Annotated in this window: 104 protein-coding genes and 3 tRNA genes (2 of these 107 cut by a window edge); 63 read left to right on the top strand and 44 right to left on the bottom strand. The window is 37.1% G+C overall.

What is annotated here, in order from left to right; all coding sequences use genetic code 11:
- The 11 genes from dprA to holA form a co-directional block, all read right to left on the bottom strand.
- Positions 1-959, bottom strand: the 5' portion of a protein-coding gene (dprA, locus tag BM018_RS02010; protein WP_092317913.1) for a DNA-processing protein DprA. It extends 178 nt beyond the left edge of the window; 959 of the gene's 1137 nt are visible here — the first part of the coding sequence; its start codon is at positions 957-959; the stop codon falls past the left edge of the window.
- A complete protein-coding gene (locus BM018_RS02005; protein ID WP_143280374.1) occupies positions 952-1833 on the bottom strand; it encodes a tetratricopeptide repeat protein in 882 nt (293 codons plus the stop codon). The genes dprA and BM018_RS02005 overlap by 8 nt, the downstream gene beginning before the upstream one ends.
- A 71-nt stretch (positions 1834-1904) precedes the next feature.
- Positions 1905-2261, bottom strand: coding sequence for a 50S ribosomal protein L20 (rplT, locus tag BM018_RS02000; protein WP_092317907.1), 357 nt, complete (start codon positions 2259-2261; stop codon positions 1905-1907).
- 60 nt (positions 2262-2321) lie between these two features.
- Positions 2322-2510, bottom strand: coding sequence for a 50S ribosomal protein L35 (gene rpmI / locus BM018_RS08265; RefSeq protein ID WP_407640960.1), 189 nt, complete (start codon positions 2508-2510; stop codon positions 2322-2324).
- Positions 2511-2536: 26 nt separating this feature from the next.
- The gene (gene infC, locus BM018_RS01990) at positions 2537-3097 is read right to left on the bottom strand and encodes a translation initiation factor IF-3 (RefSeq protein WP_092317901.1); all 561 of its coding nucleotides are present in this window, start codon (positions 3095-3097) and stop codon (positions 2537-2539) included.
- Between the two features lie 87 nt (positions 3098-3184).
- The gene (thrS, locus tag BM018_RS01985; RefSeq protein ID WP_200778551.1) at positions 3185-5137 is read right to left on the bottom strand and encodes a threonine--tRNA ligase; all 1953 of its coding nucleotides are present in this window, start codon (positions 5135-5137) and stop codon (positions 3185-3187) included.
- Between the two features lie 8 nt (positions 5138-5145).
- Positions 5146-6603 carry an aryl-sulfate sulfotransferase gene (locus BM018_RS01980; RefSeq protein WP_092317898.1) on the bottom strand — a complete coding sequence of 486 codons (1458 nt, stop codon included), beginning with the start codon at positions 6601-6603 and terminating at the stop codon, positions 5146-5148.
- A 33-nt stretch (positions 6604-6636) separates the two neighbouring features.
- Complete coding sequence (locus BM018_RS01975; RefSeq protein WP_327020465.1) at positions 6637-6852, bottom strand: hypothetical protein; 216 nt, start codon at positions 6850-6852, stop codon at positions 6637-6639.
- A gap of 322 nt (positions 6853-7174) precedes the next feature.
- Positions 7175-7711 carry an RsmG family class I SAM-dependent methyltransferase gene (locus BM018_RS01970; RefSeq protein ID WP_159428132.1) on the bottom strand — a complete coding sequence of 179 codons (537 nt, stop codon included), beginning with the start codon at positions 7709-7711 and terminating at the stop codon, positions 7175-7177.
- On the bottom strand, positions 7708-8520 hold the full coding sequence (locus BM018_RS01965; protein WP_092317889.1) for a TrmH family RNA methyltransferase: 813 nt from the start codon (positions 8518-8520) through the stop codon (positions 7708-7710). The genes BM018_RS01970 and BM018_RS01965 overlap by 4 nt, the downstream gene beginning before the upstream one ends.
- On the bottom strand, positions 8517-9443 hold the full coding sequence (gene holA / locus BM018_RS01960) for a DNA polymerase III subunit delta (RefSeq protein WP_092317886.1): 927 nt from the start codon (positions 9441-9443) through the stop codon (positions 8517-8519). Before holA ends, BM018_RS01965 begins: the two co-directional genes overlap by 4 nt.
- Positions 9444-9582: 139 nt before the next feature.
- Between holA and BM018_RS01955 the strand changes: the two genes are divergently transcribed.
- From BM018_RS01955 to BM018_RS01915, 9 genes are all read left to right on the top strand, one after another.
- Positions 9583-10278 (top strand): hypothetical protein, encoded by a 696-nt coding sequence (locus BM018_RS01955; RefSeq protein ID WP_092317883.1) that lies wholly within the window; start codon positions 9583-9585, stop codon positions 10276-10278.
- Positions 10279-10286: 8 nt separating this feature from the next.
- On the top strand, positions 10287-10730 hold the full coding sequence (locus BM018_RS01950) for a hypothetical protein (RefSeq protein ID WP_092317880.1): 444 nt from the start codon (positions 10287-10289) through the stop codon (positions 10728-10730).
- The gene (gene coaD, locus BM018_RS01945) at positions 10727-11224 is read left to right on the top strand and encodes a pantetheine-phosphate adenylyltransferase (protein ID WP_092317876.1); all 498 of its coding nucleotides are present in this window, start codon (positions 10727-10729) and stop codon (positions 11222-11224) included. Before BM018_RS01950 ends, coaD begins: the two co-directional genes overlap by 4 nt.
- A gap of 48 nt (positions 11225-11272) precedes the next feature.
- A complete protein-coding gene (locus tag BM018_RS01940; protein ID WP_092317873.1) occupies positions 11273-11965 on the top strand; it encodes a zinc metallopeptidase in 693 nt (230 codons plus the stop codon).
- A gap of 36 nt (positions 11966-12001) precedes the next feature.
- Entirely contained in the window at positions 12002-12997 is a 996-nt protein-coding gene (gene pta / locus BM018_RS01935; protein ID WP_092317870.1) for a phosphate acetyltransferase, read from the top strand.
- 5 nt (positions 12998-13002) lie between these two features.
- Positions 13003-14541, top strand: coding sequence for a murein biosynthesis integral membrane protein MurJ (gene murJ, locus BM018_RS01930; protein WP_092317868.1), 1539 nt, complete (start codon positions 13003-13005; stop codon positions 14539-14541).
- Positions 14538-15470, top strand: coding sequence for a riboflavin kinase (locus BM018_RS01925; RefSeq protein ID WP_092317865.1), 933 nt, complete (start codon positions 14538-14540; stop codon positions 15468-15470). The genes murJ and BM018_RS01925 overlap by 4 nt, the downstream gene beginning before the upstream one ends.
- A 26-nt stretch (positions 15471-15496) precedes the next feature.
- Positions 15497-15769, top strand: coding sequence for a 30S ribosomal protein S15 (gene rpsO, locus BM018_RS01920; protein ID WP_092317862.1), 273 nt, complete (start codon positions 15497-15499; stop codon positions 15767-15769).
- Between the two features lie 76 nt (positions 15770-15845).
- Positions 15846-18023 carry a polyribonucleotide nucleotidyltransferase gene (locus BM018_RS01915; RefSeq protein WP_092317859.1) on the top strand — a complete coding sequence of 726 codons (2178 nt, stop codon included), beginning with the start codon at positions 15846-15848 and terminating at the stop codon, positions 18021-18023.
- Positions 18024-18043: 20 nt separating this feature from the next.
- Here BM018_RS01915 and lepA read toward each other — a convergent pair whose 3' ends face one another.
- Positions 18044-19849 (bottom strand): translation elongation factor 4, encoded by a 1806-nt coding sequence (gene lepA, locus BM018_RS01910; protein ID WP_092317856.1) that lies wholly within the window; start codon positions 19847-19849, stop codon positions 18044-18046.
- Between the two features lie 262 nt (positions 19850-20111).
- Here lepA and BM018_RS01905 point away from each other — a divergent pair, with 262 nt between their 5' ends.
- Genes BM018_RS01905 through BM018_RS01895 form a run of 3 tightly spaced genes read left to right on the top strand, consistent with a single transcriptional unit; the run spans position 20112 to position 23205 of the window.
- Entirely contained in the window at positions 20112-21728 is a 1617-nt protein-coding gene (locus tag BM018_RS01905; RefSeq protein ID WP_092317853.1) for a CTP synthase, read from the top strand.
- Positions 21716-22768 (top strand): mannose-1-phosphate guanylyltransferase, encoded by a 1053-nt coding sequence (locus BM018_RS01900; RefSeq protein ID WP_092317851.1) that lies wholly within the window; start codon positions 21716-21718, stop codon positions 22766-22768. Before BM018_RS01905 ends, BM018_RS01900 begins: the two co-directional genes overlap by 13 nt.
- Positions 22765-23205, top strand: a complete 441-nt coding sequence (locus BM018_RS01895; protein WP_092317848.1) for a hypothetical protein — start codon at positions 22765-22767, stop codon at positions 23203-23205. The genes BM018_RS01900 and BM018_RS01895 overlap by 4 nt, the downstream gene beginning before the upstream one ends.
- A gap of 380 nt (positions 23206-23585) precedes the next feature.
- Here BM018_RS01895 and BM018_RS01890 read toward each other — a convergent pair whose 3' ends face one another.
- Together BM018_RS01890 and lysS are read right to left on the bottom strand one after the other, a co-directional pair.
- On the bottom strand, positions 23586-23963 hold the full coding sequence (locus BM018_RS01890; RefSeq protein WP_092317846.1) for a hypothetical protein: 378 nt from the start codon (positions 23961-23963) through the stop codon (positions 23586-23588).
- A gap of 108 nt (positions 23964-24071) precedes the next feature.
- A complete protein-coding gene (gene lysS, locus BM018_RS01885; RefSeq protein ID WP_200778550.1) occupies positions 24072-25547 on the bottom strand; it encodes a lysine--tRNA ligase in 1476 nt (491 codons plus the stop codon).
- Between the two features lie 295 nt (positions 25548-25842).
- On the opposite strand from lysS, the gene BM018_RS01880 reads away from it, so the two are divergent.
- On the top strand, positions 25843-26520 hold the full coding sequence (locus BM018_RS01880; protein WP_092317842.1) for a hypothetical protein: 678 nt from the start codon (positions 25843-25845) through the stop codon (positions 26518-26520).
- On the opposite strand, the gene BM018_RS01875 is transcribed toward BM018_RS01880, so the two are convergent.
- The gene (locus tag BM018_RS01875) at positions 26513-27292 is read right to left on the bottom strand and encodes an ankyrin repeat domain-containing protein (protein ID WP_092317840.1); all 780 of its coding nucleotides are present in this window, start codon (positions 27290-27292) and stop codon (positions 26513-26515) included. The genes BM018_RS01880 and BM018_RS01875 overlap by 8 nt on opposite strands.
- 47 nt (positions 27293-27339) lie before the next feature.
- Positions 27340-27774, bottom strand: a complete 435-nt coding sequence (locus tag BM018_RS01870; RefSeq protein WP_092317837.1) for a hypothetical protein — start codon at positions 27772-27774, stop codon at positions 27340-27342.
- A 75-nt stretch (positions 27775-27849) separates the two neighbouring features.
- On the opposite strand from BM018_RS01870, the gene BM018_RS01865 reads away from it, so the two are divergent.
- The 13 genes from BM018_RS01865 to BM018_RS01805 all read left to right on the top strand — a co-directional run bounded on the left by BM018_RS01865 (position 27850) and on the right by BM018_RS01805 (position 40303).
- Positions 27850-28704 (top strand): energy transducer TonB family protein, encoded by an 855-nt coding sequence (locus BM018_RS01865; RefSeq protein WP_092317835.1) that lies wholly within the window; start codon positions 27850-27852, stop codon positions 28702-28704.
- Positions 28705-28766: 62 nt separating this feature from the next.
- Positions 28767-28958, top strand: coding sequence for a 50S ribosomal protein L32 (rpmF, locus tag BM018_RS01860; RefSeq protein WP_092317832.1), 192 nt, complete (start codon positions 28767-28769; stop codon positions 28956-28958).
- Positions 28959-29081: 123 nt separating this feature from the next.
- Positions 29082-30122, top strand: a complete 1041-nt coding sequence (gene plsX, locus BM018_RS01855) for a phosphate acyltransferase PlsX (protein ID WP_092317829.1) — start codon at positions 29082-29084, stop codon at positions 30120-30122.
- Positions 30123-30130: 8 nt separating this feature from the next.
- The gene (locus BM018_RS01850; RefSeq protein WP_092317826.1) at positions 30131-31060 is read left to right on the top strand and encodes a beta-ketoacyl-ACP synthase III; all 930 of its coding nucleotides are present in this window, start codon (positions 30131-30133) and stop codon (positions 31058-31060) included.
- 10 nt (positions 31061-31070) lie between these two features.
- Complete coding sequence (locus BM018_RS01845) at positions 31071-32189, top strand: hypothetical protein (RefSeq protein WP_092317823.1); 1119 nt, start codon at positions 31071-31073, stop codon at positions 32187-32189.
- Between the two features lie 3 nt (positions 32190-32192).
- Positions 32193-33092 carry a hypothetical protein gene (locus BM018_RS01840; RefSeq protein WP_092317820.1) on the top strand — a complete coding sequence of 300 codons (900 nt, stop codon included), beginning with the start codon at positions 32193-32195 and terminating at the stop codon, positions 33090-33092.
- A gap of 10 nt (positions 33093-33102) precedes the next feature.
- Positions 33103-33849, top strand: coding sequence for a 3-oxoacyl-[acyl-carrier-protein] reductase (gene fabG, locus BM018_RS01835; RefSeq protein ID WP_092317817.1), 747 nt, complete (start codon positions 33103-33105; stop codon positions 33847-33849).
- Between the two features lie 22 nt (positions 33850-33871).
- Positions 33872-35116, top strand: coding sequence for a beta-ketoacyl-ACP synthase II (gene fabF, locus BM018_RS01830; protein ID WP_092317814.1), 1245 nt, complete (start codon positions 33872-33874; stop codon positions 35114-35116).
- Positions 35088-35876, top strand: a complete 789-nt coding sequence (gene rnc / locus BM018_RS01825) for a ribonuclease III (RefSeq protein WP_092317811.1) — start codon at positions 35088-35090, stop codon at positions 35874-35876. Before fabF ends, rnc begins: the two co-directional genes overlap by 29 nt.
- Positions 35877-35886: 10 nt before the next feature.
- Entirely contained in the window at positions 35887-36762 is an 876-nt protein-coding gene (locus BM018_RS01820) for a YicC/YloC family endoribonuclease (RefSeq protein WP_092317809.1), read from the top strand.
- Positions 36763-36771: 9 nt separating this feature from the next.
- Positions 36772-37347, top strand: coding sequence for a guanylate kinase (gene gmk / locus BM018_RS01815; RefSeq protein WP_092317806.1), 576 nt, complete (start codon positions 36772-36774; stop codon positions 37345-37347).
- Positions 37348-37396: 49 nt separating this feature from the next.
- A complete protein-coding gene (gene nadE / locus BM018_RS01810; RefSeq protein WP_092317803.1) occupies positions 37397-38851 on the top strand; it encodes an NAD(+) synthase in 1455 nt (484 codons plus the stop codon).
- 9 nt (positions 38852-38860) lie between these two features.
- On the top strand, positions 38861-40303 hold the full coding sequence (locus tag BM018_RS01805; protein ID WP_092317800.1) for an exopolysaccharide biosynthesis polyprenyl glycosylphosphotransferase: 1443 nt from the start codon (positions 38861-38863) through the stop codon (positions 40301-40303).
- A gap of 22 nt (positions 40304-40325) precedes the next feature.
- Here BM018_RS01805 and nagE read toward each other — a convergent pair whose 3' ends face one another.
- Positions 40326-41756: an N-acetylglucosamine-specific PTS transporter subunit IIBC gene (nagE, locus tag BM018_RS01800; protein ID WP_092317797.1), complete on the bottom strand. Its 1431-nt coding sequence runs from the start codon at positions 41754-41756 to the stop codon at positions 40326-40328.
- Positions 41757-41935: 179 nt separating this feature from the next.
- Between nagE and BM018_RS01795 the strand changes: the two genes are divergently transcribed.
- From BM018_RS01795 to mglC, 12 genes are all read left to right on the top strand, one after another.
- A complete protein-coding gene (locus tag BM018_RS01795; RefSeq protein WP_159428131.1) occupies positions 41936-42427 on the top strand; it encodes a hypothetical protein in 492 nt (163 codons plus the stop codon).
- 136 nt (positions 42428-42563) lie between these two features.
- Positions 42564-42842, top strand: coding sequence for a hypothetical protein (locus tag BM018_RS01790; protein ID WP_092317791.1), 279 nt, complete (start codon positions 42564-42566; stop codon positions 42840-42842).
- A 64-nt stretch (positions 42843-42906) separates the two neighbouring features.
- Positions 42907-43074, top strand: a complete 168-nt coding sequence (locus tag BM018_RS07765; RefSeq protein WP_159428130.1) for a hypothetical protein — start codon at positions 42907-42909, stop codon at positions 43072-43074.
- Between the two features lie 989 nt (positions 43075-44063).
- The gene (locus BM018_RS01780; protein WP_092317785.1) at positions 44064-44597 is read left to right on the top strand and encodes a hypothetical protein; all 534 of its coding nucleotides are present in this window, start codon (positions 44064-44066) and stop codon (positions 44595-44597) included.
- A gap of 113 nt (positions 44598-44710) precedes the next feature.
- The gene (locus tag BM018_RS01775; RefSeq protein ID WP_092317782.1) at positions 44711-47233 is read left to right on the top strand and encodes a DNA gyrase/topoisomerase IV subunit A; all 2523 of its coding nucleotides are present in this window, start codon (positions 44711-44713) and stop codon (positions 47231-47233) included.
- A 58-nt stretch (positions 47234-47291) separates the two neighbouring features.
- A complete protein-coding gene (msrB, locus tag BM018_RS01770) occupies positions 47292-48386 on the top strand; it encodes a peptide-methionine (R)-S-oxide reductase MsrB (protein ID WP_092317779.1) in 1095 nt (364 codons plus the stop codon).
- 13 nt (positions 48387-48399) lie between these two features.
- Entirely contained in the window at positions 48400-49077 is a 678-nt protein-coding gene (locus BM018_RS01765) for an HAD family hydrolase (RefSeq protein ID WP_159428129.1), read from the top strand.
- Between the two features lie 51 nt (positions 49078-49128).
- Entirely contained in the window at positions 49129-50238 is a 1110-nt protein-coding gene (gene pheS, locus BM018_RS01760; RefSeq protein ID WP_200778549.1) for a phenylalanine--tRNA ligase subunit alpha, read from the top strand.
- 11 nt (positions 50239-50249) lie between these two features.
- Positions 50250-52511, top strand: a complete 2262-nt coding sequence (gene pheT, locus BM018_RS01755; RefSeq protein WP_092317773.1) for a phenylalanine--tRNA ligase subunit beta — start codon at positions 50250-50252, stop codon at positions 52509-52511.
- Positions 52512-52622: 111 nt separating this feature from the next.
- Positions 52623-53624 carry a galactose ABC transporter substrate-binding protein gene (locus BM018_RS01750; RefSeq protein WP_092317770.1) on the top strand — a complete coding sequence of 334 codons (1002 nt, stop codon included), beginning with the start codon at positions 52623-52625 and terminating at the stop codon, positions 53622-53624.
- A gap of 19 nt (positions 53625-53643) precedes the next feature.
- Positions 53644-55149 carry a sugar ABC transporter ATP-binding protein gene (locus tag BM018_RS01745; RefSeq protein WP_092317767.1) on the top strand — a complete coding sequence of 502 codons (1506 nt, stop codon included), beginning with the start codon at positions 53644-53646 and terminating at the stop codon, positions 55147-55149.
- 13 nt (positions 55150-55162) lie between these two features.
- Entirely contained in the window at positions 55163-56158 is a 996-nt protein-coding gene (mglC, locus tag BM018_RS01740) for a galactose/methyl galactoside ABC transporter permease MglC (protein ID WP_092317764.1), read from the top strand.
- A 3-nt stretch (positions 56159-56161) separates the two neighbouring features.
- On the opposite strand, the gene BM018_RS01735 is transcribed toward mglC, so the two are convergent.
- From BM018_RS01735 to BM018_RS01715, 5 genes are read right to left on the bottom strand one after another with little or no spacing between them, the layout of a single operon-like run.
- A complete protein-coding gene (locus BM018_RS01735; protein WP_092317761.1) occupies positions 56162-57637 on the bottom strand; it encodes a UDP-glucose--hexose-1-phosphate uridylyltransferase in 1476 nt (491 codons plus the stop codon).
- Positions 57638-57653: 16 nt separating this feature from the next.
- On the bottom strand, positions 57654-58775 hold the full coding sequence (locus BM018_RS01730) for a galactokinase (protein ID WP_092317758.1): 1122 nt from the start codon (positions 58773-58775) through the stop codon (positions 57654-57656).
- A gap of 9 nt (positions 58776-58784) precedes the next feature.
- The gene (gene putP, locus BM018_RS01725) at positions 58785-60194 is read right to left on the bottom strand and encodes a sodium/proline symporter PutP (RefSeq protein WP_092317755.1); all 1410 of its coding nucleotides are present in this window, start codon (positions 60192-60194) and stop codon (positions 58785-58787) included.
- A 44-nt stretch (positions 60195-60238) separates the two neighbouring features.
- On the bottom strand, positions 60239-61411 hold the full coding sequence (locus tag BM018_RS01720; protein WP_092317752.1) for a tetratricopeptide repeat protein: 1173 nt from the start codon (positions 61409-61411) through the stop codon (positions 60239-60241).
- Between the two features lie 11 nt (positions 61412-61422).
- Entirely contained in the window at positions 61423-63609 is a 2187-nt protein-coding gene (locus tag BM018_RS01715; RefSeq protein ID WP_092317749.1) for a tetratricopeptide repeat protein, read from the bottom strand.
- 695 nt (positions 63610-64304) lie between these two features.
- On the opposite strand from BM018_RS01715, the gene BM018_RS01710 reads away from it, so the two are divergent.
- From BM018_RS01710 to BM018_RS01685, 6 genes are all read left to right on the top strand, one after another.
- On the top strand, positions 64305-66173 hold the full coding sequence (locus BM018_RS01710; protein ID WP_159428128.1) for a SpoIIE family protein phosphatase: 1869 nt from the start codon (positions 64305-64307) through the stop codon (positions 66171-66173).
- 84 nt (positions 66174-66257) lie between these two features.
- Complete coding sequence (locus BM018_RS01705) at positions 66258-67169, top strand: ABC transporter ATP-binding protein (protein WP_159428127.1); 912 nt, start codon at positions 66258-66260, stop codon at positions 67167-67169.
- Between the two features lie 2 nt (positions 67170-67171).
- Positions 67172-67870, top strand: coding sequence for an ABC transporter permease (locus tag BM018_RS01700; protein WP_092317740.1), 699 nt, complete (start codon positions 67172-67174; stop codon positions 67868-67870).
- Positions 67871-67878: 8 nt separating this feature from the next.
- Positions 67879-69480, top strand: a complete 1602-nt coding sequence (locus tag BM018_RS01695; protein WP_159428126.1) for a GldG family protein — start codon at positions 67879-67881, stop codon at positions 69478-69480.
- 75 nt (positions 69481-69555) lie between these two features.
- The gene (locus tag BM018_RS01690) at positions 69556-70323 is read left to right on the top strand and encodes a ParA family protein (RefSeq protein WP_092317734.1); all 768 of its coding nucleotides are present in this window, start codon (positions 69556-69558) and stop codon (positions 70321-70323) included.
- An 11-nt stretch (positions 70324-70334) separates the two neighbouring features.
- Positions 70335-71198 (top strand): ParB/RepB/Spo0J family partition protein, encoded by an 864-nt coding sequence (locus BM018_RS01685; RefSeq protein WP_092317731.1) that lies wholly within the window; start codon positions 70335-70337, stop codon positions 71196-71198.
- Positions 71199-71230: 32 nt separating this feature from the next.
- Here the strand turns inward: BM018_RS01685 and BM018_RS01680 are convergent, their stop codons facing one another.
- Entirely contained in the window at positions 71231-72205 is a 975-nt protein-coding gene (locus BM018_RS01680) for an SPFH domain-containing protein (protein WP_092317728.1), read from the bottom strand.
- Positions 72206-72323: 118 nt separating this feature from the next.
- Between BM018_RS01680 and BM018_RS01675 the strand changes: the two genes are divergently transcribed.
- The 3 genes from BM018_RS01675 (at position 72324) to BM018_RS01665 (ending at position 73273) form a co-directional block, all read left to right on the top strand.
- Positions 72324-72394: transfer RNA gene (locus tag BM018_RS01675), tRNA-Cys, on the top strand.
- Between the two features lie 8 nt (positions 72395-72402).
- Positions 72403-72487 (top strand) — tRNA-Leu (locus BM018_RS01670).
- 555 nt (positions 72488-73042) lie between these two features.
- Positions 73043-73273, top strand: a complete 231-nt coding sequence (locus BM018_RS01665; protein WP_092317725.1) for a hypothetical protein — start codon at positions 73043-73045, stop codon at positions 73271-73273.
- A 276-nt stretch (positions 73274-73549) separates the two neighbouring features.
- Here BM018_RS01665 and rpoD read toward each other — a convergent pair whose 3' ends face one another.
- From rpoD to BM018_RS01650, 3 genes are all read right to left on the bottom strand, one after another.
- Positions 73550-75235: an RNA polymerase sigma factor RpoD gene (gene rpoD / locus BM018_RS01660; protein WP_092317722.1), complete on the bottom strand. Its 1686-nt coding sequence runs from the start codon at positions 75233-75235 to the stop codon at positions 73550-73552.
- Positions 75236-75265: 30 nt separating this feature from the next.
- Positions 75266-77002 carry a DNA primase gene (gene dnaG, locus BM018_RS01655; RefSeq protein ID WP_092317719.1) on the bottom strand — a complete coding sequence of 579 codons (1737 nt, stop codon included), beginning with the start codon at positions 77000-77002 and terminating at the stop codon, positions 75266-75268.
- Positions 77003-77197: 195 nt separating this feature from the next.
- Complete coding sequence (locus BM018_RS01650; protein WP_092317716.1) at positions 77198-77863, bottom strand: nicotinate-nicotinamide nucleotide adenylyltransferase; 666 nt, start codon at positions 77861-77863, stop codon at positions 77198-77200.
- Positions 77864-77983: 120 nt separating this feature from the next.
- On the opposite strand from BM018_RS01650, the gene BM018_RS01645 reads away from it, so the two are divergent.
- From BM018_RS01645 to aspS, 5 genes are read left to right on the top strand one after another with little or no spacing between them, the layout of a single operon-like run.
- Positions 77984-78643: a hypothetical protein gene (locus tag BM018_RS01645; protein ID WP_092317713.1), complete on the top strand. Its 660-nt coding sequence runs from the start codon at positions 77984-77986 to the stop codon at positions 78641-78643.
- 20 nt (positions 78644-78663) lie between these two features.
- Positions 78664-79236 carry a hypothetical protein gene (locus tag BM018_RS01640; protein ID WP_092317710.1) on the top strand — a complete coding sequence of 191 codons (573 nt, stop codon included), beginning with the start codon at positions 78664-78666 and terminating at the stop codon, positions 79234-79236.
- Between the two features lie 16 nt (positions 79237-79252).
- Positions 79253-79786, top strand: coding sequence for a hypothetical protein (locus BM018_RS01635; RefSeq protein ID WP_143280370.1), 534 nt, complete (start codon positions 79253-79255; stop codon positions 79784-79786).
- Complete coding sequence (gene mfd / locus BM018_RS01630; RefSeq protein WP_092317704.1) at positions 79786-83064, top strand: transcription-repair coupling factor; 3279 nt, start codon at positions 79786-79788, stop codon at positions 83062-83064. The genes BM018_RS01635 and mfd overlap by 1 nt, the downstream gene beginning before the upstream one ends.
- A 60-nt stretch (positions 83065-83124) precedes the next feature.
- Positions 83125-84906, top strand: a complete 1782-nt coding sequence (aspS, locus tag BM018_RS01625) for an aspartate--tRNA ligase (RefSeq protein WP_092317701.1) — start codon at positions 83125-83127, stop codon at positions 84904-84906.
- On the opposite strand, the gene BM018_RS01620 is transcribed toward aspS, so the two are convergent.
- From BM018_RS01620 to BM018_RS01600, 5 genes are read right to left on the bottom strand one after another with little or no spacing between them, the layout of a single operon-like run.
- Complete coding sequence (locus BM018_RS01620; RefSeq protein ID WP_092317698.1) at positions 84903-85892, bottom strand: hypothetical protein; 990 nt, start codon at positions 85890-85892, stop codon at positions 84903-84905. The two genes, aspS and BM018_RS01620, sit on opposite strands and share 4 nt — an antisense overlap.
- Positions 85892-86773: a hypothetical protein gene (locus BM018_RS01615; protein WP_092317695.1), complete on the bottom strand. Its 882-nt coding sequence runs from the start codon at positions 86771-86773 to the stop codon at positions 85892-85894. The genes BM018_RS01620 and BM018_RS01615 overlap by 1 nt, the downstream gene beginning before the upstream one ends.
- Positions 86770-87252, bottom strand: a complete 483-nt coding sequence (locus tag BM018_RS01610; protein WP_092317692.1) for a hypothetical protein — start codon at positions 87250-87252, stop codon at positions 86770-86772. Before BM018_RS01610 ends, BM018_RS01615 begins: the two co-directional genes overlap by 4 nt.
- 12 nt (positions 87253-87264) lie before the next feature.
- Complete coding sequence (locus BM018_RS01605; protein ID WP_092317689.1) at positions 87265-89793, bottom strand: UPF0182 family protein; 2529 nt, start codon at positions 89791-89793, stop codon at positions 87265-87267.
- Between the two features lie 9 nt (positions 89794-89802).
- Entirely contained in the window at positions 89803-90669 is an 867-nt protein-coding gene (locus tag BM018_RS01600) for a methyl-accepting chemotaxis protein (RefSeq protein WP_092317686.1), read from the bottom strand.
- A gap of 86 nt (positions 90670-90755) precedes the next feature.
- Between BM018_RS01600 and BM018_RS01595 the strand changes: the two genes are divergently transcribed.
- Both BM018_RS01595 and BM018_RS01590 read left to right on the top strand, forming a co-directional pair.
- Complete coding sequence (locus BM018_RS01595; protein WP_092317683.1) at positions 90756-91631, top strand: peptidylprolyl isomerase; 876 nt, start codon at positions 90756-90758, stop codon at positions 91629-91631.
- Between the two features lie 78 nt (positions 91632-91709).
- Complete coding sequence (locus tag BM018_RS01590) at positions 91710-92138, top strand: hypothetical protein (protein WP_092317680.1); 429 nt, start codon at positions 91710-91712, stop codon at positions 92136-92138.
- A gap of 22 nt (positions 92139-92160) precedes the next feature.
- Here BM018_RS01590 and BM018_RS01585 read toward each other — a convergent pair whose 3' ends face one another.
- Positions 92161-93759, bottom strand: coding sequence for a LamG-like jellyroll fold domain-containing protein (locus BM018_RS01585; protein WP_092317677.1), 1599 nt, complete (start codon positions 93757-93759; stop codon positions 92161-92163).
- Between the two features lie 150 nt (positions 93760-93909).
- On the opposite strand from BM018_RS01585, the gene BM018_RS01580 reads away from it, so the two are divergent.
- Positions 93910-95115, top strand: coding sequence for an acetyl-CoA C-acetyltransferase (locus BM018_RS01580; RefSeq protein WP_092317674.1), 1206 nt, complete (start codon positions 93910-93912; stop codon positions 95113-95115).
- A 35-nt stretch (positions 95116-95150) separates the two neighbouring features.
- Here BM018_RS01580 and tpiA read toward each other — a convergent pair whose 3' ends face one another.
- The 5 genes from tpiA to BM018_RS01555 form a co-directional block, all read right to left on the bottom strand.
- Positions 95151-95948 (bottom strand): triose-phosphate isomerase, encoded by a 798-nt coding sequence (gene tpiA / locus BM018_RS01575; RefSeq protein WP_092317671.1) that lies wholly within the window; start codon positions 95946-95948, stop codon positions 95151-95153.
- 9 nt (positions 95949-95957) lie between these two features.
- The gene (locus BM018_RS01570) at positions 95958-97238 is read right to left on the bottom strand and encodes a phosphoglycerate kinase (RefSeq protein WP_268750989.1); all 1281 of its coding nucleotides are present in this window, start codon (positions 97236-97238) and stop codon (positions 95958-95960) included.
- A gap of 276 nt (positions 97239-97514) precedes the next feature.
- Complete coding sequence (locus BM018_RS01565) at positions 97515-97817, bottom strand: GIY-YIG nuclease family protein (RefSeq protein ID WP_268750988.1); 303 nt, start codon at positions 97815-97817, stop codon at positions 97515-97517.
- Positions 97818-97954: 137 nt separating this feature from the next.
- The gene (gene gap, locus BM018_RS01560; RefSeq protein ID WP_092317666.1) at positions 97955-98980 is read right to left on the bottom strand and encodes a type I glyceraldehyde-3-phosphate dehydrogenase; all 1026 of its coding nucleotides are present in this window, start codon (positions 98978-98980) and stop codon (positions 97955-97957) included.
- A 74-nt stretch (positions 98981-99054) separates the two neighbouring features.
- Entirely contained in the window at positions 99055-99537 is a 483-nt protein-coding gene (locus BM018_RS01555) for a hypothetical protein (protein ID WP_092317663.1), read from the bottom strand.
- 116 nt (positions 99538-99653) lie between these two features.
- Here BM018_RS01555 and prfA point away from each other — a divergent pair, with 116 nt between their 5' ends.
- The gene (gene prfA, locus BM018_RS01550; protein WP_092317661.1) at positions 99654-100721 is read left to right on the top strand and encodes a peptide chain release factor 1; all 1068 of its coding nucleotides are present in this window, start codon (positions 99654-99656) and stop codon (positions 100719-100721) included.
- Positions 100721-101566, top strand: a complete 846-nt coding sequence (gene prmC, locus BM018_RS01545) for a peptide chain release factor N(5)-glutamine methyltransferase (RefSeq protein ID WP_092317658.1) — start codon at positions 100721-100723, stop codon at positions 101564-101566. The genes prfA and prmC overlap by 1 nt, the downstream gene beginning before the upstream one ends.
- On the opposite strand, the gene BM018_RS01540 is transcribed toward prmC, so the two are convergent.
- Positions 101550-101975, bottom strand: coding sequence for a hypothetical protein (locus BM018_RS01540; RefSeq protein ID WP_092317655.1), 426 nt, complete (start codon positions 101973-101975; stop codon positions 101550-101552). The two genes, prmC and BM018_RS01540, sit on opposite strands and share 17 nt — an antisense overlap.
- A 113-nt stretch (positions 101976-102088) precedes the next feature.
- Here BM018_RS01540 and BM018_RS01535 point away from each other — a divergent pair, with 113 nt between their 5' ends.
- On the top strand, positions 102089-104302 hold the full coding sequence (locus tag BM018_RS01535; protein WP_159428125.1) for a lytic transglycosylase domain-containing protein: 2214 nt from the start codon (positions 102089-102091) through the stop codon (positions 104300-104302).
- A gap of 3 nt (positions 104303-104305) precedes the next feature.
- Here the strand turns inward: BM018_RS01535 and BM018_RS01530 are convergent, their stop codons facing one another.
- The 5 genes from BM018_RS01530 to BM018_RS08230 form a co-directional block, all read right to left on the bottom strand.
- Entirely contained in the window at positions 104306-105268 is a 963-nt protein-coding gene (locus BM018_RS01530; protein ID WP_092317649.1) for a sugar phosphate nucleotidyltransferase, read from the bottom strand.
- A complete protein-coding gene (gene bcp / locus BM018_RS01525) occupies positions 105265-105741 on the bottom strand; it encodes a thioredoxin-dependent thiol peroxidase (protein WP_092317646.1) in 477 nt (158 codons plus the stop codon). Before bcp ends, BM018_RS01530 begins: the two co-directional genes overlap by 4 nt.
- A gap of 9 nt (positions 105742-105750) precedes the next feature.
- A complete protein-coding gene (gene der, locus BM018_RS01520; RefSeq protein WP_092317643.1) occupies positions 105751-107115 on the bottom strand; it encodes a ribosome biogenesis GTPase Der in 1365 nt (454 codons plus the stop codon).
- Positions 107116-107151: 36 nt separating this feature from the next.
- Positions 107152-108636, bottom strand: a complete 1485-nt coding sequence (locus BM018_RS01515; RefSeq protein ID WP_092317640.1) for a glycosyltransferase — start codon at positions 108634-108636, stop codon at positions 107152-107154.
- A gap of 80 nt (positions 108637-108716) precedes the next feature.
- Entirely contained in the window at positions 108717-110093 is a 1377-nt protein-coding gene (locus BM018_RS08230) for a septal ring lytic transglycosylase RlpA family protein (protein WP_092317637.1), read from the bottom strand.
- Positions 110094-110253: 160 nt separating this feature from the next.
- Between BM018_RS08230 and BM018_RS01505 the strand changes: the two genes are divergently transcribed.
- The 3 genes from BM018_RS01505 (at position 110254) to mgtE (ending at position 112924) form a co-directional block, all read left to right on the top strand.
- Positions 110254-110329, top strand: a tRNA-Pro gene (locus BM018_RS01505).
- Between the two features lie 103 nt (positions 110330-110432).
- A complete protein-coding gene (locus tag BM018_RS01500) occupies positions 110433-111509 on the top strand; it encodes a hypothetical protein (RefSeq protein ID WP_092317634.1) in 1077 nt (358 codons plus the stop codon).
- An 8-nt stretch (positions 111510-111517) separates the two neighbouring features.
- Positions 111518-112924 (top strand): magnesium transporter, encoded by a 1407-nt coding sequence (gene mgtE / locus BM018_RS01495; RefSeq protein ID WP_092317631.1) that lies wholly within the window; start codon positions 111518-111520, stop codon positions 112922-112924.
- 46 nt (positions 112925-112970) lie between these two features.
- Here mgtE and BM018_RS01490 read toward each other — a convergent pair whose 3' ends face one another.
- A complete protein-coding gene (locus BM018_RS01490) occupies positions 112971-114371 on the bottom strand; it encodes an SPASM domain-containing protein (RefSeq protein ID WP_092317628.1) in 1401 nt (466 codons plus the stop codon).
- Positions 114372-114471: 100 nt separating this feature from the next.
- On the opposite strand from BM018_RS01490, the gene BM018_RS01485 reads away from it, so the two are divergent.
- Entirely contained in the window at positions 114472-115194 is a 723-nt protein-coding gene (locus BM018_RS01485) for an early set domain-containing protein (RefSeq protein ID WP_092317626.1), read from the top strand.
- A gap of 9 nt (positions 115195-115203) precedes the next feature.
- Positions 115204-115343: the 5' end (the start) of a pyridoxal-phosphate-dependent aminotransferase family protein gene (locus BM018_RS01480; protein ID WP_092317623.1), read on the top strand. The gene runs 940 nt beyond the window's last position; the window shows 140 of its 1080 coding nt (coding positions 1-140); it begins with the start codon at positions 115204-115206; its stop codon lies beyond the right edge, outside the window.

Below are 115343 nucleotides of genomic sequence, written 5' to 3'. Positions count from 1 at the left end.
GCTGGATCAGGCTTATACTGCTTTGGGGACGAATTATCATTCTCGGAAATTCTAGGGAACGATTTCAAAAACCGACGAACCTCCGCATCAGGGATTGATTGCATTAAATCATTAATAATTACCTCAGGATTTAATGCCATTTTTGCTCCGAGCTCCAAAAGATTATTAGAACCATGATACTGCATTTTCATTGGATTCCCTGGCACTGCATAGACATCACGCCCTTGTTCTTCAGCAATTTTTGTAGTAATCAAGGTACCTGAACTTTTTGGAGCTTGAACCACGCATAATGCATATGCTAATCCACTGACAATACGATTCCAACGTGGAAAACGCCATTTTGCACCAACCATACCAGGAGGATATTCTGAAATAAGAGCTCCATACTCAGCCACTTCCTCATACAAACGGTATAGGCTAGAAGGATAGACTAAATCTATAGCTGTTCCTAGAACGCCAACAGTATAACCTTCGCTCTGTATCATGGTCCGAGCAGCGATAGAATCGTGTCCGTAAGCCAAACCACTAACTACTCCAAAACCGTATTCCGCAAACGTCTGGCAAAACCATCTATTAATTTCTTCGGCTTCATGAGTGGATTTTCTTGTACCAATAACAGCTATCAAAGGAATCTGAGGATTAAAATCTCCCTTCACATAAAGTAAATAAGGAGGTTCCGGTACTGATCGTAAAATCTGAGGATAATAAGGATCATCATAAGGTAATAATTTGATATTTTTTTTCTTACAGCTCTGCAGAACAGCATCAGCCTTTGATTTCATTGATAAGAGTTCTTTTTGCGCTTTTTCTGACTTAACTTCAAGAATATTCATTTGATCATTTACAGAAAAATTCAGAAAATCCTCAAGACTTATTCCTGAATTTTTAATCTTTCTCAGCCTACTGATACTAATAACATCTGTCGTTGAAAAAGCTGCCAACGCAAACAAACTATCCACGAATCTGCCCCAAATTTTGATAAATAATTTCTAAATTTTTTCTGATAGTATCAAGTTTTAACTGCACATTTCCCTGTGTAACAGACTTACGAAGTAGTCCAGTCTGACGTTGCTGATTCAGAATAATTGATTCGCTTTGTTCATAAATCCTGCGGGCCTTGTCAAGATCCCCGTTATCATAATAAATACGTGCCGCTCCTAACAAAGCATCGATATTTGAAGGATTGAGTTCCAAAAGCCTAGAAAAATAAGGTAACGCCTTATCATAAAGGCCCTGGTCTGTATAAATCAATGCCAAACCATATAATGCATCTTGATTTTCTGGATTAATTTTAATTCCTATCTGCAAAAATTTCAAAGCTTCATCACCCATAATATTTTTTTCAGAACCAGAGGGTAAAATTTGATATAAACCCAAATATGACAAACCCAAATATTGAACCGTAGCTGCATCATAAGGATTGATTTCAAATGCACGCTTTAGATTAGTAATCGCTTCGTAAACCATGCCATGCTGTAGCTGGATCGATCCCAGCGACGTCAAATACTGCTGCAAACTATTATCTATAAACGTTTTTTTTGTCGCTAAATCAATAAAAGCATTAACATCATCCAACACACCTATTGCTTTTTCTTTATTAAAAATATTTTCGGAAATAGCTTTAACATATTTCTTCATTTTTTTAGGATCTTCTTTTAGTTGCTGTTCAAAAGCTTTTTCGCCAACACGTAGCGTAGAAAATCTAGCTAATGTATTTTTATTGATATTTTGAGCTTTACGTACAGCACGATCCAAAGGATCCATCGTCATTCCAAACATATAACCGAAAAAGAATCCTAATCCCAACCATAAAATCAGTGTATACTTTTTCATTTGATTTTCCTTGATTCCAGGAAAAGATAACAGCAAAACCTCCTCATTTTAGAGGAGGTTTCTTTAGCAAACTATATTCCTAATGCTTTTTTAGACAACTCAACATAAGCTTTCATTGCAGATGTATCATTCATCGCAAGCCATGCTAGAATTTTACGATCAACTGCTATATTAGCTTTTTTAAGACCTTCAATGAAACGTGAATACGTAAGGCCTTCTGCTCTTGTAAATGCATTGATACGCGTAATCCATAGACGTTTTAAATCACGTTTTTTGGTGCGTCGATGGATATATTCAAAACGCATAGCATGTAATACAGCCTCATTAGCCGCATTGAATCGAACCCGTCGGGCTCCAGTGAAACCTTTTGCGAGTTTTAAGATTTTTTTATGACGTGCACGGGTCGTTACGGACGATGTAACTCTCATAGAGAACACTCCTTAGATATTTTTTCTGAACGGACACCCTTCCCGTTCCGAACTTTTCTACTAAACGTATGGCATCATTAACCTAACTTTTCTTGCCAAAGCAGGAAAAACTTCAACTAACCCTTTACTAGTTCTTTTGATTTTAGGTGTTTTATGCTCAAGTTGGTGGCGTCTTCCGCATTTACAACGCCGCACTTTTCCAGAAGATGAAATAAAATAACGTTTTGCTACAGATCGTCTTGTTTTCATTTTGGGCATGAGATGTGCTCCTTTAGTTACTGAGATTCTTTTGCTAATTTTTTTTGGGGGGTTTGTGATTTAGGAGGAGTCAATACCATTAAAATTTGACGGCCTTCCAGCTTTGCTGGTTTTTCTACAACGGCATCACCCATTTGAGCTAAAATCCTATCGATAATATCAAACCCCACACTAGTATGAGACATTTCACGACCTCGAAATCGTATGCTTACTTTAACTTTATCGCCTTTTTTGATAAACTCAAGTATTCTTTTCATACGATAATCAAAATCATGACTGTCAATATATGGTCCAAACTTTATCTCTTTCATCTCGACTGTTTTCTGATTTTTTTGAGCTTCTTTAAGTTTTTTTTCCTTTTGATATAAAAATTTTCCGTAATTCACAATGCGAGCAACAGGTGGATTAGCTGTAGGAGAAATCTCAACTAAATCTAATTCAAAATCGTCAGCTTTTGCCAAAGCTTGTTCCAACGACATAATGCCTAAAGGTTCACCTTCAGGCCCCAAAACACGTAATTCTGGAGCTTTAATCTGATCATTAATATTCGTTTGATCTCGATTTTCTGATCTTTTCATCAAATATCTATCCTTATTCCATAGTATCCATTATAGCAGGGAAATTATAACATAATATTTTTTTTTAATCAAGTAATTTACCATAATCTATAAGTTATTATCACGCTCATCCAAAGCTCTTTTGAGCCGCTCGGCAAAATCCGCTAACAAAACTGCTGGTTCTTCGCCGTGATCTCGATGACGCGGGGAAATTGTTTTTGTTTGAAGCTCTTGTTCGCCTAGCACCGCCATGTACGGAACTTTTTCGAGAGTTGCTTGCCGAATCTTGTAGCCTAGTTTTTCGTCGGAACTATCTACCTCTGCCCTAATCCCAAACCCTTTCAGAAAAAGCTTTACTTCTTGTGCATAATCATTGAATTTTTCGGACACAGGTAAAATTTTCACCTGAACAGGAGCCAGCCACAATGGAAATTTACCTCCAAAATGCTCCAACAAAACACCAGCAAAACGTTCCAAACTACCGTATATCGTACGGTGAATCATCACAACATAGTGTTCCGCACCGTCCGAACCCTTGTATTTCAAGCCAAAACGCTCAGGTAGATTCATATCCAACTGGATGGTCGCACATTGATGAGTCCGACCCAGGGCATCCTTGAGATGATAATCAATTTTTGGCCCGTAAAACGCACCATCACCTTCGTTGAGCGTATATTTTTTACCAAAACGATCCAACGCAGCTTTCAACGCACCCTGTGACAAATCCCACATTTCATCCGAACCAATCGACTTCTCTGGCCGCGTTGAAAACTCAATCTCATATTCAAATCCAAAAGTACGGTAAACATCATCAATGAGCCTCATTACTTGGACAATTTCGCTTTCAATCTGGTCGGGCATCATGAAAATATGGGCATCATCTTGCGTAAATCCCCGAACTCTCAACAATCCATTAAGTTGCCCGGATTTTTCATAGCGGTGCACTAAACCAAATTCCGCTAACCGGATCGGTAGTTCGCGGTAGGAATGAGGTTCATGGAGGTACCACAAAATCCCACCCGGACAATTCATTGGCTTGACCGCAAAATGTTCATCTTCTTTTGTCGATGAAAAAAACATATTTTCTTTATAATTTTGCATATGCCCCGATGTCTCCCACAAACTTGTCTTAAGCATCATAGGAGTCTCGATCTCCAAATAATCATGCTTGTTTAGCTCTTCACGCATATATTTCAGCATTTCACGCTTGAGCACAGAACCTTTTGGATACCAAAACGGCAAGCCTGGAGATTCCTCATGGAAACCAAATAACTTCAATTCCCTTCCAAGCTTCCGGTGGTCGCGTTTTTTTGCTTCTTCAATGTTGTTAAGATAAGTTTTTAACAGCTCTTTCGAAGGCCATGCTGTCCCGTAAATCCGTGTAAGCATTTTACGTTTTTCATCACCTCGCCAATATGCACCCGCTAACGATAACACTTGAAACACCTTTAATGCCTTCGTATTCGGCACATGGACACCTCGACACAAATCCAAAAACTCGCCCTGCCTATACATTGTGACAGGCCCGTCCCCTTGAATAATATCAGTAAGAATTTCCACTTTATAAAAATCGCCCTGCTCGGTAAAATAATCGATGGCATCTTGTTTTTTCCAAACCTCGCGGATCACTGGCAATGCTTCTTTTGCGATTTTTTCCATTTCTTTTTGAAGCAAGGGCAGATCATTTTCACCAAACTCACCTTCAATATCAAAATCATAATAAAACCCATCACGAATCACCGGCCCGATTGTTGGTTTTGTACCTGGCCGCAACCTTAATAAAGCTTGTGCCATCAAGTGTGCCGTCGAATGTCGGATAATTTGTAAACCTCGTTCGTCTTCGGGTGTCAGGAACTCAAAAGCTTTAACCTCACTAATTTCCGCACTCAAATCCAAAGGTTTACCATCCGCAACCACTACAGCAACTGCTTGATCCAATTTGTCATTAATACCCAGCGTTTTAGCCAAATCCCTATCTTCACGCAGCTTTTTCAACACGTCTGCAAATGTCTTTTCGCCTGAAAGCATATAATTTTTTCCGAATTCAATATGATTTTCCATTAATCCTCCTAAAGTTCCCATGCATCCAATGCATATTTTTTCTTGGGGTCAGCATAAGGATACAAAGGCATTTTGTCAGCTCTATAAATCAGTAACCGAGTTTGAATCTTCATGTCAAATACCAACGAATCGTCCGGCGCCACCTCAGAAATATGATTGGGATAGCTCGATCCCCATAAAATTAATAAATTTTCATGATTCTGCCCAGTAAGATCAACATCAGACACAATTTTAGAGAAATATTTTTCCGGATGTGTATAGCTGCGCACAAGCCGAGCATTTTTGCCTTCAAATGCAAATTCCAATACTCTCGAACCTTCAGGATTTTTGGTGTCGCCGTTATTGTCAAACAGGATGACATTTCCGTTTTTCCTCAAAAATAAACCATGCTGATTCCTTGGCGCCTCACCGGGTTGAGTTATTTTACGGTACTTCTGAAGTGAAGGAATATCTAAAATACTTTTGACATTCTTCGGAACTTTGCCATACCCAAACCCTGCATCAATGTCGCGGTCATCGTCGGCCATCCACCACAACAGCTTCCATGACTTGTACTTGACTGCAAACACCCCTTGATGCCGCAGCGACATATATAAAATATCTTTCTTTTGATCGTAAACAATAGAATTAACATGAGCCCAATCCATACGCACATTGGTGCCAGCGCGCTGATAAATATTTTTGTCATCAAACACCGTACGATTCAACAGCTCTGTATCTTTTGGATCGATTGCTTTTCTCAGCACATCTCCAATTAACAATTCTCTCAGCACGTTGCCTTGTCTGTCGATTTCGACAATCGCATCTTCCCAGCCCCACTGCGAACACGCAGCTACAATAAAGTTTTTCTTAAATGGCACCTTATCATGATGTGCCTGCAACGGAAACGCAACAATATCCCTACCTAACAGTGTGCGCCGCGAAAATCCACCCTTTTGAGCAATATTTTCGATCACAATTTCACCGTTATCGACATCCATACGCATAGCATAATAATAGTCGTTGGTGCCAATATAGCGAATATCGCCTTTCCTGTCCACCCCGATAATCGTCTTCAAGCCCACAACAGACATAAAAAATAAATCCCTATTAAAAGGATCTTCTCTTGGAAGACGGTCAACATTGATGCGAGTACGGATTTTGAAGCCTTCCGGAAACGGCGGGATCGGTATCTTGAATATCCGTCTTTTTCCTTCCTGTTCAATGATTACTGTATTCGTCCACCCAGGATACAACCCATGAATAGCCAGTTTTGTACCATATCCTGCAGGATAAGTATGAGCAATCATCGCATCTTTTGTCTTACCCAAAACCCTTACTGTAACAGGCTTGTCATTGGTCTCAGGAAGCCTATACTCCAGTGATAACGGAGCCGATTTGTATGGATCTTCAACCATCCTGCCCTTCAACCCGTCTTGGGCTTGTATTGTAGAAACAATCATCAAAATCAACAACAACTGTACCATCCCTTCTCCTCGACGACATTATAATTGATTTTCTCAAAAAGCGCGAATAAAAGAAAAGATCTTATGCATAAGCACACCAATTACTATATCAGCACGGCCAGATAACAGTGTAGCATTAACATCTAAGTGCTGCATTCCGTAAACACCTACAAATTCTAATACAGGATTTTGTTTAACGTAATTATTTATTTGAGTTTTGTACATTTTCAAAATCAAATTAGCATGTTCTGCACCCAAAAAACTCTGCATACCAATCCGCAATGCATAACCCGTCCAGACTGTTTGAATTTTTCTGCTCAGAAAAGTCAGCATCTCGCGGATATGCTACAGATCGGATGGTTTCCCTAAAATATTATTTTCATATTCCACAACCGTACCAAACCCACAAACACAAGCATCCGGACAAGACAAAAAAGCAGCATCCGACTTGCTCTTGGCAAGCAACAATGCCAATGCTCTAGCAGAAATTTCAGAAGAGCCGTCTCATCAATATGAGAAACAAAAACAGCAAAATTACAGTCCAGATAGCATTCAAATAAAACCCTGCGTACTTTCGAACCGGAGGCTAAAATTATTTTAGACATATTTTTACAATAAATCCTCGCTGATTGGGTATAAATTGAGCATTCTCCATTCCTAACTGGGCTGTTTCTTCCACTGCTTTCTGGCCCTTCAGCAAAAACATTTCAGAACATAGAGGTATATGCTTGTTTTTCCAGGCAACAAGCTTTTCAACGGATGCAAATGCCCGGCTGATCAGCATACATTCTTCCTCTATTAAAAAATTTTTATCAACCTTTATAATATCGACATTCAAATAAAATCGTTTAACGCTCCACTTCAAAAAAGCTATTTTTTTATCGACCACATCTGTAGCAACAAAACGAATTGGTAAATTATAATATTTCGAGTAGATAGCCAACGGAATCACCGGAAATCCACCACCACTACCCGCATCAACCACAAGGTTTTGTTTCAGAAACGGAGCCAAAGACAACGAATCAGCAACATGTTCGTTCAGAAACGGAATCTGATACGGTGAAACAAGATTATGCACCGAATTCCAACGCTTGAGTTCGCCAAGCCAGAGTTCAATTTGATTATTCACGGACCGCCCCAAAAAAAACGCCAGGCTTCGTATGCCACCACAGCAAATACATTACCTACATTTAATGAATTTTTGCGCCCAGAAAGCGGCAAACGTACCGCATCATCACAAAGGCTTAAAGTTTCTTCAGTGATACCGAATTCTTCGTTGCCGAACACAAACGCATGATTTTCAAAACTTTGAATTTCATGAAGATGCCGTGCCGGCTCAACTACTTCTAACGCCACCACTCGGTAGCCGGCTGCCTTGGCTTCAGCGATGGATGCACTCGTTTCGGCAAAATAACGATATGGCACAAACTCCTCAGCCCCAAGCGCAGTACGCGATATTTTGGGATTTGGTGGCGAAGGTGTAATTCCAGTCAAAAAAAGCTCACCCGTCCCAAAACCATCAGCAGATCGGAAAATAGAACCCGTATTCATCGGCGACCTCAGATTATCCAGAATGCCAATCCAAGGATAACGTTTAGGAACACGTTCCAGATTGTCGAAACGTTCAAATGAGAAATTTTTATCTTCATCCTCTCGGCGGTCCAGCAACGCTAACAAATTGTGGTATGCAAAATTAAGGCGTTTCATTTTTTCTTTCGGAGCCAAGCGATCTAAATTGCGGACTGAATCCGCTATCTCGAGGGCTTGAGCAATTTTTTTGCCTGGAAGTTCCCGAACTGCATCACAATAGCAGAGCGTTTCCCTAAGGTCGGGTGAACCTCCATTTTTCAATGATATTTCAGATACACGGATCGTTGATGCAATTTTATAAATTTGTTGTTTGGCCCCCAAAAGCACAAATTTTCTAGGATTGATCATACCTGATCCATCTCAAAGAGAAATTTTTCTAATGCATGCCGACTGAAAATTTCCGGTCGTGTTTTTGTTTCAAACTCAAGACATGACACACATTCCAGCATCCGTGAAACAAATTTCAAAGGCACATTCCGAGCAACGTTCTGATATTTTTTCCACTCAAATGACGACACATCTAATCCTTGAGGTACTGCTGACCCCGGAGAGGTTTTAGCTGCCCACATAATACGCGCTGCTCTCAACAACATAACATTTAACGCTACCAAAGATTCTCCGGAGTAAACAAGATCAGAAAACGCTTCAAGAGCTGTAGGAATATTGCGTGCAAAAATAGCATCAATAAAATCAAAAATAGAAGAATTACGGGCTCTTTCAAGAGCAAAATAAACATCTTCACTAGAAATCCGCTTGCTGCCAGCATAATCCAGCAATTTATTTAACATGCCTGCTAATTCTTCAGCATCTTCGCCGGAAATATCTACTAAAATTTCCGGAACTTTGGGATCATAAGTAACTTGAGACTCCTCAAGCTTGGAAATGGCATATTTTCTAAGATCCTGTGCATAAGCTCTTTTGAAATTCAGAACCCGCCCGGTTTCCGCCCCTAAATCCAAAACAGCACGTTCAATTTTAGCCGGAATTTTTGCATACCAGAGCATTAAAACTGTGCTTTCAACAGGATTTTTAATGTAATCTAACAGAGCTTTCTCAAAACCTGCAGGACTAGCATCAGCATTACGAACGGCAATCAAGAGCTCCGTACTGAACAGCGACCCCATGCGCAGGTTAGAAAAAAAATCTTCAATATTAATTTCGTCACCGTAGCGCACAAGCAATCCTTCTTTGGGCGCGGCAGCTAAAAATTTTTCGAACTCCTCGCGCGCAAATACCGTATTTTCGCCGCCCAAAACAATGATTTTTTCCATAAAACCTTCTTAATTTCCACACAATTTACTATATTATAATGTACAAATAAAGATTTTTCTACGAATTTTTTCAAAAATTGTGCAAAAAAATAAAAATATGTTATAATCACTGCAGCTATTTTTATAGAAAGGGGAAACTATGCGGCTGGTGCCACTTATTTTGATAATTTTTCTGGATGTTTTTTACCAAGTGCAAGCCGCAGAAACACCTTCATCAAAAGCTTCGGTTATTTTGATGGACGGTAGCGGCAGTATTATCCCCTTACCCGAATCCAAAGGTATACGTGGTTTTCCGGCGAAAATAGACTTCGTACAGCTGCCTGATTTAGGCTACCCCAAAGAGGAAATCCGCACTATTACTGTGTTAAAACGCAGCAAAATCTTGTATCAAGGAAATACATTGATTTTCGAGCCTGACTGCTGGAAATTCGAAGCAGCATCTTGGCAGGTTGTTTACAAAGGTGCGATTCCCTACCTTACTGAGTTGAAATTTCTAGGAGCCTGTGCCACAAAAACCAGTACATCAGCAAAAGTTCAATACCAACGCAATAATTTAGGGTATTTTTTTGATATTGACAGTTATTTACCGGGAATTTATAGTTCGATGCACTTTCCATTGCCGAACGTTGTGGAAAAAATTATTATTATTTCGGCAGAAGAAAATAATAATATGCAAATTATGCGGCATAAATTGGACATACATGAAACCTCGTCGGAAATGGAAGAAAATATTCAAGAACCAGTAGAAGTTCCCGATAATGATAACAAAACAAACAGTTCCGGAAGCCAACATCCACTATATGAAATTACGCCACCGGTACGGAGCACAAAATAGGAGACATTATGAAAGAACGTCTTGCTCCTGAAATCCGTCTTGATAGGCAACTGAAATACATCGAACCTAAAAAAAAATGTTTATCGTGCGGGCCTTCAATACCTCGGCAGCCACATTACTTTGGGATGTTTTACGGGATGCTGTTGCTTATGTTTTTTGGTTATGCCTATATGCAGCGTGAACAGGGCCTGGCTCCTGTAAAAGTGCAAGCTATCGCACGTGGACGAACTATTCAATACACACCAGTTGAAGAAAACAACCGTAAAGGTTTTTCGTTGCTGTTCCAAAACGGGCTTGATACACCTTGGAATATTAAGGCAATTATGTTTGGTGGACAACGGCATGAAATTTCTATTTCGGTCGAGCCGGAAGGGATTTACGGTATTTTTATACCCGCAGAAACTGCCGAAAAAACAAGGCCTATCAAGTTTTCTGTTGAGGAGACACAATGAAACGGGCAATATATCCGGGCACTTTCGATCCACCGACAAAGGGTCACGAAGATATAGCACGTCGAGCTTTGGAAGTCTTTGACGAAGTGATAATTGGAGTTGCCGACAATACATTAAAGCATGTTTTGTTTTCTAAAGAAGAACGGATTGGACTTTGGCAGGAAATTTTTCCAAACGAGCCAAGACTTCAAATATTGGCTTTTGGTGGCTTAGCTGTGAATTTTGCTCGTGAAAACAACGCTCGATTCATTGTACGAGGTCTGCGAGCAATTTCTGATTTCGAGTACGAACTGCAGATCGCTTCTACCAACCGTGGGCTTGATCCCTCGATTGATACGATTTTTTTTACAGCTCAAGAAAAGCAGTTATTTGTGAGCTCTACCACAGTGAAAGAACTTGCCCGTTTTGGTGCATGTACGCTCGATAAAGTACCAGAAGTTGTTTGCCGTGCTTTAAAGCAAAAATTTTTTCCTGAAAAAGACTCTTCTGCTTAAAAAAGACCTTAATATAATAAAGACAAAATCTTAAACCAGGAGAAATTTATGTATCCTTTTCCGTTTTTTTTCGACCCGACCATGATTATCATACTGCCGGGTATCATTTTGGCAATGATCGCTCAAGCAAAAGTACAAAACACCTTCAACAAGTGGTCCGAAGTACCAACCAACCTTTCCGCTAAAGATGTTGCGGAAACTATTCTACAGGAAAACGGCGTCCATGACGTGCGGGTAGAATTTACTCCCGGCCAGCTCAGCGACCATTATGACCCGCGCTCCCGAACACTCAGACTTTCGGAGTCGACATTTCATGCCAATTCTGTTGCTGCAATTGCTGTCGCAGCCCACGAAGCCGGTCATGCTATCCAACACCACCGTCATTACTTTCCATTGATGCTCCGAAATGCAATTTTCCCAATTGTCAGCATCGCATCAAATGCATGGATTTTTATTGTAATTGCAGGGATTTTCCTACGTATGCCGGAACTGCTTAGAATTGGTGTCTATACGTTTGGGGCAACATTTGCGTTCAGTGTAGTGACGCTTCCTGTGGAGTTCGACGCAAGCAACCGTGCTATCCAGATCCTCAACCAAGGCTTCCTCGACAAGAAAGAGCTCAGCGGTGCTAAAAAAGTCCTTAACGCTGCTGCACTGACTTATGTTGCAGGGGCCGTGATTTCATTACTCCAGCTGTTGCGCATTATCATGCTGACCGGCGGAATGCGCCGTGATGATTAAGAGTTAAAAAAATAATTTAGAATTAAGGAAAAAATTATGTCATTTGCACAAGAAGTTATCGAAAAAGCTAAAGCTAATCCACGTCGGTTGCTGCTGCCGGAAGGTATTGATCCACGTGTTCTCAAAGCAGCACATACAATCGAGAAACAAAAATTGGCATCAGAAATCACAATTTTAGGGAATCCTTTGATGATTAAAGAAACTGCTGATGAACATGGTGTTGATTTGCGGAACATCAATGTCATTGATTATGCAAACGATCCGCGTTTAAAAGACTTTGCGCACAGCTACTACGAACATCGCAAGCACAAAGGTCTGACCGAAGAAAAAGCCCTCGAAGAAATGACAGATGATGTATTTTTCGGTGGCAAGCTATTGGAAGAAGGTTTTGCAGATGCAATGGTTTCAGGAAGTTTCTCACCGACATCCAAAACATTACGTGCAGCTATTTTCTTTGCAAAGCCATTACCAGGAATCAAAACCATTTCAGGCGTGTTTGTCATGGAAGTACCATTGTCGATTTACGGAATGAACGGAAAGCTGATCTTCGGTGACTGTGCCGTTGTGCCTAACCCAACTCCTGAACAACTTGCGGATATAGCCATAGGGTGTGCTCAAGCGGCTCGCTCTTTGTTGGCAATCGAGCCGAAAGTAGCTCTTTTGAGCTTTTCAACTAAAGGCAGCGCTCACTCTCCAGAAACCCAAAAAGTTATTGATGCTGTAAATATTTTGAAAGAACGCCAAGTAGATTTCGAATTCGACGGTGAACTACAACTTGACGCGGCAATCGACCCGGAAACTGCAGCATTAAAAGCTCCGAACAGCAACGTTGCAGGAACGGCTAATGTATTAGTATTTCCAGACCTTGGTGTAGGAAACATCGGCTACAAGTTGGTACATCGTTTTGCCAAGGCAGAAGCTTATGGACCTGTTCTTCAGGGGCTTTCCAAACCGATTAACGATCTTTCCCGTGGTTGCTCGGTAGAAGACATCGTAACAGTTTCAGCAATGACACTGGTGCAGGCAATATAAAAACAATGAAATACATACCTATAAAAAACACAATTATCAATGCTTTCGGTACTTTTCTGTCTAGGATGTCGGGGATTGTAAAATTTAACGTTGTGAATTATCTTTTTGGGGCAGGTGCAGACACTTTTTACAGTGCCAATGCCAATATTTTGTCGCTGCGAAAAGTGCTGGGTGAAGGTCCGCTAGTCAATGCATTTCTTCCGATTTTTAGTCGCGAAAAGAATACCGACGCTATCAAAGCAGATGAATTTGCATCCAACATTATTAATCAAATCATTCTGGTATCCATTGTTGTTACTTCAATTGGCATTGCTGTTACGCCGTGGTGGACTAAAACATTTTTACCAGGTTTTGTCGACGATCCTGAAGCTTTTTCATCCATTATAAAACTAACTTCAGTGATGCTGCTGTCAACCATTTTCTTTGCTACTTTCTCAATAGGAATGGGAATCCTCAACGCTCATGAGCGTTTTATTACCTCCGCCAACGCTCCTATTTTATCGAATACCGTGTTTGTCATTTTTCCTATTTTTGCCTACAAATCGATGGGCATTATGTCACTGGCGTGGGCAATTGTGATTGGAACAGCTTTGCAGACGCTCGCAGAATTCATCGAACTCTATAGTATCGGATTCCGTTATCGTTTTTTTATCACCTTTAAGGACCCAAACGTCAAAAAATTCTGGCAGGTTTTTCTTCCGACAGCATTCACATACTTAGTACAATCAGGGATTTCGATGGGCTTAGGATATTTTGCATCGTTTTTACCGCGCGGTTCCATCACTTATCTTCGTAACGCCAACACCATACTCTATGCACCTGTGGGATTTATTGGAGCCGCAATTGCCGGAGCGGTATTTCCTATCTTCGCTAAAGTCAAAAATGATAACTCTCTGCTAGCTCAAGCTTGGCAACAAAGCTTTATTTTCTTGTTGTTCACGGCACTACCAATTTCTGGATTTTTCTTATTTTATCCCGATGTCCTAGTCAATCTGGTTTTCAGAGATATTAGTTTGGCATTTTCAGGATCTACCGGAAAATATACCCCTGAACTGTTTGCTCTCACTATCGAAGCCGTCGGTTTAATGGGAACAATCTTAATCCCATGGTCACTTAGCCTTATTATTAACAAAATTTTTTACTCATTACAACGACCATATTTTCCTTTAATGTTCTATATTATTAATTTCATTCTTAACATTGGTGGCTATATCGCAGCAAAATATTTCATGCTTGGGGCCAAAGGATTAATCTATGCTGACCTTATTGCAGCATGGACTACTCTAGCAATTGAAACGGTATTGATTCTTATTTTTGTTCCTGCACACTATGGTAGTCAATTTTTCACTCAGGCAAGCGGATTTATATTGCTCAGCGGTACCTCTTGGCTAATCCTTAAGCCTCTACATTCTATCTATCTCACACTGTCCAATCCCATATTGGCATTGCTGCTGGGGGTAACTATTTTTTTCCTAGGATTGGGATTGTTCGTAGCTTCCACTAAAATTTTAGGGATATACCCCTTAAAACAGGCTGATGCATGAAATTAAATATTCCGTATACATCTACGCTGCATGTGACCATTGGTGCTTTTGACGGCGTGCACAAAGCTCACAAAAAACTAATCGCCCGGGTTGTTGACGAAGCTTCGAAAAATAATGATACATCGCTCGTTTTGACTTTCGAACCTCTTCCTAAAGAAGTCTTACCTCATGAAAAATTCGAAGGCCGGCTGCTACCTGCTTCTGTAAAACAATATATGTTAAGCCAACAAAATCCTAATTTTCTTATCGTGGAAAATTTTAAAGATATCCGATATCTATCGGAGGATCAATTTATTCGATCGCTTTTAAAATATGCCGAAAAAGTTATATTCTATGCAGGTCCTGATTTTCATATTGGATGTAAGGAAGGAATACGTTATATAGGTCAAAACGTCGATATTATTCACGAACCAGATATTATAATCAATGGTTTCATATGCCGTTCGTCAGTGATTCGGGATCTTATTAAGAACGGATCCGTAGACGTTGCAGCAAAACTTTTAGGTTATGAATACACATATTACGGACGTACAATTTCAGGTTCGCAGGTTGGGCGGACGATTGACTTCCCGACTATTAATCTCCAATCTTCAAATCAGATAACTCCAGGTTTTGGAGTTTATTTCGGAGAAATTTTACTTTTTGGAGAAACGCGACCATGTGCAGCTTATGTGGGTACGCGTCCGTCGCTTCGAGGGTTAGACTTGCGGATGGAAGCTCATATTATTGACGGGAAGCCGGTGCCCTCTATTCCTGAAAGCACACAAACAGCTTTACGGCTAATTGAGAAAATTTCAGAAGAAAAAACTCTTGAATCGCTTGAAAATTTACGCAAAATGTTATATAATTATAAGGAAATATCCTTAGGTCTCGCAACTGAGAGATATAAAATACAAAAAGCACCGCCATTCCCAGAGTGCGAAAGGTAGGCTGCTTTGGATAATGCGGAGGGCTTATGTTAGGAGCCGAACAAAAAAAAGCTGTTATGGAAAAATATCGGCGCCATGATAAAGATACAGCATCACCGGAAGTACAGATTGCTTTAATTACTGCTCGTATTGAAAATATTTCGCAACATTTGCAAACTTTTCGGAAAGATCACAAATCAAAACGCAGTCTTTTACAGCTAGTTGGTCAACGAAAACGTTTGCTTAGATATCTTCACAATACGGATATTGAAAGCTTTCATAAGCTTTTAGAAAGCTTAGGAATACGAGCCTCTTTCTAATAAAGAAATTACAAAATCCAAAGTGTTTCTTTAAGCATTTTGGATTTTTATTTAATATATCATAAAGGAACTTGATATGTTCGATGTCAAAACAGTAAGCCGAAAAATCGGCGACCAAGAAATTACTCTTGAAACAGGAAAACTAGCACGTCAAGCAGGAGGAAGTGTTTTGGTGCGTTATGCAGGAAATGCAATGCTTGTAACAGCATGTGCTTCTCCTGAACCTATTGAAGGCGATTTCTTTCCTCTGACTGTGCATTTTCAAGAAAAGTTTTATGCAGTTGGCCGAATTCCTGGAGGATTTTTCCGGCGTGAAGCAAAACCTTCTGATAACGCTACTCTTATGGCACGTCAAATTGATCGACCGATCCGTCCTCTTTTCCCAAAAGGATTCCGTAATGAAGTACAGATTATTGTGACTTTACTTTCTTCTGATATGACCTACACCACAGAGGCTATGGGAATTATCGGAGCTGTTGCAGCATTAGCAATTTCTCCTATTCCCTTAGATGAGCTTGCTGGAGGAGTCAAAATTATTTGGAGTCCTGATTTTGGTTACAAAATAAACCCTTCTCTTGCAGATATTGAATCTTCACATTTGGATCTGCTTGTTGGCGGTACGAAAGAAGGTATTTGTATGGTGGAAGGCGGAGGCAGTGAAGTATCCGAAGATATTATTCTCGAAGCCTTGAGGCTAGCTCATGAAGCTATTCTTGAAGAAATCAGTATGATCGAAGAATTAACAGCATTAATCAATCCTCAAAAAATGGAGATTATGGAAACTGCATCTTTTTTTTCAGAAACCAGATTGTCAGAAATTCGGACTTTTGCGTATGATAAAATCAAAGCGGTTTCCAATGATAACGATAAAAATCGGCGTTCCTCCAATATTAAAGCAGTATTTCAGCAAGTTTCAGAACATTTTGGTATTGACAAAGATCATGAGGCTTATAAAGAACTGAAAAATATATTTGAAGATGTCGAAGTGGAAATTATCAGGCATCAAATTGTGGTGGAAAAAATCCGTACCGACGGCCGGAAATTAACCGAAATCAGACCTATCGAAATAGAATTAGATATTTTTCCTGGATTGCACGGTTCAGCTTTATTTACACGCGGCCAAACTCAAAGTTTGGGAATAGTGACACTCGGCATGCCTAAAGACGAAATGTTGATCGATTCGGTCGAAAGTAGTCAAGTTTTCACAAAACGATTTATGCTGCATTATAATTTTCCACCATTCAGCGTCGGCGAAGTCAAACGTTTAGGAGGACTTTCACGTAGGGAAATTGGACATGGTCATCTTGCGGAACGCGCCTTAATCCCCGTACTACCTGCATACGAAAAATTTCCTTATACTATCCGATTTGTTTCAGAAATTACTGAATCCAATGGTTCATCATCGATGGCCAGTGTATGTTCGGGTTCGTTAGCAATGATGGCATCAGGAGTTCCGTTGAAGTCAGCAGTTGCAGGAATTGCTATGGGCTTGGTCTGGGACAAAAAAACCAACAATTATACTATACTTTCCGATATCCAAGGTTTGGAAGATCATCATGGCGATATGGATTTCAAAGTTGCTGGCACAAGAGATGGCATTACCGCTATTCAAATGGATCTTAAAACAGCTGGCTTGCCTGCCGATATCATGAAAATAGCGCTCTCTCAAGCAAAAGAAGGACGTATGCACATTTTGGATATCATGGAAAAAAGTATTGCAAAACCACGTTTTGAAGTTTCTGAATCGGCTCCAAAATTATTCAAAGTATCAATAAACCCGGAACAAATTGGGAATGTTATTGGATCAGGAGGTCGAGTCATAAAAAAAATTATGTCTGATTTTGGAACTGAAATTAATATTGAAGACAATGGAGACGTAGTCATCTCGGCTCAAAATTTAGGTAATATTCAAGCAACTGCAGATATGATACGCAAACTGACAGAAGGATTCAAAGAAGATGAAGAAATTACTGGTATTGTCACTCGAAAAGAAGCATTTGGAGTATTTGTTGAAGTATTACCAGGGATACAGGCATTGCTTCATACATCAAAAATGAAAGATAATAAAGATCATATCCAAATTGGAGAAAAAATTACTGTCTTCTTTAAAAATATAGACGATAAAAAACGTATTAATATTTATCAAATAAACAAAGATATCGAACCTGTACGAAAAGAATTTCATGATAAAAAACGTCCGCCAAGAAAAGATTTTAAAAAACAAAATTCAGAAAATGACAATCAAAAAAAATAAAAGCATCTCAATCGATGCTTTTATTTTTCATCACGCTTCAAGACCTCTATAAAAGCCTCTTGCGGGATATTAACACTACCAATCATTTTCATTTTTTTCTTACCTTCTTTCTGCTTGTCTAACAACTTACGTTTGCGCGAGATATCGCCACCATAACATTTTGCGGTTACGTCTTTGCGCATTGCAGAAATTGTTTCACGCGCGACGATTGTTGAGCCAATTGCTGCTTGAAGCGCAATTTGAAACATATGTTTTGGAATGAGTTCGCGAAGCTTTTTGACAATGGCCGAACCACGCCGGCGCACATCATCTGCATAGACCATCTGTGCCAAAGCATCCACAGGTTTACCACCCACAAGAATATCCATTCGTACTACTTTGCTTTGACGAAACTCCAGAAACTCATAGTCAAATGATGCATATCCACGCGAATAACTTTTAAGTTTATCAAAGAAATCGTAAATAATCTCAGCCAATGGAAGTTCACAATCGATTTGAACACGTTTGGTATCAATATAAACAAGGTTTGTTTGGATACCACGCCGTTCTTGGATCAGATTAAGCAGCGTGCCCATATATTCATTGGGAGTAATAATAGTAGCTTTGACAACAGGTTCTTCTACAAATCGAATCTGCGAAGGGTCAGGAAATTCCACTGCATTCTCTATCATGATTTCCTCACCCCTATTGAGGGTTACCTTATACTCGACCGAAGGTACCGTCGAGATAACGGACAAATTATGTTCTTTTTCAAGGCGCTCACGAATGATTTCAAGATGCAAAAGTCCTAAAAAACCACACTTAAACCCCATACCTAACGCACCAGAATTCCACTTTTCAAAGCGAAGCGAAGCATCAGTCAGTTTGAGTTTTTGGAGTGCTTTGTCAAGATCAGAAAAATCTTCCCCATCACCAGGAAACAAACCCGCAAATACAAAAGCTTGAGGCTCTTTATAACCAGCAAGCACTTCTCGACAAGGATTCGATACCAACGTAATCGTATCACCAATTTTAATGTCTGCTAAGCTCTTAATTTGTGCCATAATATAACCCACATCCCCAGCTTTCAGAGTATCCTTGGCATTAAACGCTATTTGCATCAAACCAACTTCATCAGCAGTATATTTCGTATGCGAATGCATAAATAAAACTTCTTCTCCTCTTTTGAGCGTACCTTCCATCACACGGACCTTCACCACAATTCCGCGATACATATCGTAATAAGCATCATAGACCAAAGCCTGCAAAGGGTGGGAAGCATCGCCTTTAGGATGAGGGATACAGGCAACAATTTCCTCGAACAGTTCTTCCATGCCTTGACCTGTTTTTGCACTGACACATAAGGCTTTTGAAGGATCCAACCCTAAATCATTTTCAATCTGTGCTAAAACTTCTTCAACCCGTGAATTTGGTAAATCAATTTTATTTAAAACTGGGATAATTTCTAAGTCATGTTCTAAAGCCTGATAAAACGTTGATAGAGTTTGAGCTTGAATACCCTGGGTGGCATCTACTAACAATAATGCCCCTTCGCATGCCGCCAAACTACGCGAGACCTCATAAGAAAAATCAACATGTCCTGGTGTATCAATTAGATTAAGAAGATAATTTTTACCATCACGGGCTTTGTATGGAGCTGAAACTGTCTGAGCTTTCACCGTAATTCCATGTTCTTTTTCGACCTCCATCGAATCTAATACTTGTGCTCCTGCTTTATTTGGATCTATCAATCCGGTCAATTCTAAAATTCGATCAGCTAAGGTTGATTTTCCATGATCAATATGCGCAATAATACAAAAATTTCTCAAATGCGACTTGTAAGACATAACAGCTCTCGTTTTTTTCATATTATAGAGTACATGACCACAAAAAGCAAATATATAAAATTAAAAAAGTACAGGCAAAAGTTGATTTTCCAGTGAGGATCAATATATAAAGCTTCCATTCTACCAACACATCAAATTCCTGCTAATCTTATTACTAACATCTTTTTCCAGAAAATAGCAAGATTTTCTATGTCTTTTTCTATAATACGGATCTTGTTAAAAGAAAAAAAATATGCTAAAATAATTTCAAAGGAGTAGGAGAATGGCAAAATATATTTTTGTAACCGGAGGAGTGGTATCGTCATTAGGAAAGGGTATTACAGCATCAGCTATCGGTGCGCTGATTCAAGCAGCTGACTACCGTGTAAATATGATGAAAATTGACCCTTATCTCAATGTTGACGCTGGCACAATGCGACCTTACGAACACGGCGAAGTTTTTGTTACGGCAGATGGCACAGAAACGGACTTAGATTTGGGCAATTATGAACGTTTTTTGCAGATCGAAACGTCAAAAGATTCAGCCATCACAACAGGCAAAGTATATCAAAAAGTCATCGAAGCTGAAAGACGCGGCGAATATTTGGGGCAAACGGTTCAAGTTATTCCACACATTACAGACGAAATCAAAAGACGAATACGCATGTTCGATAAAAACCGTTCGGATGTTTGTATTATTGAGTTGGGAGGTACGGTTGGTGACATCGAAAGCGTGCCGTTTATCGAAGCAATCCGTCAGTTTATTTTGGAAGAAGGTTTCGAAAACACCATGTGTATTCACTTAACTCTTGTACCAACAGTTACAGGTGGAGAACTTAAAACTAAACCGTCGCAGCATTCGGTAAAAACACTAATGTCAGATGGAATCCATGCTGATATGCTGATATGCCGATCAAAAGAACCGATCACACAAGAGATTCGTGAAAAATTATCGCTTTTCTGCAGTGTACCAACAGGCTTGGTAATTTCTTTGCCAGACGCAGAAAATATTTACGAAATACCACTAATTCTGCATCAAGAAGGCGTGCTTGAATGTATTGAAAAAAGATTCAATCTTCCCTCGAAACAAGCCGATCTCGCTTCATGGAAAAAAATCTCTAGAAATACCAAAAAAGCGAAAAAATCGGTTGATATTGCATTTGTTGGAAAATATATTCAAATGAAAGATGCTTATAAGTCAGTTTTCGAAGCGTTTCAGCATGCGGCTACCGAACAAAAAATTTCTATTCGTTTTCACACTCTAAATCCGGAAGACCTCGAAGATCAAAAAAAAGAAGCATTAGATACTCTTGAATGTGTAGACGGGGTTTTCGTGCCGGGCGGGTTCGGCAACCGCGGCATTTCAGGCAAAATCAACACACTTCAATATGGGCGGACACATAATAAGCCTACATTTGGTATTTGCTTGGGCATGCAGTGTGCAGTGATTGAATTTGCACGGAATGTTTTAGGCTTAGATGCAGATTCTACCGAATTTGATACTGAAACACCCCACCCCGTTATCGAAATGTTATCCAACCTAAAAAATATTAAAGATTTAGGCGGTACAATGAGACTGGGAGCTTACAAAGCCACTGTGAAATCAGACACTCTTCTCGAAAAAATTTACAAAACTCAAACAATTCAAGAACGGCATAGACATCGGTTTGAAGTAAATCCTGTCTATGTAGAACATCTTGAAGAAAAAGGCTTGAAAATTTCAGCTCAAGGGCCTTCAGGTTTGGTAGAAGCTATTGAAATTGCTGGTCATCCCTGGTATATTGCTGTACAATATCATCCAGAATTTCTTTCATCGCCTCTCAAAGCTCATCCACTTTTTCTGTCATTTCTGGAAGCCTCTGAAAAATTCCGTAGTGGAAGACAATCATGTATGGATTGATTTTAGCAGGAGGCCAGGGAACGAGATTATGGCCGTTATCGCGGAAAAATATGCCTAAACAAATGCTAGCTCCACTAGGCGAGGATAAAAGCCTTCTTGCCATGACCATCGAACGCATTCAAACAGCAGGATTTCCTTCTAAAAATATCTACTTAATCACTGCTGAATCACAAAAAGAAGATCTGAAAACCATCTGGAATCAATATTCAATAGGTGCGATTATTGCTGAACCCGAAGCAAAAAACACCGGACCTGCTGTGCTTCTGGGTGTAAAATATCTACTTGAACAGGGCGCTTCAAACAACGAGCAGATTTATATTTTTCCTAGTGATCATTATATCAGCAGCTTTCGTCCAAATTTAACTTTAGATTTAAGTGATAAAATCATTTGCTTTTATGTTACACCAACACGCCCCGAAACAGGGTATGGATATATAGAAATAGAAGCTAAAAACGGCCTTCAAAGAGTAAAAAATTTCAAAGAAAAACCCGATGCCTTAACCGCAAAGAAATGGTTTGATTTATCAAAAGACAGCACATTAAAAACACAAAGCAAACTTTTCTGGAATTCAGGAATTTACGGATTTTCTGCAGCATCAATCGAAAAAGCCATTAAAAAATCAAATCCTGAACTTTTTGATCTTTGGATAAATAGTTCCTATGCTGATTTCCTGAAACAATACTCTACAATCCCCAAAATCCCTTTTGACAAGCTGGTCGCAGAGAAAGCAGATAATCTATACACCCTCAAGCTCCCTGCTACTCACTGGCGTGACATCGGGACATGGGGATCAGTCCATGAAGCATTAAGCATAAACGGTTCAAGTAACGTTGCTGCAGGGAAAAGTATCATTACTGCCGCTGACTCATCAGGATGCCTTGGCTATTCAACACAACGTAAACTTATTGCATTTGCAGGGGTTGAAAATATTGCTGTCATTGAGACTCCAGATTGTATTCTAATAGTTGATAAAAACAATCCTCAAGCCATGCAAGATATTCTCGAAACAATAAAATCCAAGCATAGTGATTTGCTATGATGTGGATTTATATATTGATTATTTTTATTGGAGTGGGTATATATTGGTGGCGCTCTCTAAGTTTTCTTGCTGAAGAGCATACATTTCTTACTAAAAAACTCGACCTGCTCGAACCATTTCTCAATGCTTCTCATCTCGGCCTCGAAGAACAAACGGCGTTCATCGAAACAGCACGCCAATTTTCTATGATTCTAGTTGAAGCGTCCCGTAAAAACATCAAATACAAAAAACAACTCCAAATGATCAATCATAGGCTCTTAGGATTTATTCTCAGTATCCCTAGGTTGGACGAAGATCCTGCAGAAGATATGCTGTTGAAAGCAGTCAAGCAAATCGAAACAATCGACGCCGCTTCAAAAGATATCTGCCGCTATCTTAACAAAAAAAAATTATTGCTTAGAAAGTATATTGCAGCAAACAAACCTAAAAACATATGAAGATTTATAGTATTGAGAAATCATGAAATCTTTATCAACTTCTATCAGTAGCACAAATCCTTAAAAAGGAAAATTATAAAGCTATTAACTAAATGTTTGTTATGCTTTTAGATTCTTCATGAATATAAATTTCATCCATCTTGAAAATATATTATTTTTATTAATATAAATGTTTCAATCTTATTTTTAAATAGGATATTATTTTAATTCGTAGAAAGCTTAATTAAAATCTTTATAATTTAGTAAAATATAAACTATTGCTTTCCCACAACATATGATATATTATCAAAGTTTCTAGTGAATTACTTTAATATTCTTGCAATTTTTTAATAGCAATAACCATTTATAACAAAACCCCTCCTAAAATAGGAAGGGTTTTGTTATTGCCTTTTGAAAAGAGCTGGTAAATCTAACTTAACACTATTTGTCTGTTCAACCATAAACTGACCAACAGTCCACTTTCCGTGATAAACTTTCGGAGTCGAACCCGATAAATGCAGCAAAATATCAGAACCTCTCTGATTTACAGTATAAGTACCTTGATCAGATAATTTCATCGCTTGACCTTCTTCAATCGACTCCTCAAAAGAATTATTTTTCAGTACCAGTGTGTGAGTTTTAAGAACAGGCACCTCTGCACCAGTATCAACATTTGACCACTTCCAAAGCCCTTGCATATCAATTGCTTCAGGAGCTACCTGTGAACATGCTGCACCCGTCGCCGCAAGACTTAAAGGAAGAAGCAATTTATATTTCATAAAAGCCTCCTTAACAAAGAGGTGAGATTCCGTTCTTTGTTATTTTATTCTAACTTCGGAGCACAATCGGCATAAACTTGAATTCTATGAGTTTTTTTTTAATTTTTTTTACTTAGGCTTCATTACCGGGAACAGAATCACATCACGAATAGAAGATTTATCAGCAAAAAGCATCACAAGACGATCAATACCAATACCAATTCCTCCCGTAGGTGGCAAACCTTGCTCGAGGGCTTCGATAAAATCTTCATCCACATTCATCGCTTCGAGATCACCCTCAAATTTGCGGTGTGCCTGAGCTTCAAAAACTCTATACTGTTCTAGTGGGTTGTTAAGCTCAGAAAATCCATTACTCAGCTCCATCCCAAACACATAAGCTTCAAAACGTTCCGCCAGTTCAGGATGAGAGGCTTTACGTTTTGAAAGTGGCGAAATTGCTGCAGGATAATCGTAAACAATCGTCGGATCAATAAGATCCGGCTCTACAAGCTCGTCAAAAAGACACGCAGCAATATCCCAATATTCCGTTACACCGTCAAGTTCCACTCCATATTGCACAGCAGCACCTCTCAAAGCTCCAACGTCAGCTAAAGTAATAAGATCAACACCCTTTTCCCGAAGCGCTTCCATATAGGAAATTTCATGCCATTTCCCGATATCTACCTGACGGCCTTGGTACTCTATTAGAGTAGCATTTTTCAACTCCTGTCCCAAATGACACATAATTTTTACAAACAAATCCGCCATACCACGCCAATTCGTATATGCTTCGTAAATTTCCACCATCGTAAACTCAGGATTATGCTTCGTATCAATACCTTCGTTTCGGAAATTCCGGTTGACTTCAAATATTTTATGCATTCCACCTACTACCAGCCGTTTGAGATACAGCTCAGGCGCAATACGCAGATACAATTCCATGTCCAAAGCATTATGATGCGTAACAAATGGACGAGCCATAGCACCACCAGCGACAGGATGCATCATAGGTGTTTCAACTTCAAGAAAGCCCTCTTTATGTAAAAAATCACGCAATTCAAACACAAGATTCGAACGGAGGATAAAATCATCTTTCACGCTAGGGTTTGCAATCAAATCGAGATAACGTTTCCGATAACGGGTCTCGACGTCTTCGAGGCCGTGGAATTTTTCTGGCAAAGGCCTTAAAGCCTTTGCCAGCAGGTTGAATGCTTGTACTTTCAGTGTAGGTTCCCCGTGTTTTGTGAAAAACATTTCTCCGCTTGCCGACACAATATCACCTAAATCAAGCAGCTTATAACACTCAAAGAGGTTGTCACCTAGAACATCTTGGCGGAAATACAATTGAATTGTGCCTTGTTCATCCTTAAGTGTAATAAATCCGGCTTTTCCGAAATCCCTCTTGAGAATAATACGCCCTGCAATTACACCCTCAACCGATTCTTCGGAATTTTCTTGAAACAACGCGATCAACTCTGCCGAGTAAAAATTCCTAGCAATTTCCGGCTGCGAGGGAAATGGATCAACTCCTTTTTTCTTCCAAGTATCAAGCTTTTGCAGGCGAATATTGCGCTCATCCGAACTGTTTTCCGTATGGTTCATCATAAAATTCCTTTTATTTTTGCTTATTATACTAAAATTTAACATTTTTCTCAAGAGTTTTTATATTTTCTTGACTTTTTGAAAATTCCCAGTTACAATAAGTCAGACTATCTCTTTATATTTATATCTTACAATTGATCAACTCAAGTTATTTTGAACCACTAAAGATAATCTGTAAATATCCTCAAGGAGTTTTGGATTCATTCTTTAGTGGTTTTGCCTGGCAAGATAATAATCGGTAGAAAAAGAGATAGTCAAGAACTCCAGCTCCGTGAGGCCAATTTTTTAATAAAAAACTATGAAATACCTAAGTTTACCACTATTGTTATTCATCAGTTGCAATAGAACGTCACCTGAAAATACCTTAATCATTCCCAGCTTTTCTCAAGAAAAACAGCTCAAAAGTTACACTTATTCTTTATCAAAAACCAATCCCTATCATGCAGCACTGGTTTTATGTCATCACAGTAACATCTTAGAAAATTCGACAAGCCTTCAATTCGATTTAGTTTCGTATCTTAGAGAAAGCGGCTGCTTTAAGAAAGCAATTCATATCGGCACAAACATTATGGACAAAAAATCTAGTCTTAAACAAAAAGCAAAATTAAATTTTAATATTGGAGAATCTTTTGCCGGTCTTAATGATTACGATTCAGCAAAAATTTTCTTTGAAAAGTCACTTAAATCAAAAAATTACTACTATTATTACGGTTACGCACAGACAGCTCGTCAGGCTGAAGATTTCCGCACCGCACACGAAATGTATAGAAAAGCATTCCATTCAACGAAAGGTAAAAAACACTTTATCAACCAGTCATTCGCGCATTTTTTGGTAGAAGAAGCTATCAAAATTCATAAGAAAGACCCGCAAAAAGCTAAACAAAATCCAGAAACCGTATTAAATACGCCCAAGCTTTCTATAAATCCAGTGAAGGTAAGAGCTGAAATTCTCTATAAACAATGGAGATTTAATTAAATCGAGCACCCGCTTCGATTAAGGCCTCGACCGCATCTTCATGACCCTGCTCAAACGCATAATTGAGAGCATGTTTTCCATTTTTATCACGAATCTGCAAATTAATAGCTTTCGACTCCAAAAGAGCTGTTACACTTTCGATGCTCCCTTTTTGGGATGCAATCATTAATGCTGTCAAACCCTGATCAGTCTGGGCATTGACATCTACACCCAAACTTAAAAGATATTTGATAACCTCCGGCCTATCGCCTGATGCAGCAGACATCAACGCCGTATTCCCAGCAAGACGCCCACCTGTGGTTGCATTTATATCGGCACCATAACTGACCAACATTTCAGCATTTTGGACCGGCCCGTTATGTGCAGCCACCATCAGCGCCGTAATTCCTGTAATTCCATCACGTTCCGCTGTCAGGTTAACACCAGCGCCCATATCTAACAAAAACTTCATCACCAAAAAATGGCGAGTCCCTGCCGCACACATCAAAGCTGTAGCTCCATTTGTTACGTTAGGAAAGGCACGCGCATTAACGTCAGCATTTCTGGTAATTTGTTTTTTGACGGTATCCAGATCGCCAGTACGAGCAGCAACCATTAATAATGCCGTTGCTTCGGGATTGAAATCGCTAGAAGATTCTACAGAAATCGGAATTAAATTGGTTTGTTCAATGGTTACAGTTCCTTCAGTAGTTATTACTTCTTGAGCTGGAGGATCTTCAGTATAAGCCTTTAATGAAGAAAGCATCAAAACACCTAATATAATCCAATTCATAATATACCTCCGATTTTTTTTAATTATAAAAAATTTTCTGCTTGAAGTCAACCGTTTTTTGTCCGGAATGGCACACGTTTAATTTTGCCTCGGAACGGACCAATATACGAAATAGCAACACTATACAAAATATAATCGGTACAAGGCAGGAGACCATCTGCCAAGTTGGTATAACTATTGTTCGAACCCTGGCTGAATGATCCTCCGTAAGCTGTCAAACCCTCGAAGCTTTCGAGATTGATATTGGTGAAATCTGAAAGCTTCGGTTCAGGAGCGTCCACCTGATAAACCCGCCAGTAAATCGCCGCTGCTGAATCTACTTCAAACACAGCCCGAACTACTGTTCTGCCAACATGATAAAGCTTGGGTGTACCATTAATCCATGAAGCTTGTTTGTAGTTAAGCTCCTGACGCATTACGGTAATAGACATACCAACCACGATAACTAACAGGATATAGATAAAAATGGTCCATTTCTTCATTTTTCTGCCCCTTTTGTTGACAAAAATTATGCAGATATTATATTATATATAAAGAAAGAAAAATTAGGAAACATTTTGAACGGGGAAAAAACAAAAATCTTTCACCTTTCCGAACAGTCAAAAAAAAGCGCTTTATATTTACTGCTTTTTTTATGGCTATCTTTGACCGTGCATATGTATATTTTTTGGCTGATGAGCTTATCACCTCATCTTCGGAGCTTAATTGATTTTGAAAAAATCCCGCGCCAGGCCGTACAGAACGTTATTCTTGAAACACGCACAGAAACTCCTACAATAGATGAAAATGCATCGATTTCTGACAAAAACAATGTCAATAGTAGTCTTAATTTCGACTCTACAAAAGAAAAAACTTATAATTATGCACCTCAAAATCAAGCTGCCGACTTGGGACAAGACGGTAATGATTCGGGAATTCCTCAAGAAAAGGCCTCATTAAAAGGAAAAAATCAGCTCGAAGCAGGTGAATCAGCCAGTAAAAAACCAACTGCTCAGTCGCAAAAACAAGCCGGAGGAGGCACCACTGCACCGTTACTGTTTGATGTCAGCAAACCTCCTCTGGTTAACCTATACAACAATGGTCGTATCAGTGTTGCTACTGAAGCAAAAGAATATGCATCCTATTTCATTGATATGCAGAAAAAAATTGAAAAATATCACCGAGAATTTTTTCCTATTTACCAGTATTATCAAGGTCTGCTAAAAGACGGCGTTGTCATTGTCGAATACACGATAGGCCGGGATGGATCGGTGCAGGATGCGCGAATTGTATCATCATTTGGATCAGATACAGTAGACAATGCAAGTTTGAATTCTATTATATTTGCTCGAAATTTCGGTCCTCTACCCGAAGAGCTTGCTAAGGAAGAAGAAGTTAAAATTCGTTTTCATTTTATTTATCTTGCCCGTTGAAAAGTTGACAAACATCAGAAAACATGTTATAATATTTCGTATTTTTATTGAAGGAGCAGATCATGGGCGTACCCAAAAAGAAAATGTCTAAATGCCATGCTCGCATCCGAAGAGCTAACAGCTATTACAAAATGGAAGCCCCTAATCTCACCAAATGCGATCATTGCGGAGCATCTAAATTACCGCATCGTGTCTGTAGTTCGTGTGGAACTTATAAGGGCCGAAAAGTATTCGCAGGTATAGAAGAGGTTTAAGGTTTCAAATCATTTTCTTATTTTACGGGCGCGGAACGCCCGTTTTTTGTGTTTAAAGTTTTTTCTTGCGATATTTCACGTCTTGCTTTATAATATGTTAATTTAAGCAAACGGAGCATTATCATGAGAATAGGTGTAGACATTGCTAGCGGCGAACGGGATCCTTGGTACTTAGTAAAAGGCGCCGTCGAAGGAGCTTTAATGCACCCTCAGGCTGAAATCATAATGATCGGCGACAAAAAACAACTAGCCATTCTTTTGGATGATGTCTGTCAAAAAATAGAACGACCTTCAAATATTTCTATTATGCATGCAGATAACATTATCACCATGAATGACGAGCCTTTATCAGCTGTGCGCACAAAACCTAATTCTAGTGTAGTTGTAGGTCTTACGGCATACAAAAATGGCGAACTGGATGCATTTTTTTCTCCTGGCAATACAGGAGCAATTGTGACAGGAGCAGCCCTGATTTTGAAAAGAGCGCCCGGTATTAAAAAACCAGCACTTGCGACATTTCTAACAAAAGGAATTGGAGGTCATACGTCGATGTTGTTAGACGTTGGGGCCAGCTCAGAAACCACTCCGGAAGATCTTGTAAAATTTGCACTTATGGGCCAGATTTATTATGAACTCATGATGAACGTTCCCGCACCGATTGTTGGGCTACTGAACACAGGTGAAGAAGAATACAAAGGTTCAAAACTTGCACGTGATACTTACAAAAAAATGAAACAGACAAGATTTTTGAATTTCAAAGGTAATATAGAAGGCAAAGAATTATTTAAAGGAAAAGCTCATGTTATTGTTTGCGACGGTTTTGTTGGAAATATTACACTAAAAGTTATCGAAGGCACAGCTTCTGGCTTTTCAACGATGCTTAAAAACGCATTTCGAAACAGTTTTATAACATTGTTTGGTGCCCTGCTAGCAAAACCTGCATTCCAGCGTGTGAAAGACGCACTCGATCCGGAAATTTTTGGAGGGGCACCGCTGCTTGGGGTTAAAGGAATTGTGCTAATCGGACATGGATCATCAGGCAGTCTAGCATTCAAAAATGCAATCGATGCCTGCGTTCGAACCATAGAAAATAATGTCATTCAAGAAATCAATAATAAACTCGAAAAAAATCAGACTTGGCTTGAATCAATAAGTAGAAATTAGGAAAGAATATGGGAATAGGAATTAATAAAATTGGAATCTATGTACCCAAAAATGTTAAAACAAATGAAGATTTATCAAAAATTGTAGATACAACGCATGAATGGATCGTTTCACGCACAGGCATAAAAACACGCTATATTGCGGATCCTGACGAAACAACCTTAGATATGGCTTTAGCAGCCTCACGGAAAGCTCTTGAAAATAGCGATCCTAATAGTATTGATCTCATTGTCTGTTCGACAGTCACTCCAGATTTCCGTTTTCCTTCTATTGCGGCATTGGTTCAGAAGGAATTAAATATCCCAGGAATTCCAGCATTCGACATAGGACCTGCATGCGCTGGATTTATCTATGTTCTTACAGCTGCTGAAGCCTATATCAAAAGCGGATTCGCTCGAAAAGTTTTGTGTATTACAGCAGAAAGGCTCAGTAGCATCATTGATTGGACAGACAGAAATACTTGTGTGCTCTTCGGCGATGCAGCTACAGCATTTGTGGTGGAAGACAGAGGACAACACAAAATTATCAAGACCGTTTTCGGTGGCGATGGGACTTTTGGCGATTTGCTTTATGCAAAAGAAACAAACGGAGAATGCTTTATTCGTATGGATGGCACAGCTGTTTTCAAACAAGCAGTGCGCATTATGGACGAACAAATTCGAAATGTCTGCTCCCAAGCAGGCATCAATCTCAAAGATATTGATCTTCTTGTACCGCATCAGGCCAATCTTAGAATTATACAAGCAGTCGGAGAAAGACTCGGGCTTGAGAAAAAAGCATTTGTTGATGTTGATAAGTATGCCAATACCAGCAGCTGCACCATTCCATTGGCATTAGCTGATGCTGAGACTCAAGGCATCCTCAAAAAAGACATGCTTGTGGCAACAGTTGCTTTAGGTGGTGGTTTTACGTGGGGAGCCAGTTTAATTCGCTGGTAAAAGAGGCTTTATGCGGTTTTTATTTATTTTTTTGGTGGTTCCTGTTTTAGGATTCAGTCAATCTCAGCTTTTTGAAAATTACCTCGAACGCTCAGTTGATTCCCCAGGTAAAATCGGGACTCAAGTGAGTTCGACCCTTACTGGGGTAAAAGGTACACGTCCTAATGATGTTTTTGATTTGAATATCCTATTATATCAGCGCACCAACTATTACATCCCCGATGACGAAGTAATTGGTGTAATTAAGGGACGCTTAACTACAGAATTTGCGTTATCCTCGTTTGACCGCATCGCCGAACTCCAAAAAAATCCGGAAATCAATATATCCAATTATGGAAGCGAATTTATAAAATACTACGAAGAAGTGAGCAATTACACACTTTTTCAGCAGATTTTTGATGAAACGCTCAAAAAAACACTCGAAGAATATACACAAGATCAAAATCAAAACACCAGCGATGAAAATACAAATAGCATAACAGATAACATAGAAGAAAATTACCAAGAATATATTGAATATAATCCTGAAAATTACAATTATACAAGTCTGCACTATATGGAACCAAAAATAGTTGCTGAGCAAATAGAAGTCATGAAAGTCGAAAGTATTCCGGAATTTCCGAGCATAGCAGAAGTATTTGCCAACTCGAAAGCTTCTCTGACAGCTGAAGAGTTACAAATTCTTGCCAACTATGAAGAACTTTACCGGGCATACAGCAATACTATTGTTATCTACAATAAAATTTTGGAAGCACAAGAAGCAGCTTATAATCCACAATTTGATCCTGCAGATCCTAAAGAAACATTTACTATTATGCTCTCTGGTGAAAAAACACGGCATTTTTGGAGCTCGGAAATCAAGCTGGATGGTGAGAAAAATTATCAGTCATTTGATGAGATTGTCTGGTATCTTGGATACGAATTGCCTCTAACCAAAAAAGACCTTCGAGCTCTTGTTGATCTTTTTGAAAACAACGATAGAATAGAATATTATATTAAAGGTTCAGGAGGAGAGCTTCGTTTTCAGTTGAGTGATGGCTTGACTCGGGGATTCAAAATTCTTCTTGATGCATACGCTCGAGGTAAGTTTATCTCGACTCCCGATCCAATAAGCCCTCTGTTTAGGTAGTTTATGAAAAAGATACCACTGATTGTTTTCTTGATGCCTGTTTTGTGGCTTTACAGTCAAGATTCATATGATGCCTATTACCCCCAAGAGTACGAAACCCCGGTTGATGAGGCCATTGAAACCTACAACGAGTATGAAACAGAATATTCTCCAGAAGAGGATGTCGGAACACCCATAGAAATCCAAGCACAGGAACCAAAGCCAGACCTCACAGAAGAAGAACTAAAGAGCATTATACAGACACTCAACAGCAGGCAAGCAGCAACAAATTTAGCACCTCTGATTGAACCTGGGGACCCTAATTTCGACGTAGAAGCAGCATTAAAACGTTTTCACAGCACGCGTACTGAAAGACTAAAAAAAACACTGTACCAACCATATGAGCAATTTTTATATCACAAAGACCAAATAAGTGGCACTGAAATTTTGGGATTTAGGACAAATTTAACAACTTTTTACAATAAGCAAGGGGTTTACCAGTTAAGTGTCTGGTTTAAGAAAACTCGGGAACCTGTAGTAAAACCTGCTTATTGTGCAGTTGGTACATTAAAATTACTGGTTTTTTCAAAAAAACGTTTTGTTTCTTATGACACCGGCGGCCAGATCATCAAAGTTACGTTATTCGGCACCAATAATAGGCAGTCGTTTGTAAAGGATTTTGCCTTTGATTTGAATGCAGCAACATTTTCACATTACGAAAAAGGTATTAGTGTACTTGAGCTCAACAAAACTATTGATGCCGCCGAAGCCAGGACGTTACGAAATCTATTCCGAGGCAATACTTATATGTTGGGACGGGTTGAGGGCCAGTTTGCACGCTACGATTTTGCATTTCGGCAAGATGCGCTTTTTTTCTACCGTACGTTTTTTGAATACGCTTACAACAACCGATATTATCAATAAAGAGGTGCATATGAAAGGATTAAAAGGGAAAAATGCGATTATCACAGGATCAACACGCGGTATTGGACGGGCGATCGCTGAACGCTTGGCTGAAGAAGGGGCAAATATTGTTATTTCTTCATCGAATGCAGCAGCTTCGCCAGAAGTAGCAGAAGAAATCGCAAAAAAATACAACGTCAAAACAATAACTATCCAAACAAATGTAGCAAAATTTGATGAAGTGGAAAATTTAGTTGCCAGCACTAAAGAAATTTTTGGTAGAGTCGATATTTTGGTCAATAATGCAGGTATTACAAGAGACAATTTAATTTTGCGCATGAGTCCGGAAGATTTTGATCTTGTGCTAGATGTGCATGTGAAAGGCGTATTTTATGGTACAAAAGCAGTTTATCCGATCATGATGAAACAGCGTTCAGGCAAAATTATCAATATTAGTTCGGTGATTGGAATCATGGGTAATGCCGGTCAGGCCAATTACGCCGCTGCTAAGGCAGGGATTATCGGACTGACAAAATCCACAGCTAAAGAGCTTGCCGGACGTGGAGTTAATGTCAATGCAATTGCACCGGGTTTTATTGGCACAGACATGACCCATGTACTCCCGGAAGTCGAAAAGAATAAAATTTTAACTGCCATCCCTATGAAACGCATGGGAGAAACCGAAGAAGTTGCGGCGTTGGCAGCGTTTTTAGCGTCGGAAGAAAGCAACTATATTAACGGGCAGGTTATATCGATCTGCGGCGGAATGGTAATGTAAAAAATAAAATACCGGAGGAAATATGAGCATTCGTCGTATAGTTATCACAGGAATGGGGGCGCTAACACCATTAGGAAAAAATGTTGAACAAACATGGGAAAATCTTGCTGCAGGAAAAAGCGGTATTACCAGGATTGATCGTTTTGATGTTTCAGATTTACCGGTACAGGTTGCGGGAGAGATTAAAAATTTCAATGCTGAAGATTTTATGGATAAAAAACTCGCATCACGAATGGATCGCTTTGCTCAGTATGGATTTATTGCAGCATATGAAGCAATTAAACATTCAAAATTAACAGAATATTCCGGTCTCGATAAAAGTAGAGTGGGTGTTTTGATTGGTTCAGGGATCGGCGGATTGCAGTCGCTTTATGAAAATGCACAAAATCATCTCGAACGCGGCTATAAACGTGTATCTCCGCTTTTCGTTCCAATGTCCATTTTAGACATTATTTCAGGCTACGTCGCTATAGAGCATGGATTTATGGGACCAAATTATGCAGTTACTTCAGCATGTGCTACGGGTTCCCATTCGTTAATGACAGCCTTTAATCACATTCGATTAGGTGACGCGGATGCCATAATTGCTGGAGGAGCTGAATGCACTTTAACACCTTTAGGATTATCAGGCTTTATTCAAGCACGTGCTTTGTCAACTCACTTCAACGATACTCCCGAAAAAGCTTCTCGTCCGTTTGACATTGACAGGGATGGTTTTGTGATGTCAGAAGGTGCCGGTATTATGGTGCTGGAAGAGTACGAGCACGCAGTCAAACGTGGAGCTAGTATTTATGGAGAATTCATTGGTTACGGAGCTACGGCAGATGCTCATCATATTACAGCTCCCCATCCAAATGGCGAAGGTGCAGGTTTAGCAATGAAACATGCTCTCAATATGTCCGGACTTAAACCAGAAAATATTGATTTAATCAATACTCATGGGACATCTACTCCATTAGGGGATACGGCTGAGACACAAGCTGTAAAATTTGCATTTGGGGAAGATGCTTATCATGTTAAACTAAATTCCACTAAATCCATGATAGGACATACATTAGGAGCAGCCGGCGCTATTGAAGGCATTGCTGTCCTCAAAATGATGGAGCATAATCTTATTCATCCGACCATTAATCTTGATCATCAGGACCCTGAATGCGATCTTGATTACACACCCAACAAAGCGCAAAAACATGATATTCATATTGCGATGAGCAATTCATTTGGCTTTGGCGGACATAATGTTTCGGTTATTTTCAAAAAAGTCTAGTCTAGACTCAAAACGTATCACAGTTCTTAAAAAACACTGTATGCGTTTCGGGATCAAGGTGAAAAACTTCGAGATGTTAGATCTTGCGTTGACACATATTTCTTACAGCAACGGTGAATCGAACGATTCGTATGAACGTTTAGAATTTTTAGGAGATTCAGTATTCGGGCTTTGCATTGCAAAGATTTTATATGTAAATTTTCCGCAATTTTCCGAAGGCAAGATGTCTGCACTTAAGTCCAATCTTGCGGATGAAAAAACACTTGCTGAAGTTAGCGAAGAACTTAAACTTTTAGATCTGATCAAACTTGGAGGCGGTGAAAAATTAAACGATTATCGGGCACAGCAAAAGGTTCTATGTGACATTTTTGAATCCGTATTGGCAGTAATTTTTTTAGATTCAGGACTTGCAGAATGTGAAAAATTCATATATCGTCTTTTTTTTGAACGTATTTTATTGTTCAAAAACGAAGGTATTCATGATTTTAAAACAAGACTGCAAAAAATCACGGTAAAAGGATTACGTCATTATCCGCAATACACTATAGTTGACACGGAAGGTCCTGATCATGGAAAAATTTTTACGGTGGCAGCAGAAGTAGGTTCTTTCTTCGCTACCGCAAAGGGGCGTTCCAAAAAAGAAGCCGAACAAGGAGCCGCTAAAAAAATTTTAGAACAAATAAAAATATACGCAACGGAAGACCCGCATTCGGCAATAGCTAAGGAATTCAAAGCAACCGAAGACGATTACTCCGTGTAAGAAGGAACTTATGATTCGAGGTATGACAGGACAGGCATCATTAAGATTTTCTCATAATACGTTCGATGCTGAAATGGAAATTCGAAGCGTGAATTCACGTTATTTTGAGTTTCGTGCGAAATTACCGGCACGTTTTTCTCAGTTTGAGATGGAAGCACGGAAGATTGTTTACGCAACACTCCAACGTGGCAAAATAGATCTTAGCCTTCGGATAACAGAAAAAGATAGTACAGGATCAACAACACTTATCAACATTGAAGCTGCTAAATCTCACTTAAGGGAAACGAAAAAAATGTGCGAGGAATTAGAAATTCCATTTTCGATAACAGCGCGGGAAATTCTTTCGTTGCCGCATGTACTTAATTGTGAAAATGTTGAAATTGGAGAAGATGTGATTCTTTTTTTAGGATCGAAGCTTCAAGAATTGATTAATTTAATGCTGCCTATGATGTTGGTAGAGGCAGAAAATACTATCGAAGATGTAAAAGCATCATTAAATTCCATCGAAACCGCTTTAACGGTGATTAAAGAACGTTATCCTCAAGCGCTCGCGCGGTACAAAGAGGCTCTCGCTCAACGTGTGACCGAAATAACACAAGCCAAACCCCCAGAAGAACGGCTTAGCATTGAAGTGGAGATTTTTGCAGGCCGGACAGCAATTAATGAAGAGATTATCAGGCTTCAAAGCCATATCGGTATGATGAAAGATATTCTTGTTCAGAAAAAACACGGTGGCTCAAAAGAGCTTGACTTTATTGCCCAAGAAATGAACAGAGAAACAAATACAATTGCAGCGAAGTCTTCAGATTTCGGGATTACAGAGCAAACTATTTTCATCAAAAGCGAAATAGAAAAAATGCGTGAACATTTCCGGAATATTGTTTAGGAGAAAGAAATGGAAATTGCGCAGAAAAAAATCATTGTTATTTCGGGGCCGAGCGGCGTAGGAAAAACCACCCTCTATAAACAAATGCTAGAATTTTTTTCCGAAATGATCGGTTTTTCGATTTCTGCAACAACTCGTCCCATGCGAAACGGTGAAATTTGCGGGAAAGACTATTATTTTCTTGACAAACAACATTTTCACAGATTGATCGAGCAAGGAGCTTTTGTCGAATGGGAACAAGTTCATGGTAACTATTATGGCACCCTCAAAACCGAACTCGACCGTATTTGTCATGAAGGAAAGCATTGTCTTTTAGACCTTGATGTCAAAGGTGGAGTTCATATTAAAGAAATTTTTGGAGTGCAGTCCTTTCTGATTTTCATTGCACCGCCGTCTATAGAAGAACTTGAAAAACGTTTAAAACTTCGTGGTACCAACGACGAACGAAGTATTCAGTACAGGCTGAAAAACGCCTGGGAAGAAATCCACAAACAAAATCATTACGATTATGTACTTGTTAACAAAGATATCAACGAAAGTCTAAACAGACTCGAAACATGCATTCGATCAATCATTAAAGCTTGAAAAAAAACAATTTTCATGATAAAATAGGAGAAAATTTTAAGGTGCGTTCATGAAAATTTCGATAGCTCAACTCAATCCAAAATTAGGAGATTTTTTAGGAAATCAAAAAAAAATTCGCACAGCCATTAGCCGTGCCCTTGAAGAAAATGCTAATATTTTAATTTTACCTTTCGGAGCTGTAACAGGATTTCCGCTGGGAAATTTAACTCTTTCCGAAGATTTTAGAAACACCACTAAAGCCTCCCTTGAAGCAATCGCCCGCGAAACAGAAGGTAATAATTTATCGATATTTTCAGGTGGAGAAGAGGTTTTTTCCAACGGACAGGTGCATTATGGACAATTCTCATCGAAGCATCCTGGGCAACGTCACATCCCTTTTCCAGCAATGTTCCAAAAAGAAAATATTGAAGTTTTCGTCAATCTGGGGCCGAAAATTTTCGAGAAAAATGTACCTGAAGCTCATGAAATCGAATTACGTATTCTTGCAGGCGAAAAAAAAGCTTGGGTTTTTGATATCAATCTAGCTGGTGCAACAGACGAATTAATTTTTTCTGGACTCAGCACGGTGATTCGTCCTGATGGCGAAATTGCTGCTCGCTTAAAGTTTGCTGAAGAAGATTTTATCACTCTTGATATCAATAGTCCACAAACCTACCGCATTGAACCAATCCCTGCAGGAGAAGAAATTCTTTACAAAGCCCTCATAACAGGTATCCGTAATTACTTTGAAAAAAATAATTTTTTAAACATTCTTATTTCTGTCAGTGGAGGTATTGATTCAGCATTAGTTGCAGCTTTAGCCGTTGCAGCGGTCGGCAAGGAGAAAATTTCGGCTGTTTATCTGCCATCACATTTTTCTTCAGAAATTAGCACTAATGAAGCTCGAAATTTATGTAATAATTTAGATATTCACCTCCAAGAAATCAGTATTGAAAATCTTTACAATACATTTCTAAACGAACTTTCATTCTTGCACAATAGAGTTTGGAAGGAAAATATTCAAGCTCGGATTCGAGGTTCAATTGTTATGAGCATTGCCAACGATACTAATGCACTAGTCCTCGCAACTGGAAACAAAACCGAAGTCGCAATGGGTTACTGTACACTTTATGGCGATACCTGTGGAGGATTAGCTCCTATTTTGGATCTGCTCAAAACCGAAGTCCGAGCTTTATCACGCTACATCAATAGAGATCACATTATTATCCCTGAACAGATCATCACAAGACCTCCCAGTGCCGAACTCCATGAGGGGCAGGAAGACGAACATAGTTTACCTAATTATGAATTTCTTGATCAGGTTTTGTATCTGCATTGTGAAGAAAATCTCGATTTTCATCAGATTTCCGAACGACTCGGGCGACCGGAAGATGTCCGAAAAATTTTCACACTACTATACCGCAGCGAATACAAACGCCGCCAAACCGCAATCGGACTCAAAATATCCAAACGTTACTTTGGACTTGATTGGCACGTTCCGTGTACTGTTGGCTTGTGGTTCTAGGAGAAAATTATGCGTAAAATGCCACAATTTTACCTTATCCGAAAAATTTTCTTTCTATCACTCAGTGACTATTGTGCTTATGCCATAGCTTTATCTCTTGCCATTAAAATACGATTGTTTTTCCCTTATGTTTTACCGTGGGATTTTCCTGCCATCAACATTGCCGCTTATTCAGTCACGGAAGCAGATATTTTTCCTTTGCTTATCGGCATCATTTTTTTTATCCACAACCTCTATCAAAAACGCTGGACTTTTTGGGAAGAAACTATTATTATTTGGAAGGCACTATTTGTTTCTTTTTTAATTTCTTATCTAGTATTATTTAACTTCAGCCAGGTTTTCATACAAGTAAGTCGCGTCATTATTATCATTACATTTCTCTTGATGACTGTATTAGTACCATTATTCCGGCTGATACTTAAAAAAATTCTATATTTAGTCGGCTTTTGGCGTTACAGCGTGGTGTTGTCCTGTAAAATGCAGGATATCAAAGAAATGATCCGCATCGCTGAAATTTTCGCACAGGATACGTATTTAGGCTTTGAACCGAGATACTTTTTTATACCCGACGCAGACATTGATCACTATCATTTTTTAAGAAAAAAAATACCCGTTTTCCATTCGGTAGACGAAGTAGCCAAAAAACATTGTGGTTCGGTTTTCGTGATTGGAGAGTCTCTTTTGGGGCAGAGTATTTTGATTGAATCGCTTTACAGCAGATTTCGAAGGGTATTTGTTATTCCAGATCACAGTTTAGGACTCATCAACGCTGGAGTTCAATATCTATTCTCAGAACGTTTATTCATCATCAACCTTGAAAACAAACTCAATTCACTGACTGCACGCTTGTTTAAAGATGCTATGGATTTCACATTAGGCATTATTATCACAATACTATGTATGCCTTTATTTTTTGTAGTGGGGCTAGCTGTCAAACTGGGCTCAAAAGGTCCGATTTTCTACCGCCAAAGCCGCATTGGACGCGGCGGCAAGCCATTCAAAATTTGGAAGTTTCGCACCATGTATCAAGATGCCGATAAAAAACTTAATACGCTACTTGCTCAAAACCATGAATTAAAAAAAGAATGGGACACCTATTTCAAATTAAATAACGATCCACGTATCACGCCGATCGGCCATTTCCTTCGTAAATATAGCTTAGATGAATTTCCACAGTTGTTCAACGTTTTAGCAGGCGAAATGAGCCTCATTGGACCTCGTCCTTTTGTTAAAGGAGAAATTGAAGATCTCAACCCTACACTCCTTCCACTTTATGCTCAAGTAAAACCAGGACTAACAGGCTTATGGCAGGTCAGTGGACGCAATGATACAGACAGGCTTGACCGCATGAAAATAGATGTCTGGTATATGCAAAACTGGCATCCAAGTTTGGATATTCTTATTCTTCTGAACACACCTAAAGCTGTTTTAACAGCACGCGGTGCAAAATAAATACGGCCCCTTAGGCCGTATTTTAGGATTTAAGTAATTTTTTTATTTCATCAGCTACAAACTGAACATTTGGACCGATAATAATCTGAGCAGATTTATTATCAGGCTTTAAAATTCCTAAAGCAACACTTTTTATTGTTTGTTCATCAATTTTCGAACTGTCAATCAAACCAAATCGCAAACGCGTTGCACAATAATCAAGCGTACCGATATTGTCATTTCCACCGAGCGCATCAAAAATCCTGCGCGCAATTTCAGAATATTGTCCACCTGTTTCAATTAAAATTTCATCAAAATCATCCTCACGTCCTGGTGTTTGGAGATTAAGCCACTGGATCAACAGGCGAAACAAAACAAAATACACTGCAAAAAACACCAGCCCTTGCAGAAGTAGAAGATACGGCTTGTTGGCCAAGGGAAGGCGCGACGATAAAATAAAGTCTATCAGTCCCGCAGAAAACCCAAAGCCTGCTGTTGCTTGAATCATCGCTGCAATAAATAAGGACAATCCAGTCAGCACAGCATGCAGGACATACAACCCAGGAGCTAGAAACATAAATGAAAACTCTATCGGTTCAGTGACACCGGTGAAAAACGATGCAAATCCAGCTGCAAGCATAATAGATGCAACTTGTTTTTTTCTTTCGGGGTGGGCAGTCGACACAAACGCCAAACAAGCTCCTACCAATCCGAACATCATGATCGGGAAAAAGCCTGCCTGGTACATTCCGGTAACACCTTTGACGCCGTTGCCCGACCAGAAGTTGCCGATATCGTTGATGCCGGCAAGATCAAACCAAAACACTGCATTCAGAGCATGGTGCAGCCCGACTGGAAGAAGAATACGGTTGAGAAAACCGTAAATCCCGGCCCCAGCCGCACCGAGTTTGGAAATAGCAATCCCAAATACTACCAATCCTGAAAACACAGCTGGCCACACATACATCAGCAAAAACGAAACCAGCACCATCACAGCTGCAGTAATAATGGGAGCCAGCCGTTTGCCGGAAAAAAACGCCAAAGCAGCAGGCAGCTCGGTGCGGTAGAAGTGGTTGTAAATTTCGGCAGAGATAATACCGCACAAAATTCCAATGAATTGGTTTTGAATCTTGCCAAAAGCCAGCGACACTTCTTCAAGAGGAATCCCCTTCAGCTGGGCTACCACAGCCGGAGATAACAGCGTTGTCACTACAAGCCAAGCCGTCAAACCCGTAAGAGCCGCAGCTCCGTCACGGTCTTTGGCCATACCATAGGCAACGCCTACAGCAAATAAAATCCCCATATTATCGATCAACGAAGCCCCTGATTTGATCAGAAGTGCCGCAAAAATATTATTTCCCCCCCAAGACACCGGATCAATCCAGTAGCCAATGCCCATCAAAACTGCCGCAGCAGGCAGTACAGCAACAGGCACCATTAACGACTTTCCTATACGCTGAAGATATCCAAACATATTGCCTCCTTAAACATGAGTATAAAGTTTATTTCTTTCCATAAAGCTAAAAAAATTCTTATTTATTTTCAATTTATTCCGACATAAATCAAATACTTTTCCTTAATATAACATAAAAGATTGACATAAAGCAATAAAATAATATAGAATAAATTATACTATATTTTGGACAATCATAGGTGCAAAATAATACGAAAAAATCAACGATTTTGTTCATGACTACTTCAAGTATCGGATTACTGGGATGGGAATTACTCAAAGAGTCAAAAAATATAAAAGATACTGTAGTATCTTCAGAAAATCAGCAATCAGACACAGCTTCTCTCCCTCCTTTCTTCTCTCAGCAAGAGTTTTACATTAAAGATTTAAAGTCATATGTTCTTATTTATTGGAATGGTCAAATAAGTAAAGAGGTTCGAGATGTAGCATCAATTGCCGGAAAAGCGAAAATATTTAAAACTTATACTTTTTACAAAACTATAAGAATATCTAGAGCTGCTTATACCCATGCTCATCTTTATATTATGGATGCTACATTTTCTCAATCAAATAGTTTGGGAAATTATAAAGTTACATTAGAATTTTTTCCGTCAAAAATCGCAAATACTAGAGAAGTCCTTATGAAAGCATTTTCTGACGGTTATCAATCTGATATTGCTTACCGTAGATAAGCTTAAAGCTTGATTAGGGCTTATTAAAACAATAAGCTTTTAATATTTTGCATCTTAGGATATCGTTTCAATTACTATATCCAATAAAATTATTATTTAAATTTCAAAAATCTAGATATTTATGGAAGTTTAGGTCATGAAAAAAATAGTAATATTTTTTCTCTTAGCAGGGTGTGAATCTGCCAGTTTTAATAACACAGAGGCACTAGACAAATCAAATATGTCAGTAAATTCAGCTGGTTCATTAAATAATCCGCCAGTTCTGTCACAACAAGAATTGGATAAATTATGGATCAGCAACTTACAATCTACAGATATTTATTATTGGGATGGTTTTTCTGGTTCTACTAAAAAAGCTACCATATCAACCAGAGGTAGTTTTTCCACTACTAATAATAAGTCTGTAATGGAATAATGACTTAATTAAAGCAAATAGTAGTACAGAAGCTCTTTACTGTTATTTCTTCAATAATCAAAGTATGGGAGTAGTATTTCAGAGAACAGGTCTTTTGAACATTACTACTCAACACCCTGGTGCTGCTCTTTTTCATTCCTATAAAGAAGTTGTTGTACTAACTTATACAAACAATAGTAGTATTCCAGGTCTGGATGGTTTTAAAACCGATGTTCTTTACCGCAATCCCTAACAACAAGCATATTCTTGTAAAAAATAAACAAAAACCTGTATTTTGCATATAAATATAAGAAATATACAAATAATGCTTGACTTAAAATAGGAAAAATGTTATAATATATTTTACCTCTAAATATTAGAGGTCGATTTGAAACAAGTACTAATTTTATTAATCCCAGATATGTGATTATCTAACTGTCAGGTATTTAAATATTTGAATACTAATTCTGATCAAACGGAAGGAATAGAGTTAATTTTTACGCAGGACGAACTTAAAGAACTTAGACCGGCAATTTAAATGCCAGGGGTAATTATCGCTTTGGTACATTCAATGAAAAGAACTCCTATAGACAGCTCATTAGGCTTTACCATTAGAATAAAATAAGTAGTATTTTTAAACAGGTTTTTTATTTTACAAATGCTATAAGTGCTACTAAAGCAACATATCATGTTTTCTCGCATTATAATGACAATACCTTTAAAGGGCCTGATCTTGTAACCCCAGAAATTGCTCCAACTGGTTCCATATATTTTTCAGAAGAAATTACGATGAAAGATTCATGAGGTATACCTGTTTTACCAATTTTTGGTCGTGACTTCAACAAAGATTTAGGGGAATCTCAAGCTCAGTTTGATAAAAGTTGGCTTAGTAACTTAAGAGATACTGATGAATTATTACCATTATAATAACAATTATTCTACTATGAATTATATGGATCGTAACACCAGGTACTTTTATCTCCCTATAAAATTAGACGATATGGGTAAGCAAAATTCAGAATTTCATTATTTCAAAAAAGCTATAAGCGATAGTAAAGCTGTATACAGATTATTCATAATACAATATGTATGACAAACCTATTTTTACTTATGCTCCTATGGATATAATTTTAAAAATCACTCTTTTTACATATTCCATATTTTCAGAAGTGGCCAACAAAACTTATAATATTTTATATTGTCGCGTAACACCTTATACAACAATAAATAAAGGAGATCGATTTGAAACAAGTATTAATTTTATTAATCCTGAGTATAGGATTATCTAGATGTGAAGTAGTACAAGACCTAAAAAATAATAATCCTGAAAATAATATCAGAAGTCTGGAAAATCAAAACCCTCAAAGCCCAATTCCTCCCTTACCAACACAAGGAGAGCTTAATAAACAATGGACAGATAATTTAAAATCTACGACTAACTACTATTGGAATTGGAATGTATATTCTAAATTAGAAAATAATGAAATAATACATGGAAGCTTTACACTAAAAAGAGATGTCAAAACAACTTGTTCGTGGTTGGATAGAACAGAAACCACTTACAGATTTATACGTGCAATAAGTGCCTCTAAGGCAGAATATGAAGTTTATACTGCAGCATACAAAGGTAAGACTATTACTGCTTTTTTTAAGGAGCAAAAGATTATTCTCGAAATTAATCCTTGGAATTATTATACTAGATTTACAGAAGCAGTCCAAGGAAGTTATCCTTCTGTTCCAAACTTTGGAACTGACATTTTATATAGACGTCCATAAACACCTGCCCTTATATAAAAAACCGGAATTATCCGGTTTTTTATTAGCACTGTTGTATTATTGCGAAAAATCGAAAAAAGCTATAATTTATACAAACACATTTTGGAGTGCTTATGAGTAATGAATTCTTGAACGATGGTATTAGTCCATCCTATTTTGAAAACGAACTTGAAACCTCCTATCTAAATTACGCTTACAGTGTCATTACTGGCCGTGCTATTCCTGATGCCCGTGATGGTCTCAAGCCTGTACACCGTCGTATTTTATTTTCTATGCATGAATTAGGAATCTTATACGACAAACAGACACGTAAATGCGCCCGTGTTGTGGGAGATGTTTTGGGGAAATATCATCCTCATGGTGATACATCTGTTTATAATGCAGCAGTGAGGATGGCTCAAGACTTTTCAACACGGTATCCTTTGATTATCGGACAAGGAAATTTTGGTTCAATTGACAACGATCCTCCCGCTGCTATGCGCTACACCGAAGCAAAATTATCTAAAGTGGCATATTATATGCTCAACGATCTCGAAAAAGACACCGTTGACTTTCGTCCGAACTTCGACGACACACTTGAAGAGCCCATGGTACTACCAGGGATGTTTCCACAGCTACTTTGTAATGGTACTGAAGGAATTGCCGTAGGGTTTGCCACTGGCATTCCACCTCACAATCTTAAAGAAATTGTTAGTGCGACTTCAGCTTATCTGGATAACGAGCATATTACACTCGATGAACTTATGAAACATATTCAAGGTCCTGACTTCCCGACAGGTGGATGCATTACCAACCGCTCAAATTTAAGAAATATTTATGAAACAGGACAGGGTTCGATTCGTGTTGCTGGTTCGATCCATTGGGAAGAAAAATCTCATTCATTAGTGATCACAGAAATTCCCTATCAAACAATTAAATCACGGATTGTTGCAGAAATTGTGGCCTTGATTGCTGACGAAAAAAACAAATACGCCAATACATTAAGACATATTAAAGAAGTCCGAGACGAATCATCAAAAACCGGTATGCGGATTACGGTTGAACTGGGCAAAACAGGAGATGAAAGCATTGCCAATACAATCAAATCTATTCTATACAAAGAAACGCGTTTAGAGATTAATATTTCTGTAAACATGGTATCGCTGCGCGAAAATAGGCCAGAACTTTTAGGACTGAAAACATTAATCGGCTCATTTGCTGAACATCGAAGGATTGTAGTCGACCGTAGACACCGTTTTGTCAAGCGCAAAGCCGAAGAACGTTTACATATTGTCAACGGGCTCCTGATCGCACAAGAAAATATCGATGAAGTTATCAAAACAATCCGTGGTTCAGCTGACACAAAAACAGCAAAAGATAGTCTGATGAGCCAATTCTTGCTTTCGGAAACACAATCTCAAGCAATTCTTGAAATGCGCCTACAACGTTTGACCAGTATGGAAGTGGACAGGCTTAAGGAAGAAAAAATTAAGCTCACTGAACAAATAAAAGAACTTACGGAGCTTTTGGAAAACTCAGATAAACGCGATGCGTTAATTAAAAAAGAACTTGCAGACATGTGTGCAGACATCGGTGATGGAAGGCGTACTGTTTTCGGTAACACGGATGTACCACAATTAGACAACGAAGAATTTATCGAAAACAAATCTATGCACTTGGCAATTTCACATCAAGGGTATTTGTTTGTAGAAATCGAGCCTTCCAATAAAACGATCGGCCGCGGCAGCAAACGAACAGGTAACGCCACAGGAGGCCGAAAATTAGGCGAAGAAGATTATATTATTGCCTCAGCAGCTTGTAACATTAAAGATACAATTTTATTTTTTACTTCCGATGGAAAAGCATACTCGGTAAAAGGCTACGAAATAGCAGGCTATAGCAATGGATTACAAGTACGTCATACTAACAGTGTTCCCCGTTTGGAATCGATTGAAGGAGATATTGCCGCCGTAATGTTTGTAGACCGCTTTGATGACCAGCACTATATCGTATTTGCCAGCAAATTCGGACAAGGGGTACGGATTCCGTTAAGCTTGTTTGGAAATATTTCACGCTCGGGAGTCATTGCACTCAAACTGAAACCGGGAGATGAATTGATGTCAGCGGTTAAAACTACCGGAAATGATACACTTTTATTCGTCAAACGCAAAGGTAAAGGCTTCAAGCTAGATGAGAAATTGTTTACACCACATAACCGTGGAGCTATGGGGGAACGTGCTATCAGAGTTGAGGATGAACAGGATTCGGTTATTGGTATGGCAGTCGACGAAAGTGATAAAAATGTTTTATTTGTATCACAGACCGGACGCGGACGCCGGGTAAATCCCAAAGATTTTTCGCAGTTGACTAATCGGGGCGGCAAGGGTTATAAGCTTATCAACCTTCGCGACGGCGAATTTATTACTGATTTTGCTTATGTAAAAGAAAATGAATCGGTATTTATCGTCTCAAAGGCAGGGCAGCGTGCTACCCTAAAAGCTTCTGATGTTACGAATTATGCATCACAGCTGCTGGTAATGAAAGTGGACGATGAAATTACTGCATTATCAGTAGTTCCACCCGAGGACCTCGAACTTAAAGAATCCAAAGCAATGACTGATCAGCAAAATCACGGTAGCGATTCACTTTACGAATAAAAATGCGTTAAAATTTGCGGATTGTCTAAAAATTTTCTATCTTATATAAGGAGAAGCAATGAAAAAAAATTATGCAGCCCTGCTATCCATTATTTTCTGCTGGGAGGTTCCCATGTCCGCTCAAAACAAAATTGAAACAGCAACACTTGCAGGAGGTTGCTTCTGGTGTATCGAGTCAGATTTAAAAAATCTAGACGGAATAATCAGTGTTACCTCAGGCTACACAGGTGGAAACACTAAAAATCCAACTTATGAACAAGTTAACACAGGTACTACAGGACACCGAGAAGCAGTTCAAGTGCTGTTCAATCCAGATCAAATCTCCTATCAAATGCTTCTTAATGCATACTTCAGGCTTATTGATCCTACGGATGCAGGTGGCTCGTTTGTTGATAGAGGAAATCAATATGCTCCTGCCATTTTTTACCATAGCGATCAACAAAAAATCGTTGCAGAGAGTGCTATCTATACTCTCGAAAATTCGGGACATTTTAATAAGCCAATTGCCGTGAAGATTGAACAATTTGAAAAATTTTATCCGGGTGAAGACTATCATCAGGATTACAAGAAAAAAAATCCTTTTCATTACAATTTATATCGAGAAAATTCAGGACGTAACCAATATATCTGCGAAGTTTGGAACAAAATTCCGCAAGCGTTGCTGCTGACCAACAAACCATTTTTTCATAGCATTATACTGGAATATTTTACACGCTTTTCAGAATTTGAAAAACCTTCTCAGGAAGAACTTAAACAAAAACTCAGTCTTCTGGCCTACAAAGTAACACAAGAAAACGAGACGGAACCAGCATTTTCTGAAGGGAATTTCCACAATAATAAAGAACGAGGTTTATATGTTGATGTGGTGTCAGGGGAACCTTTATTTTCTTCGGCAGATAAGTTTGATTCAGGAACAGGGTGGCCAAGTTTTTCTCGTCCGATCGACAATTATTTTATTGTAAAAAAACCTGATTATTCATTTTTTATGCACCGAACAGAAGTGAGATCGCGATTTGGAGATTCGCATTTAGGCCATGTTTTTAATGATGGACCCGAAGGAATCCGCTATTGTATTAACGGCGCTGCATTACGCTTCATTCCTTATGAAGACATGGAAGCTGAAGGCTATAAAGATTTTCTTGTATTTGTTTAATAAAGGAAAAATTATGCCCAAAAAGCTGATTATTTTTGACCTCTACAACACATTGATTGTTGATCCAAACATTGAAGAACGGCATCTTTACCGATTGAACGCGATTTGGTCTATTATTGAAAAATCTGGATACCCAGTGCATTTTAGTGATTTGATCGCAGCTCAAGACCATGCCAAAGAACAATTGATCGCTAATCAGCACGATTATTTCAGTATCAGTGTTTTTGAGCAGGTACGTCTTATTTGTAACTATTTAGGGATCAGCGATATTGCTACGATAAAAAAAATTTACGATATTTGGGCTTTTGCATCCATTCAGATTGCGCCGGAACCCATACAAAACGTACGTGAAGGGCTTGAACTGCTTCGGGGAAACGGCAGAAAAACTGCATTAATTTCTAATACGGCTTCAACACCTGGAATTTCATTACGATTTCTGTTACTCGAGCGCAAACTTTATGAACTTTTCGATGATCTTGTTTTTTCAGATGAGTTCGGGTTTATGAAGCCTAAACTTTTAATTTTTTCACGGGTTTTAGAACGTATGGAAACAGATCCAAAAGATGCCGTTTTCATAGGTGACCACCACCATTACGACAAATTTGGCGCCCAGTCTGCAGGCATCGAATATATCGAAATGAATCCGCACCTTGATTTTCTTAACATTGTCGCAAAAGTACTTAGTTTGTAGCGAAAAATTTTAAATTATGTTATAATCAGGGAAAATACAAAGGAGCATTCCTTGAAAGACAAAATTTCCGCGCTGCTAACAAAAAGTATTCAAAATCTCCCAGTTAAACATGAAGGTGATTTATTTAAGATTTCTGTTGGAGATACAGTTATTATAATAACTTTCAAAAATAAAGAAGCTCATATTAGTATTAATAATACGCAAGATATTCAAATATTAAATTTCGAAGCTGGTGAAGAAAAATTTTTTACCGGTCAAAAAGGTCTTTTCAAAGTTCTTGAAGGATACCTCAAACAAATTTCTGATAAACGCTCTTTTGGTCAACTTTTATCGTCTTGGAAAAATAATATTAACGGAATTCTGGAAGAAAAACGGCAGCAGCTTAACGAACATCGGATCCAAGAGAAGATTGCTCTTTCGTATCCCGAAGTAACGTTAGCTGTTCCGGAAATAGAACTCGGATATGAACATTTTTTAAATAAAATTCAAGATGAAATGTTAGCAGTATTTCAAAGTATGGGGTATACTCCCGTATACGAACGTGAACTTGAAGATGAATATCACAATTTTGAAGCACTTAATATTGATGCTGGCCATCCTGCACGAGAAGATCATGATTCTTTTTACGTAGGCGAAGGGTACCTCATGCGTACTCACACATCGACTGTGCAGATCCGCAACCTTGAAAAACTAGTACAAACAGGAGGTTCTCCTCCTATTGCTATTGTTTCACCGGGAGTGTGTTACAGGCGTGATGCTGTCGATTCGACACATTTTCCTGTTTTCCGGCAAATGGAAGGATTAGTAGTTGATAAAAATGTTAGTTTTGCTGATCTGAAAGGAACATTGATTGAATGGGCAAAAGCCATGTTTGGTCCGGAAACAAAAATTCGATTGCGACCTGACTATTTTCCTTTTACTGAGCCGTCAGCTGAATTATCAGTATCTTCGCCGGAGTTTTCGAACGGGCGCTGGATTGAATTGCTGGGATGTGGTATGGTTCATCCTCAAGTCCTGCGCAATGTTGGGCTTGATCCGGAAATTTGGCGCGGTTTTGCGTTTGGAACGGGAGTTGAACGTATTGCTATGATCCGCTACGGCTTGCATGACATCCGCATTTTCACTGAAAACGATATCCGCTTTCTCAAGCAATCTCTTTAAGGAACAATGTCATGAAAACAAAAGCAAATTACGAATGGCTATGTAGCTATATTCCGCAACTTAAAGAAAAAACACCACAAGAAGTTGCTGATGCACTAACAGCTTTGGGTGCTGAAACCGAAGAAATCAAAATTTTCGATTTTTCCAATTTAAAATTAGGAAAAATTACCGCTATCGAAGAAAAAAATAACAAAAATTTTTCTGTTATTGAATCGGGGCATCAAAAATATACTGTACCTATCAAGCAAAAAATATCCGTAGGAAATTACATAATTTTCATCTGCCAAGATGATCAAATATATTTACAAAGCTTTGCTAACCTTGGCATTGAAGAAGCGGATCATGAAATTATTGTTTTAAGTAATAATGCTGAACAAGCCGAAAAAGATTTCCAGGTCCTCACCAAATCTGATACATTATACACATTAGAAATACCCGGAAATCGACCTGATTGGCTATCCGTGAAGGGATTAGCACAATCTCTAGCTGTTTACTTAGATTTGGAATTTCACACAGAAATACCTGTGATCTTGAAAGAGACAGAAGAAATATTCCCTATCGAAGTTCAGACCGCTTTATGCACACGTTATAGTATCCGGAAAATTAAGAATATTTCAGTGAAAACTTCTGAAACGCTTATCCAAAAAAGACTGATGCTTCTCGGAATGCGACCTATTAACAGCATCGTAGACACTAGTAATATTGTGATGCTGGGTAACGGACAGCCCACACATGCATTTGATGCTGCGAAAGTTAAGGGACGACTTATTGTACGGACAGCTCAAGGAGGAGAAACAATTACTTTGTTGAACGAAAAAACAATAAATCTTCATCCAGACGATTTAGTAATCTGTGACGAAGAAAAAATTCTTGCTTTGGCAGGGATCATGGGTGGTCTAGATTCGGGAATTTCAAAAGAAACAACAGATATCCTCCTGGAAAGTGGCTGTTTTAATGCAGCAGCCATACGCAGGACATCCAAAAGGCATGGCATTAAAACCGAATCATCTCTTCGTTTTGAAAAAAACATCAGCAGCAGCTTAGTTCAGGAAGCTTCGGATTTGATAACATCGCGGCTCATCAATACAGGTAGCAGTTGTTCGCTCCTTAATGAGATCAATCAAAGTAAGCCTACTTCTGTCATCTCGTTTGATCCGGAAAAAGCTCGTAGTTACTTAGGTGCACCAGATATCGATGATACTTTCATGAAACAAACTTTGCTCAAATTAGGTTGCACTTTGGAAAAAGAAAATGATATCTGGAATATTCGAACTCCAGAAGCTCGGAAAGACCTTAAAGAGGATGTCGATCTTATTGAAGAAATTGCACGTTTTTATGGATACAACAATATTCCTACACACACATACCGGCCAAAAGCTTTTGATTTAAACCCAGAAAAACGTTTTGAAGACAAAATACGTCCTTTGTTGCGCGGTATGGGAATAAGTGAGGCCATTACTATATCATTTCGTAACCCCTGTGAGCGGAATTTTTTTCAAATCCCGGACACTGGAGTTATCAACATTTTAAATCCTTTAAATTCAGATCATACTGAACTTCGCACTCACCTTTTTGACGGACTCCTAAAAAGCATAATTCATAATAAAACAAAAGCATTTGTTAATAGTTGTGCATTTTCAGAGGTCGGGACGGTATTCCGTAAAAATAACCATCATTTTATTGAAGAAAAAAAACTTGCTTTTGCAGTCAGCCGTGAACAAGATCCTTATACAAAGGGAATAACAATTTTGAATAATATTCTTGCATATGCAAAATGCTCGCCTTTGAGTACTGCAATAGACAGCAGAATTTATCCTTTCTTGCATCCCAAAAATTCTTTTGAACTGCAACTGAACAATGAAATTTTAGGATTTTTTGGAGAAATTCATCCTTTAGTGGTAGAAAAAATGGATCTTTCAGATAAAAAAAATTTCCCGGCTCCTGTTACCTGCGAATTAAATCTCGATCTTTTGAAAGCTTCCTACCAAACATTGATAAAAACCATTTCGATCAGCGAATTTCCTCCCGTTTTACGGGATGTAACACTTAGCATTCCGGTAAAAATACAAGGCCGAACACTTATCGAAGAAATAAAAAAAATGCATTCTAATCTCAAAGAAATTGAATTTATCAATATCTTTACAAACGAAAAACTCAAATCCGAGCAGAAAAAAAATATTTCCTTACGCTTGCGTTTTGAAGCAGACAATCAATCTCTCAAAGGCGAAGAAATAGATACTTTTGTCATGAAATTAATTCAAAAAAAATGGTAATTCTTTATTTTTTATACAGTTACTTAATTATTTTACCGAAAATATTTTAGGTTGTTGTTTTTTTAAAAAGATAGTATAATTTTTTGAAAAAGTTTCCAAATGGAGGAGAAAATGAATAAAATCATTGCATTTGCAGTATTAACAATAGGGTTGGCAAGCTGTGGGGTAGAAAAAACTGCAAGCAAAAAATTCGGTGTGTCGCTTTATAAATTTGATGATGTATTTATTTCTAGTGTAGGTAAGGCGATTCAAGCTAGAAAAACAGAAACCGGTAGCAGTGCAACCGTTAATCTTTCTGATGCACAAGGGCAACAAGCTACTCAAAATGATTCTGTGGATACTTATATTGCTCAAGGATACAACGCTCTTGGAATTAATATGGTGGACCGCACGGCAGCATCAGTTATTATCGAGAAAGCTAAAGCTGCCGATATTCCTATTGTTTTCTTCAACAGAGAGCCAGTAACAGCAGATATGAATTCTTGGGACAAGCTTTATTATGTAGGTGCACGCGCTGAAGAATCCGGCCGTATTCAAGGAGAAATTGCTGCAGCATATTTCAAAAATGATCCTAAAGTTGATAAAAATGGTGATGGAATTTTACAATATGTGATAATCGAAGGTGAGCCTGGACATCAAGATGCTATACTCCGTACTGAACATTCTATCAAAGCTTTGCAAGATGCTGGTGTTAAAGTGCAAAAATTAGCTTCTGATACCGGCATGTGGCAGCGTGTCAACGGACAGGAAAAAATGGCTGCTTGGTTGACTGCTTACGGAGACCAAATTGAACTTGTGCTTGCTAATAACGATGATATGGCTTTAGGAGCTATTGAAGCCCTAAGAGCTGCAGGATATTTTACAGGAGAAAAATTTATTCCAGTAATTGGAGTAGATGCTTCAGCACCAGCATTGGATTCTATAAAAAATAATCTTTTATATGCTACTGTTCTCAATAATGCGCGTATACAAGGTTATGCTGTTTTTGATTTGATGGATGCACTGGTATCAGATAAAGATGTAAATAGTCTCGGTTATGAAATCACCGATGGAAAATATATTTGGGTACCCTACGTTGCAGTAACTAGAGACAATTATAAAGAATTCCAATAACCAGCTTGGGACGCGCCTAATGGAAAAACTTTATGCATTAGAAGTTCAAGATTTATATAAATCATTTCCTGGTGTTCAGGCTTTGAAAGGCATACAATTTCAATTAGGCCTCTCCGAAGTTCATGCTCTTGTAGGCGAAAACGGTGCTGGAAAATCGACATTAATGAAGTGCTTATTTGGCATCGAGCAGCCAGATAGTGGAGATATTTTCATTGATGGTTCTAAAATGCAGTTTAAGAACAGCAGTGAAGCACTTGCCGCAGGAATTTCCATGATTCATCAAGAACTGCATCCTATTCCTTACCGCACTGTTGCAGAAAATATCTGGTTGGGCCGTTATCCTACTCATTTTTTACCGGGAGTAGTCGATGAAAATAAAATGAATGTCGATACTCAAAAATTATTTGACTTTCTTAATATTTCAATAAATCCTAAGACATTAGTTGCTAATTTATCAGTTTCACAAATACAAATGATGGAAATAGCTAAAGCGATTTCTTACAAAGCAAAAATTATTTTTATGGATGAGCCTACATCTTCATTAACAGACAACGAAGTTATTCAGCTTTTCAAAATGATACGTTCGCTCAAACAGCAGGGCGTATCTATTGTTTATGTTTCGCATAAAATGGAAGAAATTAAAGAAATTTGTGATGCCGTAACCATTATGCGTGATGGAGAATACATTGGCCGCTGGAATATTGACGAATTAAGTATAGACGAAATTATCAGTAAAATGGTAGGACGACAGCTTGGTAATCGATTTCCAGAGAAAACATATCAGCCTCAAAAAGAACCTATTATGCATATTAAGGATTTCGAATCACGTATTCCCAATTCCTTTAAAAAACTGTCTTTCGTGCTCAACAAAGGAGAAATATTGGGAATAGGAGGTTTGGTAGGAGCACAGAGAACGGAACTTATAGAAAGTATTTTTGGATTAAGGCCGGCAAAAGGTGAAATTATTATTAAAGGCGAAAAAAAATCCATTAATAACTCTATCGATGCTATTAATTCAGGACTTGCCCTGCTTACTGAAGAAAGACGTACCACAGGAATTTTAGGATGCCTGTCCATAGAACATAATGTTATGATAGCTTCATATCCGAAATTATCTTTTAAAGGGTTTATTACAAATAATAAGAAAAATCTTGATGCTACAAACAATTACATTAATAAATTAAACATTAAAACTCCTCATGCAAAAAGTTTAATTGCCAATCTTTCAGGCGGTAATCAACAAAAAGCACTGATTGCTCGTTGGTTATTAACAGATCCAGATATTCTGATTCTTGATGAACCTACCCGTGGTATCGATGTAGGAGCAAAATATGAAGTTTATAATCTCATGTATGCACTAGCTGCAGAAGGTAAAAGTATTATTATGATTTCTTCAGAAATGCCGGAACTTATGGGAGTATCTGATAGAATTATGGTTATGAGCAATGGCTTTATCAGCGGCATCATCGAAAAAGAAGAATTTGATCAAGAAAAAATTATGGCGCTTGCCACTGCATTTTTGTAAAAAGGAGTTTCCCATGCCACAATACCTGCCTATAAAAAATATTTCACAAGCTTTTCAAAAAGGTGGAATCTATTTTGTTCTTATTTTTCTCGTTTTGGGGACCGGTATTATTGAACCGTCATTTCTCTCAATAATAAATCTTAAAAATGTTCTACAAATTTCTGCCGTTCGTGTTATCATTGCACTAGGAGTAGGAAGTATCCTAATTACACGAGGCACTGATCTATCTTCTGGGAGAATTGTTGGTCTTACTGCTTGTATTGCAGCTTCTCTTATGCAAAAACCTGATTATGCTTATAAAATGTTTCCAGACCTCCCTATACTCCCTTTAATTGCTCCTATTATCGCTGTGATTGTTGTTGGTCTTTTTATCGGAACAGCTAATGGGTTAATTATTTCAACTTTTCAAATTCCTCCTTTTATTGCAACTTTAGGAATGATGGTTATTGTATATGGTTTATCTTCTTTATACACAAATGCCCAACCTATTGGCGGCTTGAGGCAGGATTTCACTAATATTGCTACTGGTTCAACTCTTAACATTCCCAATTTAATATTGATTTCTGGAGTCATTATAGCAACTATTTGGTTCCTGCTCAATAAAACAGTACTAGGAAAATACATTTACAGCATCGGCAGTAACACAGCAGCAGCTTTAGTCTCAGGAGTCAACGTTAAATCAACAATTATTAAAACCTATGCATTAGGTGGTGCTTTATACGGATTAGCAGGGTTGCTTCTCGCAGCACGCACAGGTGGCGCCACAAATAATTACGCTACAATGTATGAATTAGACGCAATCGCAGCTTGCACTATAGGAGGTGTTTCAACAGCAGGAGGAATTGGTACTGTTAGTGGAATTGTTACAGGAGTTCTTATTTTCGAAGTTCTCAATAACGGTCTTGTCATTTTAGGAGTGTCCCCTTATTGGCAACAAATTATTAAAGGAGTTATTATTATTGCAGCTATTGCCTTCGATACAAGAAAATATATTAATGCAAAAAGATAAATCTTATAAAAATTTAGCAAAATCGTTAATAAAACTTTTAAAGTCTTCGTTTCTTTTGAAAACACCACAATCTTTAAGAACATCATAGAAAATATATGCTACTTCGGTATGCAGTATATTTTCTATGTTTTCTTCAGTAAAAGTATATTTTTTTGCTAAATCTCTCATCCAAGGGATATGCTTTTGTACTAAAGAATCTTTTTCGGCTGATTTGATACTTTTCTCAACAAGATATTTTTTAACATGTTTTAACTCTTCTAACAAACGACCTGGTAAAATCGCCAGTCCTAAAACTTCTATCAAACCAATATTTTCTTTTTTAATATGATGGCGTTCTAGGTGAGGATGAAAAATACCTAAAGGGTGCTTTTCATCGGTACGGTTGTTTCTAAGAGCTAAGTCTAACTGAAATATTTCACCTTTTTTTCTTCCAATCGGGGTAATAGTATTATGAGGTTTTGTATCCGTGTAAGCCAAAATATCCAATTTGGGATTAGAATACTCCCGCCAATAATCAAAAAGTTTAACAGCACTATCCGTTAATACTTTAGGATCTTTCGATAAAAAACGTACAACACTTACAGGCCAATTCAATAATTGAACTTCTAGACCATCCTTTTGAAATTGATGAAAATTTTGAGTTCTGTCTAAGGGAAATTCATGTTCCCCTGCTTGAAAATGATCATGAAATAGAATAGATCCCCCAACAATAGGTAAATCAGCATTAGACCCAATAAAATAATGAGGAAATTTCTCTAAAAAAGCAAAAATACGCTTAAAAGTATCAACTGAAATTTTCATAGGACGATGTTCTTCCGATAACAAAACACTATGCTGATTAAAATAAACATAAGGAGAAAATTGAAAAAACCATTCTTCTCCTTCTAATTCTATTGAAATAAGGCGTAAATTCTGACGTGCAGGACGATTTAGTGTCCCTGCATAGCCTTCATTTTCTTTACATAAAAGACATTGTGGATAATCAGAAGAAATTTCATTTTTTGCCAATGCAATAGCAATAGGATCTTTTTCCGGCTTGGATAAATTTACCGTGATATCCAATTCCCCACAATCTGTCATAGCAGACCAAGCAATATTTCTTTTTATTCTGTTCATACGGACATAATTACTAGCTATAGAAAATTGATAAAAATTATCCATTGCTAATTTCGGAGATACTCTATAGTCGTCATTGAAACGATCCTGAATAAAATGAGGCATCGGACAAAGACAACCCATGATTGCCGTATCCATCAGATCAGCATAATCAGGATGTGTCGATGTTAAAACCCCATTTTGTACGGCCAGTTCAAGCAACGGAACTAATAAGTCATCAATATTATCTGAAGGATGAGCAGCTGGAAGAAGTTCAGGATTTTTAATTTTAAGGAGTGCAGAAATCTGATTACGACAGAAATTCTTATCACGCTCCATAATCAAACCATTTTTAATGGCATAATTAAGCAGATTTTCTAACATAATGCAACTCCCTATTTTATTGGACTAAAAATTCTGGTTTTAAGCCTACAGTCTTCTGATATTCAGAAGAAATAAAACTTTTAAACACCTCTTTAATACCCCGAGGAACTAAAGCAATAACACAACCACCAAAACCAGCGCCTGTCATTCGAGCACCTAGCACTCCATCAAAATTTCGAGCAAGTTCTGCAAGTTTATCTAATTCGTATCCTGTTACTTCATAGTCGTCTCTCAAAGAAGCATGTGATTTATTTAAAAGCTTGCCAAAAGAAAATAAATCATTTTCTATTAAAAAATTCCGTGCTTGAAATGTACGTTGATTTTCCGTAAAAACATGACGAACCCTTTTTTGAAGTGTATCGCTTAAAAGATGTCGATGGCTGTTAAAAATTTCATCATCTAAAGCAGATAGCGATTCTATAGGTATATGTTTTTGCAACATAGTAAGTGCAAACTCACATTCCTGTCGGCGCTCATTATATTTTGATTCGTTTAATGCGCGAGGTTTTTTAGAGTTAATAATCACAAGACAATAGTCACCAAAATTCAATGGTATATATTCATACTGAAGAGTTTCACAGTTCAGAAGAATAGCATGATTTTTTTTGCCCATAGATGATGCAAATTGATCCATAATTCCACATTGGGTTCCCGCAAAATGTTCTGCTTTTTGAGCAATCAGAGCTTTTTCTATGCCATCCAAACCTAAGGAAAATAAATTATTAAGCGCATCAATAAACACAACTCCCAGTGACGCTGATGAAGAAAGCCCAGAACCATGAGGAATATCACCATACACCAAAACATTAAATCCATGAGGAATATGTATATTTTTTTGCTTCAAACTATTAAGTACACCCATTAAATAATTAGCCCAATGAAGAGATTCTTTATTATTGATCATAGAAATATCAGTTTCTAAAATGCCTAAATTTTCAAAATTTAAAGACATAAAAGAAGCGTTTTGATCGAAACGGGGTGCAATAGCAAGATAAGTGCCAACTGAAAGAGGAACCGGCAGCACACAACCTCCATTATAATCCGTATGCTCACCAATAAGATTAACACGCCCGGGTGCAAAATGTTGTGCTTGAGGTGAGGTATTGTAAAACTGTTGAAAAGAAGCTGATAAATCCATAACATCCTTCTATTGTTTAGATTTAAATAAATATTCAGAAAGTATCATAGTAAATGCATTAGCTAAAAATCCTGGCAAAAGCTCATATAAAAAACTGTCATATTTCAAAAATTTCCAAAGAAACAACACAAGAAGACCCGAAATCATACCGAAAAAAACACTTTTTGCTTTGATTTCAGGTTTGTAAAGAAGCACAATAACAACAGGACTAAAGACCACACCAAAACCAGCCCACGCATAAGACACCAAAGAAAAAACTTTTAACTGAGGATTCAAAGCTAATCCCAAAGCTAATAAAGAAATCAAAATAACACTTAAGCGACCTATTGTAATTAATTCGTGTTCGGAAGCATCTTTCCGAACAAGGCGGTAAAAATCTTCAGTAAGCGTCGTAGATGACACTAAAAGTTGCGAATCTATTGTTGACATGATTGCAGAAAGAATCGCTGCAAGTAAAATCCCTCCCAGCCAAGGATTGAATAATTGTTGCACAGACATAATAAAAACAAGCTCCGAATCACCACGAAGCTGATTAATATTTTGGAATAAACCAATACCAGTCAATCCTATAGCAACAGAACCAAATAATGAAATAATAACCCAAATCATTGCAATATTTTGTGCTTTGGATAGCTCTTTGAGAGAAGAGACACTCATAAAACGTGCTAAAATATGCGGCTGTCCGAAATATCCCAATCCCCAGGACAACGACGATAACACTCCCAATAGTGTAACCCTATCAAACAGATTTCGGGAAATATTTTTTTCAAGCAAAACTTCAGATAAACTCTGCCAGCCTCCAACCACATTATAAGCAAAAATAGGAACCATAATAATTGCAAAAAACATAATAATTCCCTGAAAAAAGTCGGTCCAAACAGATGCAAGATAACCACCCAAAAATGTATAAAAAACAATAGTAAACATGCCAATAATAACAGCAGTATAATAGTTGAGTCCAAAAACACTTTCAAAAAGTTTTCCAGCAGCAACTAAACCGGAAGAAGCATAAATTGTGAAGAAAAATAAAATAACAATAGCAGAAAAGTTTTTTATCATGCCGTTTGAATTGTGAAGTTTTTTTTGAAAAAACATAGGAAGGGTTATGGTTTGAGTTTCTTCAGTAGCAATACGCAGTTTTGGTGCAATAAAGTGCCAATTAAGAAAAGTTCCTATAATAAGTCCGATAGCAATCCACATTTGATTGACACCAAAAAGATAAACAGCTCCAGGTAAGCCTAAAAGCAACCAGCCACTCATATCACTAGCTTGAGCAGAAAGAGCAGTTACCCAAGCACCAACACCTCGACCGCCAAGAAGATATTGTTCTAAATTGCTAGTTTTGAAATAAAAATAAATACCAACACTCATCAAAAAAATCAAGTATACTAAAAAAGTCACTAAAAATGCTGTGCTCATGAAAACAGCCCCTACCCTTTTCCATTCTACCACACATCATAACATTAATTAGCAAATGATTCAAGTATTAACTTTTGCCATTCTTGAGCTTGGTGGACCATTGGGCTAGAAGGAAATTGCTCTGTAAGCGTTCGGAAAGAATTGAGAGCTCGTTCGGGATTATCCTGTTCAAAGTGTATCTTACCCAGTCGAAATAGTGCATCTGGATCATAAAATTTATCATCGTTATCAAGAATTTGCTCTAATATTGTTACAGCCTTTTTGAGGTCTTTTTTTTGAATATAAATATCAGCAATTTGAAGTCTCGCAAAATCAGCATCTTGAGTGCCTGGAAAGCGCGCAGCAATATTTTGATAAAAATTAACAGCTGAATCTAAATATCCCCGTGCAGCTAAACTAGAAGCTTGAAGTTTCGATTCTCTGATAAATGCCTCTTTAACATAAGAAAAATTTTGAGAAGCTGGATAAAGATCCAGAAAATTTGCAAAAGTATTAATTGTTTCAGGACGCATCTCCTGCGCTGCATAAAGATCTGCCCTCCCTAAAACTCCATTTTCTCCAATAACATTATTAAAATATGAAGCTGCATTTTTAAAATCTTTGTTATGGATCATAATATAACCTAAGTAAAAAGCTAACATAGATTTAGAAGGCTCTGAAGCACGGAAGTAAGCCTGTTCAAGATAAGATTGAATAAAAGAATCATATTGTTTTTGTTCGCGTGCAATTGATCCCAGCAAAAGTACTGCATCCGTAAAATCTTTGTTCTCTAATTCGTTTTCACTTAAAACTTTTTTTATGTAAGCTAAAGCACCAGCGGAATCTCCGCGTTTATACATAAGATTAGCGCCAATAATACGAACTCTGTTTTGTAAAGGATTACTTGAATAATTTGCAAGAAAATCCGTAATCAATCGCGAGGCTAGTTTATCATCACCCAGATCGTATGCAATAAAAATTTTTTCGGCTTCTTTTTCACTGGGATCCGAATCATTCGTTATTGTTTCTAATTTTGGAACTGAAATTTCTGGCCGAATAAGTACCGGTGTTAAAGGTTTCTGGAACTCTTTAAATTTACGAAGCGCATTTTTTAAATCCTGGTAAAAAAATAAACTCAAAAATATTCCTGTTGCTGTAAAAAATATTAATAGACACAGCATCGCCAAACCGCTTTGATTTAAAGAATTTCTACCGGCATATGAATAATTTCTTCTCATAATTCACCTTTCTAGGATGCTTCCCGCAAGTGGCGCTGAAGTATTTTTTCTGCAGAAAGCTCCATCCATAATTTTGCTTCAGGAATATGCATACTTGTCGCTGTTAAAAACACTGAAAAAGCTTCTCTATATGCGCCAAGATGATAGTAAGACTGACCCAATAACATCAAGCCACGTGGATCACGAGGGGATAAAACTAGAAGATATACTGCTTCAGCATAGCGCTCTTCTTGAACTGCTTTTATACCTTCGCGCAGCGCTAAATTTTGTTCAGGATATAACCATTTGCTCTGAACTGAATCATATTGCTGTCCTAACACATCAGGAACACTACTACGCCACTGTGTTATCTTTTCCTGCCAAAGGTCAGCGTTGTCACGAAGCCAAAATTCAAAAGATTTCAACCAAGTTTCAGGTGGGTTTTGATCTAATGTTGGTACTTTTTCAATAATAATATCATCATAATATTGCCGGATTTTTTCTATACGCTCCTTTGGGGGAATTTGCTGAGGGAATTCATAAACATAAGGATCAACAAATTCACACTGCTTGGGTGTTCTGTCAGTAAAAGGTGTCTGTATTTTTTGCGAACTATCGAAATTAACTGTACCTAAAACAGGTTGAATATTGATTTTCTTTGGATTCAGATTGTTAAATTTATCAGAAACCCCTCGAGCAAGTTGAAAAGCTTTAATTTCTTGTTTTAAGTTAGCTTGTATTTCGTGCCAATCATCTTGTATTTTTTGCAAATCTATGAATAATTCCTTTTCACGAAGAATTCGTTTATTAGAAATACTGCGTACAAAAGCCTTCGTATCAAACTCTAGTAAACGAATTTGATCTCTGTCTTTGAAAAAACTATCTAACTCTCTTTTAAAAGTTTTCCTATCGATATTATCCAATCTCAACAATCGGTCGCGCATTTTTTCATGCAAAACAATTCTATTTTCGATAACAGCAATATCTTTTAAGAAATTTTTATAATCTGCCCGAGCGTCCTGAAGAAACTTGCGTTCTATCTCTTCCTGAAGGCTAATATTCTGCTCGAAAGCCTTGCGAATCTTTGATTCAAAGTTACTTTCATTTCTTATACGTCCCGCTCTAAAAATCTGTCCCTGTTGAAGAAAATAATTACCATCTGTACTATTAGTAATATCTTCAGGAGTCAAAGGAGTAATATTAAAGGGTTGCTCGATAGTTTTTTGTGGCAAAGTAGGAGCAGGACTACTTCTTCTAATAGGAGCAATTTGAAGATTCGATAAAGTTTGTTCCACAGCCTTTTGAATAGCATCTTCGGAAAGTAGTTCCGCAGACAGAACCGGTAAAGGACGCTTATTCTTAGTAAATTCAACCTGGGTTGGCATCTGATAAGGAGGAGCATCGCGAACCACAACTGCAGGCCGTGAGAAAAGGTTGATCCCTATATCCCATTGCATCGTATTTTCTGCAACTACAGCATAATAATAAGGGACTTCAAAATTAATATTCTTATCTTCATAATAAAAACGATTAGTAACTCGTGCATATTCAGGAAGCCCTTGCGGACTACTAAATTGCCCCAAAGGGTAACGGCTTCGGTAAATTTTGAAAACATATTGATCTAAATCCTTGGGATAAACAGTCCAGGTCAACCGAAAAATATCCTCTTCTGCAAAAAGATCAAGGGATGTGATAAAATATCCCCTATAAGGCAAATAAGGTACTGGTGGAGGCTCAGTAATTTGTTTTTTGAGATTAAAATAAACAGGCTGAAGAGTAAAATTAAGAGCAGGTAATGCACTATAATCTCGTCCTGAGACATCAGGAAGACCGCTATGAATAGCATCATCAAAAGCAGCTCCTTGACTTGCCATTACAGAAAAATAAAACTTTCCACTTTTATTCATGGGCACTGAATAACGGTATAAATAATATTTACCGAACTGTTGACCTTGAAGATTAAAAGAACCAACATAATCTGACTCCCTTAATATGAAGCGGGTATTAATAGTATTTGTAGGATTCTTATAAATATTAAAAATTCCTTGAGGAATATCCGATTTCCATTCAAGTTCAATACTGTTGTTATTCACTGTCCTCACCGCTAATCCGGTGACAACATTCTTGAACGACCCTATACCTTGCTGACCTTGTGCTTTGACAGAAAGAAGTACCCAAACGGACAATAAGAGACCTATCACAAAAGAAACTTTCCTCATAGAAATACCCACTGAAATAAAAGTATCTTTTTTGATATCGGCCGGGTAGCAGTCAAAACTTAAGTGTTAAATTTTCTTTACAAAAAGTAAAAGTTAATTTGACAAAAATATCTTTTATGCTTAATTTTGTGCATAACTTGGATTATTATTGAATACTCTTTAGCACATTTTGTAGAAAAATATTTAGAAAATAAAAATCGCACAAAATTTCATAACTCCAAACAAATCTCTTCAGGTTCATTTCAAGTTAAACACAATTTAAAATTTATATAAGCTATTACAATTTAATATTTTAAATAAACTTTTAACACAAAAAATAAAAACCTAAAACTAATACTACTGTTTAATTTTAATAAAAGTTCTGTAGTATTATATCACAGAAATATCTTAATAATTTTTCCAAATATGACGAAATAAAATCTATTAATATTTAAAGGAAAAATATGTTTTTAAAATTACTAATTATATTTGCAGTTATTTTAATTATTATTCTATTACTATGTTTATTTGTCTATTTAAGCAGTTTTTTCCGTTTTACAAAACTTATAGACAAAATATTTTCAAGTTACACAACACTAATTAGTTTAAAGACAGACTGGAAAAATTCTTTTCTTGAAAATGTTGCAGAATTATCGCGTAAATTCTTCCTATCTACTTTTATTTCTTTTCTCAAAGTTGAAAATAAGGAAGTACGAATGATTGTTTCCACAGGGGATCTGTATTATGGGTTACTAATGGATCATATAAATAAAAATCCTTTTCCTCTTAATGAAAAACATTATTTTTCATCTTTAATGCCCTCTACAGAAGAGGATCTTTTTATTCCAGATCCTGACTTTCCTCAAAAGCAGGGACTTAAATATTCTCTTTCCATTCCTATTCTTCTAAACAATAAAAAATTGGAATTTATTATTACTTTATATTTTTCGCGTTTAGATTACTATATGTTTTCTATACTATGTGCTCTCTTTTTTAGAGATAGAATGTCATATTTTTATGCTGGTGTTCTTAGAAACGTTTTTGTTAGTGATGATAATTTTGCTCAATTTCTCCTTGAAGAAATTGATGATTATGCTGTAATTTCCCTTGATCAAAATGAAAAAATTGTCTCTTGGAATAAAGGAGCTGAAAAATTATTTTCTTACAGGAGTGTAGAAATTATTGGTCAGAGATTTACTGTACTTTTTCATGCAGATGAGCAAGATGCTTTACCCAAAGCTCTGGAAATACTTGAAGTAAAACCCGACGTTAAATTTTTCACTATACTAAAAGATCGAATGTCTGTACCGATAAGAGTCGAACTTATCGTTAAAAGGATTTCCCTTTTGTCTACTGAAATAGCGGGTTATACAGTTATTATTAAGGATATTACGAAGGAAGAAATTTTTAAAGAAAATATTCAACAATACAGTTTTATTAATTATACAATTCTTGAAAATAGTCAAGATGGTATTCTAATATTGGACGAATATGATAAAATTATTTTTTATAATCAACGTGTTCGGACAATTCTAGATAATCCTATGAATCTTTTTGGTGTTCAAGGGAAAAAAATATTTTCTCGTCAGTTTAGTGAAGAATTTGATAAGGCAATCAATACACTAAAAAGTTTAGGTACAGAATTTGTAGATATTGATTACATTTTTGATCAAAAATATTATAATATTAGATTTTTTCGTGTCCACAAAAATTCAGTTAGTGATTATGGGGGTGTTATTGTTTTCTTTATTGATGAAAGTATTCGTATGTCTACAATGTTGGAACTTGAAGAGAAAAAAGAAGCTCTTGAGCAAATCAATAATAACCTTTATGATGCATTAAGTTCAGCAAGGATTATGCAACAAAATTTAATCCCTAAAGTGCTTCCTCAAACACCGTACTTTAAAACAGTATCTATTTATGAATTGTCTGATGATATAGGAGGTGATTTTTATTATGTCGATCTTTTTGATATTCAATACAAAGAATATGCTTTATGCTTTGTTAGTGATGTTAGTGGACATGGAATTTCTTCTTCGATGATGAACGTTATGGTTAAAGAAGTTTATATTAGTTTTAAGGAGAATCTTCAAAAAGGAGCTCCTACTGATCCTGTATTTTTTCTGGAAATTCTTAATAAAAAGTTATTTGATCTTAATTTTTCTGAAAGTAAATTTATTACTTGTTTTGCTGCTTTAATTGATCTCGACGAACAGAAAGCTAAATTTTGTTCTGCAGGGCATCCTTTGCCTTATTTAATACGTAACAATCAAATTTCATTACTTAGATTTAAACGTTCTGTGCCTCTGGGAGTTGTCGAAATTTTACATTGTGATAGTACAGAATTTTCTTATGAAGATGGTGACCGTTTTATTTTTTATACGGATGGTTTTCTAGATTTGTTTGAACCAGATGATCAAAAACCAACGGAAGCTGCTGCTGCATTTTTGCACCAATATTGCGATAAGGATTCTGAACAAATTCTTAATGAAATTAAGCTTCGTAATTATTTCTATAGAAAGAATCATCGCCTTTCTCTGGATGATCTGACCATTCTTATGATAGATCTCTACAAAAAGAACTGAAGAACCAAATTAATATTTCTATAGAAAATTGTCAAAAACAATAAAGAAAATCCGATACTTATAAGAATTATGTGGGAGAAAAATATGGTTCAATTTTTACATGTATCCCAAAATTATGGCATGTTTAGAGCACTATATGATTTGAGTTTTTTAATTAAAAAAGGCACTTCAGTTGCTCTTTTGGGGCCTAATGGTGCGGGAAAAAGTACAACTATGAATATTATGACAGGATATAGGCCTCCTACAGAAGGAAAAGTATTAATTGACGGTATCGATATTTTTGAGGATCCAGAAAAAGCAAAAGGTTATATTGGTTACTTAGCTGAAATTCCTCCTCTGTATCCAGAACTTACAGTATGGGAGTATTTAATTTTTACTGGAGAATTGCATGGTCTGAATAAAACTGAGTCTAAAAAAAGAACACTAGAAATTTTAGATTTATTAAAAATTAGTGGTAGGAAAGATACTCTGATCCGTAATCTATCTAAAGGATTGAAACAACGTGTTGGTATCGCTCAAAGCATTCTTCATAAACCAAAATTACTGGTTCTCGATGAACCTACTGTTGGCCTGGAACCTGCACAGCTCATTGAATTTCGACATTCGATTCGTTCTCTTGTTTCAGAATTTGATATGACAGTTGTTTTGTCTACTCATATTATGTCTGAAGCTTCTGAACTTTGTGATGATATCATTATTATTAATGAAGGACATAAAATTTTTTCCGGTACTAAGGAAGAACTTATCCAAAAAAAACAAAAAGAATATGTTTACGAAATTACTGTAGATAAAATAAATGATAAGCTACTTAAGTCCTTAGAAATTTTTGGTCCTGTTCATGTTAAATCAAATGCTATCATTCTTCATAGCCAACATGAAGCTGCTGAAAAAATTACTGAGACCATTTTGCAAGAACATGTAGGATTCCGTTCTATTACTCGCTTAAAAGATTCTCTAGAAGATGTTTTTTTGCGGCTCACTTTAAAGGAGGATTAATTATGAAAACTATATTTCTTAATGAATTACGTCTTTATTTCTACTCATGGCTGGGATGGTCTGCTATTCTTATTTTAAATATTATTGCATTTTTAGGGTTTAATGCTGGAGCAGCTAGTTATGGAAAATTTAATGCTTTTTTTGAAATGATGCAAATGCCTCTCGCTTGGTCAATATTGATTGTCGGAGCGCGCACACTAGCAAAAGATCGTGAGCTAGGTTTATTTAATTTGTTTTTTACATCTCCAATAACTTTACAACAACTTTTATTAGGAAAATTTTTAGCTTTGTATGTATTTTTTATGCTCATTGTTATTAGTCTCTTATTTTACCCTCTAATAACTGTACTTTTTATTAAAATTTCATGGCTTTCAATAGTTTCTGGACTTCTCGCATTAAGTTTAGTTTTATTATTATTTTGTGGTATTACCTTATTTGCTTCTGCTTTTGCATCAAACAGTCTTGTTGCTATTGTAATAGGGTTTGGAATTTGGATTTTTCTTGCTTTATTGGGTCCGATTTCTCAAGGTTTGGGTAGTTCAACTTTCAAAATACTCATAGAAAATTTTGCTTATACGGCTCATTTTGATAATATTATTTCTGGTGTTTTTGGATGGGACGATCTTCTTTTTTTTATATTTTCTAGCTGTTTTTTTATTAAGTTATCAGAAGCTCAAATTTTATCACAAATAGCATGTTAGAGGGTTTTATGAAAAATAAAAAAATCTTTGTTTCCTTAATTAGTATATTCTTAGCTTTTTTATTAAGTTTAATAAGCTTTATTATTTTAGGCAGTAAAAGTTTAGTATTTCGTATTTCTGTAATTTTTTGGCTTTTAAGCATAGGAGTATCTGTTTCTCTTTTTTATAAAAACCTTTCTACTTTTTTTCGTCGGGGAAAAATGGCTCGACTTAAACTAGTCGAAGCTTTTGCTATAATTTTTTTCGGAATCGCTTTTTTATCTCTTATCAAAAGTTTTGATTGGAATATTGATCTTACATCTCAAGGTTTATTTAAACTTTCTTCTGAAACAAAAAATATTTTATCTCAAGCTGAAAGTCCTATAACTATTACTTTATTTTTTTATAATGATCCTAAGGATTCAATAAAAAGTGTGGTTGATTATGCCCGTAAAATGGCACGTCATTATCAAGCAATAGGAAGGAATATATCATTCCGTGAAATAGATCCTGTTAAAAATAAAATTTTAGCTGATGAATACGGGATCATACAAAATGGAACATTGATTTTTGAACAAGATAGCCGTAGAGAGTATATTCTTCCAAATATATTAGTAGAAAGTATCAATGAAGGGGAAATATTATATAAAGCAGAAACAATTTTTTCTGCAGTTATTGAAAAATTAACAATGAATAAAGAAACGTCTATTTATTTTCTTACAGGCAATGGTGAAGTTGATTGGCACTCGGAGGGTGCAGCAGGTTATAATGGAGTATTAAAAAATTTAAAGGATAGACGTTATCGATTAGAAATGTTAAATTTAGATCATAATCCCAGAGTGCCTGAAGATGCTAATATTTTAATAATTGCTGATCCTAAATCTATGTTTAGTGCTACGGTTTTTAATTCTATAGAGAATTTTATTAACAGAGGTGGTGCTGTATTTTACTTTGTTACTCAAAACACTACAGAAAGTTTAAATTTATTATTATTGAAATCTGGTTTTGCTTTTATTCAAAATGTTGCTATCGATCCTACACGTGTTGCTAAAAATAGTGGAGAATTTTCTATTATTCCATCTCTGTCTCCAAAATCAGAAATTACCAAGTTATTGCAACGTAAAAACTTATCAGTGATTTTCCCCTCATCCTCTGCAATAGGTATTGTTCCAGAGGAAATGACAGATTCAAGTTTTGTTTATGACATTTCACCTCTAGCAAAAAGTAGTTCACATGGCTTTGGTGAAAGAAAATTTCGTTCTGGATACTATTCTAAAGACAGTAATGATATTCAGGGTCCTTTAGATTTAGCCGCTTCTTCGATTGTGGCAAATAAAGACAATCTAGCTATACAGCATAGATCTATAATTTTAGGCTCGTTAAATTTCCTTGATAATAGTCACCGTTTTCTTGGAGGAAACATACAATTTTTTCTGAATGCTATAGATTTTCTTTTAGTAAAAGATCTAAATACAACTATTTCTGCTAAAATAGATAATATTATTTTATCGATTCCAACCACTTATCAAATGAGATTATTATTCTCTATTTCGACTATATGGCTATTTATGTTTCTCTCATCAGGTTTAATTATTTTATTATTAAGAAAAAATAAGATTAAAGTTAAATAAAATAAATGTTTCACGTGAAACATTCTTGATTTTAAAATTATTTTTTTATATAATATATAAAAATAAGGGGAAAAAGTGTCAAAAATAATTGTAATAGCTAATCAAAAGGGTGGAGTGGGAAAAACTACCAGTTGTATAAATTTAGCGGTTCATGTTTCAAAAAATAATAGAAAAGTTTTATTAATAGATTTAGATCCTCAAGGTAATTCTTGTTCAGGATTGGGTGTTAGTAATTCTTTAAAAAAACAAGGTATTTATGATGTATTTATTAACACTAGAAATATTATAGATGTTATAATTCCATCTCGTTATGAAAATTTAGATATAATTCCTGTTTCGATGGATTTTGCTGGTGCTCAAGCAGAACTTTTTGATAAAAAGGGAAAAGAATTTATTATAAGAAATGCTTTACAAGATATCCGTGATGAATATGATCTGATTTTGTTAGATACTCCTCCTTCATTAGGACTTTTTACTTTAAATGGACTCACAGCTGCTGACAGTGTTTTAATTCCGTTACAGAGTGAATTTTATGCTATGGAAGGATTAGCGCAACTTTTAAAAGCAATTAAATTAATAAAGAGTGCAACAAATCCAACATTAGAAATTGAAGGTGTTTTGATAACAATGTTTGATCAAAGAACTAATCTTTCAAAGGAAGTTTTAAATGAAGCAAAAAAATTTTTTAATGATAAAGTTTATGAATCGATAATTCCTCGTAATATAAGATTAAGTGAAGCCCCTTCTCATGGAATAGCAATTTATGAATATGATGCTCAATCGCAAGGAGCTCGAAGTTATTCTCAATTTGGCGATGAATTTATTAGAAAAGCAAAAATTTAAGGAAATTAATAATGGCTTATGAAAGAAAAACTTTAGGAAAAGGATTATCTGCATTAGTAGATGAACAGATAAATGATATTGTATCTAATGATATATTACAAAGTAAAGTAAATTTAGTTCAAACTGAAAAAATTCTTCCTAATAGATACCAACCTAGAAAAGAATTTAATGATGCAAGTTTGGAAGATCTTGCTGATTCGATTAAAGAATATGGAATCATTCAACCGTTGATAGTTTCTGATTTAGGGAATGGTCAATATGAATTAGTTGCTGGAGAAAGAAGACTAAGAGCAGCAAAAATAGCTAATCTTTTGGAAGTTCCTATAATTGTAAAAGAATTTAATGATCATGATCGTTTAGTTTTAGCTTTGATAGAAAATATTCAGAGAGAAGATTTAAATTGTATAGAAATAGCAGAAAGTTATCAAGAAATCATGGATAAATTACAGATTACACAAGAGCAAGTTGCTCAGTTAGTTGGTAAGAGCCGCACCAGTATCACTAATACACTTCGTTTATTAAAACTGCCTATGAAGATTCGTAAGATGATTTTACGAAATAATCTTAGTGAAGGACATGGACGAGCTATTTTAGGATTAGATGATATTAATAATATGATATTGATTGCTGAACAAATAGATAGAGATGATCTTTCTGTAAGAGAATCTGAAGAATTGGTCCGAATTTATAATAAAAAGAATCGTAAAGATACAGTTGTTGAAAAGACGGATCAAAAAATTGAAATATTAGAAAATAAATTGATTAGTGATTTAGGGTTAAATGTTAAAGTAAGTGGAAGTATAGAAAAAGGTATAATAAAAATTTTTTATCATACCAAAGAAGATTTGGAAAATTTCATTAAAAGGATAATGTAAATAAAAGGATAAATTGTTTCACGTGAAACAATTTATCCTTTTATTAAAGCTTCTTTTATACTCCCAATAGAACCTATCATTGCAGATGCTTCGTAAGGCATCATTATGGTTTTATTTCCGGAAGATCCTAATTCTTTAAGCGTTTCTATATATTTTAATGAAATTAAATAATTTGCTGGGTTAACATTTTTGATATTTTCAGAAATTAATTTTAGACTTTCTGATTCTGCTTTTGCAATACGTTCTCTTGCTTCTGAAAATCCTTCAGCTCTTAAAATTTCTGATTCTTTAAAACCTTCTGCTTCCCGGATTCTAGCTTGTTTTTCACCTTCTGCTGACAAAATAGCAGCTTGTTTTTCACCTTCTGCACGTAAAATCATTTCCCGTTTTTCTCTTTCTGCGCGCATTTGTTTTTCCATTGCTGCTTGGATGTCAGCTGGGGGAGAAATATCTTGTAGTTCAACACGATTGATTTTTACTCCCCATTTATCAGTTGCTTCATCTAAAATAGTTTGTAATTTATTATTAATAATATCTCTTGAAGAAAGAGTTTGATCAAGTTCTAGTTCACCAATTAAATTTCTTAAAGTTGTCTGAGTCAATTTTTCAATAGCTTGTGGCAAATCGGCAATTTCATAAACAGCTTTTGTTGCATCCATAATTTGATAATACAATACGGCATTTATTTGAATAGTAACATTATCTTTTGTAATTACTGACTGAGCTGGAAAATCATATACTGTTTCTCTTAAATCTACAAAAGGAGTATTTTGCTCAACGTAGAAATATTTATCTCCCCGACGCATAGGGATCCGCCAAAAAATCATTCTTGGGGCATCAAGAAATGGAATAATAAAATTTAATCCCGCAGGAAGAATTTTGTTAAACTTTCCAAATCTTTCAATGAGCATAGTTTGACCTTGTTGGACAATACGGATAGACATAGTAAGCAATACACCAATGATAGCAATTGTAATAATAAGTGGAATAAGCGATAAAATATTCATAATAAATCTCCTTGATTTTGGATATATTATGATTTTATTTTGTTGTAATGTCAAGAAAATATTATAAAAATAATGCTTGCTTTATTGGAAAAAATAAGTTATAATTCTAAAACATGTTGGGGATATAGCCAAGTGGTAAGGCCGAGGACTGCAAATCCTTTACCGTCGGTTCGATTCCGACTATCCCCTTATTTCGCGCTCGGGTGGTGAAATTGGTAGACACAAGGGACTTAAAATCCCTCGCCCGTTTTGGGCGTGCGGGTTCGATTCCCGCCTCGAGCAATTTTTCTTTTTGTAAAGTTTTAGTAGATTGTATGGAGAAAGAAGCTCGTTCTTATTTCTTCGACAATGCAAAATTTTTATTTATTATGTTAGTTGTTATAAGCCATATTATTGAGCCGCTTCGAAATCTCTCTCTCTCTCTCTCTCTCTCTCTCTCTCTCTCTCTAATCTTTTTATATTACGATTTATCTTTTTCATAAGCCTTGTTTTTTTATCTAGTTATTTTGTGCGGCAACGTAAAAAAGTTTTGAATTGGTAAAATTTCTTAAATTATATATTTTTTCAGATTAATTTTTGTACTTGTTTCCAAAACGTATGTATCATTTTACTACATCCTTTATGGCTTTTATGGTATTTGTTTTCATGGATTGCATGGAACTTATCAATGCCTTTACACTTTTACTTTCTGATAGAAAAAAATTTATATGGTTATTATGGCTTTTTAGTAGGACTAGCAATGGGATATCTTTCAGAAGTGTCTTATTATCTTAGTTTATCTCGAATGATAGCTTTTTATCCATTTTTTTGTTAGGATATTATTCTGATCGATGGTGGTTGTGGAAACAGAAAAGACATCAAACAATTATTTTAAGAAATGCATTGGGATTGACGCTGAGTACTTTTTTTGTTACAATATATTTGACGTTTGGGAATATCGATCCTTATAAAGTATTATGTTTTTCATTTCCTTATTCAAAATCTCCAATGCTATTTGGTTTTGCTTGGACTTTTCATCTTTTTGCTTATTTATCATCCTATATTACAGGATTAGCATTTTTTATTTAGTGCCGCCTCAAAGAAAAACTTTCCTTACTGATTATGGTAAAAAACATTACAAGTATATTTTCTTTATGCATGTTTATTATATTCTTTATATAAGTTTGATATTTTTGATCGGATTAGCAATAATTGGGATAAAAGATGGCTTTTAGCATTAGTGCATTAATGACAATATTTTTAAGCAGCAAATATGTATCTCTTATATTTATGGGCTGATTGAATGGGCTATTGATTTAAAAAATCAAGCATTAAAATTTATAAAAAACATTTTCAATTTAAAATTTAATCAATAAAATCTAAAAATTCACGCATTCTATTAGGATTTTGTAATTTTCTTAATGCTTTACTTTCTATTTGGCGGATACGCTCCCGAGTAACTTGAAAAAGATATCCTACCTCTTCAAGTGTATGAATATATCCATCTTCTAAACCAAATCGCATTTTTAAAACTCTTTGTTCTCTAATAGGGAGACAATCGATAATTTCTTTTAGTTTTTCTCTAAGCATATTGCTCATCGTTGCGTTAACGGGCGAAGTAATTTTAACATCTTCGATAAAATCGCCTAAAGATGAATCTTCATCGCGGCCAACAGGAGTTTCAAGTGATACTGGGTCATTTGCAACACTTTTGATTTGCCTTATTTTGCTGGCTGGCATATCAAGAATTTCTCCTATTTCTTCTGCAGTTGGAATTCTTCCTAATTCTTGAGTGATCGAGTTTTCCAGTTTTTTAACTTTATTAATTTGTTCTATCATATGGATGGGAATTCTAATTGTTCGAGATTGTTCGGAAATAGCACGTGTGATCGATTGTCGAATCCACCACGTAGCATATGTTGAAAATTTATAGCCTTTTTTATATTCAAATTTTTCTACAGCACGAATTAAGCCGATATTACCTTCTTGAATTAAATCAAAAAGGTGTACTCCTCTATTCATATAACGTTTTGCTATACTGACTACTAATCGAAGATTGGCTTGCACAAGAAGTTTTTTGTATTCATCAACAACAAAACGTGCTTGACGCACAGAGTGAGCCCAATCTAATGCTTCTTGAGCATCAGCTTGGAAAATATTTTCAATAAATTTCAATTCTTTTTGCTTTTTTGAAATTAAATTTCCTAATGTTGTTGCCTGATCGTTATCAGGTTGTTTTTCTGCCATTTTTAGAATATCGTTGATTGAACATGAATTAATTTCTTCTGCTTTATGGAAATAATTAAAAATATCATCAATTTTTTTTGTCATTCTTAAAAGATTTTCAGCAGCTGTATCTTTGAGACGATGATTAAGATCAATTTCGCTTATTTGTTTAACAAATTGTTTGCGTTTAAAGCGTATTTGCTGGCGAGAGTGTTTGATCTCCTTTAAGCTTGGATTTTCATCTAATGCTTGTTCTATTTCTGTGCATTCTTCGAAAAATTCATTTAAAGTGTCAGCAATTTTTTTTATTACTCGCAGCCTTTCTTTGCGTTCTTTTGAATTAATATTATAAATTTTAGGTAAATTAAAAAAGTGATATAATTTTCCCTGACCTTCTAAAATATCTTGGGCAACACTCTGAATCTCTGCAATCAAAAAACCACTTTCAAATACAATTTCGTCAATAAGGGATTGCCCTGTTTCAATATGTGTTGCGATTTCTACTTCTTCACTGTGGGAAAGTAGTTGAACGCGTCCAATTTTTTTTAGGTAAATACGAAGAGGATTATCATTTTGGTCGTCATCACTCTCGATAAGGACATTTTCTAAAAACGCGTCGTCGAATTCTTTATCCAAATCGCTGCTATCAATCACAGTGATTCCATTTTCTTCCATCATCTTGACTAGCAATTCAATTTGTTCAGGGTTTGTAATAATAGATTCCGGCAATTTTTCTAAAATTTCTTCATAAGAGATAGTCTTTAACTCTTTCGCATGTTTAAGTAATCCGTTGATTTCTGGATTTTCTAACAGTTCATCAAACATGAATGCTCCTTTTGTGGTTTGTTACTTATTTTATAAATGGTAGAATGTATTTTTAAGCGCGATTTTTTCAGACTGTATCTCTTTTATTTTTTCTATTAGAGCATAATTGTTTGTTTCAGTTTGCTCTGATTTAAATATTTCTTGTGATAATTTAGCGCTTTGGGTTTCCAGAGATTTAAGCCGTATCTGAACCGCATGATTTTTAATAATGCGCATATCCGGAATAGATGTGACTTTTGCTACTTCTTGGATTAAATCACTATTTCCAACCTGACGAATCCAGTGTTCAGCAGGTTTTTCCGGATTTAAAAGAATACTGCGAAAAATTTGCTCATGTTCGGGATCAGCAAAATCTTGAGGAGTAATAATTTCTGCAGCATCATCAGCAAATTGCGGATAATTAATTAAGATAGCTATTAATTCATGGGCATTTGTTAAGTTTTTTTTAGGAGACTCTGGTTTTGGGTCTGGAGCAAAACGTTCGTAATTTTTGCGGAATCTCGAAAATTCAAGTTCTACGGATGCCAGTGAAACAGCAGCTTTTTCTGCAATTTTTTTTAAAAATTGTTCTATTAATATTGCTCCATCCAAGTGGATTCCATATTCAAACACAGAATTTAAAAAAGCTATGCTATCAGGAAGTAAGATCGATGCTGTATTTAGTACAAAATCCTCACCCGAAACAGAAGTTTCTAACAATTGTTTAAATGCATTAGTGCCGTTTGATAGAAGAAACGTATCAGGATCTTCATTTTCAGGCAGTGCTATTACACGAGTTTTAACGCCAAATTTCGCACATAATCCTGCAGAACGATATGCTGACTTTTGACCAGCACTGTCTCCATCAAAGCATAAAATTATTTCTTTAATTTTATGCTTCAAGAATGCGATACGGTCTTCTGTAAGACCGGTACCTAAAGGAGCTACTGCAGAATAAAATCCAGCCTGATGAAGTCTAATTATATCTAAATATCCCTCTGCTAAGATTACTTGACCATTTTTTGTTGCAGATTCTTTTGCAAAGTTCCATCCATATAAAATATTTCCTTTTTTGAATAAAGGAGTTTCCGGACTGTTGATATATTTTGCAGATGTATGAGGAAATATTGCTCTTCCTCCAAATGCAACAATAGTAGAATCTGCTTCCTGTACCGGAAAAGTAATTCTTTGTTGGAATCGATCGTATATACGTCCTTGATCTGTTTTTCCGCACAAACCGGAAAGAATAATTTCATCAGGATCAAATCCTTGGCTTCTCAATTCTTGAAAAAGTTGGTCACGTTTTTCTCCACCAAATCCCAATCCAAATGTTTTTACAGTATTTTTATCCAGATATCTTTGTTTGATAATAGACACAACTTTTTGAGCTAGAGGTGTTCTGCTATATAGCTGTTTAATAAAATATTCCTGTGCTAATAGATGCATTGTTTTTAAGCGCTCGCGCAAAAGAATATTATCTTGTGTACCTGTGAGATAATTCTCTACATCAATGCCGGCTATTTTTCCTAATTCACGTATGGAATCAATAAAATCGCGTTTATCAAATTCCTTTAGGAATGTTAATGCGTTTCCACCTGCTCCACAAGAAAAACAATGATATAAACCTTTTTCTTCACTGACGGAAAACGAGGGATTTTTTCTGTCATTGTGAAATGGACATAACCCTTTATAATTTTGTCCTGATTTTTTCAGCTGTATCCTTGAGCCTATTACTTCTACAATGGAAACTGTCTGAAGAATTTGTTCTATTGCATCTTGAGGAATCATCAACTACCCCTCAATATTAAGAGTCTCTTTCATCAAAAAGGATTCTCAACAGTCTCTCATTATATCAAGATATTGCTTTTGTTACAAGAAAAATAAACATTTTTTTTATTTTTTTATTATCTGTGGTAAAAAGATATAAAAATTTTATCGGATGGCTATTCTTAAAAGTTTAACTTTTCTTTTTGAGGAATAAATTTAACGTTTTTTAACAAAAGATTTATTCTTTTCAGAACTTAATATCTCAATTAAAATTTGAATAATTTTTGGTGTTTTTTCTGAGATTTTGCCTTTTTTTAAATCTTGCTTGATTTCTGTTGAAGAGATATTCATTTGGGTAAAAGGCAGTATATTCCAATGAAAATTTCTATCAGGTATTTTATTATCTCTGGTAATAGACCATAGAATACACATTTTGCTCAATTCATTAGCTTTTTTCCATTTTCCAAAATGTTCTGCTTGGTCCGCGCCGACAAATAAATGTATTATTGCATTTTTCTGTTTTTTGTGGATTTTTTCAACAAAATCAACTGTATAACCTGTAGTGGAACATTTGATTTCATCATCACAAATTATAATTTTATTATTTTTACAGCATGAAGTAAGAATTGTCTGATAATTTTGAGGTGTTAAAAATTGTGTAAGAAAAAAATTGTCATCTTCTGTTAGTTTTCCAAAAAAAGCCCGCAACATTAGTAGACGTTGTTCTCCTGAAAATAATGGGGATTTTTTTTCTGGATGTATGCCGGTAGGAACAATTAAAAGTTTATCGGGATTAATTTTTTTCAAGATACTACAGACAATTGCTACATGACCGTCATGGAAAGGATCAAAACTCCCTCCGAAAATTGCATATTGTTTCATGGTTTTATATCGGATTTTTTAATGAAAAATCAATAATGTATTGCAGTATTTGATTTAAAATGAAATTTTCAGTACAATATATAAGAGTATTTTAAGGAGAAAAAAATAAAAATTTGGTTTTTGCTCATTTCTTTATTCTCTATTTCTTGCGCTCGTCAAGCTAAAATACCTGCTCCCGAACGTGCAGTACCTGGTCCGTTTGTGCAATTTAATTATTTAAGTATGTTTGGAAAGAATCCTTCTTATAATGAATATTTTAAAATAAACCGTTCTTTTGCACAGACTAAGCTCGTTAAAAGTGCAACAAATATAACAACAACATTAATAATAGATAATGATTTTAATATGCTGTGTGTTACTAGGGATTCCTTGACTGTTAAGTATACGCATCCAATTCTTTTTTATTACACGAATAACAAGCAGGCTGGTGGAATGCGTGTTAATTCAAAAAGAATAGTAGTGTTTCCCGAGTTTCAATTGAGAGATTTTTACTACTCTACAAATACAGAATTAGAGTTTATCCAGCTTTTGGGTGAGGACTTTCGTGCTGCAGAGATAACAGCACGAAAGTTAAAAAAAACCACGATTACTCAAAATGAAAAACCCATAGAAATTTTACCTATTGAATTGACCATCAATCGTGTTCCTCCAAAACAATGGCGTATGGTTTTTTATTATGATACTTATGGTTGGGTTATTTTGAAGGAAGGTTTTTTTAAATCTAAATCACCTAACTATAGTTCTGAGCTTATTACACGAAAAAAAGAAACGTCTTCCTAATCTTGGAGGTCGAAAATAGAATGAAATATTTATTTTTATTGCTTTTTTTCTCTGCGTGTGCTATCGAAGAAGTCGAAAGGCAGCCTTTACTTGCTAGTCCTTTAGGTTTGAATGTGCAGGTTGTATCTCGTACATCGCCTCTGCCTGCAGTTCCAGAAGGCATAGCAATGTATTTTACTGCTAACAATAACGAAATATATTTTACGGGGTTTTCACTCTATATTTCTACACGAAAAGAAGATTTTCAATGTTATGATGGTACTTTTTTTGCAATCAAACCCACACTAGTACCTGGTTCTCAAGCACGGCTATTGACGAATTATACATTCGCTAATGAAACAAATCTCTCTATTTCCGTAAATGGTGCGATGGCATTTCCGGAATTATATTTGTATCCTCCTGATGCAACATTTACTGCCGGCACTAGAAATTTTGCAACAACCACATTTACTGAACTACCACCGCTACCTGATGGAACCGGAGGCGGACCTTTTGTTCCTGGAATAACTTATTATTTTGTGGCTTTTTCCTATTCTACAGTTGATAATGTTTACAGCTTACCTTCAAACATAGAACAGATTACGTATCCTTAAGTAGAGGGCTAATAATATGTTATTACTTGTTTTGAATTCTTTAATGAAAATAAGGGGTAGGGTGCCTAAAAAGTTAATCGGAATAATGATTTTTTTATCGAGCTGTGGTATAGAAGTAGCTCAGCCAACGCCTCGGCTTTTTGCTCCTAATGGAGTTACTGTTGAGAATGTCGTCAATCCGGCTACAGGACAAACAGAAGAAAAATTCCTTATTAGGTGGTATGGTATCAATCCGGAAGAAACATTTTCCGGTTACAATATTTATTACACAACTAATGATGCAGATGCTATTGCTTATAAGGGAATAAAGATTCTTTGTACGAATTTTAATAAACTTCAACCGTCACTGGTAGTAAAGCCCCCGTTTAATGTTGTTCAGGAATTCTCTGTCGAAATAAAATCGGCTTATTATGCTAACGGTACATTTTTATTCACCAATCTTCGGCCTTATTGGTTTTATGTGAAGGCTTACAGTGTTGTGCGGGATATTGAAAGTCCGCCCAGTCTTTATAGTGTTGGTTATTTTACTAATGATGGTGGTACTCCTTAATGGGTAGAAGTTTCAATTTTTTTCCTCATGAAAAAGGTCTTCACACATTGGCCTTACCTCCGGGGGCAGCACTTTTTGGTTTACAAGAACTGGTTGATTTGGGGCAGCATGTGTTTGTAGTAGCTGAGAACGATGCCCAAGCTGAAAAAATTTATGAGAGCTTATCATCTTTTTATACTCATGTTTTATATTTTCCTGCTATTGATTTAATGCCGTTTTCTCATGGTGTTCCGTCCCTGGATGTGCTTTCGCAGCGCGTCAAAGTTTTATCTTTGCTGCGAAAAAATGAGCATCCTTATATTATTACGGTATCATATCGCAGTTTTATCCGGGTTCTTCCACCAGTTCGGTCGTTTGATGCTGCACATTTAACCTTAAAATTAGGAAATTTTTTGGATTTTGATCAGCTCATGGAACAACTTCAGCAGTATGGATATATGCAAACTTCATTAGTGCGCGAAGAAGGCGAAGTGGTCCTTAAAAATAGGTTATTGGATGTTTATCCAGGGGATAGTGAATATCCGGTCCGCCTTATTGTTGAGGATGGGAAATTAGCACGAATTTCTTTTTTTGATCCTCATACTCAACTGACTTGTAGTCATACGGATCTTCTTGAAATTCTTCCGTTAGCTGAGTTTGTTTTTCCAAAAGATAAAGATGGATTCGAAGGTCCTTTTACAAATCCACTAGCTCACTCGAATTTTGTTGATTTTTATACAAATCTTAGTCTCCTTAAAGACTATGTTCGAGAACGCGAATTTAACATTTTGTTTACGGAAAAGCCTGAATCGGAAGATAATAAAATTCGTGCAATTTTTGCGCGTCTTGGTGCTGAACGTTTATTAGCAAGTTCAATGTACGAGGCAGCAAAAGATGCATATGCTGTCTACATCCGAGATGCCAGCGGAAAGACATTTCCTAATACCCGCGCTGAAGGTAATTTTTCTGGTGGGTTTTCTGGGTTTGTCGTCGAGCTGGAAAAACTTTTTGAAAATTACCCCAATTTATGTGCATGTTTCTTTGCTGAGTATAAAGAGAGTGCTCGCAGGATTGCGGTTATGTTGCGCCGTTTTCGTCCGAAAACAGTGAAAATTTTCCGTGATATTCCTGAGAATGCACGCGGATTATTTATTGTTGAGGACAACTGGGAATTTGGTTTTTTTGCTCATAATATTGGAAGTGCTTTACTGTGCGTTGGTGAGACGGATGTTAGCGGTAAGAAAAAACTATTTCGTAAGCGCCTAAAACAGGCTGTTTTCACACCATTCGAATCGGAAATTGAGCCTGGGGATGCGGTTGTTCATCTTAACTATGGCATTGGTTTGTTCCGGGGCATTGAACGCATTGCCGTGTTAGAAAAAGAAAAAGACTATATCCTTATTGAGTATGCAGATAAACAGAAATTATTTGTGCCGCTGGAGCAAGCTGATTTGATCGGACGCTATGCGGGAGGATTGGAAGATAAAAAACCCAAACTTGATTCTCTGAGCGGTAAATCCTGGCATAAAAAAAGAGCAAAAGCTCAGGAAGATATTTTGCGGTTTGCTAAAGAATTGGTGCAAGCCCATGCAAAGAGGGTTGCGCTTGAGGGGTTTGAGTTTCCTGTTGATGCGGAGGAACAAAAAGCTTTCGAAGATCAATTCAGTTATATTGAGACCCCGGATCAAATCAGTGTAATAGAAGAGATTAAATCTGACATGGAAGATCCTAAGCCTATGGATAGATTGCTTTGTGGGGATGTTGGTTTTGGGAAGACGGAGATTGCTTTAAGGGCGGCGTTTAAAGCAATCTTTGCCGGCAAGCAGGTGGCGTTGTTGGCGCCGACAACTATTCTTGCTGAGCAACATTATTTGACCTGTCTTGAGAGATTTAAAGATTTTCCTGTTAAAATAGAGTCACTTACACGTTTTACGGGATCTGCTGAACGCAAAGATATTTTGAAACGTGCGGCTGAACAAAAAATAGACATGCTGATCGGAACTCATGCTTTGTTAAGTAAGGATTTAAATTTTAAAGATTTAGGGCTTTTGATAATAGATGAGGAACATAAATTTGGTGTCGAGCACAAAGAAAAAATAAAAATGCGTTATCCTTTGACAGATATTTTATCGCTTTCTGCAACGCCTATTCCTCGGACTTTATCACTAGCGTTAGGGAATTTGCGTTCACTTTCGACGTTACAGACTCCTCCGGATTTACGTATTCCTGTTGAGACGATTGTTTCTGATTTCCGTCCTGAGTTGGTTAAGGAAGCTATTAGCTTCGAACTGAACCGTGGCGGACAGGTTTACTTTATTCAAAACAGGATCAAGGAGCTTCATAAATTTGCTGAGATGATCGCTGAACTGTTTCCAGAAGCTTCTATTGTTACGGCGCACGGACGTATGGAGGAAGATGAGCTGGAAGATGCATTTTTGGGATTCATGCGTGGGTATTATAATGTGCTAGTGTCCACTACTATTGTCGAAAGTGGTCTCGACATTCCCAATGCCAATACTCTTATTGTCAGTGATGCCCAGCGTTTGGGGTTGTCTCAGCTTTATCAACTCAAAGGACGTGTGGGTAGGTCGAATAAGCAGGCCTATGCATACTTTCTGTTTCCTGAGCATAAGAATATCACTGAAGCAGCGAACAAACGCTTGGATGCGCTTTTGGAATATACGGAATTAGGAGCAGGATTTCAGATTGCCAAGCAGGATATGGAAATACGCGGTGCTGGAAATATTTTAGGAGCGGAACAGCATGGACATTTGACAGCTTTAGGGTATGATATGTATATGAAGCTGCTGTGTGAAGAAGTTCAAAAGCTTCAAGGCAAGGTTTCGAATGTGACAGAGCCTTTAATTGATTTATCTTACGATGCTTTTATTCCTGATGAGTATATTCATGATCCGGCATTAAAAATGGAAGCATATAAGAAAATTGTATCAGTCAAAGAGCAAGGTCAAACTGAAGAATTAAAAAAAGAACTCCGTGACCGTTATGGGTCGTTGCCGGGATCAGTACTGACGCTATTTGAAATTGCGCGACTTAAGATAGAAGCCGGAAGGTTAGGAGTTGCATCTATCACCGAGAAAAAAAATCATATTGAAATTTTATTTTCCCATCAATCTAAAGCAGATCCATTGAAAGTAATGGCTATCGCGCGAAATGGCTCTCATCCGGTATCCTTTAATCCATATAATCCTAATTTACTTATTTATCAGACTTTTGCTGCGGATGCAGAACAGAAAGTTCACCGTTTGACGGCATTTTTTCGTGATATCCTCATTACCTAGTAGCTTGCAAAAATTTGTTCCGTGATATATAATAAGAAAAATAAAGTTTTGGAGAAAAGAATGCTTCTGTCAAAAGATAAGCAGCGAACGTTATTTTGCGGCGCGCTCACAAGCGACGACAAACTTAACAAAACATATACTGTTAATGGCTGGGTTGATCACTATAGAGACCATGGTGAATTAGTTTTTATCGATCTGCGCGACAGAAGCGGAATAGTACAATTGGTTTTTGATCCTGCAGAAGCTAGGAAGACACACGAACTAGCAAAAACATTACGCCGGGAAGATGTGATCAGTGCCAAAGGTTTTCTGCGTAGGAGGGGAGAAGGTTTGGAGAATCCACGTATTGCTACGGGGGCTTATGAACTAGTCTGTACAGAACTTTTTATTTTTAATCGGTCGAAAACACCTCCTTTTGATATCCATGCTGATCAAGTTAACGAAGAAGCCCGTCTTAAATATCGATATCTTGATCTGAGATCCCCCAAAATGTATGATAACCTTCTAAAACGATCGTTGATTGTTGAAAATATTCGTTCAACAATGCAGGAAAATGGTTTTTTGGAAGTTGAAACACCTCTTCTGACAAGATCCACCCCCGAAGGCGCTCGTGATTTTCTTGTACCGTCGCGTCTGCATAAAGGTTCGTTTTATGCTCTTCCTCAGTCACCTCAGATTTTTAAGCAGCTGCTGATGGTAGGAGGTATCGAGCGGTATTATCAGATAGCCCGCTGTTTCCGCGATGAAGATCTCCGTGCCGATCGTCAGCCTGAGTTTACGCAATTGGATATAGAAATGTCGTTTGTAACTGCAGAAGATATCCAGTCACTTATCGAGGAAATGTTAGTAAGGATATTGAAGAGAATTTATAATTTGGATATACAAATTCCTTTTCTACGTATGAGCTATCATAATGCCATGGAAAAGTATGGGTCTGATAGGCCGGATTTGCGCTTTGGAATGGGGATTGTTGATGTTAGCTCTATTGTCAGTAATTCTGATTTTTCTGTATTTACATCGGTTACTGCGAAGGGAGGGATGGTAAAATGTCTGCCTGTTCCTAACGGCGATAAACTTTCGCGCAAAGATTTAGATGAATTAATTTCTTTTGTTGGCAACTATGGAGCTAAAGGTATGGCATGGATGCGTGTTAAGAATGGTGCCCTTGAATCGAATATTGTCAAATATTTCTCTGAGGATATTCAGCAACAGCTCATTAAAATAACCGGTGCCGAAGATGGCTATGTGCTTTTGTTTATAGCGGATGTGAATGATAAAATTGTTTATGATGCTATTGGTAATCTCCGTTTAGAAATAGGAGACAGATTTGAATTGCGGCCGAAAGATAAATTTTCATTTTTATGGGTTGTTGATTTTCCTATGCTCGAAAAAGATATCGAAACAGGACGTTGGGTGTCCGTTCACCACCCTTTTACGTCTCCGAATCCTGAGGATATTAAATTATTGGAGAGCAATCCTGGTAAGGTTCGAGCTAGTGCTTATGATGTTATCTGCAATGGGATTGAACTAGGAGGAGGCTCTATTCGTATTGCTGATTCTGAAACACAGGCAAAAATTTTTCAACTTCTCAACATCTCGGAAGCTGAAGCTCAAGAGAAATTTGGTTTTCTTTTAGATGCTTTAGCATTTGGTGCGCCTCCGCATGGGGGTATTGCATTAGGATTAGATAGAATGGTCATGCAGTTCCAGCAGCTTGACAGTATTCGTGATGTTATTGCATTTCCTAAAACACAAAAAGGAACATGCCCTTTAACGGATGCACCTTCGGAAGTTGATATTCAACAACTTTTAGATTTAGGAATTCAAGTAAAAAAGAACTAAGGTAGGAAAATTCTAAAATATTTGCGCACACTAGGATAAAAAATTCCTGTTATTGCAAAACTGTTAACAATATCCTGGTAGCTATATCCATATAAAAATTTCAGTAGAGGACTGAATACACTTTTATGAGCAGGCGTGCGAAAAGGCGATGCAATAACAACTGAATTTTTATTTAAAAAATGAAGAATGATACCGTTTTTTACACGAGCAAGGTGACACGAATTTAAAACGGTTAGCTTCGGTGAAATGTTTTTGATTCTTTCTTCAATTTTGTGGTGTGTTAATTTTCCTTGATCATTCTCAATAATTCCGTGATCTGCAACAAACAGAAGTTCCGGTTGGATATTATCAATAATAAAATTTCTTTTATCTGTAAGGTAAGCTATTTTTTCTGATTCCGTAGGGGCACCATAGAGTTCTTTATTATAGATTAAAGAAATCGTTTTGAACGGTCCTGTTTCATCGCAATGCTTGTGTTGGCAATATATTGCGAGCAGTGAGTCGCTAGCAAATTCAAACGGAATGAAAAAATATTTCTTCCCATAGGTAATAAATAATTTTATGTAAGTATTAGGCAAAGAGATTTGTATTTCATTCAGAAATTCTAAAATATGATTGCGACCTTGATGATTTTTTAATCCAAAAGAATCATAAATAGGAAAAAGTTCAGTATCTTCAATGAATCGCTGCTTCCAAAATTTTGTTCGTTCTTCAGAAAGAACAAAATGAAATTTTTTATATTTGCATTGGATTAAAATTTCAAGTTCTGATTGATAATTAATTTGAACAAAATAGGTTTCAGCATAGATAAATTTCTTTATTTGTTCGATTTCAGAATAATCTGCTTTCAACGAGCTTGAACTGGCAAATAAATTACTTTTAAGAGGTAATAATTCATCTTCGAGACAGCAGAATTTAATTTGATTATTTTTATTTGTATATGCTCGGATATGCCGATTATCCGAACGTAGCAAAAATGGAGTCATTATTTTTTTGAGTCGGAAGAATGAATAACAATCACTCTTCCTTGTTTGAAATTGTCGATGGATCTTTGTTGGGAAAAAAGTTCTTCGATGTCCGAGTCAAATAACACAATGTCAGAATTGAACGTACCTGAAGGTTCAGCAGGCAAAACATAGGCTATTCTTTTACCTCGTGCCTGATGATTTAAAGCTTCTGTGATGGAACTAACATAGTGGACTGGACCTTGTTTTTGAAGGATTTTTGGGTCGACTGTTTCTACACCATGTACGAGCTGACCTCTCTGGTTGATAATTTTTGGCATTAGTGACATATTGAAATTTTTGAACATCACCATATCGATAATTAGCGTATCATAATAACGATTCAACTTATCTTTTTTCAGAAAATTGGTTATAATTTCTGGTTTGATATTCTTGTAGAATGAACTTGAAATGCCTTTTTCTCCATACAGGGGAAAAACAAGGCTTCCTTTGATGGTAGATTTTTCGATCATGGAATTTTCTACTTCTAAACCGTACAACAAAGATAATAATTGAGATCGCACTGATTCATCGCGTGTGAAATAGTTATTGACAATGAAAAGTGATGATACTTTAATTTGTGTTATTGCCCGGGCTGCAAAAACAAGTAGTTCGTCTTTAAGTTTTTGAGTAACATTAGCAACGTTTCGACCGATATTTTGGTCGTCGTAGGTAATCGGAACTGCATATTCTGTAATTATCTTTCCTGTTGACCAGTTTATATAGGAATTATAATCAGGATATGATTCAATGACATCAGTTGGTTTTTGTTCTGCGTTGGTCTCTGGGAAAGTACCTGGCCTAAATTGAGGATAAATGTTTCCCGTTGCAAGAAAAATAATGATCCAACTTAAGTGTTTCAAAATTTTCTCCTCTTATTATCTAATTGATCACGATTGATAACAACTGGGTTCCAACGTTGAATTCTATTTTCGCGTTCTGCAAGTGATAATTCTGGATCGTTGATGCCTAGTTTCTTTTTTGCTATGCGTACTGCTTCTGATGGCATAAGTTCTGGGGCTTGTCCTGAAATTTTCGAGCTACTGTTGTAATTTTGACCTTTGTTTTGAGCTGCTGTCATTTTGTCTTCATCCAGCATTTTTCGGATGGCTTGTGCCATATCCCATGCTAACTTTTCAACGTTTCCGTGAAGCCCAGCTTTTTTATAAAGTTTTAATGCGGTTACTTTATCGCGTTTTTCATGCTCCATGATCGATGCAATTCGACCAATGCCATCTTTGTAAGCTGTCGCCAAATAAATTTTCAGAGAATTTTTATAGTCACGCGCATTGAAAAGTTCATTTGCGCGCCTGATGAGCATAGCTCGTTCTGCAGAATCCATATCCACCTCCGGCTAGTTTGCAAGATGCTGCAAGCTTTCTCCTATTTTATCGACATTTTCACGAAAAACTTGAGTATTTCCTTCTAGCCGGGCTTTTTCTGCCTCAAGGTAGTAGCCGTAAGCGTTGTTAATAGAAAGCTGAAGCTGCTGTTCTCGAGAAAGTTCCTCCTGAGGAATGAAAATCTCTCTGCTGTCATGAGTAAGATCTTCTGGAGTAATATCAATGATAACTTTTGTGTTGTTGATTAATGCAAATCGTGTTGCTAAGGGGATACTTACAGATTCTGATTCAAGAAAGATCGTCCGAAGATATATACCACCGTCTTTTGTAGGATAAAAAACTGTATCTGAACTAGAAATCCTTGATCCTCGTTGTCCCCAAAGTGTTGCTAGCCTTGAGAAATCCTGATCCTGATTAAGAAATGCTTCGGCTTGTGCTAGACCTGCGGTACCTAAATGTGAAGAGGCTTCGTAAAGATGAAGTTTGGATGTTCCATTTTCATCCAAGTATCCTAAAAGACGAGCAGAAAAAATATTTTTATTTTTGGGGACGTATGTGCGTTGCATTGCTAGATAATGGTTGTTATTGGTTTCTATCATTACAAAAGTGATATTTTCTGGTTCGTCGGAGTTCAGAGGCCGTGCAATTGTTCGTTCGTTAAGGCCAGCATAGAAACTAGATGCATTTGTTTCATGGTAAGCCCCGAGTAAGCGGCTTTGGATATCAAACAATTCATGCGGATAAAGATATTCTTCAGGCTGAAGCGTCATGACACGTGTAAATAGTTTTGGAAACAGTCGTTGCGCAATTTTGACATGAGGATCTTGAGGTTCGACGACAGCAAAGCGCACTTCCCCCGAATACGCTGAAACAAAAGCTTTTAATGGCGAGCGCAACCAATTTTTGAGTCCCCAGCGCGTCGGAACTGATAGTGCTGTAAACATTTTGTCGGACATGCTGTAAGCATCGAGCTCCCACCAAAGTTCGTTCTTGTGGAATATGAGGCGAGGATCGCCGTACTCAAACATAGGCAGTAATGTTTTTACGATTTCGGAAGGTTTTCTTTTTAATAAAAACTGTGTATCGTTACGATAGTAGTCGGTTAACAGAAAACGTGAATCGCGATAGGAAATCGTTAGTGCCATTACCAGCAATGGATTAACTGGTACAGCTCGGATATTCCTATAAGTGCGTTCGGCGATCGGTGCGCTTTCCTGAGAAAAGTCAGCAATGGGCATAGTCGAATTTACAAAGGCAAAACTATCAATGGAATCACTGAAGAAAATAGCCGGTTTGTTCAAGACAAATGCAGGATCGTCTGCCTGCATAGATAAATTTTTAAGAGTCAGGTCAGGATAGCCATCTGCAGTGAACTTAAATGCTTTACCAATGACCGCTCCATGTCCGAAAATATTACGGAAATGTTTGATATCCCAATCGGTACCGAGAGTATGGTCGATTTCACGGGCAGTTATGAAATAAGGGTTAATTTGGTCATTGGAGTCTTTAATGAGCAAAGGGGATACTTTTTCTATCGAAAAGATAGGTAAGATTTCCTGATTTTTTTGGACGGCTTTCAAAAAGTGCTGACTGTCTTCCCAAAAGTTTTTTTGTAGGATTTGGTTGAGATTTTGACTGTTCGCTAAAAAGGCTTGATCCCTCATGATATTATCAATTGCAAACGCTTTGCGTGTGTTTTCCGCATGGATTGCTGCAAACTTTTCTTGATAAGCACTTTTGTTGGGTGAGAAAATGATTTTTTCGAGATAAAACGGCCAAATCGTATGAGCACTTAATACGAAAATAATTGTAATTGCCATGCTCACGGCAGTGATTTTTGACCGTACCCCAATAAATGTAACAATTAGTGCAAGTAAGAATATTGTTAATGCCGATAAAATAAAGGGAACGAAACGCCCATACACTTCAATAAAACCAATAAAATGGACAGGAAGAATTTTACTAGTAATATTTTCTGCTTTGAAGATGATGAAAAAAATCAACGTGCAAAAAAGAGCTAAACTAAATGATACTGTATCGAATTTGTATTTTTCGGAAGGATAGATAAAACGAAATCCAGCCAGTAGAAAGAAAAATCCTCCTAAAAGCAAAGATGTACGCTTTAGAAGAGGCAGCCAAAAAAGGTAGAATGCCATATCTAACCCAAATAATGCATCTACTTTTCCTGTTTTTCCTGCAAAAAATGCAAAAATTAAAGCTTCTGCAGCACGCAAGAAATATTCAGCTACTGCTGCAGCAAAGAAAATAGTTAGAGTTTTGGCAAACGTAAATCGTGTATTTTTGCGCTCTGCAGGCGATCCGGATAATGAATGAAAAATGGCAATTATCGACAACAAAAAGGCCGTAAGCGGAATAGTAAATAATCGCACAAACATCAGAGTATAAGCAGTACGCAGCGATTCTTGAGACAACAGCCAACTAATTTCGATAATAACGCGTGATGATAGAAAGATTAATCCGATAATTCCTGCAACAATCAGCATGATGACAGTGATAATTCGATAAATGGATTTTTTCATAGCAAGTCCTTATATTTTTACTAGGTTAGGTGATTGTTTTTCTTCAGGGCGCTGATTCAGAAATACATACATAATTTGAGCGTTGCTACTTTCTGGGATCAGCGGTACAAACAGTACCTCGTCAAAGGTAATATTTTTTTCGTTATTAAGATCTTTAAAAGACATATTGCGCAACGTATGCCGTTCAGGGATAAGGGTTGGGTTTTTGATCCACTCACACTGTTTTTCATCGAAGAAAGGTGTATTATCAAGATCTTTAATAGTAAGATGTTGTAAGCTGACATCGAGGATATTATAATAGCGAATTTGAGTTTTACCGCTGCTGTCGATGAAAGCGCTTTTTTTCAGGAAAGTTTCTTTGAACGTCTTGTTATAATAGCTAACGTAAGGGCTGCTAGCTTCTGTGTTGAAAATCAGCACAGGAAATCGTGCATTGTCAGCGGTGATGTGGAATTTTTCTTTTTCGGTCATTGCTAATTCGGTTTTCAGTTTGTCGAAAGCAGAAATTTTTTCAATAAAACGGTTGAGATCAGCTCCCAAGTTACCAAATTCATCCTGCTCAGGAAATCGAAGGGAATCAGGACGCATTTGTGTATTATAACTAAGATTGTTCATACGGCGCAGGAATTCCTGGTATTTATTGAGTCCACGATTATAAATAAAAATGAGGACAATAACTCCATATACTGCTGCTACTAAAGCAATAACAATAACCGCAATATAAATATTACGGAAAATTTCTTCCGTACCAGGCTGAGCAAATATCCATAAGGGTTCCAAAATAACATCGATAGCGGTCAACGCACTAAAAAATGCGATCAATATTGTCAGTGATAATGCAATATAAATCCTGACAGCATGTGACAATGAAAACATAGAGCCCCCGTATTTGATATTTTACATTTTACCTATTATATTATAAGATAATGATAAAATCAAATGATAACAAATAAGGAAGAAAAATGAAAAATACAATTTTTGCTAAGGTCAACGGTACACCTGTTAAGGGAGAAGATATTTTGAGAGGAGTAAAACGTCTCCTGGCTGAGTATGAAGGAACAGATTCGTTTGTACTAACTCCCAATGATGATAATCAAGCGTTTTTATATGCGGAAGCTCTTCAGAAGCTGATCGAACGCCAAGCTTTGTTAAAGATGGCTGCTCTTGAGGGGATTGAAGCTGATGAAGAAGAAGTGAATCGTTCATTGTTTGAGCTGCGCGACAATTGTCAAGACGATGCCGAATGGGAAGCTTTGCTTCATGATATGAGACTTGAAGATCATCAGCTACGCGAAGAACTTCTTAGAGATTTGACGATAGATAATCTACTTTTTTCTCGGCTGCAGCATGTTGAAGAACCTGATGATGAAGCGGCTGAAGCTTTCTACCATCGCAATAAAGAGTCAATGACGCTTCCGGAGATTTTTTCTTTTGTTGAGGTTGAAGCACCATCTCAAGAGAAACTTCAAGATGCTGCGTTAGCATTGAATGCTCAAGAGACAGCGGCTATTTTGAATGAAGCAGAACGTTTAGGTTTTCGTTGTTCCCTGAGTGATGATATCCCCAAGCATAAGCTACCTGATCCACTTCAATCGGTGCTTTCCGATTTGGAGCCCGGTAAAATTGGGTCGTTACCTACTGATGATGGTACTATTGTTTTAATAAAGCTCTTGTCTAAAATACCAAGTAAAACTTTGTCTTTTGAAGATGTGCTTCCTGGACTTAAGGAGTATCTAGCAGTGATGCAGCAAAAAGCATTGATGGATGCGCTAGTTGAGGAGGCATTGGAAAAATGTGACGTAGTTTATCTTAATACCGAACTTTTGAAAGATTTGTAGGGGGAATCTATGGTAAAAATAGCTTTCTTAATGGACAAAGGAGTGTATTTTAATTTTTTGAGGAGGTGGTAGCCAAATATGATCAATCAAGTGAGTTTATCATTGACGATATTTTTATTAATTTTTATGATTGTTAGTTTTATTTTGATGCTAGGAGTTTCACCTTTTGCTTGGCGAGCATTTCAAAATATTCGTGTGGAGTCTAAAAATACTCAAAAAATTAGGCCTTTGCGTCGATCAATTTCTGATTATTTAGAAAAACTTTCCGAAAGCAAAGATGAAGCAGAAATCTATAAACTAATAGAAACAATACGTAAAGAGGCAAAAAAAACAATGAGAATCCAACCTCATACAGATCAGGGTCAACAGGCTGACTCTATATTAAAGTGGCTGGATAATTTTATTGTGCATCGTCATATTAGTGATTTGAAAAATCATGGAGAATCAGCTCAAATACGTTATAATGCTCAGAAAAAAGATTTTAAATTAATGATTGTCGCTCAGTAAAATATAAATGTTTGCAGTTATCTTAGCGTCCTATACTATAAGAAGCTTCTGTTTTTACAGAAGATGGCCTTACATAGATTTCTGGGGAAAAATCTCCTAAAACTCCATATTTATCTTTGGATCTGATAGATATATAATATGGAGTTTCATTTTGGAGTCCTTGTAATATATAAGTTAGTTTTGAGGTGCTATTTTTTTCAGGGTGCGGCACGGAAATAGGTGAAGCAGGTGATATCGAAGCTTTGCCAAAATAATTGCTAGGAGCTGTTCCGTAATAAATTTCATAGGATACAATATCTGGATCTGGCAATAAATTCCATTCCAACTCAACAGATTGATCTCCTTCTTTCACTAAAGAAAAGTTTAATAATCCAGGATTAGGAAATTCTTGAAATTCAACCTGAATATTGTGTAAAAACATAGGAGAGTTTGTCTCGCTGCGCGCTGAAGGATAATATTCATACTTTAACTGCAAATATTTCCCTGTATTTTTTGATGGAGGAAACCGATTATGTTCAAGATTAATGTATGTCCATGGCATAATATCAGCGCTTGTTTCGGGAAAGAAATAATTTGTAGAAAATCGGTAGCCTATTTTATAGTAGGCTTCATTAGGAAGTTTAACTATAGGATTAATTCTTTGAAGTTTGGAATAGTTTGATGAAATAGTAAAAACATCGGTTTCAAAAGAACTAGGCTCTTTTAATGTTGTGAAAGTCTTAAAATTTTTCTGAATATCACGATATATAGTGAATTCATCCAATGAAAACATTGCATTGTTGCCTATGATCAGCGGGAAATTTTTTTGGCCGAGTTGCAAATGAGTAACCGGATAAAGTGTTTCTCCATAAAAGTTTTGATTTTTGGTAATATGGACAACATTTTTTTCTTCGCCATTCCTATAGACCCTGATAACTTGTTGTCCCGTGTCCAGTACCATAGTATGTTTTTCCCATGTTTGGTAAATAAGCGGTTCAGATTCTTTCAAAGTGAAGGAATAAGTTTTGAAGTCCTTATCTCGGAAAAAGTTGCTAAAATGATAAACAATAACACCTTTTTCTACTGTAATTTTAAATCCGTAAGAATTATTATCTTTTGGGTTGCCGATATCAGGACTCATAAATGATACGATCGTTTGGTGCCCTTCTCCAATACGGTAGGGATAGAGCCAAAAATCGATCGTAAAACTTTGAACACTAAGATTATTATTAACAAGTACGGAATGTTCGCGCGGAAACATAGTAATTGAGTCTGCACCCGAAATAAATTTTCCCGAAGCACTGCCAAAAATTTTTTCAATAGTATTTGTTTCATAATGTGACCTGATGATTTGGTAGTTATTGACAATATCTTGTCCATCGAAGGAGAGTTTAAGATCTATCATTTCTTGAGAAGGTTCAATTATTTTTTTCGTGATGACCGTGTTTCCTGAAAAGTTCGTGATATGCATATCATTGGCTCGGAATATGCCTAATGTAGGTGAAAAAGTAAAAGTTTTACTCTGGATGTCTTGAAAAATCGGATCTTTGAGAGCGGCGCGTACAGGTATTTTTGTTGCTGCTAGAAGTATAATCATTAAGAATAAGAATAAAAATATTGTTTTTCCGGCATGCTCTGACATATTTCCTCCTTTTCTCTTTTATTATCGGATTTCCCAAATGAATTTTAAGTTGCAGCTTCAAGTTTTTTTAAAAATCTGCATAGAATTTTCAATGCTTGACTATTTCCTAAAATATAATAATAATTTAAAAGAAAGAAAAAGGAGTTATTTATGAAAGTTTATATTGTTTCTGCCAAACGTTCAGCAGTGGGTTCGTTTTTAGGAACACTTAGCTCGATCGAACCCGGTCGTTTGGGAGCTGCTGTTATCAAAGGCACACTCAATACAGATGTTGTTCCTGCTTCTGGTATCGATGAAGTCGTACTTGGTAATGTTCTGATGGCAGGTCACGGACAAGGAATTGCACGTCAAGCTTCTATTTACGGAGATATTCCTGATACCGTTCCGGCTTGTAGTGTCAACATGATTTGTGGCAGCGGCATGAAATCGATTATGACTGCATTCTCTGAAATCCGTGCTGGTATGGCGCATTTAGTGGTGGCGGGTGGCACAGAAAATATGTCTCAATCTCCGTTTTTGCTTCCTTATACGGCGCGACATGGCATCAAAATGGGAGAAATTAATATGAAAGATCATATGGTTTTCGATGCGCTGACAGATGCTTTTGACGGTTATCATATGGGAGTTACTGCTGAAAATATTGCAGAAAAGTTGGATATCTCACGCGAAGAACAGGATAAATTTGCCTTTGAGTCTCAGGAAAAAGCCATTAAAGCGATCGATTCTGGACGTTTTAAAACGGAAATTGTTCCTATTGACGTGCGTATTAAAAAAGAAATTATTTCCTTCGATACTGATGAACACCCCAATCGTACGACTAGTTTGGAAAAGCTTGCCAGCCTGCGTCCTGTGTTCAAGCCCGGTGGTACAGTAACTGCTGGCAATTCATCAGGCCTTAATGATGGAGCGGCAGTTTTGTTGGTTGCCAGCGAGCATGCTGTTGAAAAGTATGGGCTTAAACCAATGGTTGAGATTATATCAGTCGGGCAAGGGGGATGTGATCCTGCTTATATGGGTTTTGGACCTGTTTACGCCTCTACAAAGGCTCTTTCTTCCGTTAATCTCAAACTTCAGGATATGGGTCTTATCGAGCTTAATGAAGCGTTTGCAGCACAAGCATTAGGCGTTATCAAAAAACTAGCGGCAGAATATAAAGAAACTCAAGAGTCGATTTTGGAACGTTGTAATGTAAATGGTGGAGCGATAGCATTAGGGCACCCGGTGGGGGCATCCGGTGCGCGTATAACTGTTACACTAATTCACGAGATGCTTAAACGTGGAACCCCTTATGGTTTGGCGTCACTTTGCATTGGCGGTGGCATGGGAACTGCTTTAGTTGTTAAGAATTGTCAGTAAAAAATCCTCCTGAATTCAGGAGGATTTTTGATTGCTTAAAGATATAAACAAGGTGCATTGTCGAATCCACAGCTTTTCCGAGGTGTGAAATTGACGATTTTTGTGAAACTATCAACTTCAAGTGAAGCTCCTCCTACTAATGCACCATTAATATCTGGCATGCTCATTAATTCGTTGATATTGTCAGGTTTTACTGAACCGCCGTAGAGAATAACCATATTTTCTGCCAATTCGGTATTATGTGTTTTTTCCAAGATGAGTCGAATCATTTGATGAGCTTGGTTGGCATCTTGAGCAGATGCGGTTTTGCCGGTTCCAATTGCCCATACAGGCTCGTATGCAATGATGATTTTTTGAGCATCCGTCAGACTCACACCTTCTAATACTTTTTCTATCTGTGTTTGAAGTACAGATTGAAGTTTTCCGGATTCGCGCTCCTCAAGTGATTCTCCAACGCACAATATCGGTATTATTTCAAATTTTAATGCCGCTTTAATTTTTTTATTAATTTCTTCATTAGTTTCTCCAAATAGAGTCCGTCGTTCCGAATGACCAATCAAGGTATAATTGATGCCGGCATCTTTGAGCATAACAGGAGAAATTTCTCCTGTAAATGCACCTTTTTCTTCAAAATACATGTTTTGAGCACCAATTTGTACAGCTGTATCTTGGGCTGTTTCTGATGCCGCGTGTAGCATGGTAAATGGCACACATAATAAAATTTCCCTATGCGGATTCGAAGTGATTCCAGCATTCAATTCACGGATAAATTCCGTACCTTCGTTGATTGTTTTGTGCATTTTCCAGTTTCCTGCAATAATATATTTTTTCATAAATTTCTCCTAAGCATCCAAAAGCGCCGCAACGCCTGGCAAAGTTTTACCTTCAATAAGCTCCATTGATGCTCCTCCTCCTGTCGAGATATGAGTCATTTTGTCGGTAACACCTGCTTTATTCACCGCGGCAACCGAATCACCACCACCAATAATTGTAGTAACTCCTTTAAGTTCTGCAAGAGTTTTTGCAACTGTATTTGTCCCTGCAGCAAATTTTTCAAATTCAAAAACTCCTAACGGTCCATTCCAAAATACAGTTCTGGCAGTTTTGAAAATATCTTCAACTTCTGCAATTGATTTAGGTCCAGCATCAAGGCCCATCCATCCTTCAGGAATTTCGTGAATGTCTACGATTTTACTATTTGCATCTTCAGAAAACTTATCTGCAACAACCACATCAATCGGCAGTACAAATTTTGTTCCTTTTTCTTTTGCTGCATGCATAATTTTTTTTGCTGTTTCTAGCTGGTCTTCTTCGATCAAAGATGCTCCCACATGATATCCCATTGCTTTGAAGAATGTAAAGGCCATACCGCCTCCGATAATGATAGCATCGGTTTTATCGAGCAAATTTTCGATCACACCGATTTTTGATGAAACTTTTGCCCCTCCAATGATTGCAACAAACGGATGTTCGGGATTATGCAACACTTTGTCCTCAAGAAATTCCAGCTCGCGTTCCATCAAAATTCCTGCAACAGCAGGCAAAAATAAAGCCATGGTTTCTGTCGATGCGTGAGCTCTGTGTGCTGCCCCAAATGCGTCGTTAACGTAAATATCCATCCCTTTTGCAATTGATTCTGCCATTTTTTTACGTTCAGCTTCGTCTTTTGAGGTTTCTTCAGGATTAAAACGTGTATTTTCCAGCATCAAAACTTCACCATCTCCAAGCTCGGCAATCATTTTTTCGGTTTCGGGTCCAAATGTAGACGGTGCTGTTTTAACGTTTTTTCCCAATAATTTCGATAAATGTTCGGCTACAGGTTTCAATGACAATTTTTTTCGTATTTCCATATCAAATTTTGTCCTATCAAACGTTGCACCTTCTTTTTCTTCGGTTTTTTTTTGTTCTTTTTTGGGATCTCCTAAGTGGCTCATCAATACAAGTTTTTTTGCCCCGTGATCCAAGATATATTTTATTGTAGAAAGTGCTGCCCTAATACGTGTATCGTCGGTGATTGTGCAATTTGTTGCATCTCCTGTCATCGGGACATTAAAATCTACACGCATAATGACATTTTTTCCCTTGAAATCCATATCTTTGACTGTTTTTTTACTAATTGCCATATTTCTCTCCTATTTAATCGAATAGATTTAATATTCTTGTTATATTTTCAATAATTAATAGTTTTTTGTCGAGCCTACTAAGTAGTATGATCTACCTTGAAAAAGAATTCGTTCATTATCAACTATGCTGTGAATAATATTCTTATCGTTGAAAAATTCAATGCAGGTTCCCCAGGAATATATGTACTATTGAATCAGAATGACAACCTAAGGATTTTGATATTTGTTTACTTTCATTAGTTACACTAATTTCTTCATCTAATTCCAACACAAAAATCATTTTCTTGCTTTTTCGGTGTCTATCTGGAAAAATTCACGTTTTTTATTAACTCTGTATGCATACAGATATTTTTGAATTTCTTTTTCAAGATTTTTATAGTTACTTATTTCAGCATAATAATAGATTTCAAATAGTTCTGGAACTGCTGATGTTCTTGACATATCATTTCGGTGTTTTTCCATAGTATTTGTATCTTTGCTTTGTCCAATTTTTATTATTTTTTCTTTTCCGACATTCATAGTAGAGTTTGTTAGAATGTAAATGATGCCTTTTCCCCAGCAAATAAAGGAGAAAAACAAAGATGGTGATAAACAGAATTTTTTTCATTATTATGGCCTTTAAAATTTATAAATGTCTTGCTATATCCCCATTTTCCACCTGTAAAAATTATCGTTAAAATAAACAATGAAGCGGCCTTTTGGCCGCTCTATCAGGATTAAAGTGTTTTAGCAACAATTCCGGCCAAATTTGCCAGACGATTGGAAAAGCCCCATTCGTTATCATACCAAGCAAAAACTTTAACAGTTTTATTTTCCGGACCTCCTACTTTGGTAAGTTCGGAATCAAAAATTGCTGAATGCGGATCACCAACAATATCTTTCAATACAAGTGCATCTTCCGAGTATGATACTGTCCCTTTTAAATACCCTTCTGCTGCGGCTTTGATTACTTTGTTAACTTCGTCTTTGGAAGTCGATTTCGAGACTTCAAAAGTCATATCTGTGATCGAACCTACTGGTGTCGGAACACGCAATGCTCCACCGTCAAGTTTGCCTTTAAGTTCGGGAATAACAAGTCCAATAGCTTTTGCAGCGCCTGTCGACGATGGCACGATATTTTCTGCGGCAGCCCGTGCACGTCTCATATCACCTTTGCGGTGAGGGCTATCGAGAAGGTTTTGATCCATTGTGTATGAGTGTACGGTTGTCATGAAGCCGGAAATAATTCCAAAAGCATCGTTGATTGCTTTGGTAACTCCTGCCATTGAGTTTGTAGTGCACGAAGCGTTAGAAATAAGATTGGTATCTTTGGTAATTTTGTCCTGATTGACTCCGATAACCGTTGTTACATCAACATCTTCTCCCGAAGCAGCCGGTGCTGACAGAAGCACTTTTTTGGCGCCTGCTTTAATGTGCATGTTAAGCTGGTCACGCTTTGTGAAAATGCCTGTACATTCCATGACAATATCAACACCCATGTCTTTCCAAGGAAGCATTTCAGGATTTTTTTCAGCCAACAATTTGATTTTTTTGCCGTTTACAATAAGGTGGTCGCCGTCAAGTTTGGTTTCACCTTTGAACGGGCCGTAGCTTGAATCGAATCGGAAAAGCTGGAACAACATCGCCGGATCTGTAAGATCATTGATCGCAACAATTTCGTAATTACTGGAATAATTTTCCAAATATGCGCGCAGGGTGCATCGCCCAATCCGCCCAAAACCATTTATAGCTACTTTTGCCATAAAATCCTCCATAAGGAATATATTTCTATATTGATTTTAACATAAGATTTTTTTTTCGTCAAATTGCAAAAATTTTATCGCTGATACAGTCGCCATTCAGTGCCTGTTTGTGCTGTGAGTATTGCGTTTATCTTCTTGATATCAGGACCTGAAGTGGTTTGAAGACCGAGACCCGTCGATTTCAAAGCAATTCCAAAATATTCAGGTATCCCAACTGGACCTAAATTATCTTGTCGCAACACCTCTTGATTTGCTGATGTCGTATGATGTATTGAAAATTTAATATATTCTGAATCATCAGGGTACCTTGTCGGTAATTGTCCTGTAGATAATAGAAGTACTCCATATTTATTTTCAACACGGTCAAAAAAAAGATAGTAATCGCTATTTAAAGTAGCCTGTCTCTTCCAAATTGTGCCTTGAAGTTTTTTATACAAAGGTCCTGTAGCACTATAAGAAGGAATATGTGTGGAATCAGGTGCATTGCTTATTGAAACTGTGGTGAAAGGACTAAACATACAGCTTGATGTTGCTAGCAATGTTAATAATTTTTTCATGTATTAGCCTCTAATTTATCTTATTATACTTTATTTTAAGAGTCTGTGCAAGTTCGACGGATTGAAATTTTTTTCATTTTGTGGTATAATAATGGCATTACGATTAAGGAAAAATTATGCATCCGAAAGCAGGAGAAAAGCTCCGTATAGTTGCAGAGCTAGATGAAAAACTGAAAAATTTGGATCCTTCCGACCGAGAATATGGAAAAACCGCAAAAGAACGTGCTTCATACGATGATTTTATGAGAGCTCATGAAGCTTATGAAAAACTTCAAGCGTCCATAGCCGAAGCAGAAGAATGGATTGCATCAAAGAATCCTGAGTTGGATGAACTAGCAGAACTCGCAAAAGAAGAACTTCCCGCACAAAAAATAGAGCTTGAACGGCTTGATCAAGAAATTTTGTTACTACTCATTCCACAGGATCCCATGAAGGATAAAAGTGCGATCGTTGAAATCCGTGCTGGTGCCGGCGGCGACGAAGCAGCGTTGTTTGCGGGAGATTTGTTTCGTATGTACACTCGCTATGCTGAAAAACAGCGTTGGAAAATTGATGTTATTTCTTCCAGCGATCTGGGAATTGGTGGCTATAAAGAAATTGTATTTAATGTTTCCGGTAAGGGAGTTTATGGTGCACTCAAACTAGAAAGTGGCGTGCATCGAGTGCAGCGTGTGCCTATTACTGAGTCGGGAGGTCGGGTGCATACGTCGACAGCATCAGTTGCTGTACTCCCGGAGACCGATGAAACAGATGTTACGATTGACGAGAAAGACTTAAAAATTGATGTTTACCGTGCTAGCGGTGCAGGCGGTCAGCATGTTAATAAGACTGAATCTGCAGTACGGATTACGCATTTGCCTTCGGGATTGGTGGTTACATGTCAGGACGGTCGTTCTCAGATTCAAAACAAAGCAACAGCAATGATGGTACTACAGTCGCGATTGTACGATATGGAAATGCAGCGCCGGCAAAATGAAGAATCAGAAAAACGTAAAGCTCAAATTGGTTCAGGAGACCGTTCAGAAAAAATCCGAACTTATAATTTTCAGGAAAATAGAGTTACTGATCATCGTATCAAACTAACGCTTCACAAACTCGATGCTATTCTCGATGGCAGTCTTGACGAACTGCTCACAGCGCTTAAACAAAGCCAAGATGCTTTGCTGTTGGAACATTTGTCCTAGTGGAAACGATTAGAGCTCTCATCAAATGGGCACATCAATTACTTCCTGAAGAACAATTTCCTGAACGCAATGAAGAAATTACCCTCATATTAAAACATGTTTTCGGTGTGGAGCGTTATGAAATTTTGACACATAGTGGCGATACAGTTTCTTCTGAAAAGCAAACAGAATTTATTAGTATAGTGCGCGAACGGGCAACTTACAAGCCTTTAGCTTATATTTTAGGTTATGTTCCTTTTTATCATGATGTATTTCCGGTAAGTTCTGAAACCTTGATTCCACGCTCTGATACAGAATGCCTTATTGAGCAAGCACGTCTTTTGTTTTCTAAACCTCCTAATTCTGTTTTGGATATCGGTACAGGCACGGGAGTTATTGCTTTGTCGTTACGTAGGCTGTTTCCTAATTCTGGGATTACAGCATTGGATATCGTATCTGAACCATTTGAAAATTCCTGCAAAGCTTTAGATATTGATAATGTTGGTTTTGAAAGAATGGATTTTTTAGATAGGAAAAATTGGCAACGATTTTCTGGACAAAAATTTGATTTAATTGTATCTAATCCACCATACCTCAGCGAAGCTGATATGGAGCGTTTGGAGCCTCAAGTAAAAAATTTTGAACCCCAGACCGCTTTGTATGCTGAAGACCAAGGATTGTTATTTTATAAACAGATACATAATTTCTGCTGTGAATATCTAGCCGAAAATGGATACTGTTTGTTAGAGATAGATTATAAATGGCAAAATGTAAAAGCTTTGTTTTCTGAAAAATTTTTTATTTTTCCACCTATCAAAGATTTGAGCGGCCTAGAACGTTGTCTTGTTATTAAAGCTCAGTCTTAATACGGATCATCATTGGTGTTTTTATTTTCACCGAATGATCGTCACTGTCCGTGAAAATATAAATCATATCACGATTCACTTCAAGTAAGTTTGTTGAAACTTCTTCATTTATTAGGATTTCTGTACAAAATTTTTGACCTTTGTTTTTTAGAACCTTCAAGTATCCGGCAATAGGCATTTTTGATTTGATCTCTTTTAGTTTTCGGGGTGTTAATTTTTGAATGTCTTCAATGATGCCATTGTATATAAATAAATAAAAATTGCCTTGTTCCTGAAAATCAACAATTAATTCGATATCTGCTTCGGGTGTGGGTAGATACCAAATACCGTGCATATGTTGGTAAGGATCCTCTTGAGCGGATGTTTTTATGGTAGTGAGAAATAAGGAAAAAATAAAGACATATTTCATAGAAAGTTCTCCTTAAAAAAATAAAAAATTAATTTTTTATGCTGTCTATTTGTTTGGCAGAAACAAGGATAATAGTGTATAATATAAATAAAATTAAGTCAAGAGAAATGCTTATGAATCTTTTTTGTAAAATTTTATGGATGTTTCTATTATTAGGATCCTGTAATAGTTTTGGTGCCGAGCCTGTTGGTTCTGTCAAGGATGCTTACAGAAAAGGTCAATATCGTCAAGTGGTCAGAGAACTAGGCCGTATGGAATCTTTAACTCCCGAAGATACTTATATTCTTGCGCAGAGCTACAGCGCATTGAAAATGTTTGATCAAGCTTTGAAATATTTCTCACAGATCGATTATAAAACTTTTGCAGCTGCCCGTGAAACAGCATTTTTATATCCGTTTTTTGTGCAGGATTATCTTAATGTTCTCACCTCTAATCCGCGCCCTCTGGATGTCCAGGAAAAACTCAATATTTTCGACATAGCGGCGCTGGTGCCAAGTGAGCATCTTCTGCGTTCTGATATTGACCGTGTTTTATTTCGTGCGCTTTGGAATGAAGGCAATTTTATTGCAATGATGCTGGTTGATAAAAATTTGTCAGCTCAAGGGCGTGCGTGGCGAGAAATTGCCAAATTTCATTTAGGTCAAGCTTATGATCTCGGGGCTCTTGTGGAAGGATGGGATGGTTTTTCGCAACCGCAGGCTTATGGTAATATTCTACAGACGATAGATCCCGGAAATATTAGTGATCCCAAACAAGCAAAAGTTTTTGCAGAAGCTGCTCTTAAAACAAAATCACAACGCAAACGTGCTCTGGAGTTTGCTTCACGTTACCGGGAACTGTCCGGCGATCAAGAGTTTTTACTGCTGACGGAAGCTGAAGTTGCTCGTTTGGAAGGGGAACGGGACCGTGCTGCTTTAATACTTTATAGCTTTGTTATGAAAAATGATGCATCTCTGTCGTTTCATCAGGCTGCGCATCGTCAGCTAGTGCGCCAAAAAATGTATCCCAAAGCATATCGGGCAGCCCGAGTAGCATATCAGCGTTATGGTATCGAGTTTTCTACCGAGTATACAGATGCGCTCGAACAAAATAAAAAACCAGACCTCATTCTAAAATGGTATAAACAGAATTATCAGAATATTTCTCAAGATCTTCATAATCAAATTTTAAGGGCACTGATACGATCAGATATCAAGCGCGCTGAACAGGCTGCTGATCTTGGTGCAGAAACCAACAGTGATCATGGTGCTTTTCTGTTTATGCGCGGCCTTATCAAAGAACATCTCGGCAAAACCCAAGAAGCTTATAAGGTTTATTTGGATGTGATGTTTAAAGAGCCATTTGGATATGCTGGGTTGGTGAGCCGTCAGAAAGAATTAGCAATGCGTAGTAAATTTCGTCCTATTTTTGAAGAAAAAATTAGTAATACAGTCAGTATTCTAGAAAACTTAGGTCTTGAAAATAGACTGCTCATCAGTAAGGCTCTGTTGATTGACCCGGAAACTATGCCGCTTATCGATCGCAAACAGCTTCAAAAAGATCAAGTGCTTTCTGATAAACAAATGCTTAAAGCACTTAATGTTAAATCATTGCCATATTTGGAGAAGTTTGACAAGCGTTTGACGAATTTTTCGCACCAGTCATTAAAATATCTCGAAGCTGCTGTTGCTGAGGGTGGAAAAGATTCTGATGATCCGCACATCACTGCTAAATATTTTTACAAGTACCTCCAGCTTTTTGAAGATGCCGACATTTTAGGATATGTCATGTTTCGAATGTATTTTTATGTTAGAGCGGTTTTGGGTGCGTCCTATCTTCCTGTTTTTCCAAAAGAAATGGTAGAGCTTCTGTATCCAAAGCCTGAATATGCCTATATTAAAGAGCTGAGCGGTAATAATACGGATATTTCATTGTGGATGCTGTCTTCATTCCATGCGGAAAGCCATTTCCGAAAATTTGTCAGTTCGGGTGTAGGTGCTGTAGGTTTCGCGCAAGTAATGCCTTACACAGCTGTTGATATCAGGCGCTGGCTAAAAAATCCCGATCTGAACCTTTATGATGTGTTCGACAACATCGAAATGGGTGTTTTTTATCATAATAAGATGTTTAAGGAATACAAAAATAATCATATTTTTGCACTGGCGGCCTATAATGCAGGTCCTGGACGCATTAAGCATTGGCGCAAAGAGTATGCGAAAATTGCCAAAGATCCGTATTTGTTTGTTGAGGCGATTCCTTTCCGCGAAACCAGAAATTATGTTAAAATCATCACATACAATCATGCATTTTATCAGCTGCTGGATGAAAAGGGTGATATACTTTGGTGATCCTTAAGCGTATAAATTTTTATCAACCACACCGGTAATATTTTGAGTAATGTAGCATTCTGATAATTGGCAGTCTTCTATGCGGACGTTTTTGCTAACTATGGTGTCGCTGACTATAGTATCTTTTAAAAAGCTTTCTGCACCGATTGAAACATTAGGACCAATCGAAACATTTTCAAGAATTGCGCTTTTATCAATCCATACAGGTTCAAAAATTTGGACATTTTCAGGATAAGAATGAGGAATATAAGATCCTTTTTTTTTGAGTAATGTTTTGTTAGCTTGAATTAAATCTTCGTGATTGCCGCAGTCATTCCAATCGGTAATATTTAATGTGTTAAAAACGCTCCCATGTTCCATCATTAATTTCATAGTGTCGGTGATTTGGATTTCGTTTCTAGTCTGGATGTTGTGTGCAATTTGATGAGCCAAAGTGGCAAATACTTCTTGTGCAGACTGAAAGTAATAAGTACCTGTGATGATAGTTTTACTTTTGGGATGCTCGGGTTTTTCTTCCATCTCAAGAACAAAACCTTCAGGATCCGTTAGCACTACTCCAAATGATGATGGATTTTCAACATTCATAACAGAAATTCGATTACTGTCGGGACTAAGCATTTTTTTCCAGTCTATTGTAAATGTCTGGTCACCTAACACGACTAACATATTCTCGTCTTTGGCAAAAGCATCCCGGGCTTGGTATACTGCATGCCCCAAACCGTGAGGATTATGTTGTTCGATAAAACGGGCAGGCAGATTAGTGTAATTTTTGCGGATATGGGTTTCAATTTGATCTTTTAGATATCCTGTAATAAACACAAATTCTGTAGGCTGCAAAGGAATCAGGTCCTCCAAAAGATAATCAAGAATAATCTTCCCTGCCAAAAACATTAAAGGTTTCGGTATTATTTCTGTGTGGGGTAGCAAACGTGTACCTTTTCCTGCCAACGGTAGTACAATTTTCATTGCGAATCCTTAATGATTTTTTCCATCATATTGTATATCCTGCGTCCGTGTCCTGTAGCTTTGACGTTGTAAAGGGCTTCTGCAATGGTACCGTTCGGAGCGATAATAAAAGTGCTGCGAATCAAGCCCGTATAAATACGATTCATAAATTTTTTCTCTCCCCAAACTTTATATGCGTTAAGTGTTGATTTATCCGGATCTGAAAGCAGTAGAATATAGAGATCATTATTTTTGCAGAAATTTTGATGGCTTTCGATGCTGTCAGTATTAATACCAATAACATTCACCCCTAGTGCTTGAAATTTTGGTCTTAGATCCGAAAAATCAACGGCTTGTTTGGTACAACCGGGTGTATTATCTTTTGGATAAAAGTATAACACTAACCACTTTCCTTTATAATCGTCCAAAGACACCCAATTTCCTTCCATATTTTTGAGACGGAAATCCGGTGCTTTATCTCCCTTTTTAAGCATAATTTTCTCCTAATGGCGTTCTTCGCCTCGTTCTCTGAAAGTTAAAGTGATGGGCACGCCCGTGAATTCAAACGCAAGGCGTAGGCGTTTTTCCAGGAAGCGTGGGAAATCTTTACGCATATGGTCTTTTTTGTTGATGAAAAAAACAAAACGTGGCGGTGCTATGTAAACCTGAGATCCATAGTAAATTTTGAGCCGTGAAGCTGTACATTCACCTTCATACTCAATCAAATTTTCCGAAAGCCATTTATTGAGGGTGCCTGTCACTACACGGTGGTAAAAATCGTCTCTAACTTTGATAGCTGTTTCCAGCAGTTTATCAGTTTTGTAGTTATCTTTTGCTGAAATAAAACATATGGGGACATAATAAAATTCAGGCAATGCCCGTCTCATTTTACGTTCTACTTCCTTCATTAAATCCTGATTTTTTTTGCCTGTATTGTCTTGAGGTTTTATTAAATCCCACTTGTTCAAAGCAAAAACCATCCCGCGTTTTTTTTGAACAATCATGTCTGCGATCACTTTGTCTCGACGCGCGATTTCATCCGCAGAAGCATGTGCGTCAATCAACAAAACAACAACTTCTGCATGTTCAATGGCCTGCGCTGATCGGACCGCTGCATAATATTCAATATCGTTTTTGATTTTAGCGTTGCGTTTGATGCCGGCGGTATCTGTGATTCGTATCGTTCTGCCCTTAAATGAAATTATTTCATCAGTGGCATCGCGTGTGGTTCCAGGAATATCGCTGACAATCATGCGTTCATAGCCCAAAAGTGTATTGAGCAGCATGGATTTGCCAGCATTTGGGCGTCCTGCAATAGCAATGCGCACTTCATGGGGGTCCGAGTATTCACTCACATTGATATTATTATTTTCAAAAAGTTCTTCTATTTTTTCTAGTAAAATACTCAGTCCTCTTTTTTGAATGACGGAAATGGGAACCATATTTTCAAACCCAAGTCCGTAAAACTCTGCGGCAGCTTCTTCATAAGCCCGGTTGTCAGATTTGTTGGCAGCAACTATTGCTGGCTTATTTTCTTTTTTGATCAATAATGCGAGCTCTGAATCTAAAGGATGAGGATTTTGAGCATCAACTGTTAAAACAACTAAGTCAGCATTCTGGATTGCATACTGTACTTTATCCTGCGCAAGCGAATCCAAAATATTACTGCTTTCGAGGTAGCCTGCTGTATCCCAAACGGTAAATTCGGGAAATCCTTCCTGACGAGCTGTCCCTGAAATAATATCACGAGTTACGCCTTCCGTAGGATCGACAATAGATTTTTTTGCATTCACCAGAAAATTAAATAAAGACGATTTTCCCGTATTAGGACGTCCAATAACTGCCACTGTTGGCAGATGTTTTTTCATAATCAGCTCCGAATATATTATACAAAATTTTTGTCTTTAATACAAGGCTTTAAGGTGGTTTATCAGCTTTTTGACCACAATACGACGCTGTGTGTTGGGTGGAAAAATATATTTTTTAGTAAAAGAAATAACAAATTTTAGGATTTTTTTGTGATAGTTTGGCGATTTAATTTTTGTTTTCATCTGTAAAGCAGAAATTTTTTCATCCCGGAAAACATCCAAAACAGTTTTTTTATTGATGTACGGATCTGGATCGGTTAAACCAGACTTATCTAAAGTTTTCGAGCCTAACGCTTCAAAAAGCAGTTGCCATCGCTGAATTGAAAATTCAGTTTTGAAATTATTTAAACTATCTCGGGCTTCTCCGCCGAGTTTTTTACGTATTTTATCGTTAGTCAGCATTTCAATCAAAGCTTCTGCAAAATCTTTAGGATCATTTTTTTCCGTCGAAATGGCTCCGCTAAGAGTATTCATTTCAAGATAATCCATTTTAGTATAGACAGTTGGCACACCAAACGCTTTTGCTTCGATCCATGTCATAGGCATGCCTTCAAATTTTGACGGCATTGCATGGACTGATGCTTCCAGTAAAAATGGTGATGTGTCTTTATGGAATCCTAAAAAATTTACAGAATTAGCGATTCCCATTTTTTTCGCGGAAAGCTCGGTTTCAAGACGGATGTTACTATCGCCTACCATCATAAGCTGGGCATCGGGTACTTTTTTGAGTACTTCCCGAAATGCTTCAAATAAAAAATCCGTGCGCTTTTGCGGACAAAAACGTCCAATAAAGATAATATTTTTACTTTCAAGCGGTGCTTGTGGAACATTTTCGGGATCAAAGGTCAGCGGATTCGGAATGTAAACAGCAGGAACATTTTTTTCTTTCCAATAAATCTGGTCATATCTCGACAAACATACCAAAGCATCTAGATAAGGATAAACTAAATCTTCCGTGAAATATTTATCGGTATCCGTATAGAGATGACCTACTGCGAGGTTATGAAAACAAGGAACAAAAATAGTCTCTCTGAACCGAAAGTAAAGAAGATCAATATAACATTTTTCATTCAGATAGTTTTGATAGATGACAATGTCACAATTTTCGGTAATTTGGTCGAAAAAAGTGTAGCGATTATCTTTAGGAATAGAAATACATCGGATATTCTCCGATAATTTACGATCCAAAGACGAAGATGGCTGTTCTGTTAACACTAAAATATTATATTCCAACTTGTTGAATTCGTCTGCAAGAATCGCTGTGACTCGTTCGATGCCGCCGATTCCTAATGATTCGACTACAAAAACAATATTTTTAATTTTCCCAGGCTTTCGCGAGGGCATAGCTTGATATAATGCCAGCAAATATTGGTATGGAAAATATTTGCTTATTATATTGAAAATGTTTGATAAACCGTATGTTTTCCATAAATCGGAAAATTCTTTTTGTTGTGTTTCGAAATTTTTTATAGTAAAAAAATCATACAAAATAGAGTATATTTTTTTTGTTTTGGTATCCATTTAAGCCTCGTCCGAATATTATAAAGTTTTTGTTTCCCTGCTTGTCAATAAAATTCCCTCTCTGATGAGAGGGGAATTTTTTAATCGACTTGATCTACTTTAATGATGCGGTTTGAAATGCTGTATTGTGACTCCAAACGTTCCGAAACAGCTAAAGCTTCATCGAGATTATTGAAATATCCGATCCTTACACGGATAAGATTTTTACCGCTAATTTTAATGTCCGTAATGAACACATTAAATCCATATTTCCGTAACTTTTGATAAAGTGCCATAGCATTTTTTTGTTTGCTGAAGGCTCCTAATTGAATTACGTAATATTCCGAGCCAGATCCTTGTACAACAGGAGGCTGTGATGGAGTTTCGGTTTCAAAGACGGCTTCTTCCTCTTCGATACGTATTTCGGGCTCAATTTTAAGGCTTTGCTCGACTTGTGGTGTTTGCTGTTGAATAATATTGTACTGAGGTGCTTGTGGCAATACAGGTTTAGGTAGGGGGTCGTAGCCGATGTTTTGAGCAGGCATCCCAACTGTAGGTAGAGTACTCGATGCATTAACTTGATTTTGGAAATTCAACGGATCGTTAGATGTTTCAAATAAATCTGCAAAAGGATCATCTGTTTTTTCCTCTTCAAGAATTGCTATATTAGGATCTTGAAGACCCGGTGATGGCAACGGTGCAGCGATATATTCATCATCTTCACTAATTGTTATATTTGATAATGGGTCGTCTACTAAAAAATTCATGTTATTCGAAGAAAATCCTGTTGGAGGTGTTAATATAGGCTGTTCTATACTGGGAACAACAATCTGCTGAGCGCGAGCAGGAACTTCTTGTTCGGCGGCGGCAAAAAGATCATTGCTTCCGTCATCCATAAAATCAAATTCATCTTTAACTACAGGTTGAAATGATGCTTGAAGATCTTCTTCGATAGGAGTTGTTATTTCTTGAGTCGGAACTGGAGGAACAACAGGAGCTGCAGGAGTAGGATTGAAGTTTTGAGGTACATCCTGACCTTGGGTGGGAACAGACGCACGAATAGTCTCAGGAATGCTGGTTCCAAGTTCGATGATGGTTGCTTTAACGAAAGTTGTCCCTTCCGATAAAAATCCTAAAATTTCAGCAGCTTGTTTCGAAAGATCGAGGATGCGGTTCTCAGAAAAGGGACCACGGTCGTTGACGCGGACTTCGACTTTTTTTCCATTGGCTAAGTTTTCGACTTCTAAACGCGTTCCGAATGGCAGTGTCTTATGCGCGGCCGTCAAGCCGTAAGCGCTATAAATTTCTCCGCTAGCGGTAGGTTTACCCTCAAAGGCATCTCCGTACCACGAAGCTGTGCCGTAAATAAATTGAGGTGTCTGATTCTGCTGACCAAATCCCGGAGACGGAATAAAATTCCCCACAAAAACCAGTGAAATCAAGATTCGGGACGTCATCATTCTGACGAAATTTTTCATAGCATCCTCCAGTTGAATGCAAAACTATTGTTTGTTAAAATTTTTTAACACTTAGGATGTTTTTCGGAGCAAATTTAAAATGCTTGAGTGTTGGGGCAAATAATTTAATAACTGAAATAATATTGACAAAATCATTGCAACTCCTTATAATAATTACTCACGGACTGTGGCGCAGCTCGGTCCAGCGCACTACCTTGGGGTGGTAGGGGTCGGGAGTTCAAATCTCCCCAGTCCGAAGAATCTTTCTCGTATTAGAGCGGGAAAGATTTTTTTTGTTTCCTTAAACTAAGCATTTTTTTGAAAAATCCGATAATTTAATATTAAGTTTAAGGACAAAACATGCCGAGAGCGTTGATATTTTTTTTAATGATGACGGCGTTGCCGGTATTGGGATTTGGACAGTATGAATACAGTGAATATGATCCTGTCGAAGAAGCCGTTGCTGAAGCCCAGGAACCATCCCCTCCAACTACAAATACTAATATTGTTCAAGTACCTGTATTCAGCGGGATGAAATCTTATTATGCAGTCGATCCTCAAAATCCTCAATTGCCTCCAGGACATTGGCTTCTAAAGCTTCGAGGTAGTGTTTGGCGTAGTCAGGAACAAGTGCTTTCTACTAATAGTCGGGGTGTTGTTTCGGCGCAGCGCTTGTATATTTTTTTTGCATCTGATCGTGATGCTGTAGCGTTTGAATTTGCACCCCATGCTGTTAAAGCTCCTGGTTCTATACCTGTTTTTTCGGACTATATGGAGCTTAATCCTCTCATTCAAACCAATACTTATAAAGTTCAACCTTACCAGTATCAATATTTGTCTATCGATTCTCCCTATACCCGCCAGATCAAACCCTTAGAGCTTTCTGGTACTTTCCAGCAAACAGAACAAATACCTTCTGAAGCTCTAGAATCTTCAAAAGAATCTGAAGAAATTACAGAAGAAGTTGCTGAATATGACAATCAAAGTGATGCATATGAAACCCAATATGAAGGTCAATATGAATCTCAGGATGCTTATCAACAAGAATATGATGACAATCAAAATGACTACTATCAAGAATATGAAGAAATAGCGTTTCATTTTGAATTTTCTGAACAAAATTTTGTCGCTCAGCAAGCTGTTCTTCTTGAACAAATTGTTGTAAATGTTGGTGGGTTACAGGGTGGGATTTTTGTCCACAAAAATAAAAATAATAAAAAAACCCCTTATACTGTATTTTTTTTAACCCTCGAGCCTGATGGTAATTTATGGGCATATACTATTAAAACGTCATTTGATATACGCCGCGGGGATTCCGATGCTGTCAAAAATGCTCGTATTCTTTATGAAAAAGCTTTGAAAACAAAAGCAAATTTTAAAAAGTTCACTCGTGTCCAAATTGACGATTCTGAAACACGACCACGGTTTTTCAAATAGGAGTACTTATGCCCAAACAAGAACATAATAACGTTCCCGAAATTAATCTCCAAGACAAGTTTGAGGAAATTCTTGCTGGCCAGCGTGCTTATATCGAAAGTCTTATTAAAAAACATGCTTGGACGAAGCTTGAAGAGTTTCTAAATGCAGCGGATCCTCATGAAATTGCCAGTGTTTTGGAAGATCTTGACACCACCAAAAGTATTATTGTTTTTCGGATGCTTGGCGAACAGGAAGCTCGAGCGGTTTTTGCATATTTGAGCCCTGAGGATCAGGAGAAAATTTTGCATGCGTTCACTGATGCAGAAGCAGCAAAATTGTTATCGACAATGGATCCCGACGACAGAACCAAGATTCTCGGCGATCTGCCGGCCGATTTTGTTACAAAACTTCTGCGCTTGTTGCCGGTTGAGGAGCGGAAAATCGCGAACAGCCTTTTGAATTATCCCGAGGGTTCGGCAGGGCGCTTGATGACGCCGAAATTTGTTTCCCTGCACGAAAATCTTACCGCCGAAGAGGCATTGAAATTGGTAAAAAGTCAGGCTTCCCAAAAAGAAACTATTTACACATGTTACGTTACGAATGATAAAGGAGTTTTGACAGCTTCTGTAGAGCTGGAGGATATTATTCTGGCTCCCGAAAAAAAACGCCTCAAAGACTTCATGAAAGAGGACCCTGTTTCTGCAACCACTGATGCCGATAAAGAAGAAATTGCCCGTTTGATCCAGTATTATGATATGATTGCACTGCCGATCACCGACAAACACCACCGGTTGGTAGGGATCATCACACACGACGATATTATGGACATCCTTCAGGATGAAGCCACAGAAGACTTTCAGCGCTTTACGGGGATTAATCCGTCGGAAGTCAATTATCTCAATGGAAGTTTGTGGTCTTTCATTTTGAACCGCTCGGGATGGGTGTTGGTTTTGCTGTTGCTGGCGGGGTTTTCTCAAGATATGATCATTAGTTATGGGGCGCTTCTAGAGGATCGTTGGATGGAGCTTTCGCTGTTTTTTACGGTGCTGGTAGGAGTGGGTGGAAATGTTGGCAGTCAGTCATCGGTGTTGGTGATACGTGGTATTGCGACCGGTGAAATAGGAAAAAAAGATACCTCAAAACTTTTTTGGCGGGCGCTTGTCAGCGGTGTGGCTATGGGGCTCCTGTTGGCGTCAGTGCTGTTGCTGAGGATTTTCCTGTTCAAAACAGGCAGCGAAGTCAAGGGGGTTGCTGCGTTTGCGATGGTTTTGATTGTTACAGTAGCCAATCTTTTAGGAGCGATGCTTCCTATTATTCTTAAAAAATTTAAAATTGATCCAGCAGTGGTATCAGCACCGCTAATTTCTACTCTAATGGATCTTGGTGGCCTTATTTTATATCTTGAAATAGCTGTTTTTATCTTTCTTGATTGAGGGGTCTGGTTGTTTCTTGAAATGGCATACCGGTTTTACTATTAAATCAAAAATTAAAAATCCACCAATCATCACAACCTTGACATTGTTTACAACTGGAAAATTGCCCTTGGTGTTGATAAAAATATTTGCTAAGATTTTTTTTCCATAGATCTTCTAATGATTCTTTGGCAACGTTGCCAGGACTGCCAATGAGATCAGTGTTTTGGCGGCACAGCATAACGGTGCCGTCGCTAAGTATTGTTATATCGCGACTTAAAGCGTAACATGCATGGCGTCGAATGGGTGCGAGATCCACTGTTTTTACGGAAGGGTCACCAAATGAATCTGCTTTGGTGATAATAATTCGTGGCATTAAATGTTTCCATGTTTTAAGAAACTTCGGGATCAAATCTTCGGATTCATGAGCGCGTGTCAACCGTATCCATAGTTTTTCCTGGTTCGGCAGTTTAGAGAAAAATTTATTTAGTTCTTCATTGGAAGGAAGATTCGATTTTGGTGAGAGGTCAAAAATTAGCTCCGTGTTTGGACGCGAAAGCACAAGAGATGCTAACTTTTCATTAAGAATAAGAGTCCGACTTTCAACGATAATCCGACGTTCCTTATTATTTTCTAGCTGTTGAAACAAATCTTCAAATAACGGGTGAGCAAACGGTTCACCCCAGACACCTAAAGATAAAACAGCTTCCGGTGCCCATAAATTCAGCTCTTGTACAATGTTTGTGAAAAGCGGGAGAGCTATATTAGGCTTTTCGGAAAAATCGGCTGTATGGAATTCATCTGTTTTTGGACACAATTCAACTGCAACATAGTGGGGAAATCTATGGATTTGTGCTCGATTTTTTTCAGCAAAATTTTCGGCTTTCTCTAAAGTAAAGTTAAAATCATAAGAAAGTTCATTCAAATATAAACTACTGTTTTTTTCAACGGGAAGAAAATCAATACGTTCCATTGCAATCCGTGATGAAGAAAGATATACTCCTACATCAATACCTTTATACTCCCAGTTGACGAGTTCTTTGAAAGGTATACCAAATGATGTTTTTTCATCAAGAAAGTAAAGAAAATCTTCTGCAAATTCTCCTGCAACTACTGATGGAATTAATCCTTCTGGCATATGTTCGGCAAAAGAAATATCATATTGTCGAGTGCGGAGAAAATTTAGAATTTCTTTTGTCTGATCCACACACAATGCACCACTATAAGCATTTGCTACGATAATGTCGCGTCCTTTTGCCTGCGTTGCGGCATAAGAAAATAAATCTTTGATATTATGAAAACGTCTTTGGGTACAAAAATCTAATTCCAAACCCGCAACCAAAATTTCTCCGCCCAACGGGTAAAGTTTTTTCAATAAATTTTCATGAATGACTTTTAATTCTTTAAGGTATCGTGTTTTCAAAAAAGATTGAGTGTCATCGATCAGTAGAAAAAGTACATTGTGCATAATTCCCCCCTTCTATTTTAAAAGAAAATTATAGGAATTGCAAGACGAAACTTTGAGATTTTTTTTATTTTTCCGTTATAATGAAGTCATGGAGTAAATCATGAGAAAAAATGCGTTGTTTTTGAGTATTGCTTCGGCTTTGCTTCTGACGGGGCAATCAAATTTTTTCGAGTCCGATGAGCGCCGTCTTAACAGGTTGCTCAGTGAAACAGGCTCTGCAACTGATCTACATTCTCCGCTTGTCTTGGAAAATACTGTTTTATTTTTTTATATTGGCTCGGCAAAAGATATTTTTCTTGCCGGTGACTTTAATAATTGGAATCTTAATCTCAAAATGAAAGAACATCGGTCTAATTTGTGGATATTTTCATGGACCAACCGTACTCAAGCTGGCTCTTACAAATATCGATTTAAAGTGGATGGTTTTTGGATTCCGGATCCCACAAATCCAAATTTCGTTTACGATGCCGGACGTGAAAAATTATCGTTGTTGACCTTGACCAATGAATTTATTCCCGATAAAAAATATCCGTTGTGGCTTTCCAATGATGTTTACCGTTTCCAGCATACGGCTACCAATGCAAAAGCCGTTGCTTTAGCTGGCGATTTCAATAATTGGAATCCTTATTCCCATCAACTTAAATATGAAGGTGGTGGCATTTTTTCTATTGATATTATTTTAGATCCCAACAAACTTTATCTTTATTCATTTGTGGAAGATGGTATGTGGGTGTTTGATGTCAACAATAAAAAACAATACCGCAATCAGCAAAACCGTGCTGTAAGTGCGTTTTTTGCGGACCGTCTGAATTCCAAACCTTAGGAGCATTCCGTGAGAAAAAATTTGTATTTAGCTACACCCGGACCTGTTAACATTCCTGAAGCTGTCTTTCAAGCAATGCATACTTCGATGCATCACCGAATTGCTGATTTTATTGAAATTTTTTCGCGCTGCCGGCAGAATTTACCTAA

This window comes from Brevinema andersonii, assembly GCF_900112165.1.
Classification (GTDB): domain Bacteria; phylum Spirochaetota; class Brevinematia; order Brevinematales; family Brevinemataceae; genus Brevinema; species Brevinema andersonii.
This window is presented reverse-complemented; position numbering and strand designations above follow the sequence as displayed.

What these genes read in the sequence shown, in the direction of transcription:
- BM018_RS01730 (WP_092317758.1), bottom strand. Translation starts at nt 58,775, where the DNA reads ATGGATTTATCAGCTTCTTTTCAACAGTTTTACAATACCTCACCTCAA.
- BM018_RS01680 (WP_092317728.1), bottom strand. Translation starts at nt 72,205, where the DNA reads ATGAATATTTTATCGCTTATTCCACTTATTATTACAATTGCTATCATT.
- gap (WP_092317666.1), bottom strand. Translation starts at nt 98,980, where the DNA reads ATGGCAAAAGTAGCTATAAATGGTTTTGGGCGGATTGGGCGATGCACC.
- BM018_RS01600 (WP_092317686.1), bottom strand. Translation starts at nt 90,669, where the DNA reads ATGTTTTCATTGTCACATGCTGTCAGGATTTATATTGCATTATCACTG.
- BM018_RS01965 (WP_092317889.1), bottom strand. Translation starts at nt 8,520, where the DNA reads ATGATCAATCCTAGAAAATTTGTGCTTTTGGGGGCCAAACAACAAATT.
- aspS (WP_092317701.1), top strand. Translation starts at nt 83,125, where the DNA reads ATGCTTCTGTCAAAAGATAAGCAGCGAACGTTATTTTGCGGCGCGCTC.
- BM018_RS01635 (WP_143280370.1), top strand. Translation starts at nt 79,253, where the DNA reads ATGTTATTACTTGTTTTGAATTCTTTAATGAAAATAAGGGGTAGGGTG.
- BM018_RS01765 (WP_159428129.1), top strand. Translation starts at nt 48,400, where the DNA reads ATGCCCAAAAAGCTGATTATTTTTGACCTCTACAACACATTGATTGTT.
- fabF (WP_092317814.1), top strand. Translation starts at nt 33,872, where the DNA reads ATGAGCATTCGTCGTATAGTTATCACAGGAATGGGGGCGCTAACACCA.
- BM018_RS01515 (WP_092317640.1), bottom strand. Translation starts at nt 108,636, where the DNA reads ATGGATACCAAAACAAAAAAAATATACTCTATTTTGTATGATTTTTTT.
- BM018_RS01580 (WP_092317674.1), top strand. Translation starts at nt 93,910, where the DNA reads ATGAAAGTTTATATTGTTTCTGCCAAACGTTCAGCAGTGGGTTCGTTT.
- lepA (WP_092317856.1), bottom strand. Translation starts at nt 19,849, where the DNA reads ATGTCTTACAAGTCGCATTTGAGAAATTTTTGTATTATTGCGCATATT.
- infC (WP_092317901.1), bottom strand. Translation starts at nt 3,097, where the DNA reads ATGAAAAGATCAGAAAATCGAGATCAAACGAATATTAATGATCAGATT.
- BM018_RS01695 (WP_159428126.1), top strand. Translation starts at nt 67,879, where the DNA reads ATGAAAAATAAAAAAATCTTTGTTTCCTTAATTAGTATATTCTTAGCT.
- holA (WP_092317886.1), bottom strand. Translation starts at nt 9,443, where the DNA reads ATGGAAAAAATCATTGTTTTGGGCGGCGAAAATACGGTATTTGCGCGC.
- plsX (WP_092317829.1), top strand. Translation starts at nt 29,082, where the DNA reads ATGAGAATAGGTGTAGACATTGCTAGCGGCGAACGGGATCCTTGGTAC.
- mfd (WP_092317704.1), top strand. Translation starts at nt 79,786, where the DNA reads ATGGGTAGAAGTTTCAATTTTTTTCCTCATGAAAAAGGTCTTCACACA.
- BM018_RS01570 (WP_268750989.1), bottom strand. Translation starts at nt 97,238, where the DNA reads ATGGCAATTAGTAAAAAAACAGTCAAAGATATGGATTTCAAGGGAAAA.
- thrS (WP_200778551.1), bottom strand. Translation starts at nt 5,137, where the DNA reads ATGGAAAATCATATTGAATTCGGAAAAAATTATATGCTTTCAGGCGAA.
- coaD (WP_092317876.1), top strand. Translation starts at nt 10,727, where the DNA reads ATGAAACGGGCAATATATCCGGGCACTTTCGATCCACCGACAAAGGGT.
- BM018_RS01775 (WP_092317782.1), top strand. Translation starts at nt 44,711, where the DNA reads ATGAGTAATGAATTCTTGAACGATGGTATTAGTCCATCCTATTTTGAA.
- bcp (WP_092317646.1), bottom strand. Translation starts at nt 105,741, where the DNA reads ATGCTTAAAAAGGGAGATAAAGCACCGGATTTCCGTCTCAAAAATATG.
- rpmI (WP_407640960.1), bottom strand. Translation starts at nt 2,510, where the DNA reads ATGAAAACAAGACGATCTGTAGCAAAACGTTATTTTATTTCATCTTCT.
- BM018_RS01710 (WP_159428128.1), top strand. Translation starts at nt 64,305, where the DNA reads ATGATTGTTTCCACAGGGGATCTGTATTATGGGTTACTAATGGATCAT.
- BM018_RS01585 (WP_092317677.1), bottom strand. Translation starts at nt 93,759, where the DNA reads ATGTCAGAGCATGCCGGAAAAACAATATTTTTATTCTTATTCTTAATG.
- dnaG (WP_092317719.1), bottom strand. Translation starts at nt 77,002, where the DNA reads ATGATTCCTCAAGATGCAATAGAACAAATTCTTCAGACAGTTTCCATT.
- BM018_RS01820 (WP_092317809.1), top strand. Translation starts at nt 35,887, where the DNA reads ATGATTCGAGGTATGACAGGACAGGCATCATTAAGATTTTCTCATAAT.
- BM018_RS01590 (WP_092317680.1), top strand. Translation starts at nt 91,710, where the DNA reads ATGATCAATCAAGTGAGTTTATCATTGACGATATTTTTATTAATTTTT.
- BM018_RS01535 (WP_159428125.1), top strand. Translation starts at nt 102,089, where the DNA reads ATGAATCTTTTTTGTAAAATTTTATGGATGTTTCTATTATTAGGATCC.
- BM018_RS01840 (WP_092317820.1), top strand. Translation starts at nt 32,193, where the DNA reads ATGAAAAAGATACCACTGATTGTTTTCTTGATGCCTGTTTTGTGGCTT.
- BM018_RS01980 (WP_092317898.1), bottom strand. Translation starts at nt 6,603, where the DNA reads ATGGTACAGTTGTTGTTGATTTTGATGATTGTTTCTACAATACAAGCC.
- nadE (WP_092317803.1), top strand. Translation starts at nt 37,397, where the DNA reads ATGAAAATTTCGATAGCTCAACTCAATCCAAAATTAGGAGATTTTTTA.
- BM018_RS01650 (WP_092317716.1), bottom strand. Translation starts at nt 77,863, where the DNA reads ATGAAACAATATGCAATTTTCGGAGGGAGTTTTGATCCTTTCCATGAC.
- BM018_RS01485 (WP_092317626.1), top strand. Translation starts at nt 114,472, where the DNA reads ATGAGAAAAAATGCGTTGTTTTTGAGTATTGCTTCGGCTTTGCTTCTG.
- BM018_RS01490 (WP_092317628.1), bottom strand. Translation starts at nt 114,371, where the DNA reads ATGCACAATGTACTTTTTCTACTGATCGATGACACTCAATCTTTTTTG.
- BM018_RS01900 (WP_092317851.1), top strand. Translation starts at nt 21,716, where the DNA reads ATGTATGGATTGATTTTAGCAGGAGGCCAGGGAACGAGATTATGGCCG.
- BM018_RS01805 (WP_092317800.1), top strand. Translation starts at nt 38,861, where the DNA reads ATGCGTAAAATGCCACAATTTTACCTTATCCGAAAAATTTTCTTTCTA.
- BM018_RS01700 (WP_092317740.1), top strand. Translation starts at nt 67,172, where the DNA reads ATGAAAACTATATTTCTTAATGAATTACGTCTTTATTTCTACTCATGG.
- fabG (WP_092317817.1), top strand. Translation starts at nt 33,103, where the DNA reads ATGAAAGGATTAAAAGGGAAAAATGCGATTATCACAGGATCAACACGC.
- BM018_RS01750 (WP_092317770.1), top strand. Translation starts at nt 52,623, where the DNA reads ATGAATAAAATCATTGCATTTGCAGTATTAACAATAGGGTTGGCAAGC.
- BM018_RS01530 (WP_092317649.1), bottom strand. Translation starts at nt 105,268, where the DNA reads ATGAAAATTGTACTACCGTTGGCAGGAAAAGGTACACGTTTGCTACCC.
- BM018_RS01555 (WP_092317663.1), bottom strand. Translation starts at nt 99,537, where the DNA reads ATGAAAAAATTATTAACATTGCTAGCAACATCAAGCTGTATGTTTAGT.
- BM018_RS01540 (WP_092317655.1), bottom strand. Translation starts at nt 101,975, where the DNA reads ATGAAATATGTCTTTATTTTTTCCTTATTTCTCACTACCATAAAAACA.
- BM018_RS01735 (WP_092317761.1), bottom strand. Translation starts at nt 57,637, where the DNA reads ATGTTAGAAAATCTGCTTAATTATGCCATTAAAAATGGTTTGATTATG.
- prfA (WP_092317661.1), top strand. Translation starts at nt 99,654, where the DNA reads ATGCATCCGAAAGCAGGAGAAAAGCTCCGTATAGTTGCAGAGCTAGAT.
- BM018_RS01720 (WP_092317752.1), bottom strand. Translation starts at nt 61,411, where the DNA reads ATGAGAAGAAATTATTCATATGCCGGTAGAAATTCTTTAAATCAAAGC.
- gmk (WP_092317806.1), top strand. Translation starts at nt 36,772, where the DNA reads ATGGAAATTGCGCAGAAAAAAATCATTGTTATTTCGGGGCCGAGCGGC.
- BM018_RS01790 (WP_092317791.1), top strand. Translation starts at nt 42,564, where the DNA reads ATGAAAAAAATAGTAATATTTTTTCTCTTAGCAGGGTGTGAATCTGCC.
- BM018_RS01745 (WP_092317767.1), top strand. Translation starts at nt 53,644, where the DNA reads ATGGAAAAACTTTATGCATTAGAAGTTCAAGATTTATATAAATCATTT.
- BM018_RS01880 (WP_092317842.1), top strand. Translation starts at nt 25,843, where the DNA reads ATGAAATACCTAAGTTTACCACTATTGTTATTCATCAGTTGCAATAGA.
- mglC (WP_092317764.1), top strand. Translation starts at nt 55,163, where the DNA reads ATGCCACAATACCTGCCTATAAAAAATATTTCACAAGCTTTTCAAAAA.
- BM018_RS01845 (WP_092317823.1), top strand. Translation starts at nt 31,071, where the DNA reads ATGCGGTTTTTATTTATTTTTTTGGTGGTTCCTGTTTTAGGATTCAGT.
- nagE (WP_092317797.1), bottom strand. Translation starts at nt 41,756, where the DNA reads ATGTTTGGATATCTTCAGCGTATAGGAAAGTCGTTAATGGTGCCTGTT.
- rpmF (WP_092317832.1), top strand. Translation starts at nt 28,767, where the DNA reads ATGGGCGTACCCAAAAAGAAAATGTCTAAATGCCATGCTCGCATCCGA.
- BM018_RS01975 (WP_327020465.1), bottom strand. Translation starts at nt 6,852, where the DNA reads ATGCAGAGTTTTTTGGGTGCAGAACATGCTAATTTGATTTTGAAAATG.
- BM018_RS07765 (WP_159428130.1), top strand. Translation starts at nt 42,907, where the DNA reads ATGGGAGTAGTATTTCAGAGAACAGGTCTTTTGAACATTACTACTCAA.
- BM018_RS01890 (WP_092317846.1), bottom strand. Translation starts at nt 23,963, where the DNA reads ATGAAATATAAATTGCTTCTTCCTTTAAGTCTTGCGGCGACGGGTGCA.
- pheT (WP_092317773.1), top strand. Translation starts at nt 50,250, where the DNA reads ATGAAAACAAAAGCAAATTACGAATGGCTATGTAGCTATATTCCGCAA.
- BM018_RS01610 (WP_092317692.1), bottom strand. Translation starts at nt 87,252, where the DNA reads ATGGATTCTGCAGAACGAGCTATGCTCATCAGGCGCGCAAATGAACTT.
- der (WP_092317643.1), bottom strand. Translation starts at nt 107,115, where the DNA reads ATGAAAAAACATCTGCCAACAGTGGCAGTTATTGGACGTCCTAATACG.
- BM018_RS02005 (WP_143280374.1), bottom strand. Translation starts at nt 1,833, where the DNA reads ATGAAAAAGTATACACTGATTTTATGGTTGGGATTAGGATTCTTTTTC.
- mgtE (WP_092317631.1), top strand. Translation starts at nt 111,518, where the DNA reads ATGCCCAAACAAGAACATAATAACGTTCCCGAAATTAATCTCCAAGAC.
- BM018_RS01605 (WP_092317689.1), bottom strand. Translation starts at nt 89,793, where the DNA reads ATGAAAAAATCCATTTATCGAATTATCACTGTCATCATGCTGATTGTT.
- BM018_RS01940 (WP_092317873.1), top strand. Translation starts at nt 11,273, where the DNA reads ATGTATCCTTTTCCGTTTTTTTTCGACCCGACCATGATTATCATACTG.
- rnc (WP_092317811.1), top strand. Translation starts at nt 35,088, where the DNA reads ATGTTTCGGTTATTTTCAAAAAAGTCTAGTCTAGACTCAAAACGTATC.
- BM018_RS08230 (WP_092317637.1), bottom strand. Translation starts at nt 110,093, where the DNA reads ATGAAAAATTTCGTCAGAATGATGACGTCCCGAATCTTGATTTCACTG.
- BM018_RS01705 (WP_159428127.1), top strand. Translation starts at nt 66,258, where the DNA reads ATGGTTCAATTTTTACATGTATCCCAAAATTATGGCATGTTTAGAGCA.
- lysS (WP_200778550.1), bottom strand. Translation starts at nt 25,547, where the DNA reads ATGATGAACCATACGGAAAACAGTTCGGATGAGCGCAATATTCGCCTG.
- pta (WP_092317870.1), top strand. Translation starts at nt 12,002, where the DNA reads ATGTCATTTGCACAAGAAGTTATCGAAAAAGCTAAAGCTAATCCACGT.
- BM018_RS01870 (WP_092317837.1), bottom strand. Translation starts at nt 27,774, where the DNA reads ATGAAGAAATGGACCATTTTTATCTATATCCTGTTAGTTATCGTGGTT.
- BM018_RS01955 (WP_092317883.1), top strand. Translation starts at nt 9,583, where the DNA reads ATGCGGCTGGTGCCACTTATTTTGATAATTTTTCTGGATGTTTTTTAC.
- BM018_RS01620 (WP_092317698.1), bottom strand. Translation starts at nt 85,892, where the DNA reads ATGACTCCATTTTTGCTACGTTCGGATAATCGGCATATCCGAGCATAT.
- BM018_RS01925 (WP_092317865.1), top strand. Translation starts at nt 14,538, where the DNA reads ATGAAATTAAATATTCCGTATACATCTACGCTGCATGTGACCATTGGT.
- rplT (WP_092317907.1), bottom strand. Translation starts at nt 2,261, where the DNA reads ATGAGAGTTACATCGTCCGTAACGACCCGTGCACGTCATAAAAAAATC.
- BM018_RS01595 (WP_092317683.1), top strand. Translation starts at nt 90,756, where the DNA reads ATGAAAAATACAATTTTTGCTAAGGTCAACGGTACACCTGTTAAGGGA.
- BM018_RS01715 (WP_092317749.1), bottom strand. Translation starts at nt 63,609, where the DNA reads ATGAGGAAAGTTTCTTTTGTGATAGGTCTCTTATTGTCCGTTTGGGTA.
- BM018_RS01850 (WP_092317826.1), top strand. Translation starts at nt 30,131, where the DNA reads ATGGGAATAGGAATTAATAAAATTGGAATCTATGTACCCAAAAATGTT.
- tpiA (WP_092317671.1), bottom strand. Translation starts at nt 95,948, where the DNA reads ATGAAAAAATATATTATTGCAGGAAACTGGAAAATGCACAAAACAATC.
- BM018_RS01685 (WP_092317731.1), top strand. Translation starts at nt 70,335, where the DNA reads ATGGCTTATGAAAGAAAAACTTTAGGAAAAGGATTATCTGCATTAGTA.
- rpoD (WP_092317722.1), bottom strand. Translation starts at nt 75,235, where the DNA reads ATGTTTGATGAACTGTTAGAAAATCCAGAAATCAACGGATTACTTAAA.
- BM018_RS01895 (WP_092317848.1), top strand. Translation starts at nt 22,765, where the DNA reads ATGATGTGGATTTATATATTGATTATTTTTATTGGAGTGGGTATATAT.
- BM018_RS01915 (WP_092317859.1), top strand. Translation starts at nt 15,846, where the DNA reads ATGTTCGATGTCAAAACAGTAAGCCGAAAAATCGGCGACCAAGAAATT.
- BM018_RS01640 (WP_092317710.1), top strand. Translation starts at nt 78,664, where the DNA reads ATGAAATATTTATTTTTATTGCTTTTTTTCTCTGCGTGTGCTATCGAA.
- BM018_RS01950 (WP_092317880.1), top strand. Translation starts at nt 10,287, where the DNA reads ATGAAAGAACGTCTTGCTCCTGAAATCCGTCTTGATAGGCAACTGAAA.
- BM018_RS01905 (WP_092317853.1), top strand. Translation starts at nt 20,112, where the DNA reads ATGGCAAAATATATTTTTGTAACCGGAGGAGTGGTATCGTCATTAGGA.
- rpsO (WP_092317862.1), top strand. Translation starts at nt 15,497, where the DNA reads ATGTTAGGAGCCGAACAAAAAAAAGCTGTTATGGAAAAATATCGGCGC.
- msrB (WP_092317779.1), top strand. Translation starts at nt 47,292, where the DNA reads ATGAAAAAAAATTATGCAGCCCTGCTATCCATTATTTTCTGCTGGGAG.
- BM018_RS01875 (WP_092317840.1), bottom strand. Translation starts at nt 27,292, where the DNA reads ATGAATTGGATTATATTAGGTGTTTTGATGCTTTCTTCATTAAAGGCT.
- putP (WP_092317755.1), bottom strand. Translation starts at nt 60,194, where the DNA reads ATGAGCACAGCATTTTTAGTGACTTTTTTAGTATACTTGATTTTTTTG.
- murJ (WP_092317868.1), top strand. Translation starts at nt 13,003, where the DNA reads ATGAAATACATACCTATAAAAAACACAATTATCAATGCTTTCGGTACT.
- BM018_RS01500 (WP_092317634.1), top strand. Translation starts at nt 110,433, where the DNA reads ATGCCGAGAGCGTTGATATTTTTTTTAATGATGACGGCGTTGCCGGTA.